The organism is Rhizobium sp. P2_G9 (assembly GCF_056403475.1).
The window spans coordinates 108,977-220,190 of record NZ_JBFUFK010000001.1; the positions used below are offsets into that span (position 1 = coordinate 108,977).

General features: G+C 59.2%; 120 protein-coding genes and 1 tRNA gene (1 of these 121 only partly in view). 77 read left to right on the forward strand and 44 right to left on the reverse strand.

Annotated features, from left to right (window positions below):
• The first annotated feature begins 51 nt into the window (after positions 1 to 51).
• The 13 genes from AC1DYF_RS00635 (at position 52) to AC1DYF_RS00695 (ending at position 14,224) form a co-directional block, all read left to right on the forward strand.
• Positions 52 to 594, forward strand: a complete 543-nt coding sequence (locus AC1DYF_RS00635) for an HNH endonuclease (RefSeq protein WP_477874168.1) — start codon at positions 52 to 54, stop codon at positions 592 to 594.
• Between the two features lie 28 nt (positions 595 to 622).
• Positions 623 to 919, forward strand: a complete 297-nt coding sequence (locus AC1DYF_RS00640; RefSeq protein WP_477874170.1) for a hypothetical protein — start codon at positions 623 to 625, stop codon at positions 917 to 919.
• Positions 916 to 1,242: a hypothetical protein gene (locus tag AC1DYF_RS00645; protein ID WP_477874172.1), complete on the forward strand. Its 327-nt coding sequence runs from the start codon at positions 916 to 918 to the stop codon at positions 1,240 to 1,242. The genes AC1DYF_RS00640 and AC1DYF_RS00645 overlap by 4 nt, the downstream gene beginning before the upstream one ends.
• Positions 1,243 to 1,569: 327 nt before the next feature.
• Entirely contained in the window at positions 1,570 to 1,791 is a 222-nt protein-coding gene (locus AC1DYF_RS00650) for a hypothetical protein (protein WP_477874174.1), read from the forward strand.
• Positions 1,791 to 2,393 (forward strand): phage adaptor protein, encoded by a 603-nt coding sequence (locus tag AC1DYF_RS00655; RefSeq protein ID WP_477874176.1) that lies wholly within the window; start codon positions 1,791 to 1,793, stop codon positions 2,391 to 2,393. Before AC1DYF_RS00650 ends, AC1DYF_RS00655 begins: the two co-directional genes overlap by 1 nt.
• Positions 2,394 to 2,451: 58 nt before the next feature.
• Complete coding sequence (locus tag AC1DYF_RS00660) at positions 2,452 to 3,051, forward strand: phage adaptor protein (RefSeq protein ID WP_477874178.1); 600 nt, start codon at positions 2,452 to 2,454, stop codon at positions 3,049 to 3,051.
• On the forward strand, positions 3,051 to 4,664 hold the full coding sequence (locus tag AC1DYF_RS00665) for a hypothetical protein (protein ID WP_477874180.1): 1,614 nt from the start codon (positions 3,051 to 3,053) through the stop codon (positions 4,662 to 4,664). Before AC1DYF_RS00660 ends, AC1DYF_RS00665 begins: the two co-directional genes overlap by 1 nt.
• The gene (locus AC1DYF_RS00670; protein ID WP_477874182.1) at positions 4,661 to 5,110 is read left to right on the forward strand and encodes a GNAT family N-acetyltransferase; all 450 of its coding nucleotides are present in this window, start codon (positions 4,661 to 4,663) and stop codon (positions 5,108 to 5,110) included. The genes AC1DYF_RS00665 and AC1DYF_RS00670 overlap by 4 nt, the downstream gene beginning before the upstream one ends.
• A gap of 2 nt (positions 5,111 to 5,112) precedes the next feature.
• Entirely contained in the window at positions 5,113 to 6,708 is a 1,596-nt protein-coding gene (locus AC1DYF_RS00675) for a tail fiber domain-containing protein (protein WP_477874184.1), read from the forward strand.
• A gap of 1 nt (position 6,709) precedes the next feature.
• Positions 6,710 to 6,994, forward strand: coding sequence for a hypothetical protein (locus AC1DYF_RS00680; protein WP_477874186.1), 285 nt, complete (start codon positions 6,710 to 6,712; stop codon positions 6,992 to 6,994).
• 1 nt (position 6,995) lies between these two features.
• Positions 6,996 to 9,641, forward strand: a complete 2,646-nt coding sequence (locus AC1DYF_RS00685) for a phage tail tip lysozyme (RefSeq protein WP_477874188.1) — start codon at positions 6,996 to 6,998, stop codon at positions 9,639 to 9,641.
• Positions 9,641 to 11,989 (forward strand): hypothetical protein, encoded by a 2,349-nt coding sequence (locus tag AC1DYF_RS00690; RefSeq protein WP_477874190.1) that lies wholly within the window; start codon positions 9,641 to 9,643, stop codon positions 11,987 to 11,989. The genes AC1DYF_RS00685 and AC1DYF_RS00690 overlap by 1 nt, the downstream gene beginning before the upstream one ends.
• Before the next feature lie 300 nt (positions 11,990 to 12,289).
• Entirely contained in the window at positions 12,290 to 14,224 is a 1,935-nt protein-coding gene (locus AC1DYF_RS00695) for a hypothetical protein (protein ID WP_477874192.1), read from the forward strand.
• A gap of 26 nt (positions 14,225 to 14,250) precedes the next feature.
• Here the strand turns inward: AC1DYF_RS00695 and AC1DYF_RS00700 are convergent, their stop codons facing one another.
• A complete protein-coding gene (locus tag AC1DYF_RS00700; protein WP_477874194.1) occupies positions 14,251 to 14,529 on the reverse strand; it encodes a hypothetical protein in 279 nt (92 codons plus the stop codon).
• Positions 14,530 to 14,626: 97 nt separating this feature from the next.
• Here AC1DYF_RS00700 and AC1DYF_RS00705 point away from each other — a divergent pair, with 97 nt between their 5' ends.
• Positions 14,627 to 15,052: a hypothetical protein gene (locus AC1DYF_RS00705; RefSeq protein WP_477874196.1), complete on the forward strand. Its 426-nt coding sequence runs from the start codon at positions 14,627 to 14,629 to the stop codon at positions 15,050 to 15,052.
• Positions 15,053 to 15,055: 3 nt separating this feature from the next.
• On the opposite strand, the gene AC1DYF_RS00710 is transcribed toward AC1DYF_RS00705, so the two are convergent.
• Both AC1DYF_RS00710 and AC1DYF_RS00715 read right to left on the reverse strand, forming a co-directional pair.
• Entirely contained in the window at positions 15,056 to 15,493 is a 438-nt protein-coding gene (locus AC1DYF_RS00710) for a hypothetical protein (protein ID WP_477874198.1), read from the reverse strand.
• Positions 15,494 to 15,613: 120 nt separating this feature from the next.
• Entirely contained in the window at positions 15,614 to 16,468 is an 855-nt protein-coding gene (locus AC1DYF_RS00715; protein ID WP_477874200.1) for a P63C domain-containing protein, read from the reverse strand.
• A gap of 100 nt (positions 16,469 to 16,568) precedes the next feature.
• Here AC1DYF_RS00715 and AC1DYF_RS00720 point away from each other — a divergent pair, with 100 nt between their 5' ends.
• The 9 genes from AC1DYF_RS00720 (at position 16,569) to AC1DYF_RS00760 (ending at position 21,056) form a co-directional block, all read left to right on the forward strand.
• A complete protein-coding gene (locus AC1DYF_RS00720) occupies positions 16,569 to 17,138 on the forward strand; it encodes a hypothetical protein (protein ID WP_477874202.1) in 570 nt (189 codons plus the stop codon).
• Positions 17,139 to 17,298: 160 nt separating this feature from the next.
• A complete protein-coding gene (locus tag AC1DYF_RS00725; RefSeq protein WP_477874204.1) occupies positions 17,299 to 17,448 on the forward strand; it encodes a hypothetical protein in 150 nt (49 codons plus the stop codon).
• Positions 17,448 to 17,828 (forward strand): hypothetical protein, encoded by a 381-nt coding sequence (locus tag AC1DYF_RS00730; protein WP_477874206.1) that lies wholly within the window; start codon positions 17,448 to 17,450, stop codon positions 17,826 to 17,828. Before AC1DYF_RS00725 ends, AC1DYF_RS00730 begins: the two co-directional genes overlap by 1 nt.
• Positions 17,829 to 17,877: 49 nt before the next feature.
• Complete coding sequence (locus AC1DYF_RS00735; RefSeq protein WP_477874208.1) at positions 17,878 to 18,030, forward strand: hypothetical protein; 153 nt, start codon at positions 17,878 to 17,880, stop codon at positions 18,028 to 18,030.
• Positions 18,030 to 19,430: a hypothetical protein gene (locus tag AC1DYF_RS00740; RefSeq protein WP_477874210.1), complete on the forward strand. Its 1,401-nt coding sequence runs from the start codon at positions 18,030 to 18,032 to the stop codon at positions 19,428 to 19,430. The genes AC1DYF_RS00735 and AC1DYF_RS00740 overlap by 1 nt, the downstream gene beginning before the upstream one ends.
• A 56-nt stretch (positions 19,431 to 19,486) precedes the next feature.
• Positions 19,487 to 19,870, forward strand: coding sequence for a hypothetical protein (locus AC1DYF_RS00745; protein ID WP_477874212.1), 384 nt, complete (start codon positions 19,487 to 19,489; stop codon positions 19,868 to 19,870).
• Between the two features lie 7 nt (positions 19,871 to 19,877).
• The gene (locus AC1DYF_RS00750) at positions 19,878 to 20,219 is read left to right on the forward strand and encodes a hypothetical protein (RefSeq protein ID WP_477874214.1); all 342 of its coding nucleotides are present in this window, start codon (positions 19,878 to 19,880) and stop codon (positions 20,217 to 20,219) included.
• An 81-nt stretch (positions 20,220 to 20,300) separates the two neighbouring features.
• Entirely contained in the window at positions 20,301 to 20,666 is a 366-nt protein-coding gene (locus tag AC1DYF_RS00755) for a hypothetical protein (protein ID WP_477874216.1), read from the forward strand.
• A 51-nt stretch (positions 20,667 to 20,717) separates the two neighbouring features.
• Entirely contained in the window at positions 20,718 to 21,056 is a 339-nt protein-coding gene (locus tag AC1DYF_RS00760) for a hypothetical protein (RefSeq protein WP_477874218.1), read from the forward strand.
• Here the strand turns inward: AC1DYF_RS00760 and AC1DYF_RS00765 are convergent.
• The 10 genes from AC1DYF_RS00765 to AC1DYF_RS00810 all read right to left on the reverse strand — a co-directional run bounded on the left by AC1DYF_RS00765 (position 21,037) and on the right by AC1DYF_RS00810 (position 27,010).
• The gene (locus AC1DYF_RS00765) at positions 21,037 to 21,249 is read right to left on the reverse strand and encodes a hypothetical protein (RefSeq protein WP_477874220.1); all 213 of its coding nucleotides are present in this window, start codon (positions 21,247 to 21,249) and stop codon (positions 21,037 to 21,039) included. The two genes, AC1DYF_RS00760 and AC1DYF_RS00765, sit on opposite strands and share 20 nt — an antisense overlap.
• A 15-nt stretch (positions 21,250 to 21,264) precedes the next feature.
• Positions 21,265 to 21,525, reverse strand: a complete 261-nt coding sequence (locus AC1DYF_RS00770; RefSeq protein WP_477874221.1) for a hypothetical protein — start codon at positions 21,523 to 21,525, stop codon at positions 21,265 to 21,267.
• A 100-nt stretch (positions 21,526 to 21,625) separates the two neighbouring features.
• Entirely contained in the window at positions 21,626 to 21,790 is a 165-nt protein-coding gene (locus tag AC1DYF_RS00775) for a hypothetical protein (RefSeq protein ID WP_477874223.1), read from the reverse strand.
• 45 nt (positions 21,791 to 21,835) lie between these two features.
• Complete coding sequence (locus AC1DYF_RS00780) at positions 21,836 to 22,318, reverse strand: hypothetical protein (RefSeq protein WP_477874225.1); 483 nt, start codon at positions 22,316 to 22,318, stop codon at positions 21,836 to 21,838.
• Positions 22,319 to 22,525 carry a DUF551 domain-containing protein gene (locus AC1DYF_RS00785; RefSeq protein WP_477874227.1) on the reverse strand — a complete coding sequence of 69 codons (207 nt, stop codon included), beginning with the start codon at positions 22,523 to 22,525 and terminating at the stop codon, positions 22,319 to 22,321.
• Between the two features lie 359 nt (positions 22,526 to 22,884).
• On the reverse strand, positions 22,885 to 23,697 hold the full coding sequence (locus AC1DYF_RS00790; protein ID WP_477874563.1) for a DUF5131 family protein: 813 nt from the start codon (positions 23,695 to 23,697) through the stop codon (positions 22,885 to 22,887).
• Positions 23,698 to 23,716: 19 nt separating this feature from the next.
• A tRNA-Pro gene (locus AC1DYF_RS00795) sits at positions 23,717 to 23,793 on the reverse strand.
• A 174-nt stretch (positions 23,794 to 23,967) separates the two neighbouring features.
• A complete protein-coding gene (locus AC1DYF_RS00800; RefSeq protein ID WP_477874229.1) occupies positions 23,968 to 24,633 on the reverse strand; it encodes an ABC transporter ATP-binding protein in 666 nt (221 codons plus the stop codon).
• Positions 24,630 to 25,436: an ABC transporter permease gene (locus tag AC1DYF_RS00805; RefSeq protein WP_477874231.1), complete on the reverse strand. Its 807-nt coding sequence runs from the start codon at positions 25,434 to 25,436 to the stop codon at positions 24,630 to 24,632. The genes AC1DYF_RS00800 and AC1DYF_RS00805 overlap by 4 nt, the downstream gene beginning before the upstream one ends.
• A 197-nt stretch (positions 25,437 to 25,633) precedes the next feature.
• Positions 25,634 to 27,010, reverse strand: a complete 1,377-nt coding sequence (locus AC1DYF_RS00810) for a KpsE/RkpR family capsule polysaccharide export protein (protein WP_477874233.1) — start codon at positions 27,008 to 27,010, stop codon at positions 25,634 to 25,636.
• 347 nt (positions 27,011 to 27,357) lie between these two features.
• Here AC1DYF_RS00810 and AC1DYF_RS00815 point away from each other — a divergent pair, with 347 nt between their 5' ends.
• The 3 genes from AC1DYF_RS00815 to AC1DYF_RS00825 all read left to right on the forward strand — a co-directional run bounded on the left by AC1DYF_RS00815 (position 27,358) and on the right by AC1DYF_RS00825 (position 30,812).
• The gene (locus tag AC1DYF_RS00815; RefSeq protein ID WP_477874235.1) at positions 27,358 to 28,296 is read left to right on the forward strand and encodes an N-acetylneuraminate synthase family protein; all 939 of its coding nucleotides are present in this window, start codon (positions 27,358 to 27,360) and stop codon (positions 28,294 to 28,296) included.
• Positions 28,296 to 29,468 carry a cytidylyltransferase domain-containing protein gene (locus AC1DYF_RS00820; RefSeq protein ID WP_477874237.1) on the forward strand — a complete coding sequence of 391 codons (1,173 nt, stop codon included), beginning with the start codon at positions 28,296 to 28,298 and terminating at the stop codon, positions 29,466 to 29,468. Before AC1DYF_RS00815 ends, AC1DYF_RS00820 begins: the two co-directional genes overlap by 1 nt.
• A gap of 114 nt (positions 29,469 to 29,582) precedes the next feature.
• On the forward strand, positions 29,583 to 30,812 hold the full coding sequence (locus tag AC1DYF_RS00825; protein ID WP_477874239.1) for a DUF6716 putative glycosyltransferase: 1,230 nt from the start codon (positions 29,583 to 29,585) through the stop codon (positions 30,810 to 30,812).
• Positions 30,813 to 30,867: 55 nt separating this feature from the next.
• Here the strand turns inward: AC1DYF_RS00825 and AC1DYF_RS00830 are convergent, their stop codons facing one another.
• The gene (locus AC1DYF_RS00830) at positions 30,868 to 31,587 is read right to left on the reverse strand and encodes a sulfotransferase family protein (protein WP_477874241.1); all 720 of its coding nucleotides are present in this window, start codon (positions 31,585 to 31,587) and stop codon (positions 30,868 to 30,870) included.
• A 533-nt stretch (positions 31,588 to 32,120) separates the two neighbouring features.
• Between AC1DYF_RS00830 and AC1DYF_RS00835 the strand changes: the two genes are divergently transcribed.
• The 12 genes from AC1DYF_RS00835 (at position 32,121) to AC1DYF_RS00890 (ending at position 42,863) form a co-directional block, all read left to right on the forward strand.
• Complete coding sequence (locus AC1DYF_RS00835) at positions 32,121 to 33,596, forward strand: DUF6716 putative glycosyltransferase (protein WP_477874243.1); 1,476 nt, start codon at positions 32,121 to 32,123, stop codon at positions 33,594 to 33,596.
• Between the two features lie 175 nt (positions 33,597 to 33,771).
• A complete protein-coding gene (locus AC1DYF_RS00840) occupies positions 33,772 to 34,653 on the forward strand; it encodes a hypothetical protein (RefSeq protein WP_477874245.1) in 882 nt (293 codons plus the stop codon).
• 114 nt (positions 34,654 to 34,767) lie between these two features.
• On the forward strand, positions 34,768 to 35,178 hold the full coding sequence (locus AC1DYF_RS00845) for a universal stress protein (RefSeq protein ID WP_477874247.1): 411 nt from the start codon (positions 34,768 to 34,770) through the stop codon (positions 35,176 to 35,178).
• A 149-nt stretch (positions 35,179 to 35,327) separates the two neighbouring features.
• Positions 35,328 to 35,990, forward strand: coding sequence for a PAQR family membrane homeostasis protein TrhA (gene trhA / locus AC1DYF_RS00850; RefSeq protein WP_477874249.1), 663 nt, complete (start codon positions 35,328 to 35,330; stop codon positions 35,988 to 35,990).
• Between the two features lie 171 nt (positions 35,991 to 36,161).
• Entirely contained in the window at positions 36,162 to 38,528 is a 2,367-nt protein-coding gene (locus AC1DYF_RS00855; RefSeq protein WP_477874251.1) for a putative monovalent cation/H+ antiporter subunit A, read from the forward strand.
• Positions 38,525 to 38,932 (forward strand): Na+/H+ antiporter subunit B, encoded by a 408-nt coding sequence (locus tag AC1DYF_RS00860; protein WP_477874253.1) that lies wholly within the window; start codon positions 38,525 to 38,527, stop codon positions 38,930 to 38,932. Before AC1DYF_RS00855 ends, AC1DYF_RS00860 begins: the two co-directional genes overlap by 4 nt.
• Positions 38,932 to 39,306, forward strand: coding sequence for a Na+/H+ antiporter subunit C (locus AC1DYF_RS00865; RefSeq protein WP_477874255.1), 375 nt, complete (start codon positions 38,932 to 38,934; stop codon positions 39,304 to 39,306). Before AC1DYF_RS00860 ends, AC1DYF_RS00865 begins: the two co-directional genes overlap by 1 nt.
• A gap of 82 nt (positions 39,307 to 39,388) precedes the next feature.
• The gene (locus tag AC1DYF_RS00870; RefSeq protein ID WP_477874257.1) at positions 39,389 to 40,912 is read left to right on the forward strand and encodes a Na+/H+ antiporter subunit D; all 1,524 of its coding nucleotides are present in this window, start codon (positions 39,389 to 39,391) and stop codon (positions 40,910 to 40,912) included.
• A complete protein-coding gene (locus AC1DYF_RS00875) occupies positions 40,909 to 41,244 on the forward strand; it encodes a Na+/H+ antiporter subunit E (protein WP_477874259.1) in 336 nt (111 codons plus the stop codon). The genes AC1DYF_RS00870 and AC1DYF_RS00875 overlap by 4 nt, the downstream gene beginning before the upstream one ends.
• Positions 41,241 to 41,552: a cation:proton antiporter gene (locus tag AC1DYF_RS00880; protein ID WP_477874261.1), complete on the forward strand. Its 312-nt coding sequence runs from the start codon at positions 41,241 to 41,243 to the stop codon at positions 41,550 to 41,552. Before AC1DYF_RS00875 ends, AC1DYF_RS00880 begins: the two co-directional genes overlap by 4 nt.
• Entirely contained in the window at positions 41,539 to 41,853 is a 315-nt protein-coding gene (mnhG, locus tag AC1DYF_RS00885; protein WP_477874263.1) for a monovalent cation/H(+) antiporter subunit G, read from the forward strand. The genes AC1DYF_RS00880 and mnhG overlap by 14 nt, the downstream gene beginning before the upstream one ends.
• A 548-nt stretch (positions 41,854 to 42,401) precedes the next feature.
• The gene (locus AC1DYF_RS00890) at positions 42,402 to 42,863 is read left to right on the forward strand and encodes a Ros/MucR family transcriptional regulator (RefSeq protein WP_477874265.1); all 462 of its coding nucleotides are present in this window, start codon (positions 42,402 to 42,404) and stop codon (positions 42,861 to 42,863) included.
• Between the two features lie 221 nt (positions 42,864 to 43,084).
• On the opposite strand, the gene AC1DYF_RS00895 is transcribed toward AC1DYF_RS00890, so the two are convergent.
• Both AC1DYF_RS00895 and AC1DYF_RS00900 read right to left on the reverse strand, forming a co-directional pair.
• Positions 43,085 to 43,504 carry a SufE family protein gene (locus AC1DYF_RS00895; protein WP_477874267.1) on the reverse strand — a complete coding sequence of 140 codons (420 nt, stop codon included), beginning with the start codon at positions 43,502 to 43,504 and terminating at the stop codon, positions 43,085 to 43,087.
• Between the two features lie 159 nt (positions 43,505 to 43,663).
• Entirely contained in the window at positions 43,664 to 44,053 is a 390-nt protein-coding gene (locus tag AC1DYF_RS00900; protein WP_477874269.1) for a DUF5330 domain-containing protein, read from the reverse strand.
• A 494-nt stretch (positions 44,054 to 44,547) separates the two neighbouring features.
• On the opposite strand from AC1DYF_RS00900, the gene AC1DYF_RS00905 reads away from it, so the two are divergent.
• From AC1DYF_RS00905 to AC1DYF_RS00930, 6 genes are all read left to right on the forward strand, one after another.
• The gene (locus tag AC1DYF_RS00905; RefSeq protein ID WP_477874271.1) at positions 44,548 to 46,038 is read left to right on the forward strand and encodes a sensor histidine kinase; all 1,491 of its coding nucleotides are present in this window, start codon (positions 44,548 to 44,550) and stop codon (positions 46,036 to 46,038) included.
• Positions 46,007 to 46,945, forward strand: coding sequence for a peptidoglycan-binding domain-containing protein (locus AC1DYF_RS00910; RefSeq protein ID WP_477874273.1), 939 nt, complete (start codon positions 46,007 to 46,009; stop codon positions 46,943 to 46,945). The genes AC1DYF_RS00905 and AC1DYF_RS00910 overlap by 32 nt, the downstream gene beginning before the upstream one ends.
• Positions 46,946 to 47,662: 717 nt before the next feature.
• Positions 47,663 to 48,919, forward strand: coding sequence for a hypothetical protein (locus AC1DYF_RS00915; RefSeq protein ID WP_477874275.1), 1,257 nt, complete (start codon positions 47,663 to 47,665; stop codon positions 48,917 to 48,919).
• A 31-nt stretch (positions 48,920 to 48,950) separates the two neighbouring features.
• A complete protein-coding gene (locus AC1DYF_RS00920; RefSeq protein WP_477874277.1) occupies positions 48,951 to 49,289 on the forward strand; it encodes a DUF1491 family protein in 339 nt (112 codons plus the stop codon).
• A 255-nt stretch (positions 49,290 to 49,544) separates the two neighbouring features.
• Complete coding sequence (locus AC1DYF_RS00925) at positions 49,545 to 51,299, forward strand: beta strand repeat-containing protein (protein ID WP_477874279.1); 1,755 nt, start codon at positions 49,545 to 49,547, stop codon at positions 51,297 to 51,299.
• A gap of 309 nt (positions 51,300 to 51,608) precedes the next feature.
• A complete protein-coding gene (locus AC1DYF_RS00930) occupies positions 51,609 to 52,034 on the forward strand; it encodes a hypothetical protein (RefSeq protein ID WP_477874281.1) in 426 nt (141 codons plus the stop codon).
• Between the two features lie 1,158 nt (positions 52,035 to 53,192).
• On the opposite strand, the gene AC1DYF_RS00935 is transcribed toward AC1DYF_RS00930, so the two are convergent.
• From AC1DYF_RS00935 to AC1DYF_RS00945, 3 genes are all read right to left on the reverse strand, one after another.
• Positions 53,193 to 53,630 (reverse strand): globin family protein, encoded by a 438-nt coding sequence (locus AC1DYF_RS00935; protein ID WP_477874283.1) that lies wholly within the window; start codon positions 53,628 to 53,630, stop codon positions 53,193 to 53,195.
• A gap of 394 nt (positions 53,631 to 54,024) precedes the next feature.
• Complete coding sequence (locus AC1DYF_RS00940; RefSeq protein ID WP_477874285.1) at positions 54,025 to 56,043, reverse strand: PAS domain-containing sensor histidine kinase; 2,019 nt, start codon at positions 56,041 to 56,043, stop codon at positions 54,025 to 54,027.
• Positions 56,040 to 56,804, reverse strand: coding sequence for a response regulator (locus AC1DYF_RS00945; RefSeq protein WP_477874287.1), 765 nt, complete (start codon positions 56,802 to 56,804; stop codon positions 56,040 to 56,042). Before AC1DYF_RS00945 ends, AC1DYF_RS00940 begins: the two co-directional genes overlap by 4 nt.
• Before the next feature lie 209 nt (positions 56,805 to 57,013).
• On the opposite strand from AC1DYF_RS00945, the gene AC1DYF_RS00950 reads away from it, so the two are divergent.
• On the forward strand, positions 57,014 to 58,327 hold the full coding sequence (locus tag AC1DYF_RS00950; protein ID WP_477874289.1) for a calcium-binding protein: 1,314 nt from the start codon (positions 57,014 to 57,016) through the stop codon (positions 58,325 to 58,327).
• 62 nt (positions 58,328 to 58,389) lie between these two features.
• Positions 58,390 to 59,391: a calcium-binding protein gene (locus AC1DYF_RS00955; protein ID WP_477874291.1), complete on the forward strand. Its 1,002-nt coding sequence runs from the start codon at positions 58,390 to 58,392 to the stop codon at positions 59,389 to 59,391.
• 362 nt (positions 59,392 to 59,753) lie between these two features.
• Here the strand turns inward: AC1DYF_RS00955 and mnmC2 are convergent, their stop codons facing one another.
• The gene (gene mnmC2 / locus AC1DYF_RS00960; protein WP_477874293.1) at positions 59,754 to 60,461 is read right to left on the reverse strand and encodes a tRNA (5-methylaminomethyl-2-thiouridine)(34)-methyltransferase MnmC2; all 708 of its coding nucleotides are present in this window, start codon (positions 60,459 to 60,461) and stop codon (positions 59,754 to 59,756) included.
• A gap of 107 nt (positions 60,462 to 60,568) precedes the next feature.
• Here mnmC2 and AC1DYF_RS00965 point away from each other — a divergent pair, with 107 nt between their 5' ends.
• Positions 60,569 to 61,738 (forward strand): NAD(P)/FAD-dependent oxidoreductase, encoded by a 1,170-nt coding sequence (locus AC1DYF_RS00965; protein WP_477874295.1) that lies wholly within the window; start codon positions 60,569 to 60,571, stop codon positions 61,736 to 61,738.
• A 211-nt stretch (positions 61,739 to 61,949) separates the two neighbouring features.
• On the opposite strand, the gene AC1DYF_RS00970 is transcribed toward AC1DYF_RS00965, so the two are convergent.
• The 6 genes from AC1DYF_RS00970 to AC1DYF_RS00995 form a co-directional block, all read right to left on the reverse strand.
• Positions 61,950 to 62,156 carry a hypothetical protein gene (locus AC1DYF_RS00970; RefSeq protein ID WP_477874297.1) on the reverse strand — a complete coding sequence of 69 codons (207 nt, stop codon included), beginning with the start codon at positions 62,154 to 62,156 and terminating at the stop codon, positions 61,950 to 61,952.
• The gene (locus AC1DYF_RS00975) at positions 62,153 to 62,470 is read right to left on the reverse strand and encodes a hypothetical protein (RefSeq protein ID WP_477874299.1); all 318 of its coding nucleotides are present in this window, start codon (positions 62,468 to 62,470) and stop codon (positions 62,153 to 62,155) included. The genes AC1DYF_RS00970 and AC1DYF_RS00975 overlap by 4 nt, the downstream gene beginning before the upstream one ends.
• Positions 62,471 to 62,934: 464 nt before the next feature.
• On the reverse strand, positions 62,935 to 63,138 hold the full coding sequence (locus AC1DYF_RS00980; protein WP_477874301.1) for a hypothetical protein: 204 nt from the start codon (positions 63,136 to 63,138) through the stop codon (positions 62,935 to 62,937).
• Complete coding sequence (locus AC1DYF_RS00985) at positions 63,135 to 63,452, reverse strand: hypothetical protein (RefSeq protein ID WP_477874303.1); 318 nt, start codon at positions 63,450 to 63,452, stop codon at positions 63,135 to 63,137. Before AC1DYF_RS00985 ends, AC1DYF_RS00980 begins: the two co-directional genes overlap by 4 nt.
• A 384-nt stretch (positions 63,453 to 63,836) precedes the next feature.
• Entirely contained in the window at positions 63,837 to 64,316 is a 480-nt protein-coding gene (locus tag AC1DYF_RS00990) for a hypothetical protein (RefSeq protein WP_477874305.1), read from the reverse strand.
• A 27-nt stretch (positions 64,317 to 64,343) separates the two neighbouring features.
• On the reverse strand, positions 64,344 to 64,631 hold the full coding sequence (locus AC1DYF_RS00995) for a hypothetical protein (protein ID WP_477874307.1): 288 nt from the start codon (positions 64,629 to 64,631) through the stop codon (positions 64,344 to 64,346).
• A gap of 202 nt (positions 64,632 to 64,833) precedes the next feature.
• On the opposite strand from AC1DYF_RS00995, the gene AC1DYF_RS01000 reads away from it, so the two are divergent.
• Complete coding sequence (locus AC1DYF_RS01000; RefSeq protein WP_477874309.1) at positions 64,834 to 65,553, forward strand: response regulator transcription factor; 720 nt, start codon at positions 64,834 to 64,836, stop codon at positions 65,551 to 65,553.
• 54 nt (positions 65,554 to 65,607) lie between these two features.
• Entirely contained in the window at positions 65,608 to 67,029 is a 1,422-nt protein-coding gene (locus tag AC1DYF_RS01005; RefSeq protein WP_477874311.1) for a sensor histidine kinase, read from the forward strand.
• Between the two features lie 13 nt (positions 67,030 to 67,042).
• Here AC1DYF_RS01005 and AC1DYF_RS01010 read toward each other — a convergent pair whose 3' ends face one another.
• Together AC1DYF_RS01010 and AC1DYF_RS01015 are read right to left on the reverse strand one after the other, a co-directional pair.
• Positions 67,043 to 68,719, reverse strand: coding sequence for a calcium-binding protein (locus tag AC1DYF_RS01010; protein WP_477874313.1), 1,677 nt, complete (start codon positions 68,717 to 68,719; stop codon positions 67,043 to 67,045).
• A 332-nt stretch (positions 68,720 to 69,051) separates the two neighbouring features.
• Positions 69,052 to 70,788, reverse strand: coding sequence for a calcium-binding protein (locus AC1DYF_RS01015; protein WP_477874315.1), 1,737 nt, complete (start codon positions 70,786 to 70,788; stop codon positions 69,052 to 69,054).
• Positions 70,789 to 70,993: 205 nt separating this feature from the next.
• On the opposite strand from AC1DYF_RS01015, the gene puuE reads away from it, so the two are divergent.
• The 16 genes from puuE (at position 70,994) to AC1DYF_RS01095 (ending at position 86,799) form a co-directional block, all read left to right on the forward strand.
• Complete coding sequence (gene puuE / locus AC1DYF_RS01020; protein ID WP_477874317.1) at positions 70,994 to 71,911, forward strand: allantoinase PuuE; 918 nt, start codon at positions 70,994 to 70,996, stop codon at positions 71,909 to 71,911.
• 405 nt (positions 71,912 to 72,316) lie between these two features.
• Positions 72,317 to 73,018, forward strand: a complete 702-nt coding sequence (locus tag AC1DYF_RS01025) for a calcium-binding protein (RefSeq protein WP_477874319.1) — start codon at positions 72,317 to 72,319, stop codon at positions 73,016 to 73,018.
• 463 nt (positions 73,019 to 73,481) lie between these two features.
• Positions 73,482 to 74,348 (forward strand): calcium-binding protein, encoded by an 867-nt coding sequence (locus AC1DYF_RS01030; protein WP_477874321.1) that lies wholly within the window; start codon positions 73,482 to 73,484, stop codon positions 74,346 to 74,348.
• 243 nt (positions 74,349 to 74,591) lie between these two features.
• Complete coding sequence (locus AC1DYF_RS01035; protein ID WP_477874323.1) at positions 74,592 to 75,275, forward strand: calcium-binding protein; 684 nt, start codon at positions 74,592 to 74,594, stop codon at positions 75,273 to 75,275.
• A gap of 378 nt (positions 75,276 to 75,653) precedes the next feature.
• Entirely contained in the window at positions 75,654 to 76,148 is a 495-nt protein-coding gene (gene uraD / locus AC1DYF_RS01040; protein WP_477874325.1) for a 2-oxo-4-hydroxy-4-carboxy-5-ureidoimidazoline decarboxylase, read from the forward strand.
• A 151-nt stretch (positions 76,149 to 76,299) separates the two neighbouring features.
• Positions 76,300 to 77,448 carry an amidohydrolase gene (locus AC1DYF_RS01045; RefSeq protein WP_477874327.1) on the forward strand — a complete coding sequence of 383 codons (1,149 nt, stop codon included), beginning with the start codon at positions 76,300 to 76,302 and terminating at the stop codon, positions 77,446 to 77,448.
• Positions 77,449 to 77,539: 91 nt separating this feature from the next.
• The gene (locus AC1DYF_RS01050; RefSeq protein ID WP_477874329.1) at positions 77,540 to 78,778 is read left to right on the forward strand and encodes a hypothetical protein; all 1,239 of its coding nucleotides are present in this window, start codon (positions 77,540 to 77,542) and stop codon (positions 78,776 to 78,778) included.
• A gap of 108 nt (positions 78,779 to 78,886) precedes the next feature.
• Positions 78,887 to 79,387, forward strand: a complete 501-nt coding sequence (locus AC1DYF_RS01055; RefSeq protein ID WP_477874331.1) for an ureidoglycolate lyase — start codon at positions 78,887 to 78,889, stop codon at positions 79,385 to 79,387.
• On the forward strand, positions 79,384 to 79,740 hold the full coding sequence (uraH, locus tag AC1DYF_RS01060; RefSeq protein ID WP_477874333.1) for a hydroxyisourate hydrolase: 357 nt from the start codon (positions 79,384 to 79,386) through the stop codon (positions 79,738 to 79,740). Before AC1DYF_RS01055 ends, uraH begins: the two co-directional genes overlap by 4 nt.
• Positions 79,741 to 80,003: 263 nt before the next feature.
• The gene (locus AC1DYF_RS01065) at positions 80,004 to 81,287 is read left to right on the forward strand and encodes a calcium-binding protein (protein ID WP_477874335.1); all 1,284 of its coding nucleotides are present in this window, start codon (positions 80,004 to 80,006) and stop codon (positions 81,285 to 81,287) included.
• A 197-nt stretch (positions 81,288 to 81,484) separates the two neighbouring features.
• Positions 81,485 to 82,222, forward strand: a complete 738-nt coding sequence (locus tag AC1DYF_RS01070; RefSeq protein ID WP_477874337.1) for a metallophosphoesterase family protein — start codon at positions 81,485 to 81,487, stop codon at positions 82,220 to 82,222.
• A 426-nt stretch (positions 82,223 to 82,648) separates the two neighbouring features.
• Positions 82,649 to 84,202, forward strand: a complete 1,554-nt coding sequence (locus AC1DYF_RS01075) for a calcium-binding protein (RefSeq protein WP_477874339.1) — start codon at positions 82,649 to 82,651, stop codon at positions 84,200 to 84,202.
• 39 nt (positions 84,203 to 84,241) lie between these two features.
• The gene (locus tag AC1DYF_RS01080; RefSeq protein ID WP_477874341.1) at positions 84,242 to 85,507 is read left to right on the forward strand and encodes a calcium-binding protein; all 1,266 of its coding nucleotides are present in this window, start codon (positions 84,242 to 84,244) and stop codon (positions 85,505 to 85,507) included.
• A 324-nt stretch (positions 85,508 to 85,831) separates the two neighbouring features.
• Positions 85,832 to 85,963 carry a hypothetical protein gene (locus tag AC1DYF_RS01085; protein WP_477874343.1) on the forward strand — a complete coding sequence of 44 codons (132 nt, stop codon included), beginning with the start codon at positions 85,832 to 85,834 and terminating at the stop codon, positions 85,961 to 85,963.
• Between the two features lie 171 nt (positions 85,964 to 86,134).
• Positions 86,135 to 86,380, forward strand: a complete 246-nt coding sequence (locus tag AC1DYF_RS01090) for a type II toxin-antitoxin system VapB family antitoxin (RefSeq protein WP_477874345.1) — start codon at positions 86,135 to 86,137, stop codon at positions 86,378 to 86,380.
• A complete protein-coding gene (locus AC1DYF_RS01095; protein WP_477874347.1) occupies positions 86,380 to 86,799 on the forward strand; it encodes a type II toxin-antitoxin system VapC family toxin in 420 nt (139 codons plus the stop codon). Before AC1DYF_RS01090 ends, AC1DYF_RS01095 begins: the two co-directional genes overlap by 1 nt.
• On the opposite strand, the gene AC1DYF_RS01100 is transcribed toward AC1DYF_RS01095, so the two are convergent.
• Positions 86,800 to 87,753 (reverse strand): DUF2336 domain-containing protein, encoded by a 954-nt coding sequence (locus tag AC1DYF_RS01100; RefSeq protein WP_477874349.1) that lies wholly within the window; start codon positions 87,751 to 87,753, stop codon positions 86,800 to 86,802.
• A gap of 335 nt (positions 87,754 to 88,088) precedes the next feature.
• Here AC1DYF_RS01100 and AC1DYF_RS01105 point away from each other — a divergent pair, with 335 nt between their 5' ends.
• The gene (locus AC1DYF_RS01105; RefSeq protein ID WP_477874351.1) at positions 88,089 to 88,259 is read left to right on the forward strand and encodes a hypothetical protein; all 171 of its coding nucleotides are present in this window, start codon (positions 88,089 to 88,091) and stop codon (positions 88,257 to 88,259) included.
• A gap of 75 nt (positions 88,260 to 88,334) precedes the next feature.
• On the opposite strand, the gene AC1DYF_RS01110 is transcribed toward AC1DYF_RS01105, so the two are convergent.
• The gene (locus AC1DYF_RS01110; protein WP_477874353.1) at positions 88,335 to 88,655 is read right to left on the reverse strand and encodes a YnfA family protein; all 321 of its coding nucleotides are present in this window, start codon (positions 88,653 to 88,655) and stop codon (positions 88,335 to 88,337) included.
• Positions 88,656 to 88,776: 121 nt separating this feature from the next.
• Between AC1DYF_RS01110 and AC1DYF_RS01115 the strand changes: the two genes are divergently transcribed.
• On the forward strand, positions 88,777 to 89,841 hold the full coding sequence (locus AC1DYF_RS01115) for a M14 family metallopeptidase (protein ID WP_477874355.1): 1,065 nt from the start codon (positions 88,777 to 88,779) through the stop codon (positions 89,839 to 89,841).
• Between the two features lie 354 nt (positions 89,842 to 90,195).
• On the opposite strand, the gene AC1DYF_RS01120 is transcribed toward AC1DYF_RS01115, so the two are convergent.
• Both AC1DYF_RS01120 and AC1DYF_RS01125 read right to left on the reverse strand, forming a co-directional pair.
• Entirely contained in the window at positions 90,196 to 90,741 is a 546-nt protein-coding gene (locus AC1DYF_RS01120) for a DUF1254 domain-containing protein (RefSeq protein WP_477874357.1), read from the reverse strand.
• Positions 90,738 to 91,319 (reverse strand): DUF1214 domain-containing protein, encoded by a 582-nt coding sequence (locus tag AC1DYF_RS01125; RefSeq protein ID WP_477874359.1) that lies wholly within the window; start codon positions 91,317 to 91,319, stop codon positions 90,738 to 90,740. Before AC1DYF_RS01125 ends, AC1DYF_RS01120 begins: the two co-directional genes overlap by 4 nt.
• A gap of 293 nt (positions 91,320 to 91,612) precedes the next feature.
• Here AC1DYF_RS01125 and AC1DYF_RS01130 point away from each other — a divergent pair, with 293 nt between their 5' ends.
• The gene (locus tag AC1DYF_RS01130) at positions 91,613 to 93,670 is read left to right on the forward strand and encodes a calcium-binding protein (RefSeq protein WP_477874361.1); all 2,058 of its coding nucleotides are present in this window, start codon (positions 91,613 to 91,615) and stop codon (positions 93,668 to 93,670) included.
• A gap of 30 nt (positions 93,671 to 93,700) precedes the next feature.
• On the opposite strand, the gene AC1DYF_RS01135 is transcribed toward AC1DYF_RS01130, so the two are convergent.
• Both AC1DYF_RS01135 and AC1DYF_RS01140 read right to left on the reverse strand, forming a co-directional pair.
• Entirely contained in the window at positions 93,701 to 94,369 is a 669-nt protein-coding gene (locus AC1DYF_RS01135) for a spermine/spermidine synthase domain-containing protein (protein ID WP_477874363.1), read from the reverse strand.
• Between the two features lie 60 nt (positions 94,370 to 94,429).
• Positions 94,430 to 95,146, reverse strand: coding sequence for an AAA family ATPase (locus AC1DYF_RS01140; protein WP_477874365.1), 717 nt, complete (start codon positions 95,144 to 95,146; stop codon positions 94,430 to 94,432).
• A 519-nt stretch (positions 95,147 to 95,665) separates the two neighbouring features.
• Between AC1DYF_RS01140 and AC1DYF_RS01145 the strand changes: the two genes are divergently transcribed.
• Positions 95,666 to 96,058 carry a helix-turn-helix transcriptional regulator gene (locus tag AC1DYF_RS01145; protein ID WP_477874367.1) on the forward strand — a complete coding sequence of 131 codons (393 nt, stop codon included), beginning with the start codon at positions 95,666 to 95,668 and terminating at the stop codon, positions 96,056 to 96,058.
• Here the strand turns inward: AC1DYF_RS01145 and AC1DYF_RS01150 are convergent.
• Complete coding sequence (locus AC1DYF_RS01150) at positions 96,053 to 97,093, reverse strand: calcium-binding protein (RefSeq protein WP_477874369.1); 1,041 nt, start codon at positions 97,091 to 97,093, stop codon at positions 96,053 to 96,055. The two genes, AC1DYF_RS01145 and AC1DYF_RS01150, sit on opposite strands and share 6 nt — an antisense overlap.
• Positions 97,094 to 97,437: 344 nt before the next feature.
• On the opposite strand from AC1DYF_RS01150, the gene AC1DYF_RS01155 reads away from it, so the two are divergent.
• Positions 97,438 to 98,412, forward strand: a complete 975-nt coding sequence (locus tag AC1DYF_RS01155; RefSeq protein WP_477874371.1) for a flagellin N-terminal helical domain-containing protein — start codon at positions 97,438 to 97,440, stop codon at positions 98,410 to 98,412.
• Positions 98,413 to 98,421: 9 nt separating this feature from the next.
• On the opposite strand, the gene AC1DYF_RS01160 is transcribed toward AC1DYF_RS01155, so the two are convergent.
• On the reverse strand, positions 98,422 to 99,069 hold the full coding sequence (locus tag AC1DYF_RS01160; protein WP_477874373.1) for a TVP38/TMEM64 family protein: 648 nt from the start codon (positions 99,067 to 99,069) through the stop codon (positions 98,422 to 98,424).
• 284 nt (positions 99,070 to 99,353) lie between these two features.
• On the opposite strand from AC1DYF_RS01160, the gene AC1DYF_RS01165 reads away from it, so the two are divergent.
• On the forward strand, positions 99,354 to 99,737 hold the full coding sequence (locus AC1DYF_RS01165; RefSeq protein ID WP_477874375.1) for a VOC family protein: 384 nt from the start codon (positions 99,354 to 99,356) through the stop codon (positions 99,735 to 99,737).
• A 97-nt stretch (positions 99,738 to 99,834) separates the two neighbouring features.
• On the opposite strand, the gene AC1DYF_RS01170 is transcribed toward AC1DYF_RS01165, so the two are convergent.
• Both AC1DYF_RS01170 and AC1DYF_RS01175 read right to left on the reverse strand, forming a co-directional pair.
• A complete protein-coding gene (locus AC1DYF_RS01170; protein ID WP_477874377.1) occupies positions 99,835 to 102,045 on the reverse strand; it encodes a transglycosylase domain-containing protein in 2,211 nt (736 codons plus the stop codon).
• A 229-nt stretch (positions 102,046 to 102,274) separates the two neighbouring features.
• The gene (locus tag AC1DYF_RS01175) at positions 102,275 to 102,646 is read right to left on the reverse strand and encodes an endonuclease domain-containing protein (RefSeq protein ID WP_477874379.1); all 372 of its coding nucleotides are present in this window, start codon (positions 102,644 to 102,646) and stop codon (positions 102,275 to 102,277) included.
• A 135-nt stretch (positions 102,647 to 102,781) separates the two neighbouring features.
• Here AC1DYF_RS01175 and AC1DYF_RS01180 point away from each other — a divergent pair, with 135 nt between their 5' ends.
• From AC1DYF_RS01180 to AC1DYF_RS01200, 5 genes are all read left to right on the forward strand, one after another.
• Positions 102,782 to 103,240 carry a YcgN family cysteine cluster protein gene (locus AC1DYF_RS01180; RefSeq protein WP_477874381.1) on the forward strand — a complete coding sequence of 153 codons (459 nt, stop codon included), beginning with the start codon at positions 102,782 to 102,784 and terminating at the stop codon, positions 103,238 to 103,240.
• Positions 103,241 to 103,332: 92 nt separating this feature from the next.
• A complete protein-coding gene (locus AC1DYF_RS01185) occupies positions 103,333 to 104,067 on the forward strand; it encodes an adenylate/guanylate cyclase domain-containing protein (protein ID WP_477874565.1) in 735 nt (244 codons plus the stop codon).
• A gap of 140 nt (positions 104,068 to 104,207) precedes the next feature.
• On the forward strand, positions 104,208 to 104,555 hold the full coding sequence (locus tag AC1DYF_RS01190; RefSeq protein ID WP_477874382.1) for a DUF6717 family protein: 348 nt from the start codon (positions 104,208 to 104,210) through the stop codon (positions 104,553 to 104,555).
• 221 nt (positions 104,556 to 104,776) lie between these two features.
• Complete coding sequence (locus AC1DYF_RS01195) at positions 104,777 to 105,835, forward strand: hypothetical protein (RefSeq protein WP_477874384.1); 1,059 nt, start codon at positions 104,777 to 104,779, stop codon at positions 105,833 to 105,835.
• A gap of 29 nt (positions 105,836 to 105,864) precedes the next feature.
• A complete protein-coding gene (locus AC1DYF_RS01200) occupies positions 105,865 to 106,917 on the forward strand; it encodes a hypothetical protein (protein ID WP_477874386.1) in 1,053 nt (350 codons plus the stop codon).
• A gap of 2 nt (positions 106,918 to 106,919) precedes the next feature.
• Here the strand turns inward: AC1DYF_RS01200 and AC1DYF_RS01205 are convergent, their stop codons facing one another.
• A complete protein-coding gene (locus AC1DYF_RS01205; protein ID WP_477874388.1) occupies positions 106,920 to 107,243 on the reverse strand; it encodes an MmcQ/YjbR family DNA-binding protein in 324 nt (107 codons plus the stop codon).
• A gap of 172 nt (positions 107,244 to 107,415) precedes the next feature.
• Here AC1DYF_RS01205 and AC1DYF_RS01210 point away from each other — a divergent pair, with 172 nt between their 5' ends.
• Complete coding sequence (locus AC1DYF_RS01210; protein WP_477874390.1) at positions 107,416 to 107,730, forward strand: Dabb family protein; 315 nt, start codon at positions 107,416 to 107,418, stop codon at positions 107,728 to 107,730.
• Positions 107,731 to 107,755: 25 nt separating this feature from the next.
• Here the strand turns inward: AC1DYF_RS01210 and AC1DYF_RS01215 are convergent, their stop codons facing one another.
• The 5 genes from AC1DYF_RS01215 to AC1DYF_RS01235 all read right to left on the reverse strand — a co-directional run.
• On the reverse strand, positions 107,756 to 108,043 hold the full coding sequence (locus tag AC1DYF_RS01215) for a DUF1883 domain-containing protein (protein ID WP_477874392.1): 288 nt from the start codon (positions 108,041 to 108,043) through the stop codon (positions 107,756 to 107,758).
• A gap of 287 nt (positions 108,044 to 108,330) precedes the next feature.
• Positions 108,331 to 109,308 carry an isopenicillin N synthase family dioxygenase gene (locus AC1DYF_RS01220; RefSeq protein ID WP_477874394.1) on the reverse strand — a complete coding sequence of 326 codons (978 nt, stop codon included), beginning with the start codon at positions 109,306 to 109,308 and terminating at the stop codon, positions 108,331 to 108,333.
• 198 nt (positions 109,309 to 109,506) lie between these two features.
• A complete protein-coding gene (locus tag AC1DYF_RS01225; RefSeq protein ID WP_477874396.1) occupies positions 109,507 to 110,343 on the reverse strand; it encodes an AraC family transcriptional regulator in 837 nt (278 codons plus the stop codon).
• A gap of 284 nt (positions 110,344 to 110,627) precedes the next feature.
• Positions 110,628 to 110,870 carry a hypothetical protein gene (locus tag AC1DYF_RS01230; protein WP_477874398.1) on the reverse strand — a complete coding sequence of 81 codons (243 nt, stop codon included), beginning with the start codon at positions 110,868 to 110,870 and terminating at the stop codon, positions 110,628 to 110,630.
• Positions 110,871 to 111,025: 155 nt separating this feature from the next.
• Positions 111,026 to 111,214, reverse strand: partial view of a LysR family transcriptional regulator gene (locus tag AC1DYF_RS01235; RefSeq protein ID WP_477874400.1) — the end only. It continues 693 nt past the right edge of the window; 189 of the gene's 882 nt are visible here — the last part of the coding sequence; its start codon lies beyond the right edge, outside the window; its stop codon occupies positions 111,026 to 111,028.

The following is a 111,214-nucleotide window of genomic DNA, read 5'->3' on the forward strand; positions in this document are numbered from 1 at the left end:
TTGCCGTCCTTGCCCGCTTCTAACCATAGCCCGAATATTGGAGATTCGAGGATGGCTGACAAAGCCCTACCACCGTGTGAACGGTTGCATCAACTATTCCATGTCGATTTCGAGACAGGAACGCTGATATGGAAACGGCGTCCAGAACGCGATTTCGCATCGCATGGCGATTTTCTCACCTGGAACATACGATTTGCGGGCAAACCGGCCTTCGCTACTGTCGATGGTCAAGGATATCTGCATGGCCGCATTGGCAGTTTTCGACCGAAAACCCATGCGGTTATCTGGTGCATGAAGCACGGGCGTTGGCCTAAGCAAATTGACCACATCAACGGCAACCGCGCAGACAACCGCCTAGAAAATTTGCGCGAAGTCACCGCTGTGCAAAACAACCGCAATCGAGCTCGGCCGTTTACAAACACGTCCGGCGTGATGGGTGTTGCTTTCCGCAAAGATAGCGGGAGATGGCGCGCTTTCATCAATGCCAATGGCCGGCGGGCCAATCTCGGGACGTTCGATCTCTTTGATGAGGCTGTAGCGGCTCGAAAAATGGCCGAGCGGACCGAAGGCTATCACCAAAACCACGGGCGTTAAGGCGTCGAAACTCGAAAGGACATCTAAAATGGACGACAATCTCAGGTCCCAGGCCGAAAGCCTCGGCGTCACTGTCGATGGCCGCTGGTCGGACGCGCGGCTTCAGCAGGAAATCGACAACGCACTTGCCGCGCCTGCGGACGCTCCGGCCCCCAATCCGGCACAGTCTGGTGTTCCGGTGAAGCTTCTCTATGACACATGGCTGGAAGCTGATGTCCGTACGCCAGCCGGTCAAGTGGTCCATGTCGACATCGCCACCGCCCGCCGCATCATTGGCGAGGGGAAAGCGGAGCGCGCCGACCCCATGCCAGGCGAGGCTGCATGATAATCCGCGACGGTGCTTGGACCCTGTTCGACTACGATTTCCCGACAGGACGCCAAGTCTGGCACATGACAGACGACAGCGGCAATGACGTTTACAGGACCGATTACCGCGTGGATGACCTGATCAATGTGAACCAGCAGCAGCGCAACATGGCTTCGGCCGGATGGGCGGGGGATTGGCACCATGTCGCCTCTGTCCCGCTCAATGTCGCATTCGACAGTGGGATTGCTCGGGCTCATGCCGAGGGCGACCACGCGTTCGTCAACCGGTTCCTAAATGACAGCGAGAACAGGGCATGGCGAACGAAGAGCGGGAACCTGTAATGATTTCGAGCGACCGGCGGCTTGCCTTCTCACGTCGGCGCAGCGCCCCCACGGACGAAATCCGCCGGCTATGGGACGATGAGATGCGATATGCGCAGGAAGCTTGCTTTCGTGACGCTGATGCTCTCGTTGCCGCAGTTGGGGCTCGATCCTGATGCCTCTACCTCCTGACGTTAAAGCCGAGATCGAGCAGCTAGAGCGCATGCGTCCGGACCCTGTCAGCAACCCTGAAGGCTTTCGGGAGGTGACCGACCAGATCACGCGCCTCATCGATCGTTCGCGTCAAATCCAGGCACTGGAAAAGCAGCCGCGGAAAGGCTTCATCTGATGCCGTATCTGCCGATCATCACGGCGCCGGGCGAGGGCTTCCTCTACGAGTTCGGCCGCCGGCCTGAAGCGCCGATCCGCATCTATCCCGATCGGTGGATCGAAGACGATGGCGTTTTCACGCCCTGCAACGGGCGCCGGAAGCTGATGCGCCTCGGCAAGCGGGAGTTCCGAGATCTGAAGCGCCTGTTAAAGCGAAGCCGTGCGGAAGGGCGCTCCTGATGTCAGCTATTTCAGACTACGCCTCTTTGCTCCTTGACGCCGCAGAATATTCCCAGCGCTCGAATATCGCCCACGTCTTCCCCCGTTACCTCGGCATGGCCGAATTGAAGCTCAACCGCGCGCTTCGTGTCGCTGATATGGAAGTCGTCGGCACCGTTACGATCACATCCGGAGACGGTACGCTGCCGGCCGATCTCTTGGAAGTGCGCGAATTCCGATCGCCGACGAATATCCCGCTCCGGGCCATGAGCCTGCAGCAACTGACGAATGCCTATCGTGACCAGTCCGGCACGCCGCGGGGCTATGCGGTTGTGGGCTCGACAGTCAAAGTGCGGCCGACCGCAGACGGCGATTGCCAGGTCACATACTACGGCAAGATCCCCGCGCTGACGCCAAGCAATCCGACGAATTGGCTGCTCACGAAGGCGCCGGATGTTTATCTCTATGCTGTCGTGGCTGAAATCTCGATCGCGGCAGGAGACGCGGCCAAGACGCAAGGCGCGATGCAATTGATGAGCATGGCGTTGCAGGGCTTGCAGGTCGATGACGAACGCAGACGCTGGGGTAATTCCCAGATGGTCGTTGGTGGCATCACGCCATAGTCAAGGATGCAAATAGGAACCGTTCGATGACATCTATTTGCACCCCGGAGAGATTTGAATGACGTTGCTTTCCGCTGCCAACGAAGTCTGTGACGTTGTCTCGCTCGACAGATTTGCATCTCTGGTCGGCGTGAATGACGAAGCGGCCTACAACATGCTGGCAATCGCCAATGAGGCAGGCCAAGAGATCGCGCGGCGGGCCGATTGGCAGGCGCTGCTGGCCACACAGAGTGTTGTGTCGTCTCCGCTGACACTGCCAACCGACTTCCAGCGCGTCGCGTCTGCCGGCGCTGTGCGGGCATCTGATGGCTCTCCAATCCGGCCGGTCACTGATGCCGGGCAATGGGCTGTCGTGCTTCAGGTGCCGTCAACGACCGCGTTCTATTTCATCAAGGCCGGGCAAGTGCTGTTTTCGCCCGCGTCGGCGGCTGTCGGCGCCAGCGTGGATTACTTCTCGCGCAAATGGGCGCTTGCGAGTTCGACGCCGATCGAGGCCTTCACGGCCGATGACAATACCGTGCGGTTCCCCGAGCGGCTGCTCATCAAGAATATGATCTGGCGCTGGAAACGGCAAAAAGGCTTGGCCTACGACGATTCATTGGCCGAATTCGAGGCCGACATGGCCCAGGAAATTGCCGCGGACGGGGGCGTAATGTAATGCTGAACCCGCGTCCAGGTCGCGTTGGCCAGAGCAACCGAGGCCCCGTCACTGTCGGCCAGCAGCAGGTTTCGCAGCCGATGGTATTCCCAGCGCCGATCGGTGGGCTTGTCACGAATGTGGACATCGCTTCCGAGGCTGCTGGCAACGCTTCGGTGCTCACGAATTGGTTCCCGACGCAGACAGGCATCAAGATCCGCGGCGGCTGCCAGAAGCACGGCATCGCGGCCGGCGGCGCGGCGATTGTGCGGTTGCTGCGATACAAATATGGCTCGGTCGAGAAAATATTCGCCACCACGGCAACGGCTATCTTCGACATGACATCGCCTGTTGCGCCGCCATCGACCGTGACAGCGACCGTGACAGGCCTAACCAGCGGCGATTGGAGCGCATTCCAGCACACCAACACCGGCGGATCATACCTCATCTGCACCAATGGCGCCGATACGCGCCGCATCTTCGATGGGACCAATTGGGTAACGACACCGGCAATCACATTCAGCGACTCCACCACGCAGGCCGATCTCAGTTATGGGTGGCTCTTCGCCAATCGAGAATTCTTCGTCAAAAAGAACTCGCTCGATGCGTATTATCTCGGTGTGGCGGCCATAGGTGGCGCCGCAACGCTCTTCCCGCTTGGCGGAACGATGAAGAAGGGCGGTTCGCTCTTGACGGGCTTCTCCTGGTCACTGGAAAGCGCCGGAACCGGGCCAACGGAATATTGCTGCTTCGTCACCACTGAAGGGGAAGTGGCCGTTTTCGCCGGCACGGACCCGTCCAGCGCTTCGACATTCGCTCTCCAGAACGTCTATCAGGTCTCAAAGCCGCTCGGCAAATCTGCTTGGTATAAGCAAGGCGGCGATGTCTTCATTTGCACCACCGATGGGCTTGAGCCGCTCTCTCAGGCGCTGACGCGCGGTGTCGAGACGCTTTCTCAGGTCTCCGCGTCGAAGAACATCGATGATCTGTGGCGCGCCGCAGCGCTGGAATCGCCCACCGGCTGGATTATCTCGCAATGGCTCGAACAGAGCCTTGTATTCGTCTCTTTCCCCGCCAGCCCGTCGTTTTCAGATCTGACCTTTGTGATGAATTCCATCACCGGCAAGTGGGCGACGATCCGGAATTGGAACGCGACGTGCTATGAACATTTCCAAGGCGCGCTGTTCTTCGGCTCCAGCGGCGGCAACGTGTTTCAGGGCGACGTGACCGGCGCCGACAACGGCTTGCCTTTCTTGGCCGCCTACCTCTCGGCTTTCCTGCCCAACAAGTTCGGGCAGCGCGTTTCGGCCGGGCTTGCGTCCATGAGGCTGATCAGCGCGACGCCGATTTCCGTCAAACTGTTCGCCAAAGCCGATTTCGTAACGGCTTATCCGACACCAGCCAATACCAATGAGGCCGAAACCGATTCCTCGACGTGGGACGGCGGCTTGTGGGACACCGCTGTGTGGGATTCGGCGCCTGGCCATGCGCTCTATCGCTTCCGACAGAATGTCCGCGCCTCCGGTGACTTCCTCGCCGTTGGCTGCGTCATCCAATCCGCTGGAACGCAGAAACTATCGATCACGGCCGATATTGCCATGCTGCAAACTGCAGTCGGGGAAGCAAGCGCTTGAACCTCATCTGGGGTGGCCCGCGCGCCGAGGAGATTAACGCAGCGCTGGTGCGGTTTGTCGGTGAGCGAACCAACGTGACCCGGGGATTTGGGCCTTGCGCTTCTCTCGGGGTTGCCGATGGCGGGGAGGTGGTCGCGGCCTGCATTTTTCACAACTGGCAGCCGGAACACGGCGTGATGGAACTTTCATGCGCAGCCGACAGCAAACTGTGGCTGACGCGTCCGGTGATCAACGCAATTTTCGGCTTTGTCTTCGATGAATGCGCCTGCCAGCTCGTGGTTCTCCGGGTTTCGGAGCGCAACACCAAAATGATCCGTATCGCGCGCCGGGTAGGTTTCAAGGAAACGCGGATCGAGCGGATGCGCGGCCGAGATGAGGCCGAATTGCTGTTTACGGCAACCGATGGCGACTGGCGCGGCCACAAAATGCACGACTGGAAGGAATAGACATGGGCGGATCAGCTCCAGAAGCACCAGACCCGAAGGTGACAGCCGCGGCACAGACGCAGACGAACCTGTCGACGGCGATCGGCAACACCTATCTCGGCAATATGAACCAGGTCACGCCCGACGGTACGCTGACTTATACCCAAACGGGGAAGAACTTCGTCAACGACCCGAACGGCCAGACATTTTACTACAATCCTGACGCCGATGGGCAAAAGTACGTCACCAATCCCGACCGCAAGGGGCAGGCGGGGTGGACGGAAGTTAACGGCTATCAAGTCCCGACCTTCACTGCGACAACGGCTCTTTCGCCCGAGCAGCAGAAGATCAAGGACCAAGAGAACGCCGCCTCTCTCAACCTCGCTACGCTGGCAAATCATCAGTCCGACCGGATCGACAACATTCTCGGCAAGTCGATCAACCTGAACAAGGCGCCGGACGCCTTCGACCCGACGAAGGTCCAAACCCCTGATTATCAGCAATATGGCGACGGCCCGAACCTCCAGGGCAAGATTGCGAATGCCGGCCAGATCCAGACCGACATCAAGGGGCAAGGCCCCATCGCCACGTCCTATGATTACAGCCCGGATACCCAGAAATATGCAGACGCCCTCATGGCGCGGCTCAATCCGCAACTGCAGCAGCAGTCCGACGCGCTCAACGCCAAGCTTGTCAATCAAGGCCTACAGCCTGGGTCGGAAGCCTATAACCGCGCCTTCCAGCAGCAGGGCCAGAACGAAAACGACGCTCGAATTGCCGCGATCCTCAACGCCGGCCAGGAGCAGTCGCGTGTCGCCGGCCTGAATCAGCAGGCAGCGCAATTCCAGAACGCAGGGCAGCAGCAGGCCTATGATCAGGCCATGGGCCGGGCCAACCTGAACAACACCGGACAGGCCCAGCAATACTCCCAGAACTCTAGCGACGCTTCGTTCCAGAACGCTGCCAAGGAGCAGGAATTCAACAACAAGACGCAGGCGATTTCCGGCAACAACACGCTCGCGGATCAGAAATACAATGCCCAGATGACCAAGGGCAACGCCATGGATCAGGCGCGCCAGCAGTATCTGAACGAGCAATACGCGAACCGCAATCAGAACATCAACGAAATCACATCGCTGATGAGCGGTGCCCAGGTGCAGAACCCCTCGTTCGTCAACACCAATGCGCAGACCATGCCGACAGTCGATTATGCCGGGCTGGTGAACCAGAACTATCAGAACAAGCTGGCGGCCTATAACGCAAGCCAGGCCGGGATTGGGCAGTTGCTCGGCGGCCTCGGCGGCCTCGCTGCGCTCATCCCCTCCGACAAGCGCGTGAAAAAGAACGTCGAAAAGGTCGGCAGCGTCAAGGGCATGGGCCTGTACGAATACGACTACAAGGGCAAGTTTGACGACGGCAAGAAGCATATCGGCGTCATGGCGCAGGAGGTCGAGGGCAAGAGGCCAGATGCGGTTGTGACCGGCGGCGACGGCGTCAAGCGCGTCAACTACGGAAAGCTGTTTGAGGCGGGTGGCAAGCCTTCGTCCGCTCACCCCAGCAAGAACCATACGGCGCCCAAAAACCAGAAATTCGGCAAGCTGTTCGCGGCAGGAGCATGACATGGGATTTTTGATATATCCGCAAAATACCGGACAGCCGCAACAGCAATTGACGCCCGACCAGCGGCGCGAGCAAATCCAGCAGCAGTTCGCACAGCAGATCCTCGGTCAGACGCCAACGACGACAGCCGGCGGCATGGGACAATTGGCGGCCGGGCTCGCGATGTGGCGCCAGCATCAGCAGGATCAGCCACAGAACCAGTTCCCGGACGCTCCGGGCGGAGCACAACCGGGGCTTATGACGAGAATAGGCAATTTCTTCGGAAATAATGGGGGCCTTTACTAAGATGGCACTCACCGGATTTTTATTTGGTGGCGAGACTGGCGAGACGCCCGAGAGCTTGGCCCGCAAGCGCGAAATCCAGGACCAGCTTGCCGCCCACCTCATGGGCCAGCAGCCGACCACGGCGCTTGGCGGCATTGGTGCCATCCTCGGTGATCTCGGGCTCGCCTATGCTCGTTATCGCGACAACAAGGCCGAGACTGCGGGCCGGAAATCGTTCGACGACGAATTCAGTTCGCATGTCCTCGGCAACCCGCTCAGTTCCGCCACGCCGATCATCCCGAACACCACGTCTGTTCCCAATGTTCCCGGCACGATGGAGAACGCGCGCAATGCTGATCGCTCTTCGACGCCTGGATATGCGCCGTCACCGTCGATGGCGAATCTCAATGGCAACGACATCTATAACGGCTTCATGAACACGGTGCAGGGCAACGTCAAAAACCCCTATGCCTTGGCCGCCATTGCCGCGACGGCCCAACATGAAAGTGCCTTTTCGCCGACGAATGCTAATCGGTCTTGGAACGATGGCAAGAACATGGCCGGCGGCATCATGTCGTGGAACGGTCCCCGCCTGAACAACCTCTATGCCTATGCGGCCTCGAAAGGCGAACGGCCCGGCAACATCAGCCCGCAGACGCAGGCCGAATTCTTCCTGCAGGAAAACCCGCAACTGACCGGTGCCCTCCAGAATGCGAAGAGCGTCGAGGAAGCGCAGCAACTCATGAACAATGCATGGGCGTTCAAGGGCTATAATCAGCCTGGAAATGCAGAAGCTACCGGCCGTTTGCGCTCTGCCCAGAACTTCCTGCCTCGGTTTCAGTCTCCCGACGCCTCCACGACAGGAGCCATCACGCCCACGCAGGCATCAACCGACACGACCGCACAGCCCGTCCAGGTCGCCGACAATTCCAATGCCCTGCCGGCGTCGACAAGCACGCAAACCACGCAACAGTCCAACAACCCATTGGCTGGCGTCGATCCGTATTGGATCAAGGTCTATAGCAGCCCATGGTCAAAGCCGGAGCAAAAGGCGATAGCCCAGCAGATGATCCAAAATCAGATGCAGGCGAACGACCCGATGCATCAGATGGAGTTGAAAAAGGGGCAGCTGGAGCTCAATGCGCTGGAGCACCCGAAGACAGCCCGCATGCTCACGGCGGACGAGAAATCCGCCGCCGGCCTGCCGAGCGATGGCGTTTACCAACAGGAGACAGATGGATCGATCAAGACGGTGCGTGAGCCGAATAAGCCAATGTCGGCTTGGACCAAGATGGACGATGGCCGGGTGCTCAACTCGGTTACGGGTGAAATTAAGGATCTACCGCCCGAGGCAAATCCGCAGGTTCCTGATGCAATCAAGGTTCTCAATGCAAGGGCCGACGCCGCCGGCCTGAAGCAGGGTAGCCCGGAGCGCGCTCAATTCATGCTCGACAACGGCGTTCCGCAGAAGCCGTCGTCTGACTGGACGAAACTCAACGATGGGCGCCTCTACAATCAGAAGACGGGTGAGATAAAAGACCTTCCTGTCAATCCGAACGAACCTATGCCTGACGCTGTCAGGGCTCTTGATGCGAGAGCAAAAGCCGCTGGATACCGCCCTGGGACGCCACAATATGAAGCCTTCATGGCTAATGCGGGCAATCCAGACAGTCAGATTGTGACCCCGAAGGATGGGTCAATCTTCCTGGTCAATAAGCAGACTGGGGAGAAGAAAACCGTTTATGGCGCGCAAGATCAGACACCGAATGCGTTCAAGGTTCTTGACGCCAGAGCAAAAGCTGCGGGATACCAGCCGGGCACGCCGGAATATCAGCAATTCATGGCGACCGGCGGCGCTCCAAGCCGGATTCCGCCAGATATCCAGGGCTATAACCTCTATACCCAGCAGGAGAAAGCCGCGGGGCGCACCCCTCTGGATTACACGCCTTGGCTTCAGCAAATGAAGAAGGCCGGGGCCAATACCAATAATCTGACGGTCGATCAGAAGGCTGAGAGCGCATTTGATAAAAAGGTTGCCGAAAAGCAGGCCGACGTATTCTCGACAATGTCGACTGAAGGCCTGAATTCTCGCTCGGATCTGGCGGTTATCGACCGTTTGAACTCGCTAATGAGCGGGCAGGGCGGCATGCTCACCGGCCTTTCGTCAAAGCTTGCCTCATGGGGAATTCCGGTCGAGGGCGCCGACGATTTGCAGGCTGCACAAGCACTCATCAACAAGCTCACCCCCTCGCAACGCGCGCCAGGCACCGGCACTCTGTCGGATCGGGATATCGAGATGTTCCGCGCCTCTCTCCCGAGCTTGTGGAACCAGCCGGGCGGCAATGAAAAGATTATCAGTGTCATGCGCGGTCTTGCCGATTACAAGCAAAAGCAGGGCGAAATTGCCGATATGGTCTTGGAAGGCGAAATGACTCGGCAGGAGGGGCGCCGTGCGCTTCGTGCGCTTCCGAATCCCCTAGCGGACTTCAATAAGGATGCCAGCAAACAGGCCCCGGACGATACGAACGGCCAACAGCCAGTCTTGACGCAGCCTGCATTGACGCAACCGGGGCAGACATCCGTTCAGCCAGTCATCCCAAATAACGCGACCCAAACCCAAACGCAGCCGTCAATCGACGATTTGCTGAAGAAATATGGCGGGCAGTAATGGCGACGATTGACCAGCTTTCTCAGGCCCTCGCGAATGCCGACAAGGCGGGGGACACTCAGGCGGCGAAGGCATTTGCCAATGAGATTATCCGCCTCCGCTCATTGCAGGCAGGCCCCGACACGACTAATACGCAGTCGTTAGCAGATCAAGTGGCCCAACCTGGAGATTTTGAATCCAGGCAACGCCAGTTGGTCCAGCGGGCGCAACAGACCGGCCAGAATTACGTCACGGCCGATGATTTGAATGGCCCCCCCGTCACTCCTGTGGTGGCGAATAAGCGCCAGCCGGTCGAAGGTTTCCGTGCTCAGCTTATGCAGCAGCATGACCCGACGTTATGGGCTGAGGCCCCCCAGGAGCAGCCAAAGGAAGCGACGCCGGCCCAAATTTGGGCAAAAACAAAGGCCGACAAAATAGATAAGAATATGCCAACTGACATGTTCAGCGATATGTCCAGGAGTGCGGAACGCGGCGTTCCGTTCGCCGACGAAATCTTGAGCGCGATGATGACGCCACTGCAAGCCAGCACTGATTGGTACAAGGGCGAAGGTTTTGATATCCCACGGGCCTTTGATCGCTCCTACGCCCTCGATCACGAGATGCAAGCGCGCCGGGATGCGCGTCATCCCATCGCCTCAACGGTGGGCGGAATTCTTGGCAGCGCAGTGCCCTTGGGAGCGGCCAGTAGGCTCGGATTTCTGGCGAAGGCTTCGAATACTGCGAGGGCAGCAAATGCGGCGCTGCCCCTGAAATCCATGATATTGCCGTCTGCTGCAGATGGTGCGATCATCAGCAGCGTTTACGGAGCGGGCGAAGGTGACAACCTCACCGACCGGGCGAAGAACGCCATCAAGAGCGCTATTCTCGGGGCTGGGATTGGCGCCGTGACGCCGCCATTGGTTGCGGGCGTCACTGGTGCCGTAAAAGGCATTGTGCGCCCTGTAGAGGCTCTATTCCGGCCTGAGAAATATACCCAGGAGGCGCTTGGGGCATACTTGCGGCGGGCTGGCATGGCTCCAGACGATGTAGCAAACGCGCTGGCGAACGCACATGCTGACAATCAAGGCATGTATACCATTGCCGACGCGCTTGGAAATACAGGCCGCCGCGCACTGGTTCCCGTCACGCGCACAGCGAATGACGCCCGTCAGGAAGTCGCTGATCAATTGACGAGCCGGCAGATGGACCAAGGGCGGCGTGTGGCCGCTGACCTTACCGATGCGTCCGGGACGCCACAGACAGCCCAGCAATATCAGCAGGCGTTGAGAGACGCTCGATCGACAGAGGCGGCGCGGAATTATCTTCCCGTCGAACAGGATACCACGCCAATCAATGTCAGCCCGGCTGTAGATGAGGCCAACAGGCGCATTTCTCCACAGGCGCAGTATCTCGCTGGCGTACGCGGTGACGTGCCGACTGATCTCGCGTCTCGCAGGCCTATTGAGGCGGCAGAAAGCCAGATCCGAGATCCGATCAGGGAAGCCGTGCGCCAAGCTCGCTCCTATCTAGCCAGCGACAATCTGACGGTTACCAACGTGGACAAGGCTTTCCGCGCAAAGACCAATATCGACCAGATGATCAATGATGCGACGAAAAATGGGCAGGGCGCGCAAGTCAACGCGTTAACTCCTGTTCGGGACGCTCTTGACGAGGCTCTTGCCAGGACTTCGCAGCAATATGCGGCGGCGCGCGATGCTTACCGCACTGCCTCACAGCGCGTCGACGCAGTTGATGTTGGGCGCCAGATGGAACGAGGCCGCACGCGCGTCCCCGACAATCTTGCTACATTTGCCGGACTGCCAGACGATGAGGCCCGCGCGGCGGCGCGTGTCGGCTATTTCGATCCCAAAATCGCCGCCGCTGAGTCGACAAAGGGAACAATGACCAACGCCGTCCGTCCGTTCACGTCGGAAAGCATGCGGCAGGAACTCCCCGCTTTCGCCTCTCCAGGCCAGGGCGATCAGTTGATGAGGCGTATAGGTCGAGAACAGAATATGTTCGAAACAACAAAAGAAGCGCTGGGCGGGTCGAAGACGGCAGACAACTTCGGCGATATGGCCGATATGTCGCAGTTTGATCCGGAAGTCATGTCCCGTCTCTTCCGCGGCGATTTTCTTGGTGCCGCTGCGCAAGGGGCAAAAGTCGGCCTAAACGTCGGCAAAGGGCTGCCTCCGCGTGTCGTGGAGCGCATTGGCCGCGCCTTGATGACAACCGATCCTGCGGCCGCACTAGCAACCCTGACACCGGCTCAAAATGGCCTGATGACGAAAGACGCGCTCCGTCACCTGCTTTCCAACGCCATTATTGGCGAGAGCCCTGACTGGATACGGAAGCAGGTTTGGCAGTAAACATCGGGTCGACTATTTTGTCTGCTGCCCATTTGAGCGGGAACGTCAGTCCCCAAACAACGATGATCGTCACCACGATCTGAATGACGAAATCTACAGGATCGACGTTGAAAATCGGCTCTTTCGGGTCGAAATGGACGCCGACTTGCGGCTGACCCCGATGCTGTTCATGCGGGTCGTGTTCGATGGTCTTAGGGTCGTCGTGCATCGCTAAAATATAAGAACATCCACGAAATTGTAAATGGCACGTCACCTCGGCTCGCGGCCGGGCGCTGGCGTGTTTTTGTCAGGAGAATGCCCTTGCCAAGAACCGGAGGAGTGTACTCGGAGCCAGCCGGCACCAAGGCTGTTTCTGGACAAACAATCCAGTCCGTGCCGTACAACACGTTCATCGACGATCTGGTGACCGATGCCAACGCCGCACGTCCTGTCACGGCCGGCGGGACAGGCGCGACCACGGCGACCGGTGCGCGCACAAACCTCGGCATTGCCAACTTCGTTGACGCCGATGCGGTCCAGACGCTCACGAACAAGAGCCTGCAGGACTCGACAACCTTCATCATCGACGAGGTGGACGCCACCAAGAAGGTTCAATTCCAGGTCTCCGGCGTCACCACAGCCACAGTCCGCACCTGGACTTTCCCGGATGCCTCAGACACGTTCGTGGGCCTTGCTGCGACCCAGACCCTGACCAACAAGACGATCACGCGGCCGACGATCACGCTCCAGGACAGCATTACCACTTTCCAGGACAACGGTGACAACACCAAGCAAGCCCAGTTCGAGCTGTCAGGCATCACGACCGCCACGACCAGGACGCTGACTGTCCCGAATGCTTCCGGGACGATATTGCTTGCCGCGAACACTGCGGCTGTCGATGGTAAATCGTTCAACGACAACAGCAATTTTTGGGTCGACAGCGCCGACAACTCGAAAAAGCTCGCGATCGAGTGTGGCAGCATCACGGCGGCGACCACGCGGACATGGACGGTTCCGGACTTCTCGGACACTTTCGTTGGCCTCACGGGCACACAAACTCTGACCAACAAGACGCTGACCGCGCCGACGATCAACGCCGCGGCCCTGTCCGGCACGTTCTCCGGCAACCACACTTTCAGCGGCAAATCCACCTATACGCTCGGCACGGCCACGGGCGGCCAAACCTATATTGCCCTGGTTCCGTCCGATCGCGGCGCCGGCAAGCCTGAGCTCGACTTCATCAAGACAGCGACTGCTGGCAAGTGGCAAATCCAAGTCGATGACGGCTCTACCAACGCTTCATCGGTTTTGGATATCGTCGCCGGAGGCGGGTTTACGTGGAATGGCGTCCAAGTCGTCGACCTCTCGTCCTCGCAGTCGTTGACGAACAAAACGCTGGACGACGCAACGACTGCCTTCGCCGACAACGGCGACGCCACGAAAAAGTTTCAGCTTCAGCTTTCTGGACTATCCACGGCGACGACACGTACTTGGACGGTTCCAGACAGCAGCGATACGTTCGTAGGTCTTGCCGCGACACAAACGCTCACCAACAAGACGCTGACTTCTCCGACTATCACCACGCCGACGATCACCGTCAACGACAGCGCCTTTACGCTGCAGGACAACGGGGACACGACCAAGAAGGCGGTGTTCGAGCTTTCCGGCATCACCACTGCGACGACGCGCACTTATACCCTGCCGGATACCTCTGACACGCTGGTGACACTGGCAGCGACGCAGACGCTGACGAATAAATCCCTCACGTCTCCGGCGCTCACCGGAACGCCCACGGCGCCGACCGCGACAGGTGGCACCAATACCACCCAGATTGCAACGACCGCCTTCGTCATGGCCGCATTTGGCACGGGCGGATATTATGCCCCTTCCAATATTGTCGGCACAGTATCTCAGTCAGGCGGCGTACCAACTGGTGCGATCATTGAGCGCGGCTCCAATGCCAATGGCGAATATACAAAGTTTGCCGATGGCACAATGATTTGCACGTTCACGACTGCTGGGCAGACCTGCACTACTGCGGCCGGCAATGTTTTTACCAGCGGCGTCGGCCCGAATTGGACGTTTCCTGTAGCATTTGTGGCAACCCCTCACATGTTTGTGAGCTGCCAGAGTGTTTCTCGTTGGGCAAACGGCAACGCCACCAATACAACAACGGGGCAATTTGCCCAATTTTCCTATGTCAGTAGCGCAGGCTCCGTCGCGGCCGATCTAGTGGCAATCGGCCATTGGTTCTAACAGGTTCATATGGCAGCGGCATCTCATCAATTGGGCCGGGCAGCGACTCGGGGTGTCGGGTCGCCGCTTTTGTCCAGAATATCGATGGCTCTCATTAGCGAGTTCGCCAACTCGACTGCGGCTAAACGCGTCATCCGCAAGTGCGCGCTCGAAACAACAACCTTCTCGATCGTTGTGCCATCTAGGGACGGTCTGGCTTCTTCCATGCCAACATGGACAAGGACGTTCCCGCCGATGTGTCCAGCGGAGACGATATAGTCAACAATTACATGCGGAGCGCCATCACTCTGTGAAATTTTTCCCATGCTCTACCATCCTGGAATCGGAGAGAATATATAATCTCGATACCAATCCAAAGTCGAGATGGCTATTCGTTCGCGAGAGTCCATGAGGAGGAAAGAAGTGATCAAGGTTTATGGCACCGATGCGCAGGAAACCTGGAATTTTGAGGCCGATTATGGGGCATACGCGCTGCACATGGGCGCCGGGGCCGACGCGGTGGTCGACCGCAGCTTGTCGGACAGCAATATCTTCGGCGGCGCAGGAAACGACATCCTCCAGACCTACGCCGGCAATGACAAACTGCACGGTGGCGCGGGTGACGATTTCTTCTTTGTCAGCAACATAGGAGATTGGCGTCACGTCGAGATCTGGGGCGGCAAAGGACAGGATTCAGTGCTGATCGAGAGCGACAGTGCCGTCCTTGCTGATACCAAGTTGATAAACGGAGACGAGTTCATTCTTTTCGTCAACGGAACTATCGCGACTCTGCACGGCGTCGAGGCCGTCCACGTGGTTTCTCATGCCGACATCCCGCCGTGGGCCTGAGCCTCAATAGCACGTCGTGTCGACCCGTGTAGGGTGCCCGACAAACGTCCCACTCAATGTGGATGTGCAGTTCCTCGGCGCCGCTACGGCCGGCTGATTGATCACGACCGGCGGCGGAACGAATTGCTGTCCCTGGAATGGAAAAGCTGGCATCCGACCATCGGACTTGCCGCAGATAAATGACATCCGATACCAAGTGACAGGACCGGGGAGAATATCGGCGATCAGGCCACCCGCGTGGCTGTCGCTGTCGATCACCTGATATGTGCCGCCTTTGCAGAGCTTCGCGGCCTCATTGAAACAGCCATTCGGCGAGCCATTGCATTTCACCTGATGGAGCTTCTGGCCTCCCGGCGTTTGCACATCGCCAGCCGAGCCAGAAACGCAGCCTGATAGCGCCGCGGTCACCGCTAGCAACATCGAAACCTTGATTGCCTGCATATTTCGCCCCCCCCTCATCCGAGGGCATGCAAGCACACCGCCAATCGGAAGTCGAGCGGCTTCCGTCACCATCAACAGGCTCCTTCGGGGGCCTTTTCCATTTCCAACAAGGACGTAAGATCAAAGGCTAAGACGGCCTTGAACCCCAGGGAAAACTCTATCGAAGTTGTCTTCGAACGCTTCACGTGTCGGCGAAGCCCGCATGATGGCGATCAATTGAAGCAGGTGGTCTCTAAGGTCCGGCTGGCCAATATCTTCGCTCAGGAATTGGTGATGTTTCCATTTTCTACGTCCAGTGCCTGGCTCCGTGGGGTTTTTATGCTTGAGCGCGTCCAGAACGCCGGGCGGGAGCTTGTCGTAAACAAGCCTGTTTGTCAGCTGACCGACAAATGGTGTCTTTTGCCTCCCGGTTGGCCATGGCCAACCCCATAGGCGGTACATCTGTTTGTAATATTCGTCGGGAAATCGCTTGGCCCACGCCAATCGCTCTTCCGAAAGATATTTTGCAAGCAGTTTATGCAGTTCATCGCGTTCGCGGTCATCTTGATACCCGGTTGCCTCATCAACCAAAGCGACGATGCCAACCTTGGCAAATGCCCTGATCAGGCTGTCTGCGAATATACCATACCTGACTTCCTGAACGGTCTTTAGTGCACCAGCATCCCTCGCGTCCAAGATGACAGAACATAGATCGCTAAGGATTGTAGCTTCATAGCCTGCTGTCTCTCGCGTACCTACTCCAGCGAACAAAATAGGGTTTTCGATGGCCAAAGCCAAGTCATTGGAAATAAACTGTTTTAGCGCTGGATGTGAGACAATTCTGCTCACTCCTTGGCCACGACCTTTCATGCCGATTGCGGCTGTCATCCCTCGTCCGGAAAGCACTCTGCGGCGATCCTCAAGGACAAAGCATGGAAGTTCTATATCCCCGATTGCGAGCTTTCCGCTATGGGTAGATTTTATTAGGTTGGCCATTGTCCTCTCCTTTCGTGGCCATTGATATAACTATAATGGCCATAAATCAATAGGTGAATGGCCATTCATTCTAATTATCCACTCAGGAGGAGATTAACATATGAACCGCGCAGCCTTCTTCGCTGCCGTGCGGACGAGCTTGTTCGCCGGTCGGCTTACCCAGTCCCAAGTCGATGGGATCGACGCCATCCTTGACGAATGGGACGCCGATGGCCTGACCGACAATCGGCAGCTTGCCTACATGCTCGCGACCGCTTTTCATGAGACCGCGCAGCATATGCAGCCGATCACCGAATTCGGCGGCGTCCACTACTTCGACAAGTACGACACTGGCACCCTGGCGGCTAGGCTGGGCAACACGCCGGAAGCCGATGGCGATGGCTACCGATATCGCGGCCGTGGCCTCGTACAGATCACCGGCCATGCGAACTACCAGAAATTCGGCATCGCCGATGATCCCGACAGGGCGCTCGATCCGAAGGCAGCGACGAAAATCCTATTCCTCGGCATGCGCAACGGCATGTTCACAGGCAAGAAGCTCTCCGACTATTTCCACGACACGGTCGCCGATTGGGTCAACGCCCGAAAGATCATCAATGGTCTTGATCGGGCCAATACTATCGCCGGCTATGCGCAAAAATTCCTGACTGCGATCGAGGGCGCAGCCTGACATGTGGAACTATATCAGCAGGTCCACGCTGAAGCGCGAGTTCGCGTCTTTCGTGTTCTTCTGTTGGATGTTTTTCGGCGCGTACCTCCTGGCAAGATTGCCGATTACTCAGTTCGCACCTGATGCATCACTCGCAGCCTGGTCGGCATTGACACCGTTCATGTTCGGATTGGTCACGGCAGCTTTTGGCGCGGATTTTGTCGCCAAGCAGACGAACATTGCCGGCCCCCCGTCCAACACCGAGACCACCGTCAAGGCGGAAATGACGGACACGAGCGCGACAGTCACCACGACATCGGAGCCAAAGTAATGCTCGCCTTCCTCTTCTCACCGCTCGGCAAGATCGCCGGAGCAGGCGCTCTAGTCGTGGCCGGAATTGTCGCCTTACTCGGGGTGCATGATCACAACGTCCTGCAAGGCTACGTGAAGCAATCCGCGCTCGACGCCGCCAATGCGAAAGCCACAGAACTGAAGCGCCAGGCAGACGTCAGCGCCTCCGCGGTCCAATCCCTCAACATCCAGATCGAGAAACAAAAGGCTGCCGACGCCCAAGATGACGCCGCTCGCGAGAAGGAAATTTTAGATTATGAAAGCCAATTGGCCGCCGCTAACCGTCGCTGCCTCGCTAGCGCTGCTGACGTTTCTACCATCCTGCACAACAACAAGTCTCAAAGCCTCGGCCACCATTAAAGGCCAGTCGCAAGCCCGCGTCAATCTTCCGGATTGGCCGGCAGACTGCGTGATTCAGGAACCCCACGCCAGCCTCAAGGAAGGCGATGAGGTGCGCTCCGTGCTGATCCGTGAGCGTGGACAGCTCGACAAGGCGAACGCGCGCGTGGGGCGCTGTGCTGGCTTCTATTCCGATCTAAAATTCAAAATGGAGACGTCGTAATGTCCTTCGGTCTTGGACTTACTCAACTTGGCCTTGGCCTCGGCTCAAACAATGGCAGCGGCGGCGGAATTCTTTTCCCCTCTGGCCTGGGCTGGAATGGCGCAATCGTCCCGACATCTGCCCTCAGTGTTTTCGATCCTGGCGGTGATAATGCAGCGACGGGATTTTGCAGCCTGACGCCGGAACAGGTGTTCGACAGCATATCGACTGCTCGCTCTGCTCCGACCACGACCTATTACATGGGAGCAGGCGGCAACGACGGCAACAGCGGCCTCAATACCGGGGCGAAGAAGGCCTCTCTTGCCTCCTGCATCACGGCAGGCAACGCTACGGCTGCACCATACAAGGTGATCCCAGACGGCATCGAGTATTTCCGAAACCTCGGCTCAATGTCTACGCTGCCCACGCAGGATATCGCCATTGTGCCGGCGAGCGGGCGCATGGTCTCCGGCATCTTCGATACCTTCACGACCGCGCTCGATGGCACGTTCACGAACTGCTATTCGGTGACGATCGGGGGCGTTGATCGCGTCGTCAACCGGACGACGTTGAACACCTACGGCGATGGCGTGGATTACGCGTTCTATGCCACACCAACCGCTCTTGACGGCGCCACGTTGACAACGGACGGCTACGCCTATTCCGGCGGCAAGCTCTACATGCGGCGCCTGGACACCACCCAGCCGACAACGACGAACACGCGCGTCATGCGCACCACCGTGCCATTCTGGAAATCCACGGCGGAAATCAACGTCTATATCGAGAATATCGACGGCGAGGGAGGCCAGGTCGGAACCTTCGAATACACCCGCTCCATCGCCGCAACGAAGAACTGCGTTTTCGTCGCCAAGAACTGCACCTCGAAATACAGCGGTGGCCAGACCAACACGGGCGCCCGCGGGTTTTCGATCGACGGCATGCGTGGTCTTGCCTATCTGTCCGGCTGCACGGCGAACGGCGCTGCAACGGACGGGTTCAATTTCCACGATGTGCAGCTGAACGGCCTCCAGCGTCTTACAGTCAACTGCATCGGCAACGACAACGGGCGCGGGACGGCAGCGTCCTGCAATGGGCTCACCGATCACGAGGATGTCATCGGCATAGACTTGGCCGGCCAATACCTCGGCAACCACGGCGGCTCTGTTCGGCCGATCGCCAACACCAAGACCCTCAACGTCGCGACAATGGCAACGGACTTGGGAGACCTGTCGGATGGCACAAATGCAGCCTTCCAATGCGACGGCGGCGGCACTGCTGAAATGTGGTGCGACAGGACCAAGGCACCGAACGCATCGGGCAAGAACGCCTATGCGGTTTCCACGACGGCCAAGATCCATAAGCGCAATGTCGCCGCCACTCTTGGCACATCGGGCGGCTCGGGCACAATCGACAATTATTGATGGTTCTCGAATCCGGGATTTGCTATGGTCGGCGCATAAATCACCCGAGGATTGCCATGCTTGAGAAGGTCGCAGATTGGATAGGTCGCAAGGTCGTGATTTCCCAAGGCCTTGTCGATGATATTGGCAAAGAAGGCGTCATTCTCGCCATTGATGACGATCCCATTCAAATAAATGCGTGGATCAAAGTCGACGCGCGCCGTTGGCCCCCAGTCTATCTTTCTGCCCCGTTGTGGTGGGTTAAGGATATCGAAACCGGGCAATGGGCTCCCCCTGGTTCGGGTGGAAACAAAGTCCGAGATATTGGCCCCACCGAGTTTTATAAGCCTACGAGCTTGGCCCAGTTTGAGAATTGCACAGGGGAACATTCTGGAATCCATGTGCGAAAAATTTCGGAAGATCAGCGGCGCACGATGCCCACAACGATGGACACTTACTAGAGCCACCATGAAGCCGGCTATCCCAGACGTAATCGACAAGTTCAAGACATACTACGCCAAGCATGGCGGCTGGGGCCTTACGCTGCACGTTGTCATGGAAGACTTCAACTCGGAAGCCGGATTCGTGGCGGAAGAATATGAGACGGAAGCGCGAGAACGCGGAGACCATGAAGGCGCCGAACTGATCTCGGTCCTTCGCTCAATGAGCCGAACGCAGCGCCGAAAGCTTGCGCGGCTGGCTATAGATTTCGGCCGCTCCCCGCCAAAAACGGTTTCCTCACTGTTAGAGTGCAACAGCACCCCAAATTCCATGTACAGGGCAGGAAGCAACGTCTACCTCAATCGGTAGATTGCACCGGGCCACCGCACGGACCCCATACCCAGCCGCCCTAGTTGGCGGCTTTTCTATACCCTCGCATAGCATCCCGCATTGAAAGGCTTCGACCGGATGGCCGATGATGAACATGAACTTATCAATCTCGCATCGCTCGCGCGCCGCGTTGAGGCGGTCTCTTATATTGCAGAGCGCCAGCGGGAGACCATATCCGAGATTGTGAACGAGGCGGTGGCGTTGGACATGCGCGTTCGATCACTCGAAGGTCTGGCTCAGACAGCCGCAATCACGAAAGCGAGAGAAGACGCGCGAGACGAGGCGTTGTATGAGCGCCTGTCCCGCATCGAGGATCAGATCAAGGATATCCGCGGAGTGGGAAGCAAGGCGCTGTGGATCATCGCAGGCGGGATACTTGCAGGCATCGTTGCGTTCATGATGGCGGGCGGGTTCAAGATCCATTGACTCGGCTGATTTGAAATGCTTGTTTCCCCCTCATTCGAGGGAGAGACATAAATGGCAACCGATCACAATCCATTCCTATCCATGTCAGCAAAAGAACGCGCGAGGCAAAAGCAGCTATTGGATTATGCGCTGGAATTCGATAATGCAGCACTCGATATTACCGCTGCCGCCGCTCTGAAATGGGGCTTCAATCGCCTCAAGGTACGCAATAAGCTTGGCGAAGTGTTTGCCGAAATAAGCCAGCAGGCATTTCCTAGAGAGGCGAACTTAGGCAAAGTGGCAGACCTGTCAGAAAGCCAGATTGAGGCGATTAAGAAGGCTGCTGTAGACGCCCTAGAAATCGCCGCGTTGAAAGGACTGGACGCATTGCCTACGACGAAGACGGGGTGAGGATTTCGTCCTTCAGATCGTCGGCTTCAGGCCACATGCGATCTACTGCACGCCAGCATCTCTGGCGTTCGGTCATAATTGCTTCAACAATAGCATCATAGGCAGGCTGCTCGGCGTCCCCGCTTATTAATGACGGCAAGCGCATGTCGTAAGCCTTCCGCGCCGCTTTATGTACGTCCCTCGGAATATCCATTTTCTCTCTCCTGGTTCAGCCGGCATTCGCCTTCGCCGCATCATAGGCGGCTTCCAACTGGCGGCAGGCTTCGATCTTGTCTGGGTCCGATCCGTTGGCCGATGGCACTATCCCGGCAAACGCGTCTCCCCAGAAATGCCAGGTCCAAACCCGATCGGGTCCGGTGGTGTGCAATTGGACGCGGCCGAAGCGGATTTCGCCATCCTTCGCGACATAGTCGGTTTCTCGGTCGGCCCAAGTGCGCTCCCAAGAATATTTCAACTGGCGCTCTTTCATTTGTCCACCCCCAGCCAGTGCAGCACGGCGCCAGCAATAAGCGCGATCGGCAGCAGCACGAAGATGATAGGCCATAGGCGGTTTGAGTACGAGTGCGGGTTCACTTCGCATCTCCGATCAAAGCCTTCAAGGCGGCTTCAATTTCAGGCCCTACGCCACTAGCTAGGGCGATTCGATCAATACGTTCACCATGCATAATAGCATCGCAGATCATTTTAGCTGCGGAAAGAGCCTCGATTGCTCTGCGCCTGTCTGCCTCGCTCATCCCTCAACCTTTCTCACCTCTATGCCGGCACGAAGGGCGCGGCGGTCATACGGGCTCGTGCTTGCAATCCTCGATATCATAGGCGATAGTCTCGTTTATGTCAGAGGGGATTTCGTGGCTGAACACGGCGCGAGCTGGTATCTCTCGAAACTTGCGTACCTTTCCTTCCCCCCGACAATGCGGGCAGGCGGAAAGCTTCCTCTTGAAAATCCACTTCCTTTCGAATGGATGCTGCTCGAACTGAAAGCTGCCATCCAAATCGTTGGTAATCCGTTGTTCGGTCGTGTAGCTTGATTCAGGCCTATGACCTGCATTTGAGAGCGCAATCGCCCTAAACACACCGATAGCGGTTCTGTCGTAATCACCTGTTGGTGGCCAAGCTTTTTGCACTATATGCTCCGAGATAATGACAGCATCCCCATAATTCATTTTCATCAGTCTCGCGCCGATATGGAAGCGCATCATTATGCCATCAATGATATCCATGTTGAAAAACGGGTCGTTTAATTCCAATGGATAAACGCGCATTCACCCCTCCTTGGCTGGAGATTGGGGAGGGGCGGGAAGGGGAAGCCAATGCGTCGGCTGATATAGAAAAGCGGGCAGATCGCTATCTAAGCCCCACCCTCGGGCGCCGTAGTATTGAGCTGTGCATGGGCCGGTCCATTCCTTCGCCCAAGCGATAATGCGCCGGCCGTCTAACGGGGCGCTAAGGATATCATTCCATTCGCTCATTCCGTCTCTCCTTAGGATCTATGGGTGGCGGGAAGAGGGGGAAAGACCAAGGTCAGTTAACTGTTGTAAGGCTTCCCGCGCCCTCTTCTTCGCCTCCTTGTTGAGGAAGACATGCCCGCATTCCAAGCACCGTTGCCCGCTGGCGATATCTTCCAAGTCGTGGTGGAAGACGTATGTAGCGCCTCTCGGTGCAGGGTTGCCCAAATAGCAATCTACCGCGTTGTTATTCTCGCTCGACATTCATACCTCCAGTTTGACAAATCTCTGCTAAGCTATTGATTCACGAATGCCGGTTTGACACGTATTCCAGTTTTCGCCCTTGAAAAGGCTGCATGAAGTTCGGATTGAAAATCCGCGTGTCACGCTGCCAGTTCGACAGGGAATTCCTGCACGCGAAGATCGGCCGGCCACTGGCTCATAGGGATAGGTTTGCCGCCGCGAGTGATCTGCTTCAGGTGGAAGCGCTTGCCGTAGAAGGCCGCTTGCTCCATCAGGCTCCTAAACCACATGTCGTTTGATTCGCGCGCCTTGTGCTGGCCCTGGTTCGTTTCGCCGCCGCAGATAATCCAGTCAGGTTGCCAGTTCCCGGCCATCTCGACATGGCTTAGCATTGGCTCGAAACTGGCGAAGGTGAAGAACGGATCGAACCGTCTTGTCGCGGCTTCCAACTTCGGCGCGTCCCTATCCCATTCGTCCTGATTGGCAAATGTGGCCCCTAGCGCTGCGTTCATCGGCAGGCGATCGATAAGCTTCAGGGAATTGCCGATGCGCTTGGTGAGCAGCAGCCACACGAGATTTGGCGTATGTTCGATAAGTTGCATGAACCGGATGCGCCATGCTTCCGGCACAGCGGTATCGAAAGGATCGCAGAGTGACGGGAAAACGGTTGGGGTTGTCCCGGTCTTTCTCGCCTCGGTGTTCCACGCGAAAGGCTTCTTCCAATAGGAAGCCGACATAAGGTCGCGGGTTCCTTCGCCAGATCCAGGTTTGCCCCACTCGACGCGGCCCATGCGCGTATCCATGAGGTGAGCTGCATAGCAACCGTCACACGCGGGGCTGATCTTTGTGCATCCCGTCCATGGTGACCATGTGCGATCTGCCCATGAGATGAGAGTTTCTTCAGCCATGACGGGCCTCCAGATTGGGTTTATGCCAATCATTGCCGCAATCATTGCCGTGGTTTGCCGAACTTGGTCGGAGTGGAGTGATTCGAACACTCGACCCCCTCGTCCCGAACGAGGTGCGCTACCAGGCTGCGCTACACTCCGAACTCAAGTTGGCGCGTTCTATAGACCAGGCTTTTCGTTTCGACAAGCCATATCGGCAAAAAAAATGAGGAATTCTCGCTCTGATCGTAAGTTTATGAAAAATATGAAAAAACTCTGGCTTGGCGGATATTCCGGCCGAGATCGGACTGCGCAGTAAACCCTGCGCAGCGAGCCTCAAGCGTCCACCAAATTCACCTTGTTGAAATGCGCCAGCGCCTGGTCGACCCGATCATGGAGCGTGAGTTGGCCCTCAAACAGCACGCCCGCGGTCTGGCAATATTTGCTCACCAGGTTCGGTCTTTCGGTAGCGATCAGAAATGTCAGATTGTTCCGATTGTCCTCAAGATACTTGGCGCATTTCCGGCGGAATGTCATGTCGCCGCCATCCATGCTGTTGTCGACCAGGATGAATTCAAAGTCCATGGCGAACAAAAGGCTGATGCCGAGACGCGCTTTCATCTCGCCGTTATAGTTGCGCAACGGGCCGTCGAGATATTTGCCAAGGTCGGCGAATTCGCGAACAAATTCGTGAACCCGGTTGAAATTACGCCCATAGAGATCGCTCAGGAAGCGAATGTTCTGGCGGCCGGACAGTCTGCCGGAAATAACGCTGTTGCTGCCCCAGGGCCAGGAAATTTCGCCGCGGCGGACAATCGAGCCCTCGCTCGGTTTTTCATTGCCGGCAGCCATACTGATGAAGGTCGTCTTCCCCTGGCTGGGAGGCGCTAGAATCCCGAGGCTTTTTCCCGGTTCTACCGCGCCGCTGAAATTGCGAATGAGCCAGTTTATCTCGCCCTTGCGGTTGCGATAGGCTTTGCCGACATTGTCGAAGACGATCATAGTTCTTCCTCGTCGTCTTCGTACCGTGATCTGAGGATTTCCTTGCGCCACACGTGCTCGACAGTGAGTGCAATCAGCATAAACGCTGCGGAAAAGGAGGCGAGATAAGTGGGGCTATAGACAGATGTATAGTCGAGATAGGAATTTTCGCGGATAGCCTCGACGCAATGCAGGAATGGGTTCCACCAAACGAAACTGAGAATGTTCGGCGGCAGTTGCACCGGCACGAAGAAAATGCCGGATGCCAGGTAGAGCGGCAGCGCCATCAATCTCCACAGGCTGCGCCACAGCGGCCACAACGCTCCCACGGTCGCATTGAACATCGACATCGCGATGCAGAAAAAATAAACCATCAGCAGCGCAATAACCATGCGCTGAAAATTGACCACCACCTGCTCGCCGACGATGATCTGGACGGCGGCCAGGAACGTGGTCAGGATGAGCAGCCAGATGGTGAATTCCAATGTGGTTCTCGCCACAACCGCATCCATCGGCCGGATGGCGCCGAATTCGAAAAGCGGCAGGTTGGTGACAATGCCCTTCATGCCTTTGGCAATCGTCGCGCGGATGGCGCGGCAGGCAATGATCCCCGTCAGCAGGAAGAGGATGGAACTGTCGCCGAACATGGGATTGGAGTCCTTCACAACCAGGCGGAAGAACAGATAAATGCCGATAAACGCCGACGGCTCAACCAGTGTCCACACATACTCGAACGGGGTATCGCCGAACCTCAGGGCAGCTTCGCGGAAAATCAACGCCACGATGATGCGGGCATTGTTGACCGCTCCGTGCAGAATGTTCACACGAATGGGTGCCGAATCAGACCGATGAGCACTCATCTGAAAGTTATTCCTGTCATGTCGGAGTGATCCGGGCGGCAAGCCGCCCGGCCTGCATTAAGCAGACTTTCGTTGGCGAGCCAACGATTCGTCCGCCTGGAGTCTCTTGTTTTGTCGCAGGTTCTTGTCGGAAAACCGTGGGACACTTTTCCGGAACCTGCTTAGATTGCGTGATCGCGGAACGAGCGGAACAGGAACTGGGCGATCAGCCAGATCGCAAATAGCGTGACGAAGCCGACGAAAGTATTGAGCCACCTCAGCGGATAAAGCGCAATCTCAGGACGGATCGGTTCGACAAAGGTCGCGAAGTACCGCTCCTGCTTCTGTGCTTCTGAAAGCGCTGCTTCGAACGCTGCCAGCGACGTCGTATAGGCCTTTGTGGCGAAGTCCTGGTCGATCGTCAGACCTTCGAACTTGTCGACCACTTCAGTGACGTTCGCGTCATTGGAGTCCGTGGTGGTAACGGCGCCGGTCCTGTTGGACTTGTTGATTCGCCCTTTCTGGAACGCGATCTGGTCCTGGAGAGCATTGATCTGCTTCTGCAGCGTGCGCGCGGACGGTGAATCCTTGCTGACACTTTCAAGCAGGGTCGCGAGCCGGGTTTTCAGGTCGCTCATTTGGTTTTCCAGCTTCTGGGTGAGCTCCGCATTGCTCTTCACCAGGATCGTGGGATCGATGACCTCCACCTTCGCGCGCAGTTTGCTCATCTCGTCACGCACCTTGCGCAGCCGGTTCTCCGAGCGCTCGACCTGCTTCGACGCGACAGACGTCATCTGCTGCCGATTGCTCTCCGAGAGGTCGTTTGTGAGCTTTTCCGAAACCTTCAGCACCGCGTCTGCGACCGCTTTGGCATCGTCGGCGCTAAAGGCATAAGTATAGAGCGTGATGTTTCCCGAAGTCGAGTTGAAGCTCACCTGGATCATGTTGTCCCAGTAGCTGTTGAACTTTTCCAGGGGCATATCGGCTGGGATTCGATAGTAGAAATCGACGTTGTTGCCGGAATAGTATTGCCGAAGATCGATGCCAAGCTGCTCCTTCACGTCGCGGATCAGCTGTATCGAGCTGATATAGCTCGTGACGATATAGGAATCGTTGTTCTGCACCGAACTGCCGAACAGTCCGGAAAGGCCGAAGCTCGCGATCGAAGACTGGTTGGAGCCGCGCACGGAGAAATCAGTCTCGACGACATATTGCGGACTGGCGATGAACAGATAGTAGAAGCCGATGCCGCTGCCGGGGATTGCCACCATCACCAGGAAGGAAAGAAAAGTCCAGGAGAGGTGCAGCCTCTCCGCCAGTGAGCGCCGCTTTTTCTGCGGTTCGTCTCGGAATACCTCAGTCTCAACCGGCTCGGGGGCGATCACATAGTCGTCAGACTCGGAAGGCGCCAGCGGTGCCTCGGCTTCGGCCTCGCCAGGTTTCCGACGCTCAATCCTGCGGCGGATACGCTCTTCACGCCGCTCTTCTTTGGTTGCGGGGAACTTGATTGGTTCTTTTGCGCCGCCCTGATCGACGTCCAACGATTCCACAACTGCCATACTATCTGCCGACTTTCTTAATAGCGCGACTCACTTGATCTTAATGGCCGACGAGCAGAGCTCAGCCTCTTCAAAGCCTCAGATCCTCGCGGATTCCATTGTCGCACGCGCTCAGCGGCATGGTCAATTGCCCGCGTCCACGGTAGCCACCCCCGCGGTAGCCTGAAGCTATTACTTTTTCATTGTGCCAACAATATGGTTTCAAACACATTACGGTTGCCGTCATTAACAGAAAGCGACCGGTCGCATTCCCGGCAACGTATTGTAAGGAACGGCTGAATTGTATATGCGCTTCTCCATAAGCCTTGCTTCGGCCTCGTGCGTCGAAGCCCCGAAAGGAGAATTCAATGACTGAATCCAAGGAAATCAAAGTGATAGCCGAGATCGGCTGCAATCACATGGGCAGCATGGACACCGCCAAGGAATTGATCCGCGTCGCTGCCAAGGTCTGCGGCGCCCATGTGGCCAAGTTCCAGAAGCGTAACAATCGCGAGCTTCTGACGCCGGAAGAGTACAATAAGCCGCACCCTGTGCCGGCCAACGCCTACGGCAACACCTATGGCGAGCATCGCGAATTCCTCGAATTCTCTGTCGGCCAGCACAAGGAACTGCAGGAAGAATGCCGCATGAACGGCATCGACTACTCGACCTCCGTCTGGGACCTGACGTCCGCGCAGGAAATCACCGCGCTCAAGCCCAATCTGATCAAGCTGCCGTCGGCCACCAACCAGCACTATGTGCTGCAGGATTATCTCTGCAAGAATTTTGACGGCGAAATCCACGTCTCGACCGGCATGACCACCCATGATGAGACCGATCGCCTGGTGTCGTTCTATGAAGAGCGCGGCCGCGGCAAAGACCTCGTGCTTTACGCCTGCACCTCCGGCTATCCGGTTGCGTTCCAGGACATCTGCGTGCTCGAAATCAACCGCCTGCAGGAGCATTACGGCGATCGCGTCAAGTCGGTCGGCTTCTCCGGCCATCATCTCGGTATCGCCGCAGATGTCGCAGCCATGACCGCCGGCATTATCGGCCGCAACATCTACGGCAAGGGCGATTTCGAATGGGTTGAGCGCCACTTCACCCTCGACCGTACCTGGAAAGGCACCGACCACGCCGCCAGCCTTGAGCCGGATGGCATGCGCCGCCTGTGCCGCGACCTCAAGAACGTCCGTCTCGCCGTCGCCTACAAGGACACCGAGATGCTCGACGTCGAGCTCGTGCAGCGCAAGAAGCTCAAGTGGACGGAGGAAAAGCACGGCGGTCAGATCCGGCAAGCGTCCTGATGCATGTCGTCGCAGTGATCCCCGCCCGCGGCGGTTCCGTCGGCCTGCCTGGCAAGAACGTCAGGCCGATGAACGGAACGCCTCTGGTGGCCCGAACCATCCAAGCCGCGCTCGACAGTAGAACTGTCGGCGCGGTCTATGTTTCTTCGGATGGCGAGGACATCCTTTCGGTCGCGCGCCAGGCCGGCGCGCAGGCCATCAAGCGTCCCCCTGACATTTCCGGTTCGACCGCAAGTTCCGAATCGGCGCTGATCCATGCGCTCGACGTGATCGCTGCCGCCGACGGCCGCGATCCGGATATCCTCGTCTTCCTGCAATGCACCTCGCCCTTCACCACCGGCGCCGACATCGACAAGGTGGTTGAGACGGTGATGCAGGAGGGCACGGATTGCGCCTTCAGCGCCGTCGAGGATCATGGCTTCATCTGGAAGATCGAGCCGGACGGCACCGCCGCCGGCATTACCCATGATCACCGCCTGCCGCGCCAGCGCCGCCAGGACATGGCCAAGCGTTATCGCGAAAACGGCGCCGTCTATGTCATGCGCGTCGCCCCGTTCCGCGAAAAAGGCAATCGTTTCTGCGGCGTGACGAAAGTCGTGGCAATCGACGCGCCGACGATCGAAATCGACAGCAACGAAGATTGGCTGATTGCGGAAGCCTTTGCCAGGGTGCTTGAAGCGCCGGCGAAACGGGAAATCCCCAAAGGCCCGTTCAAGGCATTGGTCACGGATTTCGACGGTGTCCATACCGACGACCGCGTGGTCGTCCACCAGGACGGCACCGAGGCAGTTACCTGCAGTCGCGCCGACGGCATGGGCATCGAGAGGCTGCGCAAGGCCGGCCTGAAGCTGCTGATCTTGACGAAGGAAACCAATCCCGTCGTCCAGGCGCGCGCCGCCAAGCTCAGGATGGAAATCTACGGCAGCGTCGAGGGCAAGCTGGAAAAGCTCGATTCCTGGCGCCAGGCAAACGGCCTCGATTGGCGCGATATCGTCTATATCGGCAATGATATCAATGATATGGATTGTATGAAAGCAGCCGGTCTCGCCGCAGCGCCTGCCGATGCCCGGGCGGAAATCCGCGACCTTGCGCATCTCGTCGTCGACCGTCCCGGCGGCTACGGCGCGCTGCGGGCATTGAGCGACTATCTTCTGGACAATCGCATGATCTGACGGCGCGGCCGTTTTTTCTCCTGAATTGGCAGGAAGGGGCTTGAAAATATTTCATAGTTCCTGCTCCTTTCGCGCCACTCGGCTGTCATGAAATCAATGGATCCTTTCTGTTAGATGCGCGTCCTCGCCCTTGCTTCCTACGATTCCTTCCTGAATTCGGCGCGGCTGATCTCGCCTTATTACGAACAGGCGGGCGCCACGGTGGACTTGGCGCTGGTCAGGGCGCGGGTTGCGACGCAGATAGAAAGCGGCCAGATCGATGCTGCCGGTCTGGACGGCAAGGTGCGCTGGGTCAGCATTGAGGAATTGTGCAGTTCAGGCGAGATCGCTCGCTACGACATTGTGCTTTCCTGCCTCGAAGGGCTTTCGACCCGCCGGTTGCTGCATCGGGTCAAGGCTTTGGGCACGAGCCGCCCGCTCGTCGTGTCGATCTACCCGGGTCTCGTGCTGCGCTTCGGCTATGACGGCTTTTCCATGCGCGCCTCAAGTGATTTCCTCTGGCTCAACAGTCCGGATGACTGCCGGGACTACCAGCTGATGTGCAGGAGCTATGGCAATGACGGCGCCAATGCCCGCGTCTTCGGCGTCGCGCCGGTGCTGCAGACCATCGAGCGCGCGCCCAATGGAGCGACCGGTCCGGCTGTCTTTTTCGAGCAGGCCATCATTCCCCGCTATGAAGCCGAGCGGATGTTCCTCGCCGAGCAATTGGTAGCACTCGCCCGCCGCTATCCCGCTCACAAAATCCTCGTCAAGCCGCGCACCGTCGATGGCCAGGCGACGCTGCATCAGACGTGGCACCCGATCGCGCCGCTGATCGACAAGGCCGCCCGCAAGGCCGGCGGCTGGCCGGCCAATCTGGAAATCACCTCTGAACGCGCCGACCGGCTGCTTGCGAGCGCGGGCCACTGCATTACGGTCAGCTCGACCGTGGCCGTCGAAGCTGTCTATGCCGGCGTGCCGACGGTGATCATCTCCGATTTCGGCGCCCACGATGATTACGGGCTGCAGTATTTCTACGGCTCAGGCCTGACTGTCTCGTTTGCCGACTTGTCGCTTCCCTTTGCCGGCAGGGCCGATCCAGACTGGCTTGCTTCGCATGCCGCCGATCCGCGGACGACGGTGGCGGCACTGGTCATCGAGACCATCGAGGCGGCGCGCCGTCCTCGGCCGCCGATTGCCGACGAACTGCTAGCGCCGGAACATTCGCCCGCCTTGCGGGACTATCTGATGAAGAAACACGGCACCGACAGCGTTCTCGGCCGGCAATACCAGAAGCCGCCACTCAAGCGGCTTTTGGGGTTGCAAGCGGTGTCGAAGGCGCTCCGTCGCTGGCTGGTGCGCTGACGCAAAGCGTTGCAGCTTTCAGCGATGGATTGCCGGCGCCAGCCTTTGGGCGGCCTCAGAGTTTGACGTCGGGATAGAACAGCCGGAAATCGCGTTCGTAGCGCTTGAACACCTTCTCGCGCAGCTCGTCGGTGTAGAAGGTCTTGACGTCGTCCTTCTTGTCGGTGCGGCGAACGTTGATCGACGGCAGGTCGCCGAAGGGCTTCAAACCGCGCTCTGTCATCACGTCCTTCAGCCTGGCCCAGTCTTCGCCCATCTTCTCGAGATAGCCGACAAACTGTGGGATGACCGAATCATCCCTTCGCGCCAGCATGCCGGCCTGCGAGCGGAGATGCACATCCGACTTCCCGTCAGGCGTTTTCGCAACGATGTTGACGAATTCCTCAAACGGCATACCCAGTGTCAGGCCCATCTCTTCCATCGCACCCGTCAGCGACGGATTTTCGATGATCTTATTGTTATAGCAGGCCATCAGTCTGTCGAAGGGATTGCGGACGAAAGAAAAGCAGAAGAAATCCTTGTAGAGCTTGCGGAAGTCTTGATAACCGATCAAGTCGGCCTTCTCGGCCTTGCGCCAATAGGCGTCCTTCGTTGTTCCCTTGATCGGTTTATCTTCGGGAACGTCAAGCATACGATGCGCGAGTACGAACTTGATGGAAGAATTGGCAACCTTGGGAATTCTTACATAGGCAATATTGTGTTCTTTAAGAACAATAATATTCTTCTTCACTTTATTCGGATTGGTTGCTTTATTCGAACCATCTGCCACGCGCATACTCCTTGTTTTTTGGCCGCGTGATATAGCAGCAATCCCAGAGGTGGTCCATCGCTCGCAACCGAAATTTCCCGCGGCTTTTCAGCCCGTCGAACTGACCATTGAAGCACCGGACAAATCGGGAATCTTGGGGGAGGGCGACTTGGCCGCTGTCGTGGAACAAGTTGTTCGTCGCCCACTGCCGTCGAAAATGCCGCAGTTTATTCTTATCGAGATGAAGTAGTTCAAAAACAATCTGCGGTACAGTGAAAATCTGAACAGCCTGGAAAAATCAATGCTTTCAGTTGCATGGCAATACTAAAGTCAATCGATCGTATAGTACGTCTATATCATCAATTTCAATTCCAAAAAACGGCCGGTTATAATGTCGCAAAGGCGATTCATTTCTCGATTCTATAAGACGGGCATCTTGCATTTTTTTTGCACTGCGATATTGGAAAGTTCTGCGCCAAACGTCCCAGTGTTGATCGCTGCTCTTCGTCAGGAGGCGATCGACCTAATATCAGAGCTGATTCTGTCGAATGTGAGGTATCGTGACGTCGCTTCTGCTTTTCTGCGATTCTGACAGTCAGGTTTTTGCCGGTATCGAATATGCGCGAGCGTTTGGGGCTCGGGGTTGGGACACCACGTTCATGGTTCCCAGGAAGTCGGCCTTGGCCGCCAATGCCCAACTGGTTCTGGATTCGCTCGGCGCGCCTGTCGTGGAGGCTGAACGCAATGCGCTCGCCTATCTGGCGCTGGAAAAAGATTTTTCGGCCATCGGTCTGTTCACCAGCGGCAGCATGGTCAAGGCGGCCTGTGATGACCTGAAGAGTATTTCCAAGCTGTTTTCGGTCCGGCGTCCCGTTGTCTTCACGGCCTTCAATGGGCTGGTCTTCGAGAAGTTCGAAGAGGGCCTGTTCTGGCGGCTCGGCTGCGACATTATCGGCCTCAACGGACGGCGCGACAAAATCCTTTTCGATGAGTTCCTGCTCGGCCGCGAGAAGGAGGCGCCCAAGGCGGTCCTGACCGGCCTCCACCGCGGCAAGCCGGGCGAGCGGGTGGTGACCGAGCGTCGCAAGATGGTGTTCTGCGAGCAAATCATCGTGCCGGGCATCCGCAAGGACCGCTCGCACATGTTTTCGCTGCTGGCCAAACTGGCGGAAGCCAATCCCGAATGGGATGTCGCGATCAAGCCTCGCATCGCCAAAGGCGAAAAATCCTTCCACGCCTCGATCTATCATCCCGCCGATTATTTCGACAAACTGTCGATCCCCAACCTGACGGTCGACTATCGGCCGCTCGACATGCAACTCGCCGAAGCCTCGCTGCTTGGTACCGTCTCGTCGACGGCCGTGTTCGACGGCCTCAATCACGGTGTTCCCTTCTTCACCATCGGCAATTTCGGCGTCTCCAACAAATATGGCACGCATGTCTTCGTGCCGAGCGGGGTCATGGTCAACCTGCGTCCCGACCATAGTCTCGACAGGCTCCTGGAAATGCAGGTCTCGCCCGCCTGGCTCGACTGGGTCGGCTATTCACCCGCCTATACGTTCGATGCCATGGTCGATGCGGTCGAACAGCAACGCGACAAGCCGCTGAGCCAGCGCAGGGCGCTGTTGTCGGAACTCGATCATACCGATGTCGTGCTCAAGCGTACCAACAAGGACGTACTCGCAGCACGGCTGGCCACCGCCGAGAAGACCCGCCAGGTTGGAGCCCTCGTCGACTATGCGCTCGCCGCGACCACCGACCAGGCGCATCTCAAGGCCATCCAGGCACTTGAACTCGCGCATGCAGATGCGCCGCGCGTGCCTTTGATCGTTCGTACACTGGCTTTGATGCTGATCGAGGCCGGCGAGCAGGAGAAGGCGCTGACGGTGATTCGCGGCGGGCTGGAACTCCTGCCGAAGAACTATTCCTTCCAACTGATCGAGGAGCGGCTGTCCGGCCGGCGCAGGCCACCCCATCAACGGCTGATGCGCTATCTCCATATCATCGCCCGCAAGTCCAAACTGGTTAAGAACTGAGCCTTCTCACGTAAAGCCTGGTGCCCGCAGACCTGTCCGAATATCGAACGGACAGGCCTGTGGTTGCGCGCCTGCGTCAAATTTCGTTGTTGCCGGCAGGACTTTGTGCCAAAGGACGGGGAGGGAGTGCGGATCCGCGCCCGGCAGGTACAGTTTCCAAAAACCGGATTGCGGAATGAGAATTCACCTTCATCTGGGAGCGCATAAGACCGCGACCACATTCGTGCAGAGCCAGCTCAGGCGCAATCTTGGTGTGCTGCAGAAGGCGGGCGTTGTCTTTCCGCCGCAAAAAACCTTCCAGGAAGGTTTTGGCCGCTATTTCAACACGCTCATCCATGCCTATCCGTTTCTGTCGGTGGCCGTTGCTCCCATGCTCGAACACCGTATGGATGCATTCCTCGCCAGGGAAAAAGCCACGTCTCTGGCGATCCTCTCGGACGAGAACCTCGCCGGCATGCTCGTCTTCAACCACCGGCAGGGCGGCCTCTATCGCAATATCGGCAATCGCATGCGGCTGATGACCTCGGTGCTCAGGAAGCACGAGGTACACTATTTCTTTGCCATCCGCTCCTATAAGGATTTCCTGCCCTCGGCCTACTTGCAGCTCGCCACCAACGGCCGGGAGCCGGACTACCAGAAATACCTGCAGAGCTTCGATGTCGAGAAGCGTGGCTGGACCGAGGCGGTCGGCGCCGTTGCGGAGGCCGTCGGCCGCGAAAATCTGACCGTCTGGACCTATGAAGCTTTCTCGCGCGATGCCCGCAGGGTCTTCGAACGGCTTGCGCCAGGTGTCGGTCTCGATCTCGAAATCGACGATTCCAACCGGGTCGTCCTGCCGTCGATGACGGTCAAGGGATTGAAAGTGATGCAGGCCCTGGAGGGCAAGTTCAGCCGCCAGGAATTGTCGAAGATCAGCAAGATGATGCGGCGCGTGAAATTCGACGAGCCCAATCCGCGGCTCGCGATCGAAGATGCCGATATGATTGCGCGTCTCCAGGCTGTCTATGGCCGCGACATCGAGGCGATCGGCCGCATGGGCATCAATTTCATCGCCTGAAGCGGCGTCTTTATCATTCCAACAAGCTCTTGATTTTGATCAAGACGGCCCGATGCGGACTCTGGAACATACGTGCAGACAGACAATCTCTGCGCGGATTTTTGGAGGCTTGAAATGTATAGCAAGATCATCGTTCCCGTGGACATGGCGCAAATCGAAAAGGGCGAAAGAATTCTCAGGAAAGCAATGATGCTGAGAGGCGAGGGTGGCCGCATCGTGCTGCTCAACGTCACCGAAAATCTTCCCGGCTATCTGACCATCGAAGTGCCGGCCGACTTCACCGACCAGAATGTCACCGAAGCGACAGCGCGCCTCAAGGCGCTCGACGCAGCTTGCGGCGCCAATGCGGAAATTTCCGTCAAGGTCGGCGCGCCGGCCGATCAGATCCTGCTGCTTGCCGATGAGATCGGCGCCGACCTGATCATGATCGCTTCGCACAGGCCGAATTTCTCCAATTACCTGCTCGGCGCCACGGCCGACCGCGTCGTCCGCCACGCCAAATGCTCGGTGCTGGTGGATCGGTGATTTGCGTGGGCGCAACTGTCCCATTTTGGCGCGCCGGCCCGCAGATCGTTTACCATTCACACAGAAGTGTGGCGTGCCTGCGTCAATGGACGGGTTGATCGATCCGAGTTACCATGGTTTTCTGGATGCCCTGACTGGTACGAAACGGCATGGCGGCGATGTACGGTGTTTCCTGGCGCTATAACCGTGATGAGGTCATCGCCGATGGCATCGTCAACGGCATCGGTGTGGTTGCTGCCCTGATCGCGGTAACCGTGCTGATCTTCTACGTCACCGTCTGGGGTACGGTAGGCTCGCTTCTGGCTGCCTGGGTCTATGGTATCGGGCTGGTCGCTTCTCTCGGCTTCTCCTTCGCCTATAATCTCTGTCCGGTTGGCAAGGTGAAATGGATTCTGCGCCGGTTCGACCATTCGGCGATCTATCTGCTGATTGCGGCCACCTATACCCCGTTCCTCGAAATGGGCTTGCCCGATCCGTTGATCCTGGCCAATCTGATCGGCATATGGTGCGTCGCCATCTTCGGCATCTTTCTGAAATTCGCTTTTCCCGGGCGCTTCGACAGGCTGTCATTGGTGCTCTATCTCGCCATGGGCTGGAGCGGCGTGATGCTTGGAGCGCGGCTTTCCAGCGTTCTGTCGCTGGCGACGATGATCCTCATCGTGACGGGTGGCGTCATCTACACGCTGGGTGTCATCTTCCACGTTTGGGAGAAGCTGCGTTTCAACGCGGTTATCTGGCATGGTTTCGTTCTTGCCGCCGCCGGCGTACATTATGCGGCCGTTCTGGTCTGTTTCACCGGCGCCCAAACCTGATTGGCGCCCGGCGCCTTGCATTCGATTTTCTTGCAGAACCTCGATTCCGGCTGGAACGGGGGCGTTTTCGCCTTTATGTCTCGAAACCCACAGCACGTCGCGCGAATGTAGCCCTCGGCTTGGGGCGACATGCGCAAAGATGTCGGCGCGGAGCGAGCGGAAGGAAAGCACTTGGCGGCGGATAGCCTGATCACGGCCAGTCTGTTCCTGCCCTTGATTGGAGCGGCATTGGCGCCGGTGCTCGTGGCCCGCCTCGGCCACCGGGCAGCATGGCTATTGGCGCTTTCGCTCGCCGCGCCTTTCGTGCTCTGCCTGGCCCAAATTCCGGAAATCGCGGCGGGCACCGTGATACGCGGCGGCTTTTCCTGGGTGCCGAGCCTGGGGGCGGATTTCACCTGGCGGCTCGATGGCCTTTCCGAAGCCTTCGCGCTGCTGATCGCCGGCATCGGCGTGCTGATCGTCCTCTATTCCGGCTTCTATCTCAAAGGTCATCCGCAACAGGGGCGGTTCTTTTCCTTCATCCTGATGTTCTCGGCTTCGATGCTCGGCCTGGTGATGGCGGACAATCTGCTGATGCTGTTCATCTATTGGGAGCTGACCTCGATCACCTCCTTTCTGCTGATCGGCTTCGACCATGAACGAAAGGCCGCCCGGCGCGCGGCATTTCAGGCGCTGCTGGTCACCGGTGGGGGAGGGCTTTGCCTGCTGGCCGGCCTGATGCTGACCGGCACGCTTGCCGGTATTGTTGATCTCTCCAGCCTGCTCGCGAAGCCCGCAGCCCTGAGTGATCAGCCGCTGATGCCCTTGGCGCTTGTCCTCGTGCTCGCCGGCGCTTTCACCAAGTCGGCGCAATTTCCCTTCCACTTCTGGCTGCCGAACGCCATGGAAGCGCCAACGCCCGTCTCCGCCTATCTGCATTCCGCCACCATGGTGAAAGCCGGCGTCTATCTTCTGATGCGGCTTTACCCGGTCTTTGGCGCAACCGGGCTCTGGCAGGTGCTCCTGCCGCTGTTCGGCGGCGTTACGCTTCTGGTGGGTGGCTCGCTAGCGCTCCGGCAGACAGATCTCAAGCTGATGCTGGCGCAGACGACGGTCGCCTCGCTCGGCCTGCTGGTCATGCTGACCGGCATCGGCAGCGAGCAGGCGGTCGAGGCTGCGGCGCTCTATCTAGTCGCGCATGCGCTCTTCAAGGGGGCACTGTTCATGATTGCCGGTGTCATCGACCATGAGGCCGGCACGCGCGACATCACCCGTCTCGGTGGCTTGCGGCACGCCATGCCGCTCACCTTCGCCGCGGCATTGCTGGCGGCCGCCTCGATGGGCGGCATGCCGCTGTTCGCCGGCTTCGTCGCCAAGGAGGAGATCTATGCGGCGCTCACGGGTGGCGGTGCGCACCTGTTTCTGCTTGCCGCCGCCATCCTCGGCAATGCGATGATGTTTGCCATCGGTTTTGCTGTCGCTCTGCCCCCATTTCTCGGCAGCCGTGTCGAAACCCCGAGGCCTGCCCATGACGGACCTCTGCTCCTGATGGCCGGCCCGATGCTGCTGGCGCTCGGCGGGCTGTTCGCGGCGCTCATCGCCGCGCCCTGGCATGCGGGCCTCATCTCGCCAATGGCCTCCGCCATTGTCGGACATGCCGTGATCCTCGACGCATCGGCGATACCACATCTCAGCCTCGCCTTCGGCCTGTCGCTGGCGACCATGCTCCTCGGCGGCGCCATCCTTGCATGTCTGGCGCCTGCGCGCGCTTTCATCGATTGGCTGCTGCAGGTGATCGGCTGGGGACCCGATCGTGGTTTTGATCAAGCCGTTGCCGGCCTTGTCCGCTTCAGCCATCGTCTGCGCCAGGCGCTGCAGCCGGGAAGCCTGGAGATCTATCTCACGACGATCTTTGCCGTGGTCGCGCTCAGCCTGTTCTGGCCAATGCTGTTGCACGGCGAATTGCCCCATTGGCCTGCCTGGCCGGTGGGCATGAAATATCGCGAAACCGGCTTCCTGCTGATTGCGGTGATTGGCCTGATCACGGTACTCCTTGCCAGAAGCCGGCTGACGGCCATCGTCGCGCTCGGCATTCAGGGATTTGCGGTCGCGGTACTTTACCTGCTGTTTGGCGCGCCTGATCTTTCCTTCACCCAGTTCATCGTCGAGACGCTGTCTGTCGTCATTCTGGCGCTGATCATGACGCGGCTCAGACTCGATATCGAGGACCGGCGCGCGCTGCCCGAGGCCGTGAAGGATGCCGGGATTGCCATTGCCTGTGGCCTTGGCTTCACGCTCTTCCTACTGAGGGCGCTGGAAGTGCCGTTCAATACCAAGCTCTCGGATTTCTTTGGCCGTACATCGAAGGTGCTGGCGCATGGCGCCAATGTTGTCAACGTCATCATCGTCGATTTCCGCGGCACTGATACGCTGGGTGAGATCGCGGTTGTGATGATCACCGGCATCGCCATCCTCGCGCTGGTGCGCCTGCGTCCGCCCAAGCCGAGCCACGCGTTCAATGATCCGGATGCCGAAGAGCGGGAACGGGAGGCAATATGAACTCGCTGATTCTGCGTACCATGGCGCCGCTGCTGACCGGGCTGATGCTGGTCTTTTCGCTGTTCGTCCTGCTTCGCGGCCACAATGCGCCGGGCGGCGGCTTCATCGGCGGTCTGCTTGCAGCGTCTGCCCTGGCGCTCTATGCGCTCGCCTTCGGCGTCGAACCCACCCGCCGGCTTCTTCGGCTGCACCCGCTGGCATTGGCGGGCACCGGGCTCGCGCTATCGGCATTTTCCGGCCTTGTTTCGGCTTTTTACGGCGTGCCGTTCATGACCGGTCTGTGGTTCCATGTCGCCGGGCTCGACCTTTCCACCGTGATGTCCTTCGATCTCGGTGTCTATCTCGTCGTGCTCGGCGCCTTCGCCAGCATCTTGCTGGCACTCGAGGAAAGAGAGGACGGTTGATGTCGGCGGTCGTCGCGGTCCTCTCCGGCCTGTTCTTCGCGGCCGCCATCTACCTCATGCTGGCACGGCACGTGGTGCGGATCATGATCGGCACCGTGCTGCTCGGGAATGCGGTGAATCTCCTGCTTTTCGCGGCAGGGCGGGTCACACGCGAAATCCCGCCGGTCATCGTCTCCGGCAAGGTGCTTGCTGCCGATGCCGCCAATCCGCTGCCGCAGGCGCTGATCCTGACTGCGATCGTCATCTCTTTCTCCTTCTTCGCCTTCCTCATGGTGCTGGCTTACCGCGCCTGGCAGACGCTCGGCACGGACGATGGCAACGACATGCGCGTCGCCGAGCCGCGTGAAGAAGCGATGCCGCCGGTGGAGTATTGAGGAGAATGGCGTCGATCATCTTGTCCACGACACCCCCCTCTGCCAGGATGAGCCGTAATACCCCCAAGATCGGCCGCCGCCGATGATCCCGGACATCGCCGCCTACACCGCCTCAACACCATCCGCCGCCTGGCTGACCATCCTGCCGGTGGCGCTGATGATCGCCGCCGGCGCAATACTCGCCACGATCCGCACGCGTCTCAGATGGCATGCTCCACTTGCCCTCGGCGCCTTGTCGCTCCTCGTCCTTCTCGATTCCATGCTCCTCCACCGTGTCGCCACCGAGGGCCCGCTGACCATGGTCATGGGCCGCTGGCTGCCACCCTTCGGTATTGCCTTCACCGTCGACGTGCTCGGTGCGTTGATGGCGCTCGCCGCTGCCATCGTCGCACTGCTGGCCGGCCTGTTTTCCCTCGCCGACATCGACACCAACCGCCGCCGCTACGGCTTCTATCCGATGCTGATGTTCCTGATGGCGGGCGTGACGGGCGCCTTTCTGACCGGCGATGTCTTCAATCTCTACGTCTGGTTCGAAGTGCTGCTGATCTCGTCCTTCGGGCTCTTGGTGCTCGGTGGTGAACCGGGGCAGCTCGATGGCGCGATAAAATACGGCCTGCTCAATCTCGTCGGCACGACGCTTTTTCTCATCGCCACCGGCTATCTTTATGCGATCTTCGGCACGCTCAACATGGCCGATATCGCCATCAAAGTCGCCAAATCGGGCAGCGTCCTGCCGCTCGGCACGCTGGCCATGCTCTATTTCGCTGCCTTCGCGATGAAAGCCGGCGCGTTTCCGGTGAATTTCTGGCTGCCCGCAGCCTATCACACCCCCGCCACCACCGTTTCGGCGCTGTTTGCCGGCCTGCTGACCAAGGTCGGCATCTATGCCATGCTGCGCATACTCCTGATGCTGATGCCGGTCGAGGCGGAGCGTCTTGGGCCTCTGATCGGCATCGTCGCCATCCTCACCATGTTGACTGGCGGGTTTGGCGCCATCGGCGTCTCGGATATCCGCCGCATGCTCGGCTACTGGGTGATCGCCGGCATTGGCGTCATGCTGGCTGGATTGGCGCTGGGCGGGGCAGTGCCTGTTTCCGCCGCGATATTCTACATGCTGCATTCGATGATGGTCATGACTGCGCTCTATTTTCTCGCCGGGATGATCGGCCGGGCCTGTGGCAGTCTCGATGTTGCCGGCCTCGGCGGAATTTACGCCAGTGCGCCGCGGCTCTCGGCACTCGCGCTGCTCCTGCTGCTCAGCATTGCCGGCCTGCCGCCGCTTTCCGGCTTCTGGCCGAAGGCGTTGCTGGTACGCGCCGCATTGGCCTCGGGTCACGGCCTGCTTGCCGCAACGATCCTGGTATCCGGCTTCCTCATCACCTTCGCTGCGGGGCGAACCTTCCTGCTCGCCTTCTGGCGGCCGGGCTCCGCCGCAGCCGGAGCGCAGCCACGTATTCAGATTGTCGTCGTTGCCATCCTCACGGTATTCTCCTTGACGACCGGCCTCTGGCCGGAGCCCTTGATCGGGGTTGCGAACCGCGCCGCCGCCGGGTTGGTCCGGCCTTCAGCCTATATCGGCTCGGTGTTTCCCGAGAGGCATCCATGAACCCTGTCATCCGCGCGTGGCGCATTTTGCGCCTGATCCTCGCTTTCTTCAGGGAATTCACTCTGTCGGTGATCCGGGTCTCCCAGCTTGTACTGTCGCCGCGTATGAGAGTCCGGCCGGCAGTCATCGCTTTCCCGCTCACTGTCCGGCGTGATTTCGAGATCACCCTGCTTGCCAACCTGATCACGCTCACACCCGGCACCCTAGCGATCGATGTCAGCGATGACCGCAGCACGCTCTATGTGCATGTCATCGACTGCCCCGATCCGGCCGTTGCAGCGGGTGAGATCGCCGACGGTTTTGAACGGCTGATCCTGGATGCATTCGCATGAACAGCGCCGCCATCCTCGCCACTGCCATCGATATTGCGATCGTCCTTCTCATTTGCGCCATGCTGGTCACGACACTGCGCGTGGTTCTCGGTCCGACGCTCGCCGACCGGGTTCTGGCGCTCGACCAGCTCGTGGCAATCGTCATCGGATTTATTGCCGTTATTGCAGTCAGGACCGGCTTTGGTCTTTACATAGACATTGCGCTGGCGCTCGGCCTCGTCGGATTTCTCGCGACCGCCGCTTTCGCGCGCTACATCCAGGTCACGCATAATCCAGGTAAAAAGGAGGGGGAAAATGACCGGCACTGACGTCGCGACACTTCTCTCGGCGCTGCTGCTGGTGGCAGGGTCGGCCTTCGCTCTGATTGCCGCCCTCGGTCTGGTGAGGTTGCCCGACCTTTTGACCCGCATGCATGCGGCATCCAAGGCGGGGACGGCAGGCTCAGGCCTTCTTCTGATTGCCGCCGCGATTCATCTCGACGATTGGCAGACCTGGGTCAAAGCATTTGCGGCCATTGCCTTTTTCGTGCTGACCGCACCGGTTTCAGCACATCTGTTGGCAAAAGCATCGCGCGGGCCTGCTGCGCGATCCGATGGGGATGGCGCCTGACGTCCGTTTGGCGTGGTACCGGGGTGTGTCTTTCCGACATGCTTGTCAGGGTTGTCAGTACAATATCCAGGACTCTAAGAAATTACCCCTAAAAATCCAGGGGTATTTTGATGCATCTGTGTGTAATGCAGTTAAGGCTTAGGACAAATTCTGTCGGCCTGTAAAATATTTCCTTCGCAACTGTGGGCATTCCAGCGGATTAGCTCAGGTCTGTGTGATATTGCTGGGCAAACAGTGAAAAAATATATTGGACATTCAGTCGAAAAATGTTAATCCAGCCGCACAGAGCCTCAATGTTGATTCAATTCCGGAGTGTATACAAGAATCAAGGTCGGGAACTGGGCTTTTGCTCATGCAATAGAAGGATTGCCGACCCGATGAAAGTATATTTGTTTGGAATGGTTTGAGAGCGGTCAAGCAAGACGGGTACGAAGCTAGGGGTAGCGACTCGCCCGCCGGTACTGTCTCTTTGCATTGGGTTCTGTGTTTGATCGCTTCGACGGTCTCGACCGGCGAAGCAGGGCAAGTTGATCATTCAGGAGAAACAAATGAACGATGCCACCACCGCCACAGGCAACCGCGAATTGCTTGTTGAATTGACGGCAGAGATCGTCGCAGCTTACGTCGGCAATCATGTCGTACAGGCAAACGACCTCGCCTCCCTCATCTCAGACGTGCATTCCGCGCTGTCCAACACGTCGTCGCAGGAAGCTCCTGTGCCGGCTGTCGAAAAGCCGAAGCCGCCCGTACCGGTCAAGAAGTCCGTCCACAACGACTATATCATCTGCCTCGAAGACGGCATGAAGTTCAAGTCGCTGAAGCGCCACTTGATGACCCATTACGGCATGACGCCTGAAGAATATCGCGAAAAGTGGGAACTGCCGGCCGACTATCCAATGGTTGCACCCGCCTATGCCGAAGCGCGCTCGCGCCTCGCCAAGGAAATGGGTCTCGGCCAGGGCCGCAAGAAGCGGACGACGACGGCCGCTCCCACCAACGCCGCCGCCTGACCCAAGACGGGCGACAGGATCAAAGGCAGCTCGCGGGCTGCCTTTCTTTTGTGATGATATAGGAAAAAATTCCTTTATTGAATTCGTTCGCATCGGTCGAGATTCCGAACCATTTCATCGGCCGTCTTTCGGGGGCCATGCGATCCGGTCACATGAATCGGAATATAGAAGCTGTCTCGTTGACAGCGCCCTCGTCGGAGGAAGAAGGTGGTCGAGGCAGGTTATGCCATTACCTTCGCGCGCGCTTCGCTCTGAATGCGGTTGACCATCGAGCGCAGGCCATTGGCGCGCTGGGCGGAAAGATGTTCGATCATGCCGATGGATCGGAACGTGTCGAGCGCGTCGAGATTTGCGATCTCCGAAGCATGCTTGCCGGAATAGATGGCGAGCACGATCGCTACCAGACCTCTGACGATATGGGCATCGCTGTCGCCGCGAAAGGTCAGCACGGGGTCCGGGCTGCCGCTCAGCTCACTGACAAGCCAGACCTGGCTGGCGCAGCCGCGCACCTTGTTCTCAGCCGTTTTGTCGGCGTCGGGCAGGTCGGGCAGCGCCTTGCCGAGCTCGATCACATAGCGATAACGATCCTCCCATTCTTCCAAATAGGAAAAATCCTCAAGAATCTGATCGAGCGATGCCATGCTTTGGTCCTTTTCTCTATTGCCCATATAGGCGTTTGGACCATTTTTTGAAAGCGGCAAGAAAAAAAGCGCCGCAAAGCAGAGCTTTGCGGCGTGTCGAAGGTGACGAGTTGGGCAGGGAACCTCCAGGCAGGGGAGGCGGTCGTCCAGAATCCGGCCTCAGATGTCCTTGGGGCGCGGAACCGGAATGGGGATATGACGCGGCAGATCGTCCGTGGTTTGCACCGAACCGGTCAGAACTTTGTCGGCGGCGGCGGTTTTGCCGTCGTCGGAATATTGTGTGTCGAGATAGCTGTAGGCAACACGGGCGCCCTCCTTGGCGCGGTTGCCAAGCGTGGAAATGGTTTCCGCACCCTTGACGCAGACATCGGGCTTTTCGCTGCACATCGAGCCCATATAGGAAATGGCGCCGGCCGCAGCGCCGAGCGCGTCGGTCAGCTCGACGCCCTTTTCCTTCTGCAGCCGGTCGGATGCGCCCTGGTCAAAGATCGGCAGCAAAACCAGAACCAGCGAAAACCAGAATGCGCCGCGGATGAGAAGCCCAAACATGTTGATCGTCCTTGACCGTCTTGCCGGATCGTTCAGCCCGGTCTGTTTGCCGGGCAGATGCCGGCTTGCTTGTGGCCACACTATGACCGGCCGGCAAACAGCGCCTTCCGCCAATCACGGCAATTCGACTCGAATTCGCGGAAAATTTGAGATAACCGCATTTGAATTCAATTTTGCGTGGTTTTGATTCAAATCCGAGACGATCTTGTTAAGGAAGATGGCGGCGCCGGTCGAGGAGTCCATGGTGTTGACCCGCAAGGGGTCGCCACAATCGTTAAACTCACCCCAAAAGTTGCGAATTATTAAGCAATTACACCCCGTTAACCACGATCTCAAGAGTTCGGAAAACCTGTCTCTTTTCTGGACTTTTGGCCCTGGAACGACGGTTTCGACCGGTGTTTTTTAGCCTTTCCTTAAGCCGGCAATGCGATTTTCCGATGTGCTGAAATCAGGTTTCGGAATGAAGGCCGAGCGCATTGACACGATGGAATGACATGGCCGCAAAGGCGCTTGCCAAATGGACGGATGACCGCGGTCAAAGCGGTGCGCGTCGTCTGCCGGGCCGCGGCCAGACCAGGCTGATGCCGCTTCATGTCGCGCTCTCCGCCGCTGCAGCCTCTCTGTCGCTGGCAGCGATGATGTTCTCCGGCGTCGCCTTTCCGCTGGCTTTGCCGGCCGTTGCCGCCGTGTTTGCCACCATGCTGACGCTCTGCCTTGCCGCGCGCGAATTCGGCCTGACGCGCCACAGCCGCAGGCGCTCAGCGCCGGCTTGTCGCGCTGCCACGGGCCTCGAAACGCTCAATCTCGTGGCCGGCCTCGTCACCCGCCATGACGCGGCGGGCCTTCTGCTCTCCGCGCACGGCGCGGATCGCAAGGCGTTCGGCTTTTCCGTCGAACAGTTCGATTCGTCTGCCTATCTCGATGCGATCCATGTCGGCGGCCGCATCGCCTATCTGAGCGCCGTCGATGAATTGCGCCAGGGCGCCCGGCGGGCCACGGCCGAATTCCTGTTTGCCTTCGGCGTGGGCGAGGGAGCCTATCGCCCTGTTCGCGCCGAATTGGTTGCCGAGCCCTGCGATGGCGCCTTTGCCGGCTTCGTTGCCCATACGACCGACATTTCGGGCGAGGCGGCGCTCAAGAACGATGCGCAGGTCTGGCAGGTCGAGGCACGCTCGGCCAATGATGCGAAGACGCGTTTCCTCGCCGCCGTCAGCCATGAATTGCGCACGCCGCTTAACGCCATCCTCGGCTTCTCCGACATCCTGATCGGCGAATATTTCGGCAAGTTCGAGAACGAGCGGCAGAAGGAATATGTCACGTTGATCAACCAGTCGGGCCATCATCTGCTCGACGTGGTCAACAGCATGCTCGACATGTCGAAGATCGAAGCCGGTCGCTATGAACTGATCAAGGAGCCCTTCCATATCGCCGAGGCGATCCGCGCCGTCGACGACATGCTGGCGCTGCAGGCGCGTGCCAAGGGCGTGGTGCTGACAACCCGTGTCGCCCGCGGCGTCGATGATGTCGTGGCCGACCGTCGCGCCGTCCAGCAAATCCTGATCAATCTGGCAAACAATGCCATCAAATTCACGGCCGAAGGCGGCGTGGTCGCGATCGACGCCAATTCGGACGGCCGCAATCTGATGCTCTGCGTCAGCGACACCGGGATCGGCATTCCTGCGGAAAAGCTGGCGCTGATCGGCCGGCCATTCATGCAGGTGCAGAGCGATTATGCGCGCCAATACGAGGGCACCGGCCTCGGGCTTGCTCTGGTCAAGGGGCTGGTGGCACTGCATGGCGGCACATTTGACATCGCTAGCCAGGAAGGCGCCGGCACCATCATCACGGTCACCGTCCCGATGAACGGCGAGGGCGACGCCGGTGCAGAGACCTTCGAGTTTCCACCGCGGCTCAAAGAAAAGAACAACGACACCCTGACAGGAGAGAAGCGCCATGGCAGCTCAGCCCAAGCGAAAATCGCCTGACCGGAAACCCGCCGCCAAGGCGCCGGCCCGCAAAGGCCCATCGGTGGCGATGCGCGCTTTGCATTCGACGGCCGCTGGTATCGCCCGCTATCCCCGGATGATCGGCGGCACTGCCATTTTCGGCGTCGTCTTCTGCTTCGTCGCCGCCAATGCGCTCTGGTATCAGCCGCATCATCATCCCAACCCGATGCTTGCCACGCGCATGTTCGAGAGCCAGAAGAACAAATCGGCGAGCAAGGCGAGCGATGTCGCCCCTGAACCGGGTGTCACCGTCTTCCGCATCGAGCGACAGAAGGACATCGACGCCAAGGCCCAGGCCGAGAAAGAGGCAAAGCCCATGGCATCGCCGCTGGTCAGGCAGATCCAGCAGGCGCTCGCGCAGAAAGGTCTCTATGACGGTCCCGCCGATGGCATGACAGGTCCGAAGACCACGGCGGCGATTCTGTTCTTCCAGGAGACGGAAGGGCTCGACCAGACGGGCGAGGCGACGTCGGCGCTTCTCGCGAAGATCATGACCGGCAACAAGAACAACGATGTCGCCGTCATCCCGGACGAACGCCCGTCCACGGACGAAGTGACGTCCAGCACCAAGGCGACCCCCGCCAAGGCCGACGGCGACGACGTCGCCGACCTGATCCGCTCCGCCGAACCTGACGCCAAGCCGGCAGCCAAGACAATCAAGGCATCGGTCAGCAAGGCGGACGCCGAGAGCCTCTCGCCGGCCGCGATCATGCAGATCCAGCGGGCACTGACCAAATTCGCCTATGCCGACATCAAGGCCGACGGCGTGGTCGGCGAAGCGACGCGTTCGGCGATCCGCGCCTTCGAGAAGAGCTACAACATGCCGGTCACGGGCGAACCGTCCGAGCGTATCGTCAAGAAGCTGAAGTCGATCGGGGCGCTCTGACTTCGGTCGCCCAGCGGGAATCTCATTTCGGTTCCCAGACCTCCGATAAAGCTGACGCCATCCGAGACCTAGCAGCAAAGTCCGCGGCGACAGACGGATCATCAATCATCTCCTGTCGGCGATTTGCGCGCCCCTCTATCGGTCGGGCGTCGCCATACCTTCGAGAAGAATCAGCCCTCTTGTGCCCTCCAGCGCGAAGGCAAGCTTCACTGGATTGCTGTCCGTGAACGGACTCAAATCGGTCTTGACGGTCCGGCACACGCTGGCTTGCGAGATGTCGGGGTAACGAAGGAAACTCAAAAAATGAAATGCCAAAAAAGAATTTCACAAAAATAGAATTTTCGGCTTCCGTGACTTCATCCGGAAATAATCCGGGATGACGGCCGAACACAACGTTAATTTCGGATAAAGGGCAAATTGCTGCAATTGAAACGAACGAGTTTCGCGACAAAATTCGAAATAAATTTGGGTTTCTGAATTTTCTTCCGAATAAAAATTGGGAACCCATCGTTAGATCAAGCAAATGAGCCGCACATCAACCGCGGCCGGAGATAATGAAAGTCATGAGCTGCTGCCAGGCAGGTGCAAGCAGTCGATTGAACACGTGGAATACTTCATCCGCGGCGATGCCCTGACGCCCAGGCGTGTCGCGCTTGATGAACTCACGTTCCTGAATATCGAAATCAACAGCACCGGTCTGCCCAGAAGGAGGCGACGATGGCACACAAAATCACAACGGATCAATTCAACGGCTACGAGATCGACTCCAGCAATCAAAAATGGGTGCTCGAACCCGGCGTGAAAGTCTCCAACAATGTCGATTTCGCTTTTGTCGAAAGCGTCCTTTCGACTGGCAATACGATCGTGCTCGCGGGGCAGATCACGAATCCGTCCAATGTGGCGGTTGGACTAGAGGGCAGCAACACGAGGCTGACCATTGCCGCCGGCGGTTTTCTCGACGGCGCCTTTGGCGGCTTGTCTTCGGATGGTGCCGGCCAGCAGATCACCAATGATGGCATTGTCCACGGCGGCTCCCAAGGGGTCTATTTTTCCGGCAAAGACTTCCATTTCGACAACAACGCGACTGTGTCGAGCGGTGACTACGCCGTCGAAGTCCATGAAGCCGGCCACGGTCAGTTGGTCAATTCCAAGGGTGCGCAGATGTCGGGCGGTATCAGCGGCATCTTCCTGGAAACCCATGGGTCCCAGAAGACAGCCATCGTCAATGACGGCACGATCACCGGCGGCAATTTCTCGATCTACAGCGGCGGCGCAAGCGAACATGTTACCAATCACGGTCTGCTATATGGCGACGTGAGCTTGGGCCGCGGCAACGACATTCTCGATGGGCGAGGGGGCGCTATTGCCGGCATGATCGATCTCGGCGGTGGCGATGACCGCATCGATCTGCGCGAGCAAAGCGCATATCCCGCTGATGGCAACGGTCTGACCATATTCGGCGGCAAAGGCAACGACACTTACCTGATCGACTCCTCCGACGTTCACGTCATCGAGGCAAAGAATGGCGGCACGCAAGACCAGGTCCGGTCAGCCACTTCCTACACGCTAGGTGCCTTTGTCGAGAAGCTGCAGCTGATCGGTAGCGCCGATCTGAACGGCAAAGGCAGTGACGGCTACAATGTGCTCGAGGGCAACAGTGGCAACAATCATCTGAATGGCATGGCTGGCGGCGACGATCTCGACGGCGGGCGTGGCAATGACGTGCTGACCGGCGGCGCCGACAGTGATCTGTTCATCTTCACCCAGCACGGCGGTCATGACCGTGTCACCGATTTTTCCAGCGGGGTCGACGCCATCGACCTCACGGATTTCGGCGTCGCCGATTTCGCCACCCTCAAGCAGGACCATATGCATGACGGCAAAGCCGGGTTGATGATCACCTTTGGAGCGGATCATCTGCTGCTGCAGGGCGTGCATATCGGCGATGTCGCCGCCGGCGATTTCCATCTTTGACAGGGGCCGTGGCTTCGCATAAGGCGAGGCCATGCGTGTCACGTCCGAGTTTTTCGTTTCCGCCTTGATCCGCCGGGTGTTCTCGTCCGGCGGCTTTGCCGCTGTCGAGCGCAAGGGCGCGACCGAGGCGGGCGCCATATTCATCCGCCTGCGTTCTCGCGACGGGCTGGAGCGACTCTATGCGCCCGCGCCGCAAACCGTCTTCGACGAGACCGACAGTGGCGAGCGGCGCTTCGAACTCCGTCTCGATCATGTGGACGCCGGCAAGGTCGAGGCGCTCCTCGCCCGAGAGGCGAGATTTGATTCCGACCTCTGGGTGGTCGAGCTGGAAGCCGACGAGATCGGTGACCTGATCAGCCTCGTTGCCTGATTTCGGCCGCCGGTGCGGCTTCTGCCACGGCATGGTTAAGCAATAGTAAAAATGCATTGCTGCTGTTCGCCGTCGCTTGGCAATCCCAGCTTGAAATGGGAGTGTATATTGAGCTTGCAGCGTTTAGGTTGTTTCAATTTGGAGCATGTAAAGCTTAATATTCACTAAGATAATCTCGGCCATTGCTTCTCGCTTCTGCATGTGAAAGCTTCCCGGCCTGTAGTTTTGCGTATTGGGAGGCGGTGTACCGCTGTCATGAAGAAGACCGTGCCGATCAATAAGAACCGGACGACGACGCTTGTCGCCGACCAGGCGGACGTTTCCTATGTCATTAACGCAAAGATCGAGACACCTGGGCTTGCCATCAATGCATCGCAAGCGCTGACGGGGCGGGAGATCCACATCAACGGCGTGGTCAAGGCCGCTAGCGATGTCGCTATCCTTATTGGTGACGGCACGCTTGCGGACAGTGATACCTATGTAAAGATCGAGCAAAACGGTTCCCTGACCAGCAGTGGCAAAGGACTGGTGGCGACCAGCGGCGGCGTGACGGTCACTGTCGTCGGAGCATTCACGTCTGACTTGATCGGCGTCACTCTCGCTATCGGTGACAATATATTCGAGAACGACGGCAAGTTTGTTGCGACCGAGGCTTCCGCGATCGTCAGCAGCGGCATCGGCGACAAAATTCACAATGCCGGCGGCGGTACGCTGACTGCAGGGGATGATGCCATTGTCTCGACCGGCGACAACACGTCGATCACCAATGACGGTACCGCAACAATCACTGCGACCGCCGGGTCAGCGATCGTGGCTCGCGGCGCGGGCGACACGATCTACAATACGAGCGGCATCAGCGGCATCGACAATGCCATCGTCTCCTCAGGCGCCAACGCCAACATTACCAATGAGGGCAACGGCTCGATTTCCTCCAATGCCGGTCGCGGCATCTCGTCTTCGGGCGCCGGCGCCCATATCACCAACAACAACTCGATCAGCACCAAGCGCGATGGCATCTTCTCCTCCGGCTCCGATGCCGTGATTGCCAACACGTCTTCCATCGGCAGCTGGAACGCCGTGGGCATCCACTCGACCGGCAGTCATGCGACGATCACCAATTCGAGCAATCTGAACGGCGGCACCGTCGGCGTGCTTTCGACCGGTGATCGCGCCACGATCGCGAACTACGGCAATCTCAACGGCAACGATATTGGCGTCGAGATCGCCGGCAAACATAGTTCCCTTGTCACGACGGCATCGATCACCGGCGATACCGCCATCGCCATCTCCGGCAACGACGCGCATGTGACGATCAAGAACGAGATTTCCGGCGGCGGCGCGCACTCGGCGACGATCGACGTCACCGCATCAGGCGTAACGCATATCCGGAATTTCGGCGCGGTGAATTCGTCACTCTCCGGCATCGTCATGCAAGGCGGCAAGGGCAGCGAGCACATCGTCAATACCGGCTCGCTCAACGGCGATGTCAACCTTGGTGCTGGCAACGACGTGTTCAGTTCACTGACAGGTGCCGTCGGCGGCAAGGTCTCAGGCGGCAGCGGCAACGACACCTATATCACCGGCATCGATCTCGACATCCATGAGACGAAGCACGGCGGCACCGACACGGTCGAATCCAGATATAGCTACACGCTCGGTGCCAATCTTGAAAACCTGCTCCTGCTTGGCAAGGGCACGATGGACGCCACCGGCAACAATATTGCCAACCATATCGAGGGCAATGCCGGCAACAATCATCTGACCGGCGCCGGCGGCAACGATGTCTTCGTCTTCGAGGCGGGTTGCCGGCAGGACATCATCACCGATTTCACCGACCAAGCCGACCGGATCGACCTCAGCGGCTACCAGGGCATCGGTGATTTCTCGGATCTCAAGGGCAAGATCCATCAGGCCGGCGACGATGTTACGATCACGCTCAGCGGCAGCGACACGATCACGGTCGATCACATGCGCGTCTCGCATCTGTCGGCCGACGACTTCGTCTTCTGAGGGCTGAAAGCAAACGACCGGCCCACATTCGCGAGGGCCGGTCGTTCGGTAGGCACTTCAGTCATGCACTGCACTTATAAATAGGGGCACATCCACTTCCGCATTCCGGACATCGTGATCGCTACAGATTTCGCGCCGGTCGCTCCAGCCTGTTTGTCCCGGCCTTTGCCGGTAGCCTGGTCTTCTCGTCAACGAGTTACGCCGATCAGCATGTCGAGCATATTTATAGGCCCGGCAAACCCAGGTTGCATTGATTTGTCTCAAAATTGTCGGAAATTTCGGCCGGCTCGATCCTCGGACAAAAACGAGGTGCCGCCGTCTTTCAACGACAAGCTGCCGGCCGTGCTTGCCGCACCCGGTCACAAGGCCTCGCTATATCGAAATGCGCGGCCGGTTCCGCCGTCCGGCCGCGCATGGCAACCTGCCTGGATCACTTTAGAGGGTTCTGCTTCGGGCCGCCACTCCCGGCTCGCGCCGGAGCCGAAGCTGAAGGCCAAGGATCCTGGCTGTCGCGGAAGCGTGGTAGCAAGATTCGTCCGGCCGCAACTTGATATGCCGCAAATCTCGTTATTTTACTACGAAGACCGCAATGCGAGTGAAATCGCTCGGTTTTCGCGAACAGATCGCGGCGGCTCAGGCATCTGGTCCCCGCGGGGGATGGCCCTGGGCGACCCGCTCTTCGAAGACGAAGAGGCCGGCGTGCTTGTCGCACAGCCGGCCCTTGCCTCGTTCTGAATAAGGGGCGCAGCCGGTTCCGCCAACTGACTGCGCAAGACAGATGATCCATCGCCTGGGAGGAGTGGGCTTCGGGCCGCCACTCCGGAGGGGTAGTCCGGAGAACCGAAGCCTGAGCGATGTCTTCAATCAACTTGTCGAATATGGTTTTATGACGTATCGCGGCGGATGTATTTGACATGGCGCAAATACGACTCATCAGAGGTAGAAGAATTGTGTAACGGCTTGTAAAAGTTGGTGACGGGAGGATGACACGGCTGGCGCCAGCGATAACGCCATGTCCCTGTCTTATTTCAGTAACTTAATCGAAAACGAAGAGGCCGGCGTGCGCCCCTCGCACAGCCGGCTCTTGCCTCGTTCTGAATAAGGGCGCAGCCAGTTCCGCCAACCGGCTGCGCAAGACAGATGACCCATCGCTTGGGAGGAGAGGTAGGCTTCGGGCCGCCACTCCGGGGGGTAATCCGGAGAACCGAGGCCTTGAGCGACATCTTCGATCAACTTGTCGAATATGGTTCTATGAGGTGTCACGGCGAATGTATTTGATATGGCGCAAATATGACTCATCACAGGTAGAAGAATTTTGTAACAACTTGTAAAGGTTGGTGACGAGAAGGTGACGCGGCTCACGTCAGCCGCGAGGCTGCGTCTCCGTTTTATTTCAGAAGTTTAATCGAAAACGAAGAGGCCGGCGTGCTTGTCGCACAGCCGGCCCTTGCCTCGTTCTGAATAAGGGGCGCAGCCGGTTCCGCCAACCGGCTGCGCAAGACAGATGACCCATCGCCTGGGAGGAGAGGTAGGCTTCGGGCCGCCACTCCGGAGGGGTAGTCCGGAGAACCGAAGCCTTGAGCGACATCTTCGATCAACTTGTCGAATATGGTTTTATGACGTATCGCGGCGGATGTATTTGACATGGCGCAAATACGACTCATCAGAGGTAGAAGAATTGTGTAACAGCTTGTAAAAGTTGGTAACGGACGCTGCCATCAACGCCGTCAGCTACGGTGCGATTTGCATGACAGCGATGGGAGCGGCGAGATCACGGCTTCTCGTGACTATGCCGATGTCATGGCCGGCGACTTCATCTTCACGGCCTGAATTATCCGGCGCCCTGTAGGGCGGTGCCAGGGCGCCGGCCGTCGATCCCCGTCCGGGAATCGTCTATTCCGCCGCCTGCGCCGCGCCTGCCGCGCGCCGGGCGGCTTCGATCATCACACCGCTGACGGTGCCATAGGCAGCCGTCCAGGCTGCGCGAATTTCGGGTGTGAACTGTTCGCCGAAGGCGAGCGACAGCGTCTGCAACAGTGCCGCGCCAACCGTCTCATAATGCTGGTCTTCGACCCCATAGGCGACATGCTTGGCGCCCAGGCTTTCGAGCACCGGCACGACCTTGGAGAGATCGCGCAGGCCGCCGACGACGAAGCCAAGCGCTGCCATCAGCTTGATCTGTTGATCCTTCATGTCGGCGTTGAGAAAGAGGCGCTGGAGCGACGGGTCGAGCGCGAAGAGCCGCTCGTAGAACAGCGCCGCGGCCGCTTCCCTCTTGCGTGCGACCTCAGCGAAAGTTGTCTCCAGAATTCTGATCGTCTGTTCGTTCATCATCGATATCCCATCGTCGTGATTGTCTGATGGGGTATTTGTGACAGGGCGGTGTTTCTGCAGGAGTTCTGACAGACGACTTTGTTGTTTCAATTGTTTCCGATGAAGTGCGATGGAATATAGCAAAAGAGGCCGCGACGACCCGGACCGCCAAGATCTTCAAGAATGGCCGCAGCCAGGCGGGGCGGCTGCCGGCCGGGTTTCGTGGGAGGTGCATGTCGTGCGTGTTTGGGGCGACATTCGTGCTGCCTGGAGAGAGACGGCTGGATGCTGCAGCCGCACGACATGCAGATTGCCGCACATGCGATTGCCCAAGGCATGGTGCTCGTTTCCAACGATCGGGCTTTCGAAGGGACTGACGGCCTCGAACTGGAAATTGGGCCGTCGCCTGGCCCTATCCCCTCAGCAACGCCTCCAACACCCCGCCGATGTCCTGTGGCGTGAACGGCTTCTCGATGACAGGACAGCCCGTCCGCGCAAGGAATCGTCCGGCCGATGGCCCGAGCGTGTCGCCGGTGACGAAGCCGATGCGGTGGATCAGCGCCGGGCGATGCGCTGACAGCCAGTCGTAGAGCGCCGGACCGTCTCCATCCGGCATGCGGATATCGCAAAGGATCGCCTCGACCGCTTCACCGTCTTCAGCAATCAGCGCCTGGGCGGCGCGCCCGCTCGGCGCGATCAGCGTTCGGTAGCCGTGGCCGGCAGCGATGTCGGCGACCAGTTCGGCGAGGTCGGGCTCATCGTCGACGATGAGCACTGTGGCCTGTCGCACCGCAGCTGGTGTCGTCGGCGACACCGCTTCTTCGATCGGCGCTTCCGCCGTGTCGCGACCGGCTATGGGCAGGCGGATGACGAATTCGGCGCCGCTCTTCGGCTGCGGCCGGGCAAGCTCCAGGGTACCAGCATGCGCCTCGATCAAGCCACGCGACACGGCGAGCCCAATGCCGGTGCCGTGGTCCTGCGGCTTGGTGGTGAAGAATGGGTCGAAGATGCGGTTGCGGATCGTCGCCGGAATGCCGGGGCCGTTGTCGCGCACGGTAATGACGATCGTGTTCGTCTGGGTGTCATGAACGGCTTTGAGGATGACGCGACGCTCTGCTCCGCCTTTCTCCTCCAGCGCCTGCCGGGCATTGACGATCAGGTTGACCAGGACTTGATGCAGGAGATCGGCGTCGGCGAAGGTTTCGGGCAGTGTCGGATCGACTTCGGCCGAGAGTGTCACATCGCTGGTCTTAAGGCTGTAGGCGAGCAGTTCGACCGCATCGCGGATGACCGCCGGAAGGGAGACATAGTTGCGTTCGGCCTTGCGCTGACGGGCCATTGCGAGGAAGGTCTTGACGATGCGGGCGCAGCGGTTGGCAGCGTTTTCGATCCTCAGTGCCCGTTCAGCAAGATCCTGGGCGGCGGGCAGTGTGGCCGCCTCGTGGCTCACTTTCTGTCTCAACATCATCGCCTGGCCGAGCACGATGGACAGCGGATTGTTGAGCTCATGCGCCACGCCGGAGAGCAGTGAGCCCAAGGCGGCCAGCTTTTCCTTCTGGTAGAGCGCCTCGCGCTGCCGTTCGATCTCGAATTGCGCCGTCTTGGCCGGCGTGAGGTCGCGGATATGGGCGGTGAAGAAGCGCTTCGATCCGGTGCTGACATCGGCAAGCGCCAGCTCCACCGGGATCAACTGGCCATTCTTGGCAATCGCTTCCATTTCGACGCGCCGGCCGATGACACTGGTTCGGCCGCTGGCGAGATAGCGCGCGAGCCCTGCATGGTGGGCGGCGCGATAGGCCTCGGGAATGATCAACGACGCGATTTCACGGCCGATCGCCTCGTTCCGGCTGTGACCGAACAGCTTTTCCGCTGCCGGATTGAAATCGACCACCGAGCCCTCGCCGTCGATGATGATAATGCAGTCGAGTGAAGTGTCGACCACGGCCTTATGCAGCGCGTCGCTCTCGGCCTGCCGGAGTGACTGTTCGGCACGTTCCTGTTCGTGCAGTTTGAGCTCGGTCAGATCGCGGGAGATGGCGATGATTCCGCCCACCTCGGCCGCGCCCGCCGGACGATAGGGTGTGATGGATTCCTGCACATAGCGCCGGCCGAAGGCGCCGTAGTCGGCCCAACCCTCCCAGCGAACAGCCTCGCCGGCAAACAGCCGCTCGGTGAGTGGCGCGTAGGCGGCGAGGACATCCTCGCCGAGCACCTCGCCCACGGTGCTGCCGATCACGGACCCGCTGGCCCTTCCGACAAAGTCGAGGAATTCCTGGTTCACCAACTGATAGGTGAGATGGGTGTCGATGAGCACGGCGCGGCCCGGTACGCTGTCGAACACGGCGGTCAGGAGTGCCAGGTCGGTGAGGCCAAGCCCGGGACCAACCGTTTTCGAAGTGCCGATTTCGTTGATGTCGAGCGTGCTGTTCATGTCGCCTTGCTTGCCGGTGAATAGAGATAGCCCGCGCCGCGCACGGTCTTGATCGTCTGCGGCTTGGAAGGATCTGCCTCGACCTTCTTTCTCAGCCGCGTGACGCGGATGTCGATCGAGCGGTCGAACGGATCGTCGTTCTTGCGATGAGCGAGGTCGAGCAGCCGGTCGCGCGACAGCACGCGATAGGGATTGTCCAGGAAGACCTCGATCAAGTCGAATTCCATCGTCGTCACCGGCTCCTCGCGGCCGTCTTCAGTCAGTAGCCGCCGGCCGTCGCGGTCGACGAGCAGCCTGCCGAACGGCACGAGCGGTGCACGCTCGGCCACAGGAGCTCCTGTCGGCAAGGGCGGTGCGGCCGGCTTGGCGCTCGGCTGCAGCGGCTGACGGCGGCGCAACACGGCGCGGATACGGGCTTTCAGTTCGCGCAGGTCGAAAGGTTTTGTGACATAGTCGTCGGCGCCGACTTCGAGCCCTACCACTTTGTCGATCACATCGTCGGCGGCGGTCAGCATGATCAGCGGAATCGCGGTGCGGGCTCTGATCCTTCGGGCGATCGAAAAGCCGTCTTCCTCCGGCATGTTGACATCGAGCAGGATGAGGTCGGCGGCTTTTTCCGCAAGCATCGTATCGAGTGCCCGGCCGCCGGATGCGGCGCGCGCGGCAAAGCCCTGGCCGGCCAGATATTCGGCCACCAGATCACGCAGATGCTCCTCGTCGTCGACGACGATGATATTGGCCTTCTCACCCTGTTCCGCCACAGAATCTCTCCTGGTTGCGGCGCCCCGACACTGCCTTACAGCATTTGTGAGACGCGCCCTATCCTTATCTTCGCCAGGATGACGGATTGTGGTGGGTGTCTATTTTTGTAACACGGCCGCTGAAACAATTGAAACAAAAATCGAGCGATGCAGCCCGCGCGTCAAAACGTGTTTTTCGCAAGTAGCACGGCCAGCGAAAGGCGAAAAGCGTGGATTACAAGACAATCGACAGTTCCAATACCGGGTTCATGACCACGGAAGCCGGCGATACCTGGACTTTGAATGCCGTCGACAAGATCACTTCGATCAACACCGGCATCGTCCAGAGCTATGATGACACCGTCCTGCGGATCAACGGTTCGGTTTCGGGGATGCTGCTCGGCATCGACAACGAGGGCGACAACAGCCAGATCTGGATTGGCGCCAAGGGCGAGGTGAGTTCCTACGGCAACGGCATCGCCCTTTATGGCAACAACCCTGCGCTGATCAACAAAGGCGAGATCTCCTCCGGCGGCAAGTATGCGGTAGTGACCGGCAACGGCACTGACACGATTAAGAACTACGGCTACATTTTCGGCGACAACACTGACGGGGATATCGCTTTCCTGGGCACAGGCGGCGGCATCGCCCACGGTGGCTTTGAAAACTGGGGCTTCGTCAGCGGCGCGCACGGGCTCCTGCTGATGGACTCCGATGCCACCATCTATAACTACGCACACGGCCTGATCAAGACGACGTATGCAGCGATAACGGTCAACAACGCCGCCGGCGTTTCCGATCTTTTCAATAATGCCGGTGAGATATCGGGTGGTACGGCATTCCTCGGCGGTGACGGCAACGAGAATATCGTCAATTCCGGCAAAATCACGGGCGACATCTACACGTATGACGGTGAGGACAGCCTGCTGTTGAAAGCCGGTTCGAGTATTGACAGCAATGTCGACCTCGGCGGCAGCAGCGATATCCTCGACCTCCGCCACGGCGCATTCGGCAAGTCAAGCTTGACCGGCGGCGCCGACAACGACTTCTACAGGGTCGCCAAGGATGACATCGATATTTTCGAAGGCAAGGGCGGCGGCACCGATACGGTCAAATCGAGCGTCGACTTCCATCTCGGCGCGAATTTTGAAGATCTCCACCTCGCCGGACATGGAGACATCGATGGCGTGGGCAATGCCGCCGACAACCGGCTCTACGGCGACAAGGGCGACAACCATCTATCCGGTGGCAAGGGTGACGACACGCTCAACGGTGTGGGCGGCAAGGATCTGCTGACCGGTGGCGCCGGCGCCGACACCTTCTTGTTTGGCAAGGCGTATGGCCATGACACGATCACCGACTTTCAGTCGGGCGAGGATCACATCAATCTGCATGGTATCGGAGGCATCAGTTCCTTTGCCGAGGTTCAATCGCATGCCAGCCAGGATGGCGCTGACGTGGTGCTCGATCTTGGCGGCGGCGACGTGCTGACGATCGCCCATACCGACCTCGCCGATCTGAAAATTGGTGATTTTCTTTTCTGACCTAACCAGCCGGATCGATGGAACGATCCTGCCTACCCCCGCTTTCCGCAAGGAGAATCCCAATGAATACAGTGAAAGTGCATAGCCAGAACAAGACCTATGACGCCTCCGCGGGCGACACGACCTATGTCATGGATGCGGGCGTGACGATTTCGAGCAAGGGCGGCCAAGTCGACTTCGATGCGTCTTCCGGCGCCAACAACCGCGTGGTCACGCTTGCCGGTTCGCTCTCGGGAGCCAATAGCGGCCTTGTCCTGGGCAACACCGCGCAATACGTCACCGGCTCGGCGATCACGGTCGCAAAGACCGGCCTGGTCGAGGCGTCCTCCAACGGCATCGTTGCCTACATGACCGAAGGCAAGATCAACGTGCATGGCACGGTCTCCGGCGGCATGGTTGGTCTGGCCTATCTCGGAACGGACGGCAAGGTCATGAATGACGGAACGATCCACAGTTCCTATTATGCCACCTATTTCCAAGGCGATGACATCACCTTCACGAATGCCGGCGCGGTCAACGGCAAGCACGGCGGCGTCACTTTCAACACACAGTCTGGCGAGCACGGCACGCTTCAAAACACCGGCTCGATCATCTCCAATCAGATCGCCGTCTTTGGCGGCGAGGGTAGCGAGAAGATCGTCAATGGCGGCACAATCACGGGTGTCGTGCAGTTGAACGGCGGCAACGACCTCTATGACGGGCGTCAGGGCACCGCCAGTGACGTCGTCGACGGCGGTACAGGCAGGGACCGGCTGATCGGCGGCGCCCAGAGCGATGTGCTGGCCGGTGGCGCCGACCATGATCGGCTGACCGGCCATGGCGGCCGCGATCTGTTCGTCTTCAAGGTCAGTGATGGGGCCGACACGATCACGGACTTCAAACACCAACAGCACGACCAGATCGAACTCGATGGCCTTTCGAATGCCGGCACATTCGCCGATCTCGCCGCCCTTATGCATCAGGATGGCAAGGACACGGTGATCGACTTTGGTGGCGGTGATGTGCTGACACTGCACAATGTCGAGGCCGATCACCTGGCAAAGGGCGACTTCTTTTTCGGATAAGAAATCGAGATACGGCCATGGCCTGCCTTTGCAGGCCGGTACCCCTCCCGAGTTTTCTTCGACGGTTTGGCTTCAGCGGAAAAACTGAAACAATTGAAACGCTTGAAACGCTTTTGCGAAGTTCATCCGAAACGTCAAAGAAGCAGGATGGCATTATTGGAAGGAAGCGGTGTTGGATCTTTCCAACGTCGATTTCCAAAGAGTTCGGCAGCCCCTCGTTGGTTCCAACTGCCGATATCGGGATGGCGTGATCCCGAACAAACCCCGGCGGGACGAGCCTCCCCGCCGGGGTCTTTGCATGGTCGTTTGCGAATTTTTCGCGCGATTGCCACGTGGTTACCCGGCCGGGAGGCTGGGTCCGGCTACGGCTTGACGCCGCAAAGCATTTCCCGCTTGCCGGCAAAACCCGGCCGGCGCTCCACGTCAAAGCCTGCGGCAACGAGATTGCGCCTGACGAAACCGGCTGCGGCATAAGTGGCAAACGAGCCTCCCTGCCGCGTGTGGTCGAAGACGGCCTGCATCAATTCCCCCGACCACATATCGCCATTGCGTGATGGCGCAAAGCCGTCGAGATACCAGGCGTCGAACGCCTCCGCACTTGCTGTTACATTGGCGGGCGCCGGCCCGCAGACGACGGTCAGGCGGACATCCTCAGCCATATCGAGATCGACGATGCCGTGTGGAAGATCCGGCCAGTGTGCGGTCAGAGCCTGTCGCTCCGCCTCGATCACCGGCCAGCGCCCGAGCGCTCTGGCGATCGCCTCACGCGGCATGGGATGGAGTTCGAAGGAGACGAAATGCAGCCGGGAAGCGTCCCCGTGATGTTGCTTCCACACCCGCCAGGTCTCGCAGAAATTCAAACCTGTGCCGAAGCCGAGTTCGCCGATCCGGAACAGCCCGCCCTCCGCCCAGCGCTCCGGCAGGCCGTTGCCGGCGAGGAAGACATGGCCGCATTCGGCGCGCCCATCTTCGCGGCAATAAAAATGGTCGCCAAACGCCGTCGAATAGGGCATATCGCCATCGATCCATTCGAGGTTCAGCGTGCCCGGATTTTCAGTTTCCTTGTCCATGACGTCAGGCGATAGAGGCCTTTGCAGGCGCGGTCAATTGGTGGCCGGATGTCACTCAGGACGATCAGTCAGAGACAGGTCTCATCATTGCGCCACCTGGACCATCCATGCCTGACCTGACCGACATCCTCGTGATCGGCGGTGGCGTCATGGGCCTCTGGAGCGCGGTGAAAGCGGCCGATGCCGGCCTCACCGTAGCCCTCGTCGAGGCGGGCCGTATCGGCGGCGGTGCAAGCGGCGGGCTGATGGGCGCCATGTTTCCCTGGATGCCCGATCGCTGGGACGACAAGAAGCGGTTCCAATATGAGGCACTCACCACGCTGCCTGAGGAACTCTTACGGCTCGAACAGGAGACGGGCCTGAGCGCCGGCTTTCGCCGCAGCGGCCGGATCATTCCACTGCCCAAGCCGCATCTCAGGACGATCGCTTTGCGCCATCAGGTCGACGCGCTCGCCAATTGGCATCAGGGCGACCACCGCTTCTTCTGGCATGTCGTCGATACGCCTCCGGTCGAAGACCATATCGCCGCGGAATTCGCCGCCGCCGGCTATGTGCATGACACGCTGGCCGCGCGGCTTGCCCCCCGAGATCTGATCGCCCTCCTCAGGGCGTGGCTGTCCAGTCGGCCGAATGTGACGCTTCTGGAGAACACGGCCGTGGGGCGCCTCGATCCGATATCCGGCCGGGCGACGCTCGCTTGCGGGAGGGAGATCCGTTTTGACTATGTTCTTGTCGCAGCCGGGGCGGAAAGCTTTCCGATTCTCGAAAGCCTGATGCCGCAGTTGCCCAAGCCGCTGGGACAGGGGGTCAAAGGGCAGGCTGCACTGCTCGGCGCCGACCTCGATCCGAACCTGCCTGTCGCCTTTCTCGATGGCCTTTATGTCGTGCCGCATGAGGATGGCCGCGTTGCCATAGGCTCGACGAGCGAGAACCACTACGCCGATCCCGTGTCGACCGACGATCAGCTCGACGACATCGTGGTGCGGGCGAGGGCGCTGGTGCCGGCACTGCGCGATGCCCCGGTGATCGAACGCTGGGCGGGCCTTCGCCCCAAGGCGATCGGCCGCGACCCGATGATCGGTCCCGTACCGGGCCGGCCGAACGTTATCGCACTGACCGGCGGCTTCAAGATCTCGTTTGGCATGGCGCATAAGCTGGCCGCTGCGGCCCTCGATTACGCCCTCGGCAGGACACCCGCTGGTCTCCCGGCAAACTTCACGCTTGCTGGCCAGATCGAGCGGGAGATCGATGTACCGTCGAAGACTTTTCGGCCGTAACAATCACCACGATGTGCAAACAAAAAACGGATGAAGCGGAGCGATCCGCTTCATCCGCCAGTTGACCTTCGGTCGAGGCAGGCAGTCCGGTTGGCCCTGGGGTTCGGCAAAGGTAGAGAGATGTGCCGAGGGCTGCCGGATCTAGTATCTTTTCCGGGCTGACTGCACCTGCCCGGGAAATCAAGCGCCGACCGAAGTCATGTCAAAAGGATCAGGAGGCCTTCTTGGCCGGCGCCTTGGCAGCCGGCTTCTTCATCGCGTGCTTCACGTGCTTCTTCGGGCAGGGCTTCTTGTCCTTGGTCATGCAGGCGGCAGCCGGCTTCTTGGCCATCGTGGAAGCGTCGGCGGCCGGAGCCATGGCGACGGTGGACGCGAGAGCGAGCGAGAGCGCGACTGCGAGAGCGGAGAAGGTTTTCATGACTTTTTCCTTGCGTTGGGTTGTTGCTCTGAGGGAAAGACCGGCTGGCTACCCATGATCTTAAGCGCTTTTGCATAGGCTCTGAGCCCTTGGGCGCTCTTGCCCTTGGAACACAGCGACTGTGCCTTCTCGGCGAGGTCGTCGACGGATCTGGGAACAGGGGTCTTTGACTTATGCACGAGACCCGACAATTGCTTGTCGAGGATCATGCACCGCTTTTGCCCGATCGTTCCTGCGATCCCTGACGACGCGAAGAGGCACAAGACCAGGGCAATTCCGGTGACCTTACCGAACTTTGTGCCGACCACTGACATGGTTCCCGATCCGTTTGGCTCATCGCCCAGGAGCCGTTTTAATGGAAAATTGTCTCTTGCCGATTGCGCATTTTCAGAAATTTATTGCCGATTTGTTGCGAGATATGACAAAAACTTCCCGCGATGCAGCATGTCTTTCAAAAGTGGTCCCGGGTATCGGGATGATGATCTGCGCGGAAACAAAGAGACAAAAGCGCGTCCCGTCAATCCATAAATATGCGATGCCATAAATATGCGATGCGCTTCAGGCGGGATCATTAGGACGTGACTTCAAACGAAAACGGATGAAGCGGAGCGATCCGCTTCATCCGCCAGTCGACCATCGGTCGGGCAGGAAGTCCGGCTGGCCCTGGGGGTCGGCAAGGGTAGAGATGTGCCGAGGGCCGCCGGATCTCAAATCTTTCCCGGGCTAAACTGCACCTGCCCGGGAAAACGAGCTCCGACCGAAGTCATATCAAAGGAGCTTAGGAAGCCTTCTTGGCAACCGGCTTCTTGGCAGCCGGCTTCTTCTTGGCGTGATGCTTCTTCTTCACGACCGGCTTCTTGGCGGTCGTCGCGGCCGGCTTGGCAGCAGTGGTGGTGGTGGCGGCTTCAGCGACCGGAGCCATGGCAACGGCAGAGCCGAGAGCGAGCGAGACGGCGAGAGCGAGAGCAGAAATAGACTTCATGACTTGTTCCTTGCGTTGGTTTGTTGTTCAGAGGGAAAGACCGGTTGGCTACCCATGATCTTAAGCGCTTTGGCATAGGCCCTGAGCCCTTGGGCGGTTTTGCCTTTGGAGCACAGAGACTGCGCCTTTTCGGCGAGGTCGCTGACAGATCTGGGGACCGGGTTTTTGGCCTTGTGCACGAGACCCGACAATTGCTTGTCGAGGATCATGCACCGCTTTTGCCCGATCGTTCCCGCGATGCTGGACGACGCGACGAGGAACGAAATCAAAGCAGCGCCGATGACTTTGCCGAATTGTGTGCCGACGACTGACATGCGATCCTGATTCCGTTTGGCTCATCGCCCGGCAACTTTTCTAATCAGCGATTGTCTCGCCCCGATTGCCGGTTTTCGGAAATTTATTGCCGGTTTGTTGCACGATGTGTCAAACATTAGTCGTTGAAAATAAACGTGTTTCCAGTTTGCCACAGATGGGAAGAAACGGACGAGGCAAGACGAGCGCTCGTCCGTTTTTTGCTTGATGTAAGTGCCGAATCAAATCAGGCGCGCCTCTCAAGGTCATGCTCGCTGGCGAGTCTGGACTGGTGCCGAAGGGCAGCGACGAAAAAGCGGACAAAGCAGGCTTGCCTCCCTCATCCGCTTGGCTTCATATCTCCTCTCGTCAAACGGCGGGGAGAAATCAGTTCTGCAAGATCGTGCTTAAGCCTTCTTGGCGGTCAGCACGCTGCCCGTGGCCGCTGCGGTCTTCTTGGTGACGATCACCTTCTTCTTCACGACGTGGTGCTTCTTGACCACCACAACATGCTTCTTGACGACATGGTGCTTCTTCACCACGACGACATGCTTCCTGGCGACGTGATGCTTTACCACGACGACATGGTGCGGCTTGGCGGCATGGACATGCACGACGACGTGATGCGGCTTGACTGCGTGACGGTGCACGACGACGACATGGCGATGGTGGACGACGTGACGATGCACGACCACATGGCGATGATGGACGACACGATGATGCCGGACTACATGATGATGCTTCTTGATCACCTTTTTCTTGACCACGACCGTGGTGGTGGTCGCCGGCTTCACGGTGGTGGTGGCGGCTTCGGCGACCGGGGCCATAGCGAGGGCCGTGCCGACGGCGAGCGATGCGGCGAGTGCGAGAGCAGAGAGGGTCTTCATGGCATGTTCCTTAGGGAGTGAGGTTGATCATAACGGAAGTGCGGCTCGGCTGCCCACCAGCGTCAGCGCCTTGGCGTAGGCGCGCAGCCCCTGGGCGGTCTTGCCCCGGGAGCAGAGACCTCGCGCCTTTTCGGCGAGTTCGCTGACGGTGAACGGAGTGGTCGTGTCGGCAGTGCGTGTGACACCCGACAATTGCCGGTCGAGGATCAGGCATCGCGTCTGGCCGATTGTGCCTGCCGTGCTGGAAGATGCGGCGAGCAGGGTGGCCAGGACGAGGCCGATCGATGGGATTGAATATTTTCCGACGGTTGACATCTGTTCCGGGTTCCTTGGCTCATCGCCCGACAACCGTTTTAGAGCGATGTTGTCTCAGGCCGATTTCGGGTTTTCAGAATTTTGTTGCACTGATATTTCCATTTGTAACCGGCTGACGGGCTATGGAATCGCTGGCCAGTGTCGAAACGCTTGCATTTGCCGGCTCAGTCAGTTTACTTCGCCAAAAACACGGATTGAGATTATGTCGGGTGCATCCCCCAGACTGCTGATCGTCGACGACGACCAGGAGATCTGTTCGTTGATCACGCTCTATTTCCAGAAGCACGGCTTCGAAGTCATCACTGCGTACTCTGCGGCGCAGATGCATCGCGAACTCGCCCGCGAAGAGATCGACCTGGTGCTGCTGGATATCATGCTGCCTGATGCGAGCGGGCTCGATCTTTGCCGCATGATCCGCCAGACCACTGCCATTCCGGTGATCATGCTCACAGCCGTCAGCGACCTCGCCGACCGCGTCGCGGGCCTGGAAATCGGCGCCGATGACTATGTGGCAAAGCCTTTCGAGCCACGCGAACTTCTGGCGCGCGTGCGCGCGGTCATCCGCAGGCACCAGCAGGCCCAGCCCACGGAGGCGCAGCGCGCGGCCGAGACTTATAAGCTCGACGGCTGGACGCTCGATGTCGACCGCCGCCGCTTCGCTAGCCCCGACGACGTGCTGATCAGTCTTACCTATGCCGAATTCGAGCTGCTCACCATTCTCGTGCGCAATGCCAATCGGCCGCTATCGCGCGCCCACATCCTCGAACTGGTCTCCGGCATCGGCTCCGATGTCTATGACCGCAGCGTCGACGTGCTCGTCAGCCGCCTGAGGAAGAAGCTGGAAAACGCCAATTGCTCGCTCAACATCGCCAGCATCCGCAATGTCGGCTATGCGCTGCAGGCGCCGGTCGAACGTCGTTGACGCGATCGGCGGCGTTGAGGGCATAAGCCGACACATTTGCAGAACGGATAATACATGGGTAATGCCACGCGCTTCCTACCCCGATCTTTCGCAGCCTGGGCGCTGATCATCGTCGTCGTCGCGGTCATCGCGCTCGAAGTCGTCACGCTGCTGATCGCCACCTATTCGGTCGAGGACAATCTGCGTACGGCCGACCTTTTCCGCCTCGCCGAGCGGATTTCCGGCGTTGCACGCGCCGTCTCCAGCCAGCCGACCGACAAGCGCCGTGAACTGATCGGCGGCTTCCAGTCCGCCTTTCTGGCGGTGACCATCGACGATGCTCCGGCCGTCGCCAACATCATCGCCGATGACGACGAGATGGCCGAGCTTGAGGACATCCTCACCGCCAAGCTCGCCACCAACGGCGTCACCGATCTTCGCATCGCCGAATATGACAACAACAAGCTGTCGCAGGGACAGGGCCTGGTGCTGCACGGTGAAAGCGGCGATGAGGGCATCGAAGCCGATCTCGCCCGCGAGGCGCAAAGTTTTGGCGCGTCAGGCTATTTCACTGCGTCGATGAAGATGGCCGACGCCGACTGGATCAATTTCATCATCCGCAAGTCGCCGCGTACGACGCCGCTGACCACGGACAACCTTTATATCTATGCGCTGGTCGCCGCCGTGCCGCTGATCATCTGCTTCTGGGCGGTGCGCCAGCTCGTCTGGCCCTACAGGCGCCTCGAACGGGCAGTACGGCAACTGGGTGAGGACTTGCATGCGCCGCCGATCCTCGAACGCGGCGACTACGAAGTCCGCTCGGTCATCCGCGCCATCAACGCCATGCAGGGGCGGCTGAAAGACTATATTTCAGAGCGTGAGCACTTGGCCGCGGCCCTTGCCCACGATCTTAGGACGCCGCTCACCCGCATGAAAATCCGCCTGGAACTGGCCAAAAGCGAGCCGGTGCAGCTCCTGCAATCGGATATCCGCGAGATCGAGCATATCGTCAATTCGGTCCTCGAATTTTCCCGCGCCGAAAGTGCGACGGCGCCCCGTGACAAGGTCGATCTCGCCTCGCTCGTCCTGGACATCTGCGACAATTATCCCGAAGCGACATTCACCGCGCAGCCCGCCGGACGCATGCGCGCGGTCGTCCGGGCCAACACCACCTTCCTCAACCGCGCCGTCACCAACCTGGTGGAAAACGCCATTCGCCACGCCGGTGTTGCCCGCGTCTCGATCGCCTCGGCTGATGGCTGGGTGAAAATCACTGTCGATGACGACGGCAGGGGTATCCCGCCGCAGGAACTCGAAAACGTCGTCAAGCCGTTCTACCGGGTGGAATCCTCCCGCAACAAGGACACCGGCGGCACCGGCCTCGGCCTCGCCATCACCGATAGCGTCGCCCGCAGCCACGGCGGCCAGTTGGAACTGGCCAACCGGCCGGAAGGGGGATTGCGGGCGGAAATTACGCTGCCGCTGGCGGAAGGGTGAGGGGGCGCCTGCTTCAAAACTGGAAGTCAGACGCATTGAGATCCTTCACTGTAATCCCCTCGAGGAAGATGTTGTTATGGCCGAACCAGACTACGAGATAGCCGTCATATTGAACGGTGTGATGCACCATCAGATCGCTGAAGTTTCTCACTGATTTGACGGCCGAAAGATCAATGACATCGTGAGAGGGGCCTTTGGCGGTGAAATCATCGATCCCCGTTTGCCCGCGTATCTCTGTGAAGACGAAGGTATCTTTGCCTTCGCCGCCGTCCATGCCGTCAGTGCCAGCAGTGCCGATCAGCACGTCGTCACCGCTGCCACCGGAGAGGAGATCATCTGACGCTCCCCCCATCAGCCAATCATCACCGCTGCCGCCCAAGGCAGTATTGTATTCCGGAAACCCGCTATCGAGATGTTTGCCCAATATGACAGTATCATTGCCGTTGCTGGCATCGACGAACCAGAGGCCGTTCGAAGCGCTGAGATCGATGTGATCGGTGGCCACGGAGCCATGCAGTGTCGCCGTGCTGGACAGATCGTCTTTCACCTTCTTCCAAGTGAAATCACCACCGTGCGAAAAATTTATCTCATGACCGGCGGCATCATGCACTCCGGCGAATGAGTCCAGTAGTTTAGGATCGATGGTCAAAGTTCCCTGGAGATATAGCTGCTCGACGCTGTTGATCTTCGAATCTGAAGCAACGTCGCCGCTGGCATAGAGACGGTCTTCGCCTGTGCCGCCGTTGAGCGACCAACGTCCGTGTACGCCATAGAAATTCTCGACGAAACTGTCATCGCCCGCGCCGCCCTCGGCAGTACCTTTGCCTGCGCCTAGAGTGATCACATCATTGCCGTCGTCGCCATAGAACCGGTCGTGTCCGGCCTCGGTGACCACCAGTCGGTCATTGCCCTCACCGCCGTGAATCGTATTGCTGCCGTGGTTGTCGAACAGGTAATCATTGCCACCTGCGCCGTTGACGATATCGTCACCAGCCCCGCCCGTGATCGAGTCGTTTGCCGACCCGCCAGTAAGTGTGTCGTTTCCGGCCTGCCCGCTGAGGTAGTCCCCGCGTTGCGAGCCGACCATCACGTCATCACCTCCTCCGCCGGAAATGGTGAACCGTGTGGCTGTATTTGAGACGTCGAAGTGATCGTCGAAAGCGGTGCCGACCAGGTCTATGTGGCTGCCGGCAAAATTGACGTCGTCGATCGTGGCTGGACGCTTAAACGAAAGGATGCTGAGGCTGACTATCGAATCGAATTGCGTCAGGTCCAGATCGCCGATCTTCGCGTTGTTGGCGATATAGAGCTTTTCGATGCCGGTGATGGCAAGGCCGTCGGATGCCAGAACCTTGCCGACCGCCTTCAGCGTGTCTTCTCCATCGCCTCCGTCGATCACGTCCTTGCCGTACTCGTAGGTAATGAGGTCGTCGCCGGCTCCGCCGCTCAACGTGTCGTTTCCAACCGAGTCCGTGATGTCATCATTGCCATCTTCGCCGAAAAGCTGGGCGCCATAAACCTTGGATATCGTTATCTTCCCGTTATAGTCCCCCCAAAGCGTATCGCTGCCACCGCCCGCGTCGATCACGTTGTATATTAACCTGTCACCGCCGGACGATTCTCCGACTTCGACACTGAGTCGGTTCTTGTGGTTGTTACCTTGAACGACCAGGCCCGTTATATCGGTCATGTCGGTATTTGCCCTTCTTCACTTGGTCTTCGAGATCGAGTTGTTTTGGTTCTGCGCGCGTCGCGATGTTGCCTGCTGGACGCTCTCCGGTTGGGGCGCTCTACGATTTTACATTGCCGTTTTTATCCTGTTGCCTTCAAGCTTACGCAAGCTGACCGAGATCGAGGCCGGTATGGCAGAACGCCACACCGGCGGACCATTGCGTCACGTACGGCCAGATATCGATAGCACCTATAGGTAGAAGATAGGTGCTGTCGCAGGGTCAGTGTCGAGGCCAGGCGCAGACCATGCCGCCGCCGACGCAGAGACAAGGTGCAGCGCTTGCGTGGACGTCAAAAAACGAAGTCGGATGCCTGGAGGTCTGCAGTCTTGACGTGGTTAATGGCGATCTCGCTGTGGCCGAAGGTGATGAACACCGCATGCACGCCATCGATCGTCTTGATGTGGTTGGACATCATGTCCTGGAAATTCTTGATTGTGGTGACGCGCGAGAAGTCGATCACATCGTGCCCCTGCCTGTCGAAATCGTAGATAATCGCCCCTTCTGTCGCGTTGGAGAAGACGAAGCTATCGTTTCCGTCGCCACCATACATGTAGTCCAGGCCATATGTGGCCACCAGGGTATCGTCGCCATCGTCACCGAAGAGATAGGCCTTGGCGCCATACGCGTAGAGAGTATCGTTATCCACGCCGCCGTGAACCGTCGCCAGGCCGCCGTATTCGCGGATCGTGTCGTCGCCGGTGCCGCCATTCAGCTTGTCCTGCGTGCCATTGCCCCATAATGCGTCATCGCCATTGCCGCCCTGCAGGGCCTCGATACCAATGCCGCCGACAAGTCTGTCGTTGCCGTCGCCACCATTCACGGACCAGTTGATGCGTGAAGCGCCCATATCGATATGGTCGTTCTCATCTGAACCGTAGAGGTCAATATACTGCTTGGCGTTCCCGGCTGGGTTCCAGTGGAAATCGGCGGCGGTTGAAAGATGGATCGAAAACAAATCTCCGCTGACGGATTGTATGTGCTCGAGCGCGGTGGCGGCAATGGTCAGTTTGAAATTGTTGTAGGGCGTCACCATCAGCGTTTCGACGCCGCCGATCTTGCATTGCGAAAGGTCGGCGTCACGGTCGATGTCGATTGTGTCGCGGCCATCGCCGCCCTGTATGAGAAGGTCTCCGGCATTTCCTTGGAGGACGAATCTGTCGTTTCCGCTACCGCCGTCCACGAGCGTTGATTTGTTTGCCGTCAGATCAATCGTGTCGTTGCCGGCATCTCCGGTCACGATGCCCGACTGTTGCTGGATGACAGTGATCCTGTCGTTGCCGTCGCCGCCATGGATCGTGTCCGTGCCTTTCTGTTCCCACATCCAATCGTCGCCGCCGCCGCCAAAAATAATGTCATTGCCGGCTTCACCACGAAGATCATCGTTCTGATCACCGCCTTGGATCGTGTCATCGCCCTTACCGGCAGAGATCCACAGCGGCACGCGTGACGACGACACATCGAAGAGATCGTCGGCGGAAGATCCGGTGAGATGCCAATGACGGCCTATGAAATCCAAGTCTTCGACGGTCGCCTGGTGCGTGAACACCATTTGGAAAACGTCGGCATTGGCTGCCTTATTGCGAAGGACGAAATGGGACAAATCGAGGTCGCCAACCGTGACGGTCTCAGCTGTGAAATCGATCTCTTCGATGCCTGTCGTGGAGAGCTTGGCGGCGGAAAGCGTCGCATAAGTATCGACGTCGAGGACATCGCGTCCGCTGCCGCCGTCGACGACCGCGTCTCCTCCCAAATAGTGTATCGTATCGTTTCCATCGCCGCCGGAAAGCGTGTCTTTCCCACCGGAGCCCAAGAGTGTGTCGTTGCCGTCCTCACCGAAAAGCTGCAAGCCGAACCGGGTTGCATAGGGCTCGAAGTCGCTCGCCTGGCCGCTCAGCCGATCGTTGCCGCCGCCGCCATAGATGACGTTGTAGACTGTGGCGGTCCCGTTTTGATTCCAGTCGATTTTCACGTTCAGCTCGTCGTCATCGTCACCCCCCTGGATGACGAGACCGGTCGTGTTGGTCATCAGCGTCCCTCATGCGCATCCTGCAGTTCTGCATTGCAGCCTTTATCGCGTTGTATTTGCAGGCATACAAGCTGACGGACGGCGGTGGGTGTGCGATAGAATGCCGCAGGGTTGATCTCTGTCGAAGCATCGACTGCCAAGCATGGCAAACTCTCGACAAATACGTCTTCCGCTTTTAGTTTGCCGGAAAAGCGAAGGAAAAAGCATGCCCGACACTTCCTACCCCCGCGATCTCATCGGCTACGGCCGCAACATCCCCGATCCGAAATGGCCCGGCGGCGCGCATGTCGCGGTGCAGTTCGTGTTGAACTATGAGGAGGGCGGCGAGAGCTGCATTCTCGACGGCGATGCGGCCTCGGAAAACCTCCTGTCGGAGATCGTTGGGGCCGCGCCTTGGCCGGGCCAGCGCAATCTCAACATGGAGAGCATTTACGAATATGGCTCGCGCGCCGGCTTCTGGCGGCTGCATCGCATGTTCACCTCGATGAACGTGCCGGTCACCGTCTATGGCGTGACGCTTGCCATGGCCCGCAATCCGGATGCGGTGGCAGCGATGAACGAGGCCGGCTGGGAGATTGCCAGCCACGGCTACAGGTGGCTGGAATACAAGGATTTTTCCGAAGAGGCCGAGCGGCGGCACATCCTCGATGCGGTGCGGCTGCACACTGAGGTGGCCGGCGAGCGGCCTTATGGCATGTATCAGGGCAAGCCCTCGGTCAACACGTTGAGGCTTGTCATGGAGGAGGGCGGTTTCCTCTATTCCTCCGACAACTATTCCGACGACCTGCCCTTCTGGGTCCCCGACCTCGGCGGCAAGCCGTTCCTGATCATTCCCTATACGCTCGAAACCAATGACATGCGCTTCGCCACGCCCCAGGGGTTCAATTCCGGCGACCAGTTCTTCGCCTACCTCAAGGATGCCTTCGACACGCTCTATGAGGAGGGGCGACAAGGTTCGCCGAAGATGATGTCGATCGGCCTGCATTGCCGCCTCGTCGGCCGGCCCGGCCGTGCCGCGAGCCTGCGCCGCTTCATCGATTATGTCTTGAAGCACGATCGCGTCTGGATCCCAAGGCGCATCGACATCGCCCGCCATTGGCACGAGCATCATAAGCCGGCCTGAGGAGAGCACCTCCGCCACCGCGGAACCGGCCTTCAGCGTCGGCGGCGCGCCTGAGAATTGCGTCGCAACTTGCGGGTTCTCCGAATTGGACAGGGCTGGGCAGCTTCCGAAAACATGCTGGGAATGGAGGATGTCCATCCGGCGCTCAAAGCGGCGACCTCTCCCGCCGACTGCCCCATTCCCGGGCTTCATTCCAGCACATATGTTCTTTTTTCTTCCACCCCGAAGAAAAGCCGAGGGTCGAACGTCCTGTGTTCAAGTCGCGGTTTTGGGTTAACCTTGACTTAATCACGACTTCTGAGCGATGCTCTTTCGGACAGGCGCCTGCAACCAATACAACGGGCAACCGTAGAGCATTCCCGAAAATCAACGATATCCGGCGTCCTTACATGGGAGATAAGATCAATGGCCAAAATCGTCATCAGCGACCTGCTCGGTGAACTCGGCAACCCGGCGGACTTTTACGATTCTTCGAAGCTGTTTCCTGACAAGGCCACCATGTCGGATAAGGCGGTCTACACCGACGAAACCAGCAATGCCCACATCGTGCTCAACGGCACCGGTTTCGAATATACTGACGGCTGGATCACCGCCGGCACGATCACCAAGATCAATTTCGAAAACAGTGACAAGGCCTCGCTCATCAGCGTCACTCAAGGCACGTTCGATGCCGCCAAGATCATCGAGGCGCTGCATGACAAGGGTGTCGAAAAGGCTTTGCAGATCGCGCTTAGCAAGGCGGACACTTTCGTCGGCTCTGCAAACGGCGATGCGCTATACGGCTTTGGCGGTGCGGACAATATCAAGGGCAATGGCGGCAACGATATTCTGGCTGGCGGCAAGGGCGACGACATGCTCTATGGCGGCACCGGCTCTGATATCTTCGTCTTCAACAAGGGCGACGGTCACGACACGATCCGGGACTTCGATGCCGATGGCGGCGGCCTCAACCAGGATTATATCGACGCCAATTTCGCCGATGTCCTGAAGATCAAGCAGGTGGACCACAGTGTCGTTGAAATCGACTTCAAGGGCGGCGACGTGCTCACGCTTGAACACGCCACCAAGTCCCACATTACGCAGGCGGATTTCCAGACGGTGATGTAACGGCGGTTGGGCAAGCAAAGCGTCCGGGTACCCATCGGCCGCGGCTTTCAAACGAGATCGATGTCATCTTGCGTTGTCTTCTGACGACGCGGACAATGATGATTGAGAAGATGGCCGAGCATATTTCCGGCAGTGCACATGAGGGCGCTGCCGGCTTTCTGCGTTTGACCCTCTTGCCCTTCCTGCGGTGATCGCGCCGGCTTTTTGCCGTCCTGCGCGAATAAACCTCCAGTACCGACCGTCACAAGAATGCTTCGACAGACGTAAAGTGGTGACCGTGCCGGCTTTTCCGGATCAGCGCGGCCACCACTCTTTTTTCGTCGCGGCGGCGTTCTATCCTCGATGGGTCGTCGACGCTTTTTGAAGCCTTCACGGCGGGTCCTGCCCCGCTTTTCTTAATATTGAATGCGGATCGATCCGCATGGCCTCATTTCCAATAATGACGCCTCATCAGGAGACGCCAATGGCAAACAAGACCGGGGACGGCAACGACAACAACATCAGCGGCACGCGCGACGGCGACGAGATCTCGGGCCTGGGCGGTGGCGATCATCTTTACGGCTTGCAAGGCAACGACACGATCCATGGCGGCAATGGAGATGACGTGATCTCGGGCGACTGGGGCGACGACAAACTGTTCGGCGACGCAGGCGACGACATCATCTACGTGTCCTCCGGTAAGGACACGGTCGACGGCGGTGCCGGCAACAACTGCATCAGCTTCGCCTATGTTTTTCGGCCGATCACCTTTTCGCTGACGCAGCACACATTCCACTATACCGACCGCAACGGCGATAACACGCTCAACATCAAGAATATCGAAATCCTCAACGGCAGCGGTTACGACGACACGCTGATCGGCGACAACAAGCGCAATATGATCGGTGGCGGTCTCGGCGACGATGTGCTGAAGGGCCAGGATGGCGATGATTTTCTCATCGGCGGCGATGGCCACGAGACCATGATCGGCGGCGCCGGCAAGGACACGTTCCTGTTCAACACCAAGGCGACGGCTGAAAATTTCGACACCGTCAAGGATTTCAACGACACGGACGACCGGCTTGCCTTTAACGACGTGGATTTCAAAGGCATCAAGGGAACCGGTCCGGCGGACAGCTTTGGCGGTGCCGTGACGCATCATATGGTGGCTGGTGAATTCCAGGCCGGTGCCGGCCATGATGCCAAGACCGCTGCTGTCAGAATCCTCTACGATTCCGACAACGGCATCGTCTATTACGACGCCAATGGCAGCAAATCGGGTGGCCTGGAGGAGATCGCCGATATCGGCAAGCATCACCACCTGACAGCCGATAATTTCTTCCAGTATTAAGAAAACCGACGGAGGCGACGTGGTTCATAGCCGCCGTGGCAAGCGGGCTGCGGCGGCCTCCATTCAGCCAGCCAATCACTGCGTCAGCCTCGCGCCGCCCATCTGACTGCGGGTGGGAGACGCCTGCAGCGCATGGTCGGGAATCGATAGGCTTCAGGGCTGGCACCGCCGCTTGGCAGGGGCGGCCGCAACGATTATCGTTGCTGCTCGTGCTTCCTCGAGAAGCGAACCCGGGAGGCGATCATGGCAAAATTCACTTTTACCCCCTTGCTCGGCAAATTCGGCAGTCTCGCTGCGATCTATGATGAGCAAACACTGAAGCTCGACAAGGGAGGCTCCGGCACGCATGCGGAATATACGGACACGAATGGCGGCGAGCACATCGTTTTTTCGGGCACCGGCTTTCAGTATGGCAAGCACGGCTTCACCGGCACCATTCATTCCATATCCTTTGAAAACAGCGATGGCGAAGCGATGGTCACCGTCACCGACGGTGATTTCAGCGCCAAGTCGCTCACCAAGACCCTGACCGGCACCAATGGCGTCGAGATATTCCTCGACATGATCCATGCCGGCAACGACAAGATCACCGGATCGAGCACGAATGACTACCTGACCGGTGGCATGGGCGATGACACAATCGACGGCGGCAAAGGCAACGACCAGATCTACGGCGGCAAGGGCCATGACCACATGCAGGGCGGCGCCGGTTCCGACCAGTTCCTTTTCTCGCCCGACAGCGACGTCGTCGACGATTTCGACGCCAATGGCGGTGGCAGCAAGCAGGATTACATTGTCGGCAACTTCAAGGATATTGATGTCGCCAAGTCAGACGACGGCGTGGTCCTGACCATGGCCGACGGCAGCACGATGACGCTGCTGCACGTCAAGGCGTCCGAGATCACATCCGCCGATTTTGTCATATGAGCGCAAAACAACAGCCCTTTCTGGCCGCATAAAGTCTGTGCGGAGTTCGCCAGATTTCAGATTGCGCGAGCGCGCCGGCTGGCGATTATTGCTGGAGGACTGGCCGGCCTTAAACGGGCCGAGCAGCGACGAAAGCTGTTCGGCTTCACTTGACCAATGCGGCCGAGGCGTTGATCGGGGTCTTGCTCCATGTTGGCACCCGTTGCTGCAGCTTGCAACCGCGGGCCTTGCCAGCTGAATCGCCACAGCCTCACAGAGGCCTGTTGAGAGGTCTCAATTCGCCTCGACTTTTGCCGGATGCGGCGCTAATTCTCATTCTGTTCCCCCCTGCGTTTTGGGCAGGATTCGTCGCGTTTTCGAAAAATCAGGAGACCGGCCATGAATGAGATGGATTTCATCGCACGCTTCGGCGGCGTCTTTGAGCATTCCGCCTGGATCGCACAGCGTGCTTACGAAGCGCATGAACTGCCGCGGCATCTGTCGGCGGAATCGCTGCACCATATCCTGTCGGGTGCTTTTCGCGCCGCGTCCGAAGAGGAGCGGTTGATGGTGCTGCGCGCCCATCCTGATCTCGCGGGCAAGCTGGCGGTGGCGGGTGAACTGACTGTGGACAGTCGCAAGGAGCAGGCGGGCGCCGGTCTCGATCGGCTGACCGAAACCGAGTTCGAGCGCTTCACCGATCTCAACACCCGCTACCAGGCGAAGTTCGGCTTCCCCTTCATCATCGCCGTCAAGGGCTTGAAGAAAGACGAGATCCTGCACGCCTTCGAGAACCGCATCCACAACAGCCGCCATGTCGAATTCGACACCGCCTGCAAAGAGGTGGAGAAGATCGCGGCTCTCAGGCTCAATGCCATGAGTTTTGGCGAGTGAGAAATGGGTGGTCAGTAGCCGGTAGCGAATAGTTAGAGGCGAACGATTGGTGGAGAATCGTTGTTTATTTCATTCGTGGTCGCATTCTACTGACTACTGACTACTGACTACTGACCTTCGCCATTCGCTGCCATCCCACTCCCGGAGTCCGATGTTTCTCACCAACGCCGACATGGTTGACCTCATTGGCTTTCGCCATGAACTCCATCGTTTCCCGGAAATATCGGGTGAGGAGGCGGAGACGGCGAGGCGGGTCGCCGCCTTTCTTGCGCCGATGCAACCTGACAAAGTACTGACCGGCCTGGGCGGTCATGGCGTCGCGGCCGTTTTCGCCGGCGAGGGGCAGGGGCCGACCTTGCTCTTCCGCTCCGAGATCGACGCGCTGCCGATCCTGGAATTGACCGATGTCCCCTACAAGTCCGAGATATCAGGCAAGGGCCATCTTTGCGGCCATGACGGTCATTCGACCATCCTCGCCGCACTTGGCCGCGGCCTGTCGCGCGAGCGCCCGAAGCGCGGCCGTGTGGTGCTGATGTTCCAGCCGGCCGAAGAGAACGGCGCCGGTGCGGCGGCGGTGATTGCCGATCCGCGCTTTGCCGAAATCCGGCCGGACCTATCGTTTTCGCTGCACAATATGCCGGGCATGCCGCTTGGACATGCGGCGCTTATGGCAGGCGTGGTGAACTGTGCCTCGAGAGGCATGAGGATCGCGCTCACCGGCAGGACCGCGCATGCCTCCATGCCGCATCAGGGTGTTTCGCCGATGGCTGCGGTCGCCTCACTGATGCCGGCACTGACTGCGCTCGCCAACAGTGAGCTGCCGGATCCGGATTTCGCTCTTGTTACCGTCACCCATGCGGCCATGGGCGAGCCGGCTTTCGGCATCGCACCGGGTTATGCCGAAGTCTGGGCAACACTTCGAACACTGCGCGACGAGCGCATGGACGCGCTCTGCGCTGCAGCCGAAACCCTGGCGCGCGAGGCCGCAGAGCGCAGCGGGCTTGCGCTGTCAGTCTCCTATGACGACATCTTCCTGCATTGCGAGAACGCGCCTGTTGCCGTCGATCATCTCGTACGCGCGCTCGACGCCGAGGGCGTCAGCCACGACGCGCGCGGGCTGCCGCTTCGTGCTTCCGAGGATTTTGGCCGCTTCGGCCATGGTGCGCCATCGGCAATGTTCTTCCTCGGCGCCGGCGAGCGCACACCCGGCCTGCACAATCCGGATTATGATTTCCCCGATGCACTGATCGATATCGGCGCCCGCGTGTTCATGCGGCTTGCGCGGAGCATTCTTGGCTAGAACTGGAGGGCTTGGCTGTTGTTGAGGAGCGGCCGAATTTCGCGCATGGTCGTTTGGCTGGTGGGTCGAATCACCGGTAACGGAGAGCGACATGACGACCTACGATATCCCGAGCGGTGACAGCGAATACGATATTCAGGATTCATTCTCAAAATACATTCTTGCAGCCCAAGACGCGATCTCGGTGTCGGCGGGGCATGCGATATTCGTCGACACAGGCAATATCAACGACCAGGTCATCATCAAGGGCCAGGTCGTCGCTTCGAACAACGACGAGGTTGCCTTCGTCTCCAATGCCACGGGGACCACTTTGACGATCGCTGCCATGGGCTCGATCCGTGGTCCGGACGTGGAGAGCGTGCAGATGAACGGTGTCGGCAGTGCCGTCATCAATCAGGGAATGATCGAGGGTGGTGTCGTCTTCAGCGGCGACAATAGCAATGTCATCAACACCGGCGCGATCGTCTCGACCACGAGTTCCGCACTGTCTCTGTCTGCTAACGGCATCACCGCCGAAAACGCCGGCTTGCTTTACGGCGGTGATGGTATTTACAATTTCGGCGACCACAACATCGTCAAGCTCGACAAGACCAGTTTCATCAGCGCTGCCGTCGGGATTTACGACAAGGCAGGCATCGACCTTCATATCGTTAATGCCGGTCGCATAACGGCCTCTGTTGCGATCCAGGCCCATGATAGCGTGACGATCGTCAACACCGGCGTCATCGAAGGCGTGATCAACCTCAGCAGCGATGCCGACCGGTTCGACGATCGTGGCGGCAAGATCGATGGGACTGTCCTCGGCGGCAACGGCGATGATGTGTTGATTACAGACAAGGCTACCGACATCCTTTCCGAAAAGGTGAATCAGGGCACGGATACGGTCAAGGCATCCGTGACTTACACTTTATCCGCAAATGTCGAGGATCTTATCCTTTTCGGCAAAACCGACATCGATGGCACCGGCAACAAGCTCGACAATGTGATAACCGGCAATTCCGCAGCCAATACGCTCTCGGGCGGTAGCGGCTCCGACACGCTCGACGGCGCGGGTGGCAATGACACGCTCGTCGGCGGCTCCGGCGCAGATGTGTTCGTCTTTGAGACGCATGGCGGTCACGATGTGATCACCAAATTTGTCGATGGCGACGTGCTGAATTTCTCCCGTTGGGACGATATCCAAAGTTGGCACGAGCTCATCCATGGCGGCCATCTCAGTGAAGATGATGGCAACCTCATCATCCACGCCGGCAGCGATTCTCTGACGTTGATAGGCATGACTGAGGCCGACCTCACCAAGGCGGATGTCAGCTTCCACGCATTGTCTTGATCGACAGCGGCAGGAGGAGTGGGTAGCCGGTGTACAGCCGGAGATGCATTGCGTCCCCGTTTGCATTACGCTAACCGGGTCTCAACTGGCAATTCATCCGGATGAGCTATGACACAAGCCCTTTCCATCACGCCGCTGACCAAGGCGGCTTTTGCACCGTTCGGCCAGGTGGTCGAACGAGATCCCACGACGCTGCAGATGATCAATTCGGGCACGACCGAGCGCTACCACGCGCTTGGCAATGTCGAAGTCCTGGGAACAGACGCGCGGGCGATCATCAGCTTGTTCCGCGGACAGGCCCGCACCTTTCCCTACAAGGTCGATATGATGGAGCGGCATCCCTACGGCAGCCAGAGTTTTCATCCGCTTGACCGTCATCCCTGGCTGGTCATCGTTGCCGAAGATCGCGGCGGTCAACCGGGCACGCCTGTTGTTTTCCTTGCAAGCGGTGACCAGGGCATCAACTACCGAGCGAATACATGGCACCATCCGTTGATGGCTCTTGGTGAAACGCGCGATTTTCTCGTTGTAGATCGCCTCGGAGAAGAGCATAATCTTGAAAAATACTTCTATTCCGTGCCGTTTATCATTTCGGAGGTCGCACTATGACTGGCCTTACGACGCATGTCCTTGATACGGCCTTGGGCATACCTGCCAAGGGCATCATGATCGATATTTTTCGCATCCAGGAAGAAGTTCGCGAGTATTTGCGCACCGTGCGCACCAATGCCGACGGTCGCGTCGACGGCGGACCGATCCTGTCCGGTGAGACTTTTCGCAAAGGCACCTACGAAATGGTGTTCCATACCGGTGCCTATCTGAAGTTTACCGGCCAGAAACTGCCGGACGTGCTGTTCTTGGACATCATCCCCATCCGCTTCGGCATCTCAGACCCGAACCTGCACTATCACGTGCCGCTGCTGTTTTCGCCTTTCGGCTATTCGACCTATCGCGGCAGCTGACGCGGAAGGCGGTCCCCGCCGGTTCTCAAGACGGCCTCGATCGTTGGTGCGTGCTGACAGTGCATGGCGCCCGTCAGCGGGGCCGGCTCGGCGATCCCCGGCGTCTATATCTTTTGCTACACAGTCACCCGGGTAACAGGCGTGGTTTAGCCGCAGCCATAAGGTTTGCATCGGGGACGTTAAGGTCCTCATCAGTTTGAACCGCGCTCATCTCTGTGTGGCAACCGCCACACACATATGAGGCGCTCAGCGAGGAGACGACCATGGCTGCCATCGAAATTCCCTCCGGCAATACCCAATATCTGATCGACGACGACGACAAGACCTATGTGCTCCAGGCCGATGCCACACGCACGGCGGACGGCGTCGATTCTGCGATTGCCGTAAGCGACACATCCGCCGGCGACACCCTCAACCTGAAAGGCGATGTCGAGCAAACTGACCAGGCGACCTGGGCAGTCCAGGTGAGCGGCACGGATATGATCGTCAACATTGCCAAGAGCGGCACGATCCTCGGCAATGGCGGCATCGAATTTAGCGGCGACAATGCCATCCTCACGAATGCCGGCCACATCACTGCCACCGACGCATCCGGTGACGCCATCTACTACGCGGGCCTCAATACCTCGATCACCAATACCGGCACTGTGATTGCTTCGTCGGTGAATGGGGCGGCGATCTATGCCGCCGGCGTCAATTCCACCATTGAGAATGATGGTAAGCTTCAAGGAGCCTACGGCATCCAGGTCGCCGACGTCCGCACGACGATCAACCTTGACACACACAGCAACATCATCGGCAAGACGGCGGCGATCTTCTCCGAAAACACTGAGGCGACCGACAAGATCAACATCACCAATCACGGCCACATCACAGGCCAGGGGAAGGCCTTTGCGATCGAGCTCGGGGATTCCGACGACAGCGTCGTCAACCAGGGCACGATTGCCGGCCGCATCAATATGGGCACCGGCAAGGACGTCTTCGATAATCGTGGCGGCACTGTCGATCACGCGATCGAAGGTGGCGCCGGCGACGACACGCTGATCACCGACAACGCGCATGTGAAGCTCAAGGAAAACGGCGGCAGTGAAGGGTTTGATACCGTCAAGTCGACCGTGACCTACACTCTGTCGGCCAATGTCGAACAACTGATCCTGCTCGGCAAGGCCGACATCGATGGCACCGGCACCAATGACGGCGATGATCTTTTCGGCAACAAGGGCAAGAACCACTTGTTCGGCCTTGACGGTGCCGATGAGCTCAGCGGTGGCAAGGGCGACGACCTGCTCACCGGCGGCAAGAACGACGACACATTCGTCTTCAAGACCGGTTTCGGCCACGATACGATTACTGATTTCGATCAGAACGGCGACCACGACAAGATCGACCTGACCCACTGGGGCACCATCAACAACTTTCAGGAAGTCAAGCAGCATTGGTCAAACGACCACGGCAACGTGGTGATCACGCTCGGCAATGACCAGTTGATCATCCAGAATACGTCCACGCATGATCTGAGCCAGAACGACTTCATCTTCCCGGCCTGATGAACATGTGCGCAACAAACGGCTGCCGCCTGATCCGCGGCGGCTGTTTGCATGCCATCTTCGCAATCGCGCGCCGAGACTTCCACTTGCTGTGGAGCTTTTCGACAATCCGCGCTATCACCGACTTCATAATCGGCTCGCCACGAAGGCGAATGTCCGCGGGGCCGATCTCATCTTTCTCCTGACGAGGAACACAGTTGAAATTCGCCGCTATCGCCGACATCCATGGCAACGCCCTGGCGCTTGAAGCCGTCCTGGCCGACATCGATGCCCAGGACATCGGCGATGTCGTCAATCTCGGCGACAGCCTGTCGGGTCCGCTCGAGGCAGGCCGCACGGCCGATCTCCTGATGGCATTCGACTTCCCGACTGTGCGAGGCAATCACGACCGCTATCTGATCGACCGGCCAAGAGCCGAGATGCACAGCTGGGAGACAGATGCCATCGACGATCTCCGGTCCACGCATTTCGACTGGCTGCGCAGCCTGCCGGCAAGCCGTGTCTGGAGGGATGAAGTCTATATGTGCCATGCCACTCCAACTGACGATAACCGCTACTGGCTGGAGGCTGTCTCCGCCGAAGGCCTCGTCCATGCGAAGCCGCTCGCCGAGATCGAGGCGCTCGCGGCCGGCATCGGCGAGCCGCTGATCCTGTGCGGCCATTCGCACCTGCAGCGCGTGGTGCAACTCTCGGATGGACGGATGATCGTCAATCCCGGGAGCGTCGGCTGCCCCGCCTATGACGACGATCAGCCCTTCTACCACAAAGTCGAAGCGGGCACGCCGCATGCCTCTTACGCGGTGATCGAAAAGGCGCGGGCGGGCTGGCATGTGTCACTTCGGTTGGTGCCTTATGATCATCAGGCTATGGCGCAGCTTGCGGCATCGCGCGGCCGCTACGACTGGGCACATGCGCTGTCAGCGGGCTGGATTTAGCGCGGCGAATTGCGGCTGCGTCGAACTGGCCAAGCACTGATTTCGTCTGTCGGACTGATATTCATATCCGCTAAGAATATTTGACGAAGCTCAAACGTGAAGAGCAGAGACGCACCGGCTCGGCCGGCTGTGCACCAGCAACCAATGCTGGAAACGGGGTTCCGGGGAGGCAATCATGGTGAGTGCTGCAACGAGCAAGCTGTGTTCAGGACATGAACAGATGTCGGCTGCCGGCGGGGCGCTTATCCACCACCCACCCGGCTGAAGCCTTCCATTTCACCAGATTCGCTATGCGTTCCCCATCGGCTCTTTCGCGATAACCGCATGGTGTTCTCAAAGCCTCGCCGTCGCCTTTGATTTGACATTTGTCATTATTCGTCGCCGCGGCGGCATTTACTTCATTCAATCAGCATGAGGAGCAGCCTGATGGCAAACAAGACGATCAAGGGCTTTCACGACAGTAATATCGTCGTGAAGACAAGCCACACCGAACTAACTCTCGACGTGGGTGCCACGCTCATGTCCGGCAAGGTCGATCCTTCCGCGAGCCCTCCCGCCGCCACGCTCATGGAAGATATTACCAAGACCCCCATGCCGTCGCACAACACCTTCAACATCAACGGCGAAATCATCGGCTACGAGATCGGTCTTCTGGCCGGCGGAGCGCAAGATAAAATCATGATCGGAAAGACCGGTGAGATCGAGGCCGCGGTCGCGATCTATGCTGCCGGCGCCAAGACACAAATAGAAAATCGCGGTCATCTCATAACGACCGGGTTCGACTCGGGCGTGGGGACGATTATCTCGGCGGGAGACCATAGCCATGTGCAGAATGATGGCCTGATCGAAGGTCTCAGCGGGATCAGCACGACGGGTGACGGCGTCACCGTGGTCAACGGTGACAATGGCGTCATCCGGTCGTTGATCAGCGCGGTCAATATGCAGACCAACATGGGTGACACGTCCACGTTCGTCAACCACGGCACACTGGTGGTGACAGCCGTGAATATTGGTTCTGACACCTTCGCTTTCGCAAGTGGGGCCGGCAACGATGCCGTCACGAACGATGGCTCGATAACCGGAAACGTCAGCCTCGGCGACGGCGATGACAAACTTACCAACCCCGGAACGATCGATGGCTATGTCGACCTCGGCGATGGTACGAATGTCCTCGACAATCACGGCGGCACGATCACGGGTTCGATCATCGGCGGCACGGGCAATGACAAGATCGTCAACTCGGGCAAGATCATGGGGAACGTGGAACTCGGCGACGGCTCGAATGTCTTCGACAACCACCGTGGCACCATGACCGGCACTTCGATCATCGGCGGCATGGACGACGACAGGGTCGTCAACTCGGGCAAGATGACCAGCGATGTGGACCTCGGTGCCGGCAGTGACATGTTCGATGGCCGTGGTGGCCATATGACTGGCTCCATTATCGGCGGCGATGACAACGACACCCTAATCGCCGACAGTGCCAAGCTCGTCCTGAGCGAAGATAGCGGCGGCACCAGCGGCAATGACACTGTGAAGTCGACGGTGAGCTACACCCTGACTGCCAATGTCGAAAACCTTGTCCTGATCGGCAAGGCCAATATCAATGGCACCGGCATGGACACGGCTGCCGACATACTTGTCGGCAATGCCGGAAACAACACGCTCAAGGGTCTGGGCGGCTCCGACGACCTCAGCGGCGGTAAGGGAACCGATATGCTTTGGGGCGGCGGCGATGCCGACACCTTCCATTTCTCCACGAGCGATGGTCATGACACGCTCGCCGACTTCAGCCAGGCCGATAGTGACGTCATCGATCTCAGCCACTGGACCGGCATGACCAATCTCGCCGCCGTCACCAATCACGCCGTGGACCAGGGCAGCGACACACTCATCACGCTCGGCCAGGACACCCTGCTGATCAAGAACATCCATGAGGCGCAACTGACGGACGGGGACTTCGTCTATTCGGCTACTTGAGCCGCCGTCCAACGTGCAACGAATTTTCGGAGATTATCCATGACCAAAACCACAACGATCACCGGCTTCACCGCCAGTGTGCTCTTGATGCTCGATAGCGACAATGTCGTGAATGTCGAAAAAGGTGCTCACCTCATGGCGGGCGGCGATTTGAGCCTGCTCGGCGGCGGGGGCGGCAGCATTTTTGGAACCATTTTGGAAAATTTGAACGCCCCGGATTCCGTCCACGACAATGTTTACAATATCGACGGCCAGATTCTCGGTGTTCAGGCCGGTATCATCACGTCAGGCAAGGACGACAAAGTTTCGATCGGATCTACCGGCTCGGTCTACGGCTCCATCGGCATTGCCTCGTTGGGCACGGATACCGCAATCACCAACAATGGCAAGATCATTGCCTCCTTTACCAGCAGCAGCAGTGAAGCTGGCGGCATCCTGGTCGCAGGCGCCGGTTCGAAGGTCGTCAACAACGGCTTTGTGTCAGGCCTCGCCGGCATTCTGGGTGGCGGCGATGGAACTGAGATCGTCAATGGCGAGCATGGCGTGATCTATGGCGATCAGGTCGGTGTTTACATAACGGATATCACCAGTTCCGGGAGCGCTGACGTTAAGTTCGTCAACCATGGCCACCTGACGGGCTCGGCAGGGATCGCGCTTAGCGCGAGCAGTTTCGACGGAAACGTCTCCATCGTCAATGACGGCACGATGAAAGGCGCCGTCGCCTTGGGAGACGGTGATGACACATTCGACAATCGGGGCGGCACGCTGAACAAGCTCGGTATTGTCGGCGGCATGGGCGACGACACACTGATCGTCGACGATAGCAAGCATTTCCTCAAGGAAGAAGTGGGCGGAGGCACCGACACGGTCAAGTCCACCGTCAGCTACACGTTGAGTGCCAATGTCGAGCACCTCGTCCTGCTCGGCAAGGGCAATATCGACGGCACCGGCACTACGGACGCCAATGTCATCCAGGGAAATTCCGGCAACAACAAACTAACCGGATTGGCCGGTGCCGACGATCTTATCGGCGGCAAGGGCAACGATGTGCTCATCGGCGGCGCCGATAGCGACGTCTTCCATTTCGGCATCGGTGACGGCAGCGATACGATCAAGGATTTCACGCATATGGAAGATTCGATCGACGTGTCGAAATGGACCGGCATGAACAGCCTGGCAGATATCAAGTCGCATGCCGCTGACGGCGCCGACGGTGTGGTCATCACCAAGGGTGACGACAGCCTGACGCTGATCGGCATCCACAAGGCCGACCTCACGGTCGACGATTTCAATTTCGCCATCTGAGCCGCGACGGCGCAGTCCGCCGTCAGGCGGACATCGGCCGGCATCTCGCCGACCGGACGACATCCTCGGCGGATTGGACCTGACCGCCGGGGTGTCGTTTTCCAGTCGTGTGATCTGTTTCGAGAATTCGCCGGCTCCGACGGACAAGGTTAAATTGAAACATTATTTACCATAGTTAGACACTCGCCTGAAACGAATGGCTGCCATATTGGCCTCATCGGAAGAGAGAATGGCTTCCCGCGAATAAACCCTTCGCACCAAACGTTGACATCGGCAGAATATAGGGCGCGGCACGTGGATTGCCGGGCGCTCGAGGATGACATCATGACCTTTGCACTCGGCCTGTTCGCGACACTGATTTCGGCAATGTTTATCGCCACTTTCGCCTCCTCGGTCATCGCTTCGAGCCGTGAGGCGCAGACCGACGAAGACAACCGCCGTTATCGCATCTTCTGAGATTTTTGCGCGCGGCCCGATCGCGCGCCACGGTTTATCCTCCCTAAGGCCTCCAGCCGGAGCCGGCAACGACATCCCTGCGTCGTTGCCGGCTTTTTCATATGTGACGGGCAGGACATTGTCTTGGCTCGCTGAAACGAGTATATACTCTTTAGCCAAAGGAGATATACAATGGCGCTCTATATCCGTGGCCCCGAGGTCGACCGGCTGGTTGCAGAGGTCCAGCGGCTTAGAAACACTCCGACCAAAACTGAAGCCGTGCGTAACGCGCTGAAGAAGGAAATCGCGGCGGCAAAAGCGGAAGTGCCGTTGATCGAGCGTGTCAAGGAACTGCACAAGCGGCTTGCAGCGCTCGGTCCGCGTGACCCGGGTTTCGATATGAAGAAGTTCAGCGATGAACTGAGCGGCGATATTTGATGTTTCTGGATGCCTCGATCATTGTCGCCATTTTGGGAAAAGAGACGGATTGGGAAGAGCAACTCGCAAAGGTACGAGCGGCAGAAACGCTCTATTTCAGCGCGGTCACGCGCTACGAGGCAACCCTGGCCCTTGCGCGCATTTATCAAATGGCAAAGGGCGGCAGAACCGATCCGCGCGCTATCATCGAGACGGAGTCCGCGTTTGACTCTTTCATCGAAGATATCGCCGCAGAGGAGATTGCTATTTCATCTGCGATCGGTCGAGGTGCGGTGGTGGCCGCTCAAATCTTCGGCAAAGTCGCAGGTCACAAGGCCGCCCTCAATCTCGGCGACTGCTTCTCCTACGCCGCCGCGAAATCCCTCGGCACCGGCTTGCTCTACAAGGGCAACGATTTCGTCTTCACCGATCTCGGCTGATCAGCGCCGCGCGATGCCACGCATATGGCCGAAGCTGGGCCGCTGCGCCGGGAGCGCGGGGGCAGGGCGGTTGGCATTGGCGGCGTCCTGCTCTGGTACCTTGCCCTGGGTGTAATCATCGGCGCGGATCCAGGCCGTCAACCGGTCGATGCAATCGTCGGCGTCCAGGCCGTGCCACAGCGCTTCGGCGCGTCCGACATTGCCGCTGGTCGCATCCAGATGCGGGTAGAACTGCTTGAGCACGAAAACGCCGTCCGGAGCCTCGATATCGAGCGCAATCAGCGCCGTGGCAAGCTGCAGGCCAGATATGTCGAGCAGGATGCGGTTCGACAACCACTGGCTGGAGCCGAGCATATTCGACAAGAGATAGGAGAAATCACGCACCTGGCGCAGCCGGGCGAAACGAATAAGCAAAGCGGAATGCATTTCCGCACGGGCTTCATTCCTGTCCTCTGCATGGGCAATGGTCTCGCGCTCGACCAGCGATCGGAGTTGCTGGCGGACATCCTCCTCGCGGTCTTTGGGCGGAGCGGGAGCGACGGGCAGAGCTTCTTCGATCGGTGCCCGTGTACCGGCATTGCCGTGATGCAGCGACACCAGTGCGTCGACCACCTTGACGCTGAGGTTTTCGCGTGCCGCAATCGCCCTTGCATGTGCGGGGCCTTGACGCCTGGCGATGGTGATCAGCGTCTCATCGTCGATCGCGGGCGACCGGGTGAGGAAGAGGGCAGCGATCTCGATCGGCTGGCTGCCGACGAACATAGCCACCGCCTGCGGCAGCACGGGCGAGCGCGCCAGCGCCGCCACCGCGTTGCGTCGCGCCTCCGGGCTCGAGGCCTTGTAGAGCGGTTCGAACAGCTCGGAAAACTGCCGGAGCTCGTGGCGGCCCGGTTGGCTCATACCCTCGTAGGACGACACTGTCGCCATCAGCACCACATCCTTTGTCCGCACCATGGACGGGCTTTCCAATTCTCGAAAACGATCAGACACGAGGCACCCGGAACACGCAAAACCGCTTGCCCTGAAAATTATAGGCAATCTCTTAAGATGGTGTTAACTATGACATGATCTGATCACAGAGCATAAGGGTGCGTTAATATTCGCAGTCCACCCTGTTTCATGCGTAACAGATAGCCCCTCTCACGCGTTGTATGGTCTGGGAGACGGCTGAGGAAAGGAGAAAGGCGCAATCCTCCTGAACCCTAGGGTTTCGGAAGCGCCTGCCGGAAACGGCAGGATGAGATTTTTCTCAAGTTCATCCGTCTCAATCCAGTTCAATGGAGATGAGAATGGCAGACGTAATTAGACTGGAAGAAAGGCTCGCCAAACTGCCCAAACGGCGCAACGAGCCATGCGAGGCCCGGATACTCCTGTTTACCGGCGTGCGTTATGAACGCTGGTCGGGTGCCGACGATCATCCGCAGAAGCGGTCGAGCGGCGGCAAGCGCAAGAAGAACTGAGCCCGCCTGACGAAGATCGGCTGCCTCCGCCGGCAGACCGTTTCGCGATCCGGTCCTCGCGGACCCCGGTACCTGCTAGCTTCGGGCCGGAAAGAGGATGATCGCAGTGCCCGCGAGGCACACGAGTGCACCGGCCATGTCGAAGCGGTCCGGCCGCTGACCCTCTACGATCCACAACCATAGAATTGACGCCGCGATATAGACGCCGCCATAGGCCGCATAGGCTCGTCCCGCAGCCCCGCTCGGGATCAACGTCAACAGCCAGGCAAACAGCGCCAGCGACACCACGCCCGGCGCCACCCACCACGGCGATTTGCCAAGTCTCAGCCAAGCCCAGAAACTGAAACAGCCGGCGATTTCGCAGAGCGCCGCAGCGCAATAGATCAGGTAAGCCACAGCCTTACGTTACACTCCCCTGCAAAATTGCACAAACGTAGAATTTGTCGTAAACGCGTATGGACGCCGTTCTCCGATCCGGGCTAGGTTGCCGCAAAGACTTGAGAGACGGGAGAGTATCATGCAGAAATCCGAGATCGTCATCGCCGGCGACACGCCAGGCGTGGAGTGGCGCCTGCCGGTGTTGCGTTTCGTGGGCAAGGATTCCTCCGCGCCGAAGGTCTATATGCAGGCGGCACTGCACGCGTCGGAACTGCCGGGCGTCGTAGCGCTTCACTATGCCGTCCCGATGCTGGAAGAGGCAGAGCGCAGGGGCGAAATCCTCGGCGACATCACCATCGTGCCGAAGGCCAATCCGATCGGCGCGGCACAATATCTCTACGATGAACTGCAGGGCCGTTTCGAACAAGGCAGCCGTGTCAACTTCAATCGCGATTTCCCGCTCGTGCCGCTCGATGAATGCGCCGGCCTGACCGACAATCCGCATAGCCGCCTGGCCACCGAAAACCTCAAGCGCCACCTGCTGTCGATGGCCGTCAAGGCCGATCTCGTCCTCGACCTGCATTGCGACGATGAATCGGTGATTTATTCCTACCTGCACGAGCTCTACTGGCCGTCCTCGATAGACCTAGCCGAAAGCTTCGGCCTCGGCGCCGTCCTGCTCTCCGACGGCAGCAGCGCCGCTTTCGAGGATGCGGTCACCTATGCCTGGCAGCATGGCACGCTCGGCGACCGCAAGAACTGGTACGATGGCCGCCTGTCGCTGACCATGGAATTCCGCGGCCTGCGCGACGTCTATCCCGAGATCGCGAAACGCGACGCCGAAGGCATCCTCTCCTTCCTCAAGCGTCGCAGCGTGGTCGCGGGAACGCCCTCGCGTAATGAACCCTTCATCGGAGCCGCCGCCGGCCTCGATTATGTGCAAATGGTCAATTCCCCGGTCTTCGGCGCGTTGCTGTTCGAGAAGGACGTCGGCGAATGGGTGAAGACCGGCGACCCGCTGGCCACTGTGGCGCCCGTACCGGGCGACCCGTCCAAGGATATCGTCGTCACCGCGCCTTGCGACGGCTATATTGTCACCCGCGTCCAGCACCGCTTCGTGCGCCCGACCGACAATCTGATGAAGATTGCCAGCCGGGAATTGTCGCATGCGGCGCGGAAGCCAGGCGGCGGGCTAGAGGTTTGAGCGATTGAAGGTCGCTTTGGCAGCATCCATCCCAGTCGTAATAGCCCGGAACAAACGCAATCAGGGCCTCGGGAGGCGTATTCGGCTCCTCCGCTTGGCGAGAAAGCTGTCGAGGCATTATCCCGTCATTGCGATAGTTCTAAAAAGCTCGAGGCGTAACTGATTTGCTACAAAGGATCATTGAGGATAAACTTCATCTATCCTGCGATGATCTGCCACGGAATCTTCGCCCGGTCCCGTGGTTACTCCCCGGGTCGTTCCTCACCTCCCCACAGGTATGGCGCGCCGGATAGACCCTACCGTCCGGCGGGCCTGGGGAGCGATCCACCAGGATTTGGTCGCCCTGGTTCCTGCCTACTCGTAGCTCTCGCAATCGGCATCGGAGAGGAAGTTCTCGACGTCCTCCTCCAAGCTCGGCGTCGGCGCCAGTGCGCGCAGCACGATATAGCCCTCCGGACGCGGCATCTCAACCAGCACGCTCTCAGAGATCACGTCCGGATCGGCCTTGCGAATGCCGGCGAGCTGCTGCGGCGAGGCGATGATCGCGTCGAGCTCGCCGCCCGCCGCCGAGCGGTCGTTCATGCTGAACACTTCATTGTTGGCTGAATCGTAGACGGTGAACGACCAGAGCGGCACGCCGCTGCCGGCGGTCAGATGCACCGGCTTGTCATCGACCGAAAACATGCAGGCCGCGACGCGCAGATAGGGATCGCCGTTGTTGAAGCCGGCGGCATCCTTTTTCGCGTCGAACAGCACGAAACGGTTCTGAGCATCCTCGTTCAACAGCCGTGTATAGGCGTCGAGCCCGGTAAAGGCGGGCAGCGACAGGATGATGATGATATGCAGCACCGCCGCACCGACGAGCCCCGTCAGGATCGCAAACAGCGCCATGCGGATCATGAGCAGCTCACTTTCCGGAGCGTCGGCATGTCGATTTCGAGCACGCCGTTCGATCCGGCGGTCGGCGTGTCGAGCAGCGACAGCACCAGTCGGAAGGGGCGGCCACGCTTGACGGCCAGCCAATTGCCCGGCTGCGGCGAAGGCGAGATCACGACGCTGAACGTGCCGTCGGATTGCCGCAACACATTCCAGGCATTGAAGGCCGATGGCAGTTCAGGGCCGGGATCGAGCACCTCGTCGGCGGTATTGGCGGTGTAGAGCGTCCAGAAGCGGGCGAGTGGCGTCTGGCCGCGCATTTCATAGGTGCAATAGGACGATAGCGGCTTGCCATCCTGGTCGGCGCCGGCATGAAAAATTAGCCCTTCGGCAGAGCCGAGCAGGAGCTTGCCGGCGCGGGCGCGATGCGATTTCGCATAAGGATCGGCATCCGGCATCTGCGCCTCGGGAAACGCTACCCAGGGCCCGAGCTTGATCGCGCCGAAACCCGCCGAGGCGTCGAGCATCTTGACGGTCGAGCCGATGCCGAGGCCGAAAGCAGTGATCAGCGCGAGCGCGACAAGAAAGGGCAGGCGGAACATCGATCGGGCAAGCAACCTCGTTGGTCTGTGCGACGAGGGTTAGCATTGATTTTCGGGCGGGGGAATGGCCGCGCAGGGTTTTGCAGCGATGAGTGTTCCGGCCGAGAATAGATCGCCGCACTTAGCCGTTCACATAGAGTTCAGCATCGTTACTTCATCGTGGCCGACAAACTTCATGAGCTTGCCATGATGGTGCTATCCGGTGGCATAACAATTCTGTAGCATGGTTCCAAAGCTGAAGATCCGTCGCGCCCCTGCCGGCGCCGGCCGGAACAGAGAGCGGGGAGTGCGGCATGACCAACATCAAATACGACACGCTTAATCAAGGCAAGGAATACAGGGATTTCCGCTTCGAGGTGATGTCGGATGTCTGGGGCGCGTCAAAGCAGCCCTACCTGAATTACTTGGACGACGCGACCATCGGCACATTTCTGGATTTGGTGTATTTCGGCAATGCCGATTTCAACGACTTCCGGGAGATCGTCTCGCAGATTGTCGACATCAGCAGCGACAGGACTTTGGTCACAGATCTCTGGGACGCGGTGAATCCGAGTATCCCCTATAGTTCCAACGCCGCATTGCGCCAGGCGCTGGACCAGGTCCTGGCCAATCACGAAGTCGGTGGCCATTTTGCATTTGCCTCGCTCGCGAAGATGCAGGCGGCGCTGGACGGGATGGACGCGACCGCTTTTTTCGAGAGCGAACTCACTGCCTCGGATGCCAACATCCCATATTCCGAAGAGCGGGCCGTCGTATTTTCACTGGCCTTCGAGAACATCGACGTCAGCAACATCGTGCAGGCCATGCTGGTCGACAACGACCGTTTCGAGGCATGGTACGACATCCGCTACCAAAGCAATGACGGCTCCGAATCAATCGGCGGCGGACAGGCCACGGCACAGCGCCGCTACATCCAGTCCGACCTGTTCGAGCTCTACAACGATCCGAAGCATGTCGGCTTCGATGAAGCCCGTGAGGTCGCGATCGACTACCAGGCGCATCGCGACGCCATCCAGTTCTACGAGCAGACCCATCCGCATGCGAGCAGCAACGCCAAGGCGGGCAACGCACTCGGCAGCGGCGATATCGCCGACGAACTGCAGCCGGCGATCCTCTCGCTCGAAAAGCATTTCAACCTCACGGCTGGGCATATCGAGGAGGTCCTCTATGTCATCCCCGAAGTGACGGAGCTGCATGGCGACGGCACCAGCTATGATGGCCACCAGAACGATGACGACATGCTGATCAGCGATTCCGCCGAGAATATTCTGTGGGGCGATCAGGGCGACGATCTGCTCGTCGGCAATGCCGGCAATGACACGCTTCACGGCGGCATCGGCAATGACCGCCTCTATGGCGGCAGCGACAACGATACGCTGTTCGGCGAGAGCGGCAATGACTGGCTCTTTGGCGGCCCGGGCCACAACAAGCTCGATGGCGGCACCGGCAACGACACGCTCGTCGCCGGCGACGATGGCGACAGCATTTTCGGCAGCGATGGCAATGACAAGATCACCGGCGGTGACGGGGCCGATACGCTGAACGGCGGCAATGACGACGACAAGATCAGCGGCGGCGGCGGCAACGACACGCTCTACGGCGGCAACGGCAACGACAATCTCGACGGCGGCGCGGGCAATGACAAGCTGACGGGCGGCGCCGGCCACGACGTTCTGGCGGGCGGCACGGGCAACGACACGTATTACCTCGTCAGCGAAAAGCCCGATCCGTCGCCGGGCAGCGGGAGCCCGGCTGCCGGTGGCGGCACCGATCAGATCGTCGAGGCCGGGAACGGCGGCACCGATACGCTGGTCGTGGGCATGGCCGGCACGTTCAACGTCAAGAATGTCGAGAAGCTGCAGCTGACGGGCAATATCGCCGGCAACGTGTCGCTGACGCTCAATCAGTTCTCGAATTTCGACCTGACCAACAATGCCGACAAGATCACGATCACCGTCAACCACCTGAGCAAGCAGGCGATCGTGGTCGATACCGGCGGCGGCACAGATACGGTGAGGATCGCCATTGCTCCCGGCGTCGACCCGTCGCAAGTGCTCGACCATAAGGGCATCACGGCGCGCTTCGACTTCGCCGACATTTCGGCGAGCGATACGATCGATCTCACCCCCATCGGCATCAAGCAGATCGTGACGAACGAACTGACCGTCGACAGCGACCATGGTTATTACCTGATGGCTCCCGACACCAAGATCCATGTGGTGGAAAACGGCCAGGAGGTCACGACCTATACCAACGACACCAATAGTTGGTTCGTTACCAAACTGGGTGACGAAACTCCCTATGGACCGGAATTCTTTGGCCACATCGTCAAGGGCAATTTCGACATCTGAGCATGTGCGCTACTGAGCGCAACAAAATTCTCAAGGCCTGACCCCCAGCCATATCATGTGCCGGGCGCCGGATTTGGCACGGGCGCGCACAGGCTTCTCCTCGACCGCGAAGCCGGCCTGCCTCAGCCTGCGAGTGAATGCCGGGTCGGGATGCGCCGACCACACCGCCAGCACGCCGCCGGGCGCGAGCGCCGCACGCGCCTCCGTTAGCCCCTTCAACGAATAGAGCCCGTCATTGCCCGGCCGGCTCAACCCGTCGGGGCCGTTGTCGACGTCAAGCAGGATGGCGTCATAAGCTTGCCGCGCAGCAGCGATCATCGCGGCGACATCGTCCTCGACGATTTTCACCCTGATATCGTCGAGCGAGCCACCATGCAGTTCCGCCATCGGCCCTTTGGCCCAGGCGACCACGGCCGGCACCAGTTCGGCCACGGTAATCTCCGTCGTCGGAACGGCGAGCGACAGCGCTGCCCTCAGTGTAAACCCCATGCCGAGCCCGCCGATCAGGATACGTTGCGTTGCCCTGCCAGCGATCTTTTCGATCGACAGCCCAGCGAGCGCCTCCTCCGAACCACTCAGCCGGCTGTTCATCAATTCGTTGCTGCCGAGCATGATCGACCATTCCCTGCCGCGCCGCTTGAGCCGCAATTCCTCGCCGCCAGGGATTTTCGCCGTGTCGATCTGGATCCAGGGCAACATGAAAACGCCTCCGATATGGTCGGAGGCGTAGTTATTCGTTTCTCAATGAAAATGCCAGCGTCAGGCCACGCGGCCCCAGCCGAACGGGCCTTTCCGCCGCGGCGTCGAGATCACCCGCGCCGGCAGAAGCCGCATGATTTCGGCGGCGAATTCGCGGGCATTGGCCTGCGCCCGGTCGAGATTGGAGGTTTTCACCGGGTCCATGTCGTAGAGCGTCGTGCCGCTGTCGAACATTTCGCGGTAGGCGCCACGCTCGACGATCGGCGTGCCGAGCGTGTTGACGCCACGCTGGGCGAGCAGGCCTTTGACCTTGAGCAGCGAGTGGGTGGTGACCATTGGGTTGACGCGTGAGAGCAGCACCGAATGCGGGATCGCATAGCCGGTTTCGTCCTTGATCTGGGTGATCAGGTCGAGAATCTTGGCTGCACCCTTGGCGTCCATGCCCGCGCCCTGCACCGGGATCAGCACATGCGAGGAGAAGGCTAGGGCCGCCGCCGTCAACTGGTTGCGCTCGCCGGCGAGGTCGATGATGAAATAGTCGGTCTGCGGGTTCATTTCCCGTATCTGGGTTTCGAGCGAGGCCGGTGTCACGCGCGTAACCAGTGAAATCGCGCCGCGCGGCCTGGCCACATCATACCATTGGCTGAACCAGCCCTGGGGGTCGCTGTCGAACACCGTTACCTTGTAGCCGCATTGCGCCAGCTCGACCGCGAGCAGTGCGGCCGCCGTGGTCTTGCCCGCCCCGCCCTTGGTATTGGCAATCGTGATTACCGGCATGTAGTCCTAGTCCCCCCGTCTGGCGCCCGCCACGATGGCGGACAAAACTGCCTGCTTGTCAGAATAGACTGCGACTGTTTCGCGGGGCTTGCGAGAAAAATTGTTGTTTTTCAATTCTCGTGTGGCCAAATCCGCACGCGATACATGAATTCGAATTCTTCGCGATATAATCGCAGCCGGGTCCAACTATATCGCCCCCGGATGCTTTGACTCACCCAAACCATACAACGATAGTTTCACGGCTGATACTATTTTTGCGTTTGGAACATGCCGACATCTGATTCCCTTGTGGATCATATCTACGAGGCAGTCGTCATCCCCGACCTGTGGCGGGAGATTTGCATCGCGCTCGCCACGGAAGTTGATGTCTATTCGGTCGCAGTTTCCTCACTCGGCGTCGGCGCGACTCACCGCAGGGTGTCGGCCCCCCAATGTGCAGCAACTGTTCGAAGCCTTTTCGCACAGCGACGTCCGCTTCCAGAATGTCCGGCCAGCACGGGCGCTGAAAAAGTGCCGGGCATGTTCTCGCGCGACACCGACATCATGAGCGCCGAGGAACTGGCTACCGACCCCGTCTATAATGCCTTCCTCTATCCCAACGGCCTGAAATGGTCGGCAGGCTATGTGGTGCAGGAGCCGTCTGGCGGGGAGGTGGGGCAGGTCGACATGCGGGTGCTCTCCGGCCTCTTCGATCTGACACCGGCGGAAGCCAAACTCGCTCGATACCTCGCGAGCGGCGCCTCCGCGGAAGCGGCCGCCGAGGCGCTGGGGCTCTCGATCCAGACCATCCGGACCTATCTCAAGCGCATCATGGCAAAGACCGGCACGCGCCGACAGGCCAAGCTGGCGGTACTGCTCTCGGGCCTGAAAGGCTTTAGCCGCCTGCCAGTCGCCCGGTGCGGCGCTTCATAGGATGAAGTCGCCTTTCGCCAGCGTCACATGATCGGCAAGTTCGATGCTGAAATCCGCTTGCTTGTCGCCATCTGTGTCGCCGAGCACGAAGGTATGGCCGCCCTTGAAAACGTAACGCAGTTCGCCGGCCGAACCGTCGAAGGCGTGTTGGCCGATAAAGTGGAAAGCATCGTTGGTAACGTTCCCGGTCACGGCGTCCATGCCGTGGAGATCGATCTGGTCGTGTTGCTTGTGCGAGAAATCGGTGATCAGGTCCTCGCCGGACGCTGCCGTCGTGCTGTCGAGCGTGATGTTGTAGATGAAATCGTCCGCGCCGCCACCGCCGGTCAGCACGTCATGTCCCACGCCTCCGACGAGTTGCTCCGTGCCCGCGCCGCCGATCAGGGTGTCGTCACCGCCGAATCCATGCACCTGGCTGTCGATCGTGCCGCCGCGGCCATCATAGGTGTCGGCGGCGCCACCGAAGATGATGGCGCCTTCCATCGTGCCGCTGTTGCGGATCGTCACGCCGCTAGTTTCCATGAAGCCGTAGAAGGAGATCGAATTACCGCCAGTGATCCGTCCCTTATTGTTCAGCGAGAAGGCTTCGGGACCGGAAATTTCAAACGGATTGTTGGCCACGTCGATCGTGCCGCGGTTGACCACCTCGGAAAGCCCTCCGGCCAACTGTGACTCGATGAAGATGCCTGCGTGACCGGCGATCGAGCCGCTGTTGGTGATCGTGGCGGCATTGCTCTCGACTCGGATGCCGGCAGAAGCCTGCGAGTAAACCTCGCCCGTGGCACCGATCTCGATGTTTTCGTTCCCATCGGTGTCATGCTGCTGACTGATCCACAGCGTCGGGCCGTGGGCAATCACCTCGCCATTGACCACGATCGACTGATCGCTGCCATTCGCGGTCACGGCGCTGGTCGCGCCGATATCCTCGCTATTGGCGACCACAGCCCCTTGCGTCACATAGAGGCTGTCATAGTAACCGAGCTCATATAGGGTGACCTGCTGGATATGATTTCCGGTGGCGATCTGCAGTGTCATGAAATTTTCCCTCGTTACATTCTTGCGCCAGTCCCCGGGTGCGATGCGCGGGCTAATGACGCGCGACAAGCTAGGTTTATTCGCCCGGAACGCAGGAGCGAAAGGCGGATGACATGGCACGGAGCCTTGTGCTGCGTTTAGCAGGCCCCCGGACCTGCTCTCGGTCTTCGCAAAATTTCGATCTCTTCTACGATCGTGGTGAATAGTTACACTTGCTAATTTTCAAGTTCAATTGCCGGATTTAAACCTATTTTAAGGCTAACGCCCGAATAATGGCCATGCTTACTATTCTGTAAATCCGAAATCTATCCCGGTAACCATCTGTATCTCGTAGGTTCCGTTTCATGGTTAGTATCATCACCAACAGGTCGGCGATTGCCGCGCTCAGCACGCTGCGCGGCATCGACCAGAACCTCACCTCCACCCAGTCGCGCATCGCAACCGGCTATCGCGTCAACACGGCTGCGGACAATGCTGCCTATTGGTCGATCGCCACGACGATGAAGTCCGACGACCAGGCCACCGGCGCCGTTCAGGATGCGCTCAATCTGGGTGCGGCCACCGTCGACGTCGCCTATACCGGCATGAACAATGCCATCCAGGTGATGGACAAGTTCAAGCAGAAGCTGGTGGCGGCGCGCGAGCCCGGTGTCGATCGTGACAAGATCAATGCCGAGATGGTCGAACTGCGCAACCAGATCCGTTCGATCGCCGAGAGCGCCAATTTCAACGGCCAGAACTGGCTGCTGACCGCGGACGGCGCCAATGAGCCGGATCGCGAACTCGTCACCGGTTTCGTCCGCCACGGCGACGGCAGCGTGCAAGTGATGTCGCAGACCTACAGCACGCTCAACGATGGCGGCTTCGGCACGCCGAACCGGCTGATCGACGATACCAGCGCGGGCATGTATGGCATCCTGACACAGCCAGCGGCCGCAAGCGGCTGGGACGTATCGATCCCGAACTGGGTATTCATGCTCGGCAAGGATCCCTGGCCCTCGGGGCGTGAGATGGGCGTGTCGGCAACGACCACCAACCAGGAGATCGACACGATGATCACCGGCACTGAATTCATGCTGCAGCAGATGCAGTCGGCTGCTGCCCATCTCGGCTCTCTCGCCTCAGGCATCGACATGCAGGGCAAATTCCTGCAGGACCTCCGCGACGCCACCAGCCGCGGCATCGGTCGCCTGAAGGACGCCGACATGAACCAGGAGTCGACCAAGCTCAAGGCATTGCAGGTCCAAGAGCAACTCGGGGTTCAGGCGCTGTCGATCGCTAACGGCAATGCGGACAATGTGCTGGCCTTGTTCCGGTAGGTTTGAGCATCAAGGCGCGGGATCCGGACGACCCGCACGCCGCCGCCAGAACTCGATCGCGAGCTTCGCCATCCACGGAAAGACGGCGAGCAATGAAAGCGAGGCCAGAAGCTCGGGCGACATGACATCGCTGACGCGTTGCAGTCGCGCCAGCTGCGTGCCTGCATTCACATAGATGATCGCCAGCGGCAGCATGCCCAACTGGCTGACCCAGTAGAACGTCCTCGCTTTGATGGGCGCGAGCCCCATCAGCAGATTGATGAGAAAAAACGGAAAAACCGGAATAAGCCGGAGCGTGAACAGATAGAAGATCCCATCGCGCGCAACGCCGCGGTTGACGACTTCCAGCCGTTGACCGAAACGCGATTGCACGCTCTCACGGAAAAGATATCGCGACGCCAGGAAGGCGACAGTCGCGGCAATACTCGACGAAAAGGAAACAAGGATAGTACCCTCGACCACGCCGAATATCGCACCTGCAGCAATCGTTAGGATCGCGGCGAACGGCAGCGGCAGCACCGCGACGAGGGCGTAGCTCAGGAACAGGCCGAGCGCCACCTCGACCGGCGAACCTTCCTTCCATGCGGCAACCACGGCAAAATTCCGCTTCAGGTCATCGAGGTTGACGGCGCCATGCAGAAACACGGCGGCCAGCACGATCAGGACGACCGCCACAAGCGCCAGCAAACTTCTTCCTGTCATCGACGCTCCCTGGAGCCGCGGCCACGATTTTGCTTGAGCCTTTTGGCTGTCTTTGTGTCGAAATTCAATCCGACATATGGAAGTTCTTGGCTGGCGCGAGCCAGAATGACGGCGACCTCACTCGGCCGCTGCGACCGTTTTGAGTCCACCCCCACCTAAAATTGGTTTACAGTTGCGCAAACGGTTGAGGCCGTGAAGCGTGCCGTCATCGATCGCGCGGGTTGACATGGGAGGGAGAGATGTCAGGAGATCTAGTGAATGTGCGCTACATGGTCGATGACGTCGAAGCCGCCGTCGCCTGGTACACGACCCATCTCGGATTTTCGCTTTTGTCGAGCTATGCACCAGCTTTTGCGGATGTGCAGCGGGGCGCGTTGAGGCTGCTGCTGAGCGGACCGGCGAGCTCGGCGGGCCGGCCAATGCCGGACGGCGAGCAGCCGCGACCCGGCGGCTGGAATCGCATTCATCTCACTGCCGAGGATCTGGCTGCGGAGGTGGAGCGGCTGCGCGCCGCCGGGGTGACGTTTCGCAATGATATCGTCAAGGGACCGGGCGGTTCGCAAATCCTGATTGTCGATCCCTCCGGCAATTTGGTCGAACTGTTCCAACCCGCCGGGCGGTGACTTCTGGCCTACCATGCAAAGCGGTCAGCGATCGAGGGACTGAGGCCGGTGATCATCTCCGCGTCGATACCGCGAGCGACAACCGCCAGGCCACGCCTCACTCCGCCTCGGCCATTTTCTCCGGCGGCTTGAGTGGCGTTGCCTGCTTCAGCCGTTCTCCGATTTCCTCCAATACCTTCGTCGAAGCGCCCGTCAGCATGCGCGGGCGGACGAAGGCCGGCTGCTGAGGGTTGTTCTTGGCCTCTTCCGCACGGCGCTTGGCCTCTTCGGCGGCAATCTTCGGGTCCTCGTCGGGAGCCGGATTGGTGAAGCCGGGGAGGGGTTTTAGCGTAATGCCCTGGTGGGCGTAATCCATCAGCAGCTTGAAGGCCATGGCCGGCAGCGAGCCGCCCGTCATGTTGTTGGACGACGTATAATCGTCGTTGCCGAACCAGACAACGGCGGTGAAATTGCCGGTGAAGCCGCAGAACCACGCGTCGCGATAGGCCTGTGTCGTGCCTGTCTTGCCGCCGGTCAGCACGCCGTCGACGGCCGCCTTGCGCGCCGTGCCGACATAGGGCACGCGCGTCAGCATCTGCAGCATGTAGTTTTCCGCTTTCGAGGACAGGACCCGTTTCGGCGCCGGCTCGTCGCGGTTGAAATTATAGAGCATCTTGCCGTCGTAATCGGTGATTTCTTCGATGCCGTGGCGGCGCGACTGCACGCCGCCGGCCGGGAAGACGGCATAGGCCGTGGCCTGGTCCATGACGGTGACTTCAGATGTGCCGATCGGGATGGTCACGTCCTTGCGGATCGGCGTTTCGACGCCGAATTTCTTCGCTTCGGCGATGATGTCGTCGATCGGATGCGGCCCAAGTTTTTCCTTGGCGAGGCGCACCGGAATGGTGTTGATCGAATGCGCCAGCGCCGTCTTGATGTCGATACGGCCGGCATAGTGGTCGCCGTAATTATGCGGGCTCCAATTGCCCCAGGAGATCGGCGCGTCGACGATCGGCGTGTCGGGCGTCAGCCCTTCCTCCATCGCCAAGGAATAGGTGTAGATCTTGAAGGAGGAACCTGGCTGGCGTAGCGCCTTGGTGGCGCGGTTGAACTGGTTTTCGCCATAGTCGCGGCCACCGACGATGGCGCGCACGGCGCCGCCGTTTTCGATCGCCACCACCGCGCCCTGCTTGACGCGGAAGGTCTCGCCATATTGCCTGAGCGACGTCTCGATCGCCTCTTCGGCGGCGCGCTGGATGCCCATGTCGACCGTGGTGTGCACGACGACGGTATGGGTGGGGAAATGCCGCGCCTTGGCGATCCTCAGCGTCTCGTCATAGGCCCAGTCGAGGAAATAGTCCGGCGATTCCCTCTGGTTGCGGTCGACGACGGTGGCCGGGTGCCGACGCGCCTCGATTACTTCGCCTTCGGTCATCAGCCCGCCCTGGACGAGGTTGGTCAGCACCTCATTGGCGCGCGCCCGCGCCGACGGTAGGTTGATATGCGGCGCATATTTGGTCGGCGCCTTGAACAGCCCGGCGAGCATCGCCGATTCCGCCAGCGTCAGGTCCGGCACTTCCTTGCCGAAATAGAACCGCGCCGCCGCCGCCACGCCAAACGTGCCGCCGCCCATATAGGCGCGGTCGAGATACATGGAGAGGATCTGCTTCTTGGTGAAATTGGCTTCGAGCCAGAGCGCCAGGAACACTTCCTTGATCTTGCGGTCGATCGAGCGCTCGTTGGAGAGGAAGAGGTTCTTGGCCAACTGCTGCGTCAGCGTCGAGCCGCCCTGCACCACACCACCGGCCTGCGCATTGGTGGAAAGCGCACGGATCAGCCCGAGGAAGTCGATGCCGAAATGGTCGAAGAAGCGCCGGTCCTCGGTTGAGATCAGCGCCTTGATCAGATAATCGGGCATGTCGTCGATCGGCACGGAATCGGCATGGTTGGGGCCGCGCGAGCCGATATAGTTGCCATAGCGGTCGAGGAAGGTGACGGCATAGTCCTGCTTGGTGCGCCAGTCCTCCTTGATCATCTCGAAGGTCGGCTTGGCGAGCGCCAACATCGCCACCATGCCGACAGAACCCCAGGTCAGGCCTTCGCCGAGCAATTCAAAGACAATCCGCTTCCAACCTTTCACCCGGAATTTGCGGAAGAAGATAGTGATCTCCTCCCAGGCGTCGACGAACGCGAAGCCGGCATTCCAGAGGGTGGAATCGAGCCAGGCGTCGAGGCGCAGGAAGAAATGTTTTTTCAAGCGCGGGGTGGGGGATTTTTTGGTGGCGCCAGTCTCAGGTGGAATCGAATCCTGCGGGTTGGAATCGGTCATTTCGCGGGTCCCTCAGGCCGATGTAAGTGCCGCTCACCCCCCTCTGCCCTGCCGGACATCTCCCCCTCAAGGGGGGAGATCGACTCGTCGCAGCCGGTCGCGCCTATCTCGACGTTGCTGATAGGGCGGTGAGGGCGCCCCTTGCCAATCTCCCCCCTTGAGGGGGAGATGCCCGGCAGGGCAGAGGGGGGTAGCCATTGGCGGAAACGTTGCGGATTCATAACGGCACTCATTCAAAAGCGTCCACGCCGATCACTCGAATGATGCCGTCGCAAACATCATCGATATTCTCTAGAACGTCGCCGTTCCAGACGCGGAACACCGTCCAGCCAAGAGCGCTGAGCTGTTCTGTCCTAATCCGGTCGTACGCGACTTCTGCGTCGTTGCCATGCTGGGAACCGTCGACCTCGATAACAAGCTTGTGCTCCGGACAGGCAAAGTCAACAATGTAGCCGTCAATCGGCATTTGCCGCCTGAAACTCAACCCCATCAATCGGTGGGCTCGTAGTTCGTTCCATAGCTTTAGCTCAGCGTCGGTGAGTGTATGACGCATACGCTTCGCATTTGTGCGATTGAGGGTGGGCACATCAAAGTGAGCCATAAGCTAGTAAATCCAGGCCCATCGCCATCATCGCCGCTTCTGCCATATGCAATTCCGACCACATCGTCCGAATACCGCTTCAAATCTCTTTCATACTCCACTATCTGAACCGTTCAAACCGGCGACGGAAAGAAAATGCAGGAAGAGCCTCCCTTCTGGAAGACCAAGACGCTCCGCGAGATGAACGATGCGGAGTGGGAGAGCCTGTGCGACGGCTGCGGCCGCTGCTGCCTCAACAAGCTCGAATATGAAGACACCGGAGAAATCGTCTTCACCAATATCCGTTGCAAGATGCTCGATCCCGAGAGCTGTCGTTGTGCGGACTATCCCAACCGGCAAAAACATGTACCGGACTGCATCCGGCTGACCGTTGAGGAGGTCGAGCGGCTGAGCTGGCTGCCGCCCACCTGCGGCTATCGGCTGGTGCAGGAGGGCCGCGACCTCTACTGGTGGCACCCGCTCGTCTCGGGCGATCCCGACACCGTGCACGCGGCCGGCATTTCCGTACGCGACCGGACGGTCAGCGAGGAAGACGTGCCCTGGGATGACTATGAGGATTACGAGGTCGACTGGCCTTATGAGGGAGCGGCATAAGGCGCTCATCGTAATCACTATTGCGCGAGGCGGCCGAAAGGGACACACTCGGCTTTCAGGCTGGATTTCACCCGGGTCACGGGAGATCGAAAATGTCGTCCGTCGCGCGTGAAAATGCACTCATCTGCCTTGGCTGCTGGGACCAGATGCACATGCCGATCCCCATCAAGGGGCCGTTGGCGTGGCCATTTCGGGCGTTCGGCATCCGCCGCAGCAAGATGAATCCGAATATCTGCACGATTTGCGAGCGGTCGTTCCGCTACGTGAAGAAAAAGCAGCAGATTACCGCCGAGGCCACCATACTCTTTGCTGACATTCGCGGTTATACCCGGTTTTCCGAACGGGCTGACGCGGCGGCCGTCAGTCGCGTCGTCAATCTCTTCCACGACCAGTGCGCGCAAGCGATCTGGGCGGAAAACGGCATCGTCAACAAACAGATGGGCGATGGCCTGATGGCGATCTTCAATTTCCCGATCCGCATCGAGCGCCACGCGGCCGCGGCTGTGCGGGCGGCGCTCGACATTCAGCGGCGTTGCAGCGAGGCTTTCGAAAGCACATCGCAGGACGACCTTCAGGGTGTCGGCGTCGGCGTTCATACCGGTCAGGTCGAGATTGGGGAATTTTCGAGTTTCCACAGTGATTTCACCGCAATTGGCGGCGCCGTTAACCTAGCTGCCCGGCTGGAATCCCAGGCGTCTCCGGGTGAGGTCATTGTATCGAGCGAGGCTGCGCGGCAGGCGCCCGAAATCCTGTCCGCCGCTTCGCGTCGCGCGCTTCGCTTGAAGGGTATAGAACAACCTGTCGAAGCCTGCGTCCTGACAGCATGAATGCACCCGGCATTGCCATGCGCGGCGTAAGTAAGATGGATTGGCCCGTCGAAGGCCGGCGCGGAGCCTGCCGCCCGCGTCTCGACATGGTCCCCCGGAGCTGCTAGGCGTCTGCAACTGTTCGTCGCGACAGGTTTCCCATGAACGCCATCAATGTCATTGCACCCTACCGGCATCTCGGCATGTGGGTCTTCGACGATCCCCGCGTCGGCCTGGAAGCCGAGCCTTTCGTCGGCGGCGCCGACACGATGATCGATCGCGTCGTGGCCCATATCCCGAACGCGAAGGCAGGCTTCACGATGGTCTTCTCCGCCGGGCCGTTTCCCGGCCATCAGTTCAAGCTGGATTGGCGGCGCCCGGAAACCAGCGGCAATGTCTATTATTCCACCGAACTCGATGCCGAAGGCTGGCTCTGCCCGGCGTTGCTTCGCTATTTCGACACGCCGCCGGCAAATATCTACGTGCAGGTGAAGGCCAGGCAAGACTGATATTGGCCGGCTGCATGGAAAATCCCCAGCGAGTCGAGACGCTCGAAATCAAGACCTGATCAATTTCATTGTACGCCGCCGCCCCAATGCTGTTCCGTCCGGAATCCCTCACGTTTCCCAGACATGTCGCCCTGGGGAGCCCCCCACATTGCCTCAAGCATCAGTCCCACGAAAGCTTCAACCTATAGCTTTCCGCTGACAAAGGGATAGTGGAGCTTTAGATGGACAATCTCGCACGCAAAGAGGATCTGGATCGCGAAATCGGGCCGTTCATGCGCAAGATATCGCTGATCTCGGACCCCCGGGAGCTGGGTGCGCTCTGCCACGAATTCCTCTTTCGCTTTCCGCCACAGCGCGGTTTGGAGGTCGCATCGGCGCTGACCTTTGCCAATCCCTTCTTCATGGCCGATATTCCGGCAGAGAATGCCAAGGAACTTTCCGTCAATCTGGAAATCCTGGCGGAAATCCTGATGCGGGCGAAGCTGACAGCCGCGCGCGCGCCGCAGACCAATATCCTCGTCGCCTGCATGCCGAAATCGGCCTCGACGTTTATCCAGAACGCGCTGCGTGTCGGTTTGGCGCTGCCCGGAGCCGGTCTGCATACGGCCACCTTCTCAGCCCATTCCGGCTCCGCACTCGGTGGCAACCTGCGTGAACAGGAACCGGAGGAACTGGCTCTGCTGCGCAATGGCCTCAACCAGCGTGGCTACGTGGCGCAGCATCATAGCCGCTGCTCGCCCTATGTGGCACGGCTCCTCAATACCTATAACGTTCGTGCGATCGTCACCTATCGCAACCTGTTCGATATTCTCGTCAGCATGGATGATATGGCGATGGAATGGCGCAAGACGCCGGCGCAGGCGGTCGGCCACTATTTCAACGATGCGATGCCGGGAAATTACCATCTTCGCGATCGCGATGACCGGTTGATGATGCTCGCCCAGCGCTACGCTGCCTGGTTCGTGCAATTCTACATTAGCTGGCGTAAATGCGAGCAGGTGGGCCTCACCCGTCCGCTCTGGATCTCCTATGAGAATGATTTCCTCGGCGACAAGGTGGTGCTCGCACGGCGTATTGTCGACCATCTCGGCCTCGATCCGGTCATGGTCATGCGGCTCGCCGCCGCTTTCGAAGACAAGTCCGGCGCCAGCGAAAAGCGCCTCAACAAGGGTGTCGCCGGCCGTGGCCGCGACGTGCCGGATGCCGTGCGCGACATGGTTTTGTCGGTGGCCAACGCCTATCGCGATGACGAGGACCTGACGCCGATCATCGGCGAATAAGCGTTTCGTCGCGGAATAAGGGGATTGCGATGCAGCCAGGTGCGGGCGAGGATTTGGAAAACATGATCGTGCCGGTCATGCAATGGCTGTCGCGCAATACCGACCACGCCGACATGATGGCCAAGGGCAGTGCCTTCATCGGCGGCTTCCCACCCGAACGAGCCCTGCACGTGGCCTCGCAGCTTGCCTTTGCCAATCCGTTCTTCCTGCCCAAGGTCGATGACGCCACGGCGGAAAAACTTTCGGTCTCGGTCGACACGTTCGGCGAATATATCATGCGCGCCAAGCTGACGATCCGGCATACGCAGCAACCCAATATCCTGATCGCCTGCGCGCCGAAATCGGCCTCGACCTTTCTGCATGCGGCGCTCACCCGCGCGCTCAGCCTGCCGACCGCCTGCCTGTTTGCCGGCACGCTCGACTGGGGTTCGGCGGCGCTGCACGGCTCGGCACTGCGCGAGCAGGAGCCGGACGAACTGGCGCTGATCCGCGCCGGCCTGAACGGTCGCGGCTATATCGCCCAGCATCACAGCCGCTGCTCGCCCTATCTCGCGCAACTGCTCAGCATCTACAATGTCCGGCCGATCGTCACCTATCGCAACCTGTTCGACACGGTGATCAGCCTTGATGACATGGTCCTGGAATGGCGCGCGCGCGCCGGCTCCGTCGATCACGGCTATTTCGCTGACGCGATGCCGTCGAATTTCGAGCGCCGCGACCGCGCCGACCGGCTGATGATCCTTGCAGAGCGGTTCGCGCCCTGGCTGGTGCAATTCTATGTCAGCTGGCGAAAATGTGCCGAGGTCGGCTTCATCAAGCCGCTGTGGATTTCCTATGATGAGGATTTCCTTGGCGACAAGGCAGCGCTCGCGGCCCGCATCGCCGACTTTGTCGGCTTCGGCAACTCAGCGTTGATCACGGCGGCCCTCGAAGATAAGAGCGCCGGCAAATCCAAGCGCATCAACCAGGGTGTCGCCGGCCGCGGGCGGGACCTGCCGGACAGGGTGCGCGCGCATATTCTGTCGGTTGCCGGCTATTATCGCGATGACGAGGATCTGACGCCGCTGGTCGGCGAGCAGTAGTCTCAGGCCTTTTTCTTCTTCTTTGCCAAAACATTGTCGCGTGCCATCGTCAGCGCGGAGAGCACGATCTCCACATCCGCGCGCCTCAGGTCGAGCGCTGTCCAGCCGCGTGCACCCCAGGATTTCGCCAGCGGCGCGTAGAGCTGCCCGTGCACTTCCCGCATCAACTGCTGCTGGTCCGGTGTGAACCCGATATTCGCAGTGGTCGGAGAGGGGAGGCTGGCAAACACCTTGCCGCCGGCGCGAAAATCGCGCTTGCCGAAATGGGCGCCTTCCTCGACATCAGAGAGCGAGAGCGCCAAGGCTGCGAATTCGTCATGCGTCATCGGCCGTTCTCCTGAGACGGCACTATCGGTGGCCTCGAACGACGCTGCAAGAGGAAATCGACGATCGGAAATGGCTGTCGGCGGCATGTCGATGATCCCCGGCTTTGGACCATTGATCATGTGCGTTGCAACATGCTACGCGCGGCGAAAAGGGTTTCGTCCGAGGTGCCGCATGATCCGCCATATCGTCTTCTTTTCCGTCCGCAATCGCGATGATCTGCAGCGGGTGCGGGCGGGGCTGTCGGTTCTTACGGCAATCCCGCATGCGAGCCGGCTGGAAATCGGCGAGAATTTGCGCACCGACCAGCTCGGCACCCAGGTCGACCTGGTCGTCTATGGCGAATTCGACAATGAAGCGGCGCTCGATGCCTATAAGGCCCATCCGAGCTACCAGCGCTCGATCGAGATCGTACGGCCCCTGCGGGAGATACGCATGGCGGCGGATTATGACGTGGTCGCTGCCGTGACGGAGCCGCTCGCGGAATAGATGCGCGGCGAAATGACAGCTGGCTTTATTTCGCCGGCTGCGCGGCCGTCTGCCTGAGATAGCTGATCGAATGCGTGATCTCCGCCTGCCTGCCGGCGAGATCAATCACCACGTTCCAATGGCCGCTGGCAGGTACGCCCAGCTTCGCCGGGAAGGCCTTGAAGAAACCGCCATAATACGTGCATTTCTGCCGCTGACGGTAGAGATTGAAATTCTGGTCGTCGAGCAAAAAGACGTTGCACTGATGCGAACACTGCACGACGACAACGTCGCCCTTCGCGAGATTCTGGTGTGCGTGTACGAAATTCGACATCTCAGCGCTTCACCTCCAAGATCACCGCAATATCTGCATCGGTGCTGCAAACCCTATCCGGGCGAAGGCACGCCCAGTCGCTGTCGTACCGGCATCGGCCGGCGCCCTGCGCTATAATAGGAATGAGAATATGAAATTTTCCTTTCGATTGCAGCACGGTGACAGCAGGGAGGGAGGTCAGGGGAACAGTTCGATAGCGGGTAGCGAATAGCTTTGGTTATCGTTCGACAGAATAGACGCAGGCGGACGGCGAGTTGTATCCTCTGGCTACCAACTATTCGCTCTCTTCACATCACCGTCTTTTTGAACTTCCCCATGAGATAAGGCCCCGACAGAACCGGCTCATATTTCGATGTCTCGCCCGCCGACAGACATGACGGCAGCGTCTCGATCTCTGCAAACCAATCCGGCTGATGGAAGAACGCCAGTGATTGCCGCCGCAGCAGGCCACCGTCCTCGGGCGCGACGTTCACGACCCGGTGCAGCGTCGACACCCAGCGGTCATTGGTCCAACGCGCCATCAGGTCACCGATATTGATGACGAAAGCGCCCTCGACCGGCGGAACTTCGCGCCAGGCGCCTTCGGGCGTCATGATCTCCAGGCCTTTGGAGCCCGGCTGCGGCAACAGGATCGTCAGACTGCCATAGTCGGTATGAGCGCCGGCGCGCAATTGGCCTGCCGGTGGTGGCGCGTCGAGTTCGGGATAGTTGAGCGCCCGGAGTGCCGAGATTGGCTGACTGATGAAGGATTGGAAATAATCCTCCGGCAGATCCAGCGCCACGGCGAAGACGCGCATGATACGTGCGGCGAGATCGGTGACGGCGGTGTAATACGCTTCCCAGGCTGCGCGAAAGCCGCCCGGCTGATCCGGCCAGATCGTTGCCGCATAGCAGAAGGATAGCGCCTCCTGATCCACGAGCCCCGGCGGCACGGAAAGCGGGCCTCCGTTGAAACTCTCTTTTAGGTCGGGCGGCGAATCGACGCCTTTCGATTTGGCGAGCGCCTCGGCACCCGGTCCGAGATAGCCATAGGGATAGCCGGGATAGGGCGCGCGTACCTTGTCTTTTTCTGTCGCCGCAAGATCGAAGAAGGCATGCGCCTGGGACCAGATGCCACCGATAACGTCGCCCGGTATCCCGTGATGCCTGATCGCGAGAAAGCCGGATTCGCGGCAGATGTGGTCCACCTCTCGGCCCATTCGCTGCTTTTGTTCCATGTCAGCCTGTTCGAAGGCGGCGAGATCGAAGATGGGGAAGGCGGACATGAGACGCTCCGGAATGCTGGCGGAGCAGAATGTGCAGCCTCCGCAACGGCTTGTCCAGCCGTGATGAATAAAGTGCGGAGTGATTGGGCAGGGCCGGGCAATGGTCGACATTGCAACGCGATGATCGACCGGCCGTTGCGGCAATGAAGAACGATCGAACAAAGCGAGGGCTGTCAAAACCTCGCTCCTCTGGAAAGATCACTTCGCCTTCACCGGCATCCAGATCTCGAAACCGCCTTCGCCGGTCGCAGGATTGAACGATCGGCCATAATATTCGATCATCGGCTTCTCGTCGGCGACATAGGCCGATTGCGGCAGCCAGGTCATCCAGATCGTCGCGATGGTCGGCCGGATCAGTGTGATGTGGCCGGGCTGGCGGAACATCGCATAGGTCGCAGCCGGGATAGTGCGCGACGTCAATTCCCTAGGCAGGTCGGCAGCACTGGAGACTTCGATTCCGCACATATATTCGCAGCCATCCTCCTCGCTATAAGAAAGCGAGGCACCATAGGCGGCGTGCTCCACGCCGTTCTGGATATGGGTATGCCAGGCGTTGAATTTCTCCCAAAGCGAGGGAATGCCGCCGATGTCCTTCGTGGCGAAGGTCTGCACCAGCCCTGCGAGCAGGATGGATTTGCGAGCTTCGATTTTCGGTTCGGCCAGTTTGATGTCGGGGGTGGCGTCCATGATCAGGGGCTCCGTCAGGTCAAGGTTTTCGTGGCTTCGGGCGTCGCGCACGCTTTCCGGCGTCACGCCGAAATGCTCGCGGAACGCCCGCGTGAAGGCTTCATGCGATCCATAGCCGGCATCGAGTGCCAGGCCCAGGATGTCGGGAACACCAAGCGCAAGCACACGCGCCGCTTCGGAAAGCCGCCGCGCCCGCTGGTAGCGCATCAGCGATTGGCCGGTGGCCGAGGTGAAAGCGCGCGTCATGTAGGACGCAGTCACGCCCGCACAGCCGGCAATGCCGTCGAGTGTCATCGGCCTGCGGAGATTGCTTTCAACCTGCCAGATGGCTTTCTCGATGATGTTCATGCGTCGCCTTTCGTGTTCCGACGGAGAGAGAATTAGCCCGGTGAAACAGGGGCCGCTTGACCGTTCTTGCGCTCGGATCAGGATTTTTCGTTCTTGGACGGAAAATACTCGTGGCCGCAGACGCGATCCTCGTCAGCGTTAAAATGTCACTGCTCAAATAATTGGCAAAATGGTCCTGCGCGGCAGACTACGCGTCTGCCTGATATAATATCAGCGACGTCCCGTGCGGCAATCTCCGAGACGTCGTTAAAGAAGCTGTTTCCGCTCGCGTGAGCCGAGCTTGATCAGTAGAGCAGCCGGGTGGGGCGCTGGACGCTATAGTGCTGGCCGCTCTGCATGTGATGGCAATCGACGCCCCGGGCGCAATCGGAGATCAGCTTTTCCAAAGGCGGCGACTGTACGCAATATCTCTCGCCTGACTGCTCGTAATGGCAAAGCAGCCCGCCATTGTGCCGATGGACGATATAGTCCGCGGCCGAGGCGCCGGCAGGCAAAACCAGGGCGATCAGGAATGCATATTTGAACACCAGCGAAATCCCTCTCAAAACTTTCGCGGAACCATACTTCGGAATTCTTTCAATTGCAAAGCCCCGCCGCCCAGGCGGGGAAATTTCGGCTCTCTGCTTCACGACTTCCCTCGATACATGCCGTCGTCAGTCGCATGTTCCTGCGGACCGGGTGATCATGCCTCGCGCTCGGCCATCGCCTCGAACGCCATCGCCGCCTGCGAGTGATAGTGCTCCTTGTGACGCAATAGATAAAAGGGGCGCGGCAGCACTGGCCAGTCTACTTCGACCAGCAGGCCGCCGCGTAGCGCTGCGGTCGCTGCACTGCGTGATGCGAGCGTCGCGCCGATGCCTGTGCGGACGGC

Bases quoted from the DNA above. Each gene is read 5' to 3' on its own strand.
- AC1DYF_RS01125 (WP_477874359.1), bottom strand. From the start codon at position 91,319: ATGTTCCGCCTGCCCTTTCTTGTCGCGCTCGCGCTGATCACTGCTTTC.
- AC1DYF_RS00640 (WP_477874170.1), top strand. From the start codon at position 623: ATGGACGACAATCTCAGGTCCCAGGCCGAAAGCCTCGGCGTCACTGTC.
- AC1DYF_RS00660 (WP_477874178.1), top strand. From the start codon at position 2,452: ATGACGTTGCTTTCCGCTGCCAACGAAGTCTGTGACGTTGTCTCGCTC.
- AC1DYF_RS00685 (WP_477874188.1), top strand. From the start codon at position 6,996: ATGGCACTCACCGGATTTTTATTTGGTGGCGAGACTGGCGAGACGCCC.
- AC1DYF_RS00970 (WP_477874297.1), bottom strand. From the start codon at position 62,156: ATGAAAACCTTCTCCGCTCTCGCAGTCGCGCTCTCGCTCGCTCTCGCG.
- AC1DYF_RS00925 (WP_477874279.1), top strand. From the start codon at position 49,545: ATGAAGAAGACCGTGCCGATCAATAAGAACCGGACGACGACGCTTGTC.
- AC1DYF_RS01155 (WP_477874371.1), top strand. From the start codon at position 97,438: ATGGTTAGTATCATCACCAACAGGTCGGCGATTGCCGCGCTCAGCACG.
- AC1DYF_RS00920 (WP_477874277.1), top strand. From the start codon at position 48,951: ATGCGTGTCACGTCCGAGTTTTTCGTTTCCGCCTTGATCCGCCGGGTG.
- AC1DYF_RS01080 (WP_477874341.1), top strand. From the start codon at position 84,242: ATGACCAAAACCACAACGATCACCGGCTTCACCGCCAGTGTGCTCTTG.
- AC1DYF_RS01005 (WP_477874311.1), top strand. From the start codon at position 65,608: ATGGGTAATGCCACGCGCTTCCTACCCCGATCTTTCGCAGCCTGGGCG.
- AC1DYF_RS00865 (WP_477874255.1), top strand. From the start codon at position 38,932: ATGTCGGCGGTCGTCGCGGTCCTCTCCGGCCTGTTCTTCGCGGCCGCC.
- AC1DYF_RS01045 (WP_477874327.1), top strand. From the start codon at position 76,300: ATGTTTCTCACCAACGCCGACATGGTTGACCTCATTGGCTTTCGCCAT.
- AC1DYF_RS00860 (WP_477874253.1), top strand. From the start codon at position 38,525: ATGAACTCGCTGATTCTGCGTACCATGGCGCCGCTGCTGACCGGGCTG.
- AC1DYF_RS00990 (WP_477874305.1), bottom strand. From the start codon at position 64,316: ATGAAGACCCTCTCTGCTCTCGCACTCGCCGCATCGCTCGCCGTCGGC.
- AC1DYF_RS00645 (WP_477874172.1), top strand. From the start codon at position 916: ATGATAATCCGCGACGGTGCTTGGACCCTGTTCGACTACGATTTCCCG.
- AC1DYF_RS01195 (WP_477874384.1), top strand. From the start codon at position 104,777: ATGGACAATCTCGCACGCAAAGAGGATCTGGATCGCGAAATCGGGCCG.
- AC1DYF_RS00715 (WP_477874200.1), bottom strand. From the start codon at position 16,468: ATGGCCAACCTAATAAAATCTACCCATAGCGGAAAGCTCGCAATCGGG.
- AC1DYF_RS01095 (WP_477874347.1), top strand. From the start codon at position 86,380: ATGTTTCTGGATGCCTCGATCATTGTCGCCATTTTGGGAAAAGAGACG.
- AC1DYF_RS00870 (WP_477874257.1), top strand. From the start codon at position 39,389: ATGATCCCGGACATCGCCGCCTACACCGCCTCAACACCATCCGCCGCC.
- AC1DYF_RS00825 (WP_477874239.1), top strand. From the start codon at position 29,583: ATGCGCGTCCTCGCCCTTGCTTCCTACGATTCCTTCCTGAATTCGGCG.
- AC1DYF_RS01015 (WP_477874315.1), bottom strand. From the start codon at position 70,788: ATGACCAACACGACCGGTCTCGTCATCCAGGGGGGTGACGATGACGAC.
- AC1DYF_RS01165 (WP_477874375.1), top strand. From the start codon at position 99,354: ATGTCAGGAGATCTAGTGAATGTGCGCTACATGGTCGATGACGTCGAA.
- AC1DYF_RS01150 (WP_477874369.1), bottom strand. From the start codon at position 97,093: ATGACACTGCAGATCGCCACCGGAAATCATATCCAGCAGGTCACCCTA.
- AC1DYF_RS01010 (WP_477874313.1), bottom strand. From the start codon at position 68,719: ATGACCGATATAACGGGCCTGGTCGTTCAAGGTAACAACCACAAGAAC.
- AC1DYF_RS01225 (WP_477874396.1), bottom strand. From the start codon at position 110,343: ATGAACATCATCGAGAAAGCCATCTGGCAGGTTGAAAGCAATCTCCGC.
- AC1DYF_RS00770 (WP_477874221.1), bottom strand. From the start codon at position 21,525: ATGAAAGAGCGCCAGTTGAAATATTCTTGGGAGCGCACTTGGGCCGAC.
- AC1DYF_RS00880 (WP_477874261.1), top strand. From the start codon at position 41,241: ATGAACAGCGCCGCCATCCTCGCCACTGCCATCGATATTGCGATCGTC.
- uraD (WP_477874325.1), top strand. From the start codon at position 75,654: ATGAATGAGATGGATTTCATCGCACGCTTCGGCGGCGTCTTTGAGCAT.
- AC1DYF_RS01220 (WP_477874394.1), bottom strand. From the start codon at position 109,308: ATGTCCGCCTTCCCCATCTTCGATCTCGCCGCCTTCGAACAGGCTGAC.
- AC1DYF_RS01210 (WP_477874390.1), top strand. From the start codon at position 107,416: ATGATCCGCCATATCGTCTTCTTTTCCGTCCGCAATCGCGATGATCTG.
- uraH (WP_477874333.1), top strand. From the start codon at position 79,384: ATGACTGGCCTTACGACGCATGTCCTTGATACGGCCTTGGGCATACCT.
- AC1DYF_RS00665 (WP_477874180.1), top strand. From the start codon at position 3,051: ATGCTGAACCCGCGTCCAGGTCGCGTTGGCCAGAGCAACCGAGGCCCC.
- AC1DYF_RS00675 (WP_477874184.1), top strand. From the start codon at position 5,113: ATGGGCGGATCAGCTCCAGAAGCACCAGACCCGAAGGTGACAGCCGCG.
- AC1DYF_RS00895 (WP_477874267.1), bottom strand. From the start codon at position 43,504: ATGGCATCGCTCGATCAGATTCTTGAGGATTTTTCCTATTTGGAAGAA.
- AC1DYF_RS00655 (WP_477874176.1), top strand. From the start codon at position 1,791: ATGTCAGCTATTTCAGACTACGCCTCTTTGCTCCTTGACGCCGCAGAA.
- AC1DYF_RS01200 (WP_477874386.1), top strand. From the start codon at position 105,865: ATGCAGCCAGGTGCGGGCGAGGATTTGGAAAACATGATCGTGCCGGTC.
- AC1DYF_RS00980 (WP_477874301.1), bottom strand. From the start codon at position 63,138: ATGAAGTCTATTTCTGCTCTCGCTCTCGCCGTCTCGCTCGCTCTCGGC.
- AC1DYF_RS01185 (WP_477874565.1), top strand. From the start codon at position 103,333: ATGTCGTCCGTCGCGCGTGAAAATGCACTCATCTGCCTTGGCTGCTGG.
- AC1DYF_RS00650 (WP_477874174.1), top strand. From the start codon at position 1,570: ATGCCGTATCTGCCGATCATCACGGCGCCGGGCGAGGGCTTCCTCTAC.
- AC1DYF_RS00955 (WP_477874291.1), top strand. From the start codon at position 58,390: ATGAATACAGTGAAAGTGCATAGCCAGAACAAGACCTATGACGCCTCC.
- AC1DYF_RS00965 (WP_477874295.1), top strand. From the start codon at position 60,569: ATGCCTGACCTGACCGACATCCTCGTGATCGGCGGTGGCGTCATGGGC.
- AC1DYF_RS00830 (WP_477874241.1), bottom strand. From the start codon at position 31,587: ATGCGCGTGGCAGATGGTTCGAATAAAGCAACCAATCCGAATAAAGTG.
- AC1DYF_RS00985 (WP_477874303.1), bottom strand. From the start codon at position 63,452: ATGTCAGTCGTCGGCACACAATTCGGCAAAGTCATCGGCGCTGCTTTG.
- AC1DYF_RS01135 (WP_477874363.1), bottom strand. From the start codon at position 94,369: ATGTTGCCCTGGATCCAGATCGACACGGCGAAAATCCCTGGCGGCGAG.
- AC1DYF_RS01145 (WP_477874367.1), top strand. From the start codon at position 95,666: ATGTTCTCGCGCGACACCGACATCATGAGCGCCGAGGAACTGGCTACC.
- AC1DYF_RS00875 (WP_477874259.1), top strand. From the start codon at position 40,909: ATGAACCCTGTCATCCGCGCGTGGCGCATTTTGCGCCTGATCCTCGCT.
- AC1DYF_RS00785 (WP_477874227.1), bottom strand. From the start codon at position 22,525: ATGAGCGAATGGAATGATATCCTTAGCGCCCCGTTAGACGGCCGGCGC.
- AC1DYF_RS01120 (WP_477874357.1), bottom strand. From the start codon at position 90,741: ATGATCCGCATGGCGCTGTTTGCGATCCTGACGGGGCTCGTCGGTGCG.
- AC1DYF_RS01190 (WP_477874382.1), top strand. From the start codon at position 104,208: ATGAACGCCATCAATGTCATTGCACCCTACCGGCATCTCGGCATGTGG.
- AC1DYF_RS00790 (WP_477874563.1), bottom strand. From the start codon at position 23,697: ATGATTGCGGCAATGATTGGCATAAACCCAATCTGGAGGCCCGTCATG.
- AC1DYF_RS01085 (WP_477874343.1), top strand. From the start codon at position 85,832: ATGACCTTTGCACTCGGCCTGTTCGCGACACTGATTTCGGCAATGTTT.
- AC1DYF_RS00995 (WP_477874307.1), bottom strand. From the start codon at position 64,631: ATGTCAACCGTCGGAAAATATTCAATCCCATCGATCGGCCTCGTCCTG.
- mnhG (WP_477874263.1), top strand. From the start codon at position 41,539: ATGACCGGCACTGACGTCGCGACACTTCTCTCGGCGCTGCTGCTGGTG.
- AC1DYF_RS00775 (WP_477874223.1), bottom strand. From the start codon at position 21,790: ATGAGCGAGGCAGACAGGCGCAGAGCAATCGAGGCTCTTTCCGCAGCT.
- AC1DYF_RS00975 (WP_477874299.1), bottom strand. From the start codon at position 62,470: ATGTCAGTGGTCGGCACAAAGTTCGGTAAGGTCACCGGAATTGCCCTG.
- AC1DYF_RS00750 (WP_477874214.1), top strand. From the start codon at position 19,878: ATGAAGCCGGCTATCCCAGACGTAATCGACAAGTTCAAGACATACTAC.
- AC1DYF_RS00760 (WP_477874218.1), top strand. From the start codon at position 20,718: ATGGCAACCGATCACAATCCATTCCTATCCATGTCAGCAAAAGAACGC.
- AC1DYF_RS00800 (WP_477874229.1), bottom strand. From the start codon at position 24,633: ATGATCGTCTTCGACAATGTCGGCAAAGCCTATCGCAACCGCAAGGGC.
- AC1DYF_RS00730 (WP_477874206.1), top strand. From the start codon at position 17,448: ATGCTCGCCTTCCTCTTCTCACCGCTCGGCAAGATCGCCGGAGCAGGC.
- trhA (WP_477874249.1), top strand. From the start codon at position 35,328: ATGGCGGCGATGTACGGTGTTTCCTGGCGCTATAACCGTGATGAGGTC.
- AC1DYF_RS01175 (WP_477874379.1), bottom strand. From the start codon at position 102,646: ATGGCTCACTTTGATGTGCCCACCCTCAATCGCACAAATGCGAAGCGT.
- AC1DYF_RS00765 (WP_477874220.1), bottom strand. From the start codon at position 21,249: ATGGATATTCCGAGGGACGTACATAAAGCGGCGCGGAAGGCTTACGAC.
- puuE (WP_477874317.1), top strand. From the start codon at position 70,994: ATGCCCGACACTTCCTACCCCCGCGATCTCATCGGCTACGGCCGCAAC.
- AC1DYF_RS01215 (WP_477874392.1), bottom strand. From the start codon at position 108,043: ATGTCGAATTTCGTACACGCACACCAGAATCTCGCGAAGGGCGACGTT.
- AC1DYF_RS00935 (WP_477874283.1), bottom strand. From the start codon at position 53,630: ATGAACGAACAGACGATCAGAATTCTGGAGACAACTTTCGCTGAGGTC.
- AC1DYF_RS01100 (WP_477874349.1), bottom strand. From the start codon at position 87,753: ATGGTGCGGACAAAGGATGTGGTGCTGATGGCGACAGTGTCGTCCTAC.
- AC1DYF_RS01090 (WP_477874345.1), top strand. From the start codon at position 86,135: ATGGCGCTCTATATCCGTGGCCCCGAGGTCGACCGGCTGGTTGCAGAG.
- AC1DYF_RS01050 (WP_477874329.1), top strand. From the start codon at position 77,540: ATGACGACCTACGATATCCCGAGCGGTGACAGCGAATACGATATTCAG.
- AC1DYF_RS00905 (WP_477874271.1), top strand. From the start codon at position 44,548: ATGGCCGCAAAGGCGCTTGCCAAATGGACGGATGACCGCGGTCAAAGC.
- AC1DYF_RS01105 (WP_477874351.1), top strand. From the start codon at position 88,089: ATGGCAGACGTAATTAGACTGGAAGAAAGGCTCGCCAAACTGCCCAAA.
- AC1DYF_RS00635 (WP_477874168.1), top strand. From the start codon at position 52: ATGGCTGACAAAGCCCTACCACCGTGTGAACGGTTGCATCAACTATTC.
- AC1DYF_RS00815 (WP_477874235.1), top strand. From the start codon at position 27,358: ATGACTGAATCCAAGGAAATCAAAGTGATAGCCGAGATCGGCTGCAAT.
- AC1DYF_RS01140 (WP_477874365.1), bottom strand. From the start codon at position 95,146: ATGCCGGTAATCACGATTGCCAATACCAAGGGCGGGGCGGGCAAGACC.
- AC1DYF_RS00740 (WP_477874210.1), top strand. From the start codon at position 18,030: ATGTCCTTCGGTCTTGGACTTACTCAACTTGGCCTTGGCCTCGGCTCA.
- AC1DYF_RS00940 (WP_477874285.1), bottom strand. From the start codon at position 56,043: ATGAACAGCACGCTCGACATCAACGAAATCGGCACTTCGAAAACGGTT.
- AC1DYF_RS00810 (WP_477874233.1), bottom strand. From the start codon at position 27,010: ATGGCAGTTGTGGAATCGTTGGACGTCGATCAGGGCGGCGCAAAAGAA.
- AC1DYF_RS00690 (WP_477874190.1), top strand. From the start codon at position 9,641: ATGGCGACGATTGACCAGCTTTCTCAGGCCCTCGCGAATGCCGACAAG.
- AC1DYF_RS01065 (WP_477874335.1), top strand. From the start codon at position 80,004: ATGGCTGCCATCGAAATTCCCTCCGGCAATACCCAATATCTGATCGAC.
- AC1DYF_RS00780 (WP_477874225.1), bottom strand. From the start codon at position 22,318: ATGCGCGTTTATCCATTGGAATTAAACGACCCGTTTTTCAACATGGAT.
- AC1DYF_RS01170 (WP_477874377.1), bottom strand. From the start codon at position 102,045: ATGACCGATTCCAACCCGCAGGATTCGATTCCACCTGAGACTGGCGCC.
- AC1DYF_RS00900 (WP_477874269.1), bottom strand. From the start codon at position 44,053: ATGTTTGGGCTTCTCATCCGCGGCGCATTCTGGTTTTCGCTGGTTCTG.
- AC1DYF_RS01025 (WP_477874319.1), top strand. From the start codon at position 72,317: ATGGCCAAAATCGTCATCAGCGACCTGCTCGGTGAACTCGGCAACCCG.
- AC1DYF_RS00820 (WP_477874237.1), top strand. From the start codon at position 28,296: ATGCATGTCGTCGCAGTGATCCCCGCCCGCGGCGGTTCCGTCGGCCTG.
- mnmC2 (WP_477874293.1), bottom strand. From the start codon at position 60,461: ATGGACAAGGAAACTGAAAATCCGGGCACGCTGAACCTCGAATGGATC.
- AC1DYF_RS00725 (WP_477874204.1), top strand. From the start codon at position 17,299: ATGTTCGGATTGGTCACGGCAGCTTTTGGCGCGGATTTTGTCGCCAAG.
- AC1DYF_RS01075 (WP_477874339.1), top strand. From the start codon at position 82,649: ATGGCAAACAAGACGATCAAGGGCTTTCACGACAGTAATATCGTCGTG.
- AC1DYF_RS00840 (WP_477874245.1), top strand. From the start codon at position 33,772: ATGAGAATTCACCTTCATCTGGGAGCGCATAAGACCGCGACCACATTC.
- AC1DYF_RS00890 (WP_477874265.1), top strand. From the start codon at position 42,402: ATGAACGATGCCACCACCGCCACAGGCAACCGCGAATTGCTTGTTGAA.
- AC1DYF_RS00845 (WP_477874247.1), top strand. From the start codon at position 34,768: ATGTATAGCAAGATCATCGTTCCCGTGGACATGGCGCAAATCGAAAAG.
- AC1DYF_RS00700 (WP_477874194.1), bottom strand. From the start codon at position 14,529: ATGGGAAAAATTTCACAGAGTGATGGCGCTCCGCATGTAATTGTTGAC.
- AC1DYF_RS00915 (WP_477874275.1), top strand. From the start codon at position 47,663: ATGGCACACAAAATCACAACGGATCAATTCAACGGCTACGAGATCGAC.
- AC1DYF_RS00710 (WP_477874198.1), bottom strand. From the start codon at position 15,493: ATGCAGGCAATCAAGGTTTCGATGTTGCTAGCGGTGACCGCGGCGCTA.
- AC1DYF_RS01030 (WP_477874321.1), top strand. From the start codon at position 73,482: ATGGCAAACAAGACCGGGGACGGCAACGACAACAACATCAGCGGCACG.
- AC1DYF_RS01115 (WP_477874355.1), top strand. From the start codon at position 88,777: ATGCAGAAATCCGAGATCGTCATCGCCGGCGACACGCCAGGCGTGGAG.
- AC1DYF_RS01180 (WP_477874381.1), top strand. From the start codon at position 102,782: ATGCAGGAAGAGCCTCCCTTCTGGAAGACCAAGACGCTCCGCGAGATG.
- AC1DYF_RS01130 (WP_477874361.1), top strand. From the start codon at position 91,613: ATGACCAACATCAAATACGACACGCTTAATCAAGGCAAGGAATACAGG.
- AC1DYF_RS01000 (WP_477874309.1), top strand. From the start codon at position 64,834: ATGTCGGGTGCATCCCCCAGACTGCTGATCGTCGACGACGACCAGGAG.
- AC1DYF_RS01055 (WP_477874331.1), top strand. From the start codon at position 78,887: ATGACACAAGCCCTTTCCATCACGCCGCTGACCAAGGCGGCTTTTGCA.
- AC1DYF_RS01205 (WP_477874388.1), bottom strand. From the start codon at position 107,243: ATGACGCATGACGAATTCGCAGCCTTGGCGCTCTCGCTCTCTGATGTC.
- AC1DYF_RS00680 (WP_477874186.1), top strand. From the start codon at position 6,710: ATGGGATTTTTGATATATCCGCAAAATACCGGACAGCCGCAACAGCAA.
- AC1DYF_RS00910 (WP_477874273.1), top strand. From the start codon at position 46,007: ATGGCAGCTCAGCCCAAGCGAAAATCGCCTGACCGGAAACCCGCCGCC.
- AC1DYF_RS01035 (WP_477874323.1), top strand. From the start codon at position 74,592: ATGGCAAAATTCACTTTTACCCCCTTGCTCGGCAAATTCGGCAGTCTC.
- AC1DYF_RS00745 (WP_477874212.1), top strand. From the start codon at position 19,487: ATGCTTGAGAAGGTCGCAGATTGGATAGGTCGCAAGGTCGTGATTTCC.
- AC1DYF_RS00720 (WP_477874202.1), top strand. From the start codon at position 16,569: ATGAACCGCGCAGCCTTCTTCGCTGCCGTGCGGACGAGCTTGTTCGCC.